The organism is Bradyrhizobium sp. KB893862 SZCCT0404 (assembly GCF_018130885.1).
In the GTDB taxonomy this organism is placed as follows: Bacteria; Pseudomonadota; Alphaproteobacteria; order Rhizobiales; family Xanthobacteraceae; genus Bradyrhizobium; species Bradyrhizobium stylosanthis.
Genome location: NZ_JAFCLT010000003.1, coordinates 169,388 through 284,730 on the forward strand (window position 1 = coordinate 169,388; position 115,343 = coordinate 284,730).

Sequence of the window (115,343 nt, forward strand, 5' to 3'; positions counted from 1 at the left end):
GGTCATCGGCACGCGCGTCGCGAGAAACAGATAGGCAAGCGTGCCGAGGCCGAACGAGAAGGCAATCGGAACGCCGGAGAATACGGCCGCGCCGACCAATAAGACAAAAAAGATGAGGAGCCGATAATTTCCGATTCCCATGATCAGCGGCTTCGCGAGAACCAGCGCGAGCCCGACCAAGACGATGATGGTCAGCGCCTTCGACAGATCGGCTAGCCGGTGAAGCCGGACGAAGCGGATCGCCCCGAACAACAGCATGAAGCCACAGCCCAATGGTAGCGCGGCGGATCGAACGATGTTCGAGACTTGCATGGCCGGAGTGACAATGGCGATCTCGTCAAGAGCGTACTCGATCGACGGATAGAATATCGCGAGCAAAAAGCAGAGGGCGGCGACAAGGGCGAACGCCTCGAAGAATGGCCATCTTCGCGGAGATGCAAGGCTGATAAGAGCCGTCATTCGCATATGTTCGTTGCGACGAAAGGCGATGACCGTTCCAAGCATGGCCAGCCACAAGAACAGAATGGAGGCCAGCTCGTCCGACCAACTCAGGGGCCGATGGAACGCGTACCGGCTCACAACGCCTGCGAACAGGACAAGCGTTTCGACCACGACAAGGCCCATGGCCGCTATTTCTACTGTTCGCCCGAGGACGTTCTCGCAGGTAGAGAGCCACGAGAGGGAAAGCGTCTGGCGCGTCTCGATCGTCGTCTCTGCTGAAACCATCGCGCACGTCCTCAGGAGATCGGACCGACGTACTTTTCCAGTACTGTCCAAGCCTCGTTTCCGAATTTGGCCTTCCATTCCTGATAGAATCCGATGGACTGAAGCTTCGACCTAAACGCGGCGGAATTGATGTCGTTGAACGTCAGGCCCTGAGCCGTGAGGTTCTTCTCGAGCGATGCGTTTTGCGCGAAGATGTCCTTCCGCTGTGCAAGCGCAGCTTCGTTGACTTTCTTGCTGATGATGCCTTGGACATCCTTCGGCAGACCCTTCCAAACCTTACCATTGGCTAGAAACCAAAAGCCGTCCCAGATGTGGTTTGTCTTGGCGAGGTACTTTTGGACCTCGTACAGCTTCCCCGCTTCGATGATCGCCAGCGGATTCTCCTGACCTTCCGCGACTTTCGTCTGCAAGGCAGAATAGGTCTCGGCAAAATTGATCGTGACGGGCGCTGCTTCGAACGCCTTGAATAGGGAAGTATACAATGGGCTCGGCGGCACCCGGATTTTGAAGCCCTTAAGATCGTCAGGACTTTTGATCTGACGCCCGGAGGAGGTCACCTGTCGGAAGCCGTTGTCAAAGATGTGCTCGAACGCTACGAGCCCGGCTTTATCGACCTGACCGCGAATGTATGCTCCGAGTTCTCCATCCATCGCCGGCCAGATGTTGTCGTAATTCGTCCAGATGAACCCCATGCCGTTGATCGACGTGGTCGGAACCAGAGTCGACAAGATCAACCCCGACACGGTGAAGAATTCGAGCGCCCCCGAACGGACTTGGCTCAGCATGTCGGTGTCAGACCCCAACTGGTTGTTGGGAAACATCTGAATGTCGACCGCACCGTTGGTTTCCTTGCGAATGGCTTCCATCGCCGCTGACATGTGGATGGTCAGGGGATGGGTAACCGGCGAGTTGTTGGCGGCCTTCAGGGTGAATTCGGCCGCATGAAGACGAGTGACGCGAAGGACGGCCGGTGTGGCGATCAGACCGATTGCGACCACTCTCATGAAGCGGCGACGCGATGCTGGCTGACCGGCGGATTCTCTGCGTGAATCGCTCACCTGAATTCTCCTCCCCGTTACCGAATCCGCGACGCCCGCCGCGATTCGACGCCTTATTGATCTTTTTTGCCGTGCCGGCGCGCTTGCTGCGCGCCGTTCGTATTGCGAAGAGATGGCGTGCCGAATGTGACGTTCCGGCAGGCGCATCAGCCACTATCTCAGAACGAAGGGATAAGGTTCGTCGCCCGTGCTGATCCACACAGTCTTGGTCTGCAAATACTCGTTAATGGCTTCGATACCGTTCTCACGCCCAAGGCCGCTCCGCTTGTAGCCGCCGAAGGGGGCCATGTAGCTGACCATGCGATAGGTGTTGACCCACACCATGCCGGCCTTCAGCCGATCGGACATCGCATGAGCCCGCTTCATGCTGGTAGTCCAGACGCCAGCCGCCAAGCCGAAAAGAATGTCGTTGCCGATTTCGATGGCTTCCTCGTCGTCGCGGAACGGGATCACCGATAGAATTGGTCCGAAAACCTCTTCCTGGGCGATGCGCATATCGTTTCGGACATTCGTAAACACGGTCGGCTCGACGAACAGGCCCTTGCCGCATTCCGGACGGTAGGATCGGTCACCCCCGATCGCGAGCTGGGCACCATCCTTCTTGGCTATGTCGAGATACGATAGGACCTTGTCGAACTGCGGGATGTTCGCGACGGGACCGACTTGCGTCTCGGCGAGCATCGGGTCTCCCATCTTGATCGTGCGCGTCGCCTTAAGCAGTTTTTCGACGAACGCATCGTGCACCGACTCCTGAACAAGCATGCGCGACCCCGCAATGCAGGCTTGCCCTACGGCCGCGAAGATTCCCGCGATCGCCCCGTTGACGGCGTTGTCGAGATTGGCGTCGTCAAAGACGATATTGGGAGACTTGCCGCCGAGCTCCAGGCTGACCCGCTTTAGGCCCCGCGCCGCGCCCTCGTAGATCTTCTGGCCGGTCGCGTCCGATCCAGTAAACGCGACCTTTGCGACCCGCGGATGCTCGATCAGCGACGGCCCGACCTCGTTGCCGAAGCCCGTAACAACGTTGATTACGCCCGGCGGGAAGCCAGCCTCCTCGACCAGCGACATCATCTCGAGGAGGGACGCCGATGTGAACTCTGACGGCTTCAGTACCACGGTATTGCCCGCCGCGAGCGCCGGCGCGAGTTTCCAGGCCACCAGCATGAGGGGCGAATTCCAGGGGATGATCCCCACGACGACGCCGACCGGCTCATGCTTTGTGTAGGTGAACATGTTCGGCTTGTCGATCGGAAGCACCGCCCCCTCGATCTTGTCGGCTAGGCCGCCGAAATAGTAGTACCATTGCGGGATGTAGTTGAGCTGACCCCGCATTTCGCTGATCAGCTTTCCATTGTCCTTGACCTCGATTTCGGCCAGCCGCTGCGCGTTCGCGGCAATAAGGTCGCCGAGTTTGCGCATGAGCGCACCACGTTGCGTTGCGCTCAGTTTCGGCCACTCGCCGACATGCATTGCACGATGGGCCGCCTGCACGGCGCGTGCCGCGTCATCGGCGTTGCCACGCGGGATCAGGGCCCAAGGTTCGGCGGTATAGGGGTTGAGCGTCTCGAACCACGCGCCGGAGCTCGGGTCCTCCCATTTTCCACCGATATACATCTGATATTTCTTCACAAATTCCTCGCACATCGTTGATCTACGCCGCATCGCGGCCAAGGTACGCGATCCGAAGCGATGCCTTAGCCGCGGCCCGCGCCATTGCGTCCGCCCCCGAACTGCAAACGCGACTTGTGATCAGGGGGCGCGGCGTTCCGTGACCATGGTCCAGTTCTCGAATTGGAGAACGCCGCCGCTCGAATTTAGGAACTGAACGAAATTTTTCGTGTGCGCGGCGCTGACATGCTGATCGAACGCTGCCTGGTCCTTGAAGTTCTCGTAGACAAAGAATCGATTGGAGATCTTCGAGTTCTGATGAACGTCAAAATTGACGCATCCGGGTTCAGCCCGCACCTCCTGCGTGAACTTGGCAAACGTTGCCATGAACTCCTTCTCCTTACCGGGAGGCGCCGTCACGAAAGCGGCGATCGAGATTTGACCGGGATAGGAGCCGGCTACGAGTTCATCTGCACGGGCGGATTGGACGGTCAGCAATACCGACCCGACCAAAGCCAATCCGAATATCGACCGAAGGCACGTCATGTTTGAACCTCCCGTTAATTATTATCGTCGTACCATAATACACGAATTTTGTATTTCAAGAGCCCGCTCCATAAAATGAGCAACTAGGCGTCAGAGCTTACGTCGCTCTCAGAACAGACTCTGCAGCCGGCAAAGGCGCAAGAATGAATAAGCTAGCCGGCATCGCTCTGCTCAGCCCTACTTCGAGAAATGCTCGTCGGCCCTCGATCGCCGACCGACAAGGCTTCTGAAGTGAAATCCTTGTTGCTCGACGTCCTGCCGGATCGGATCACTAACTACTCGCGCCGCGCTTCTCCTCTTCCGCCAACGTCTTTGGAGGGCCGACGGCACAGCATCCCCACGAAGGACGACGAGGAGTTCGTTGTTCCCGCTTACATAAATGTCGTACATGCGAGGCCCGCCTAACACCGCGTGGTGCTGCAAACACCAGGCAAAAAGATGCCCTCAAAAGGGTCGCCGATCGTATGATCGGCGACCGAGTCTTGGGAGGAAACGCCCCTTCGGGCGAGACGGTAGCGAAGCCACCGCTAGATACCGTCAACGGATTGACGGAATTCGGAATCAGAGACCGGCTCAGGACGGAACCTTTGCAGTTTTTCGCTCGAACTACTGCGCTGTCTTTGCCGGCGCGTTGGCGAGCGGGGGTACCTTCGGTGCATCGCAGCGCTTTTGGTGATGAAGATTGATTGTGCGCTTGTCACGATCCAGTTCATACAAACGCCCTTGAGGGGTTCCAGGCTCTAAAATGCCGTCGGCGCTTCAGAAAATCCAATGCTCTCTCCTGATATTCTTATGCACGTTCAGCATAACCTTATTCGCCTGGCTTTCGAAGAATCGAACGTGTCGTTAACTCCGCTAACCTAACGTTGTGCATTTCCTGCGCCGGAGTTTTGAGATGAAAATCGGCTTGACTTTGACCAGTGCGATCACTTCGCTCTCGGTCGTCGGGAGCGGTCTTGCCGTCTATGTCGCCGCAACCAAGTACGAGACGATGGCGCGCATTTCCGAAGCGCAGGAACGGCTCGCCATAATTCGCGCCGTGAGTGACATTCCCCGCTATCTGAGCCCCGAGCGCGGCTTTGCGACAAATCTCCTCTTTGGGCCAGCGACAATCAATCCGTCACAACTGACCGAGCATGCGAGATTTCGCAGCAACACCGACAAGGCGCGGCAGAAAGTGAGCGCATTGCGGGCCGAATTACCAGGTTCGCTTGACGATGGAAGCGCCATTGCGGCCGGCGTTGACAACGTCGATGCAAAATTCATGGCTCTGCGTGATGCCATAGACAAGGCAATTGCAGGTCCCGTCGACGACCGAAGGCCCGCGGCGAAGAAGATCGTTTCCGACAATTCCGTTCTAAACCACGACATTACCGTGCTTCTCAACGAACAGGTCCGTCGTCTGGCAACTTTGAGCGGCGAGGCCTATCGGCAGGCGAGTTACGCGAATATCGCAATGACATTGCGGGAGGTTGGTGGGATCAATTCCTCCTTGCACAAAGGACTTGTCGGATCCGGACGGGTGGCAACCGATGCGGAGAAACTTGATGTGGCCCGCTCGCAAGCCCGGACCGATCAAATCATGGTGTGGCTGCAGGAGTTACGCGGAAATCCAACAACTCCTGCGAATGTCTCGGCAGCGCTCGATCAGATGAACCTGGCTTATCTGGAAAAATTTGGAGAAGAGCTCAGGTTCGCCAAGGAAGGCGCAACAAGCGGCAAATACGCGCACGATGTCGATACCTTCTTCGCAGAATCCCAGCGCGGACTGGGATCGATCATCGACGTCCGCGACGCCTTCTATGACAATGCGGAACAGGTCCTCAAAAGTGCGGCGTCGACAGCTCGCCTCAGTTTCTGGGTAGCTCTCGCCGGATTGGCAGGTATTGCTGCGGGAAGCATCTGGCTTGTAGCTATAGTTCGGCACCGCGTGTGTGGCCCCATCGTCAAGTTGACGGCGCGGATGTCCAGCCTTGCAGAGGGGGAGACCAGGAAGGAAATTCCATGCGTCGAACGCACAGACGAGATCGGCGCGATGGCGGCTGCCGTCGGTGTCTTCAAGGACAACATGATCAAGGCCAGCCAATTGGCGGTCGAAAAGGAGCGTGAAAACGAACTCAAAATGCGACGGGCCAATCTCCTGGATGACTTGACGCGTGGTTTTGAAGCCAAAGCATCGGAATTGCTGGGCGGGCTTGCATCGGCGTCGGCGCAAATGAAAGAGGCAGCCCAATCGATGACGTCAATCGCGTCTACGACCGGTGAACAAACAGCGCTTGTCGCGAGCGCGAGCCAGCATACCTCGGGCAACGTACAGACGGTTGCGGCCGCCACGGAAGAATTGAGCTCCTCGATATCCGAAATAAGCCGTCAAGTTGCCCAGTCGACCGAGATTGCCTCACGCGCGGTCGAGAATGCGCGCCGCACGGGTATCACGGCCATGACATTGGCCGATGGGGCCAAGAGGATTGGCGACGTTGTCACGCTCATTCAGAATATCGCGGCGCAGACCAACCTGCTGGCCCTGAACGCCACAATCGAGGCCGCCCGCGCCGGTGAAGCCGGGCGCGGCTTTGCAGTGGTTGCCGCAGAGGTCAAATCTCTTGCGAGCCAGACGGCCAAGGCCACCGTGGAAATTTCAGAGCAAATCCTGGCCATCCAGACCGCCAGTGACGGTACGGTGGCGGAGATCCGCGGCGTTGCGGACGTCATTGCCGAAATCGATCAGATCGGCGCGGCCATAGCGGCCGCGATCGAGGAGCAGGGCTCGGCGACAAGGGAGATTTCCCGCAGCATCCAGCAGGCAGCCAGCGGAACGCAGGAAGTCAATTTCAATATCGCAGGCGTTCAACAGGGAGCGGATAAGACGAGCGCAGCCGCAACTCAGGTTCTGAGCGCCGTCGATCAATTGTCAACGCAATCCGGCAATTTAAGTGAGCAACTCGGCCGCTTCCTGTCCGAGGTTCGGGCAGCCTAAAGCGGGATGGGTTTAATCTGAATCGATTTGGGATTCCCAAATCAGCTTGTTTCTGATTCACCATGCTGGCTGGACGGAGGCCAGCATGGATGGGCAAGCCGTATTCTCTGGATCTTCGCAAGCGCGTGGTGGCGGCAATCGAGGGCGGGATGTCCCGCAATCGAGCCGCCAAGCAGTTTGGGGTGGCGATCAGCACGGCCATCGGCTGGATGAAGCGGGTCGATAAGACCGGCAGCGTCGAGCCTGGCCAGATCGGTGGCTACAAGCCGAAGGCCATTTCGGGCGAGCACGCGATCTGGCTGTCGCAGCGGATCAAGGACGGCGATTTCACCATACGGGGTCTCGTCGCCGAGCTTGGCGGACGCGGCCTGAAGGTCGACTACCACTCGGTGTGGGACTTCGTGCATGCCGAGAAGCTCAGCTTCAAAAAAAAGCGTGGCGGCTGGCGAACGCGATCGACCGGAGGTCGCACGGCGGCGAGCCCAGTGGGCAAAGTATCAAGGTCGCGTCGAAGCTGAGCGGCTCGTCTTCATCGACGAGACCTGGACCAGGACCGATATGGCCCCCCTGCGGGGCTGGGCGCCGCGCGGGCACAGACTTCACGCCAAGGTTCCCCACGGCCGCTGGAAGACCATGACTTTCCTGGCGGCCCTGCGCCATGACCGGATTGATGCGCCATGGTTCATCGAGGGGCCGATCGACGGCGTGAGCTTTCGCACCTATGTCGAGAAGGTTCTTCTGCCCGTTCTGCGACCCGGCGATATCGTCATCCTGGATAACCTCGGCAGCCACAGGAGCAAAGCAGTTCGCCAGCTCATCCGTTCGGTCGGCGCCAAGCTCTTCTTCCTGCCAAAATACTCGCCCGACCTGAACCCGATCGAACAGGTCTTCGCCAAGCTCAAGCACCTCGTCCGCAAAGCTGCCGCGCGAACCGTCGACACCGTCTGCGCCGCAATCGGCCACGCACTCGATGCCTTCACATCCGAGGAATGCGCCAACTACCTGAAAAACTCAGGCTATCGAACTTAATGCCATCATGCTTTAGCAGGGTGAGAGAGTTGGGCTGCCGGATGTGGCCCCGAAGTACCGACCACGATCTGGAGGACGGCATGAGCCCGCTCCGGATCGTTTAACAACATGGGGCGCGCGCCGCCCTTCCCTATCGGCACTCAAAATTTGCCGCGTCTTCGACATCGCCGCTGCTTTTATAGGTTGCGACCTTTGGGAACGGACACAGCGGACGTGTCCGGCCAACCCAGGGGACATCAGGGGTCTTGCGCGCCTTGGCGAGGATCAGGTCGGGAGCGGTGCCCTTCTCGACCCAGTTGTCCAACGCCGTGACTGCATCGAACTCGTCGGTGGCCGGCCCGCCCACACAATGGTTCATGCCGGGGACGAGGAAGACCCGGCTGAAATTGTCCGTGTCGGTTCCGTAGCGCGCCTGCAACGCCTCCTGGTATCGGATTGTATCGAGGGACGAGAAGATCGGATCCGCCGTGCCGTGCAGGAAAATGATCTTGCCGCCCTTCGCCTTGAAGTCATCGAGATCGGTCGAGGTTGCGGCCTCAAACTCCATGCCTGCCTCGAACCCGTCCTTGCCTTTGAAGACCTTCGGTGGATCGCGATCGAAATCGAATTTCATGCTCCAGTCGAGCAGGTCGGTCGGCTTTTCGGGCGGAGCCATGAAATCATAGGCGACGCTTCCGGGAATGAGCGTGACGTTGCGGGCGTTGGGCGGGCTGGCTTTCGGCGTTCCGATCGACCAGGCGGTCCAGCCATTCGCCGCGACACCTGGATCGTACGGCCACGCGGAATAGATGATCTCGCCCTTCCCGTTCTTGATACCTCCAAAAACGCGCTTGACGACGTCGACCTTATCTTGCGGGAAACAGGCCTCGCTCTGACCGTCCTTGCAAGCGAGCACTGATGGGTCGAACTTGCAGGCAGCCATGTTCTGGACCATGCCATCCTTGACGCCGTCCGCGGCGTCGCAAGCCTGGAGGATACCGTCCGCAAGCAGCTTAAGGTCACTCTTGGTCAGCGCGCTGCCGAGATCGGGTTTGCCGTCCTCGCCCTTCGGCGCGATCGACATAAATGCCTGTGTCCGGCCGATCGCATCGATCGCAGCCAGCGGCACGCGATAGGCGGGTGCCGCTGCGATGACGCCATCAAACATGTCAGGGTAACGCTGCGTCGCCACCATCGACTGTCTTCCGCCGTTGGAGCAGCCGACAAAGTACGAACGGGCGGGCGCCCTTCCCTGAACCCTGGCGATCAGCGCCTTGGCGGCGATGGCGACCGGTGGAATGGAGCTATAGCCCTTGTCGGCGCGCGCTTGTGGATCAAGGCCGAACAGATAGGCACCGATGGGTCCGGGCTCCTCAAGGTGCCCTGCATCGGTCGATGCGGATGCATAACCGGCTGACAAGCCGTTCGGCTGCGGTGTGCCAGAACCGATGACACCTAATGCGAGTCGCAGCACACCGTCGACTCCCCCGCCTCCCTGGAAGATAAACTTCCCGTTCCAGTTGGTTGGGATACGTACCTCATACCCGATTGCATAGGGTTTGCCGTCAATCCCAGTTCGCTCGTTGATCTTGCCGCGGACGAGGCAATGATCTGGCGCCGGCGTCGTTGCGCCTGCAGGTGCCGGGGGAAGAAGCGTGACAGGCCCCGCCTCCACAAACCTCGCTTCGGTGACGTGCCCTGCCGCAGGTTCGCTCGCGGCAAGCCCCTCACAAGCTGCCTTGAAATCCCGCGCATGAATAGACGATGAGGCGGCAACCATTACAGCCAAGCCGAATACGACGCCCGTTTGATGCTTGACCATCGCTCGCTTCCCTCTGCACGATTCATCGCCAAGGTATGATAACGGTCGCTCGCAATTTTGGGGGTATAACGCCGTCACGATACCCGCATCTTTGCGGCTGGACGTGTTGCGACGCAACAGCCTCTGCAAAACAGATCATTCTGCAGAGGCCGGGATTTGAATATCGCACTTCAGCGATCGCGGATCATGTCTACTCAGTCATTAAAGGGTATGTCCGGCGCGGCCGCGGTCGGAGCGGCTGGCTCGGCAATGCTGGCACAATTATTACTCTGAGGTTTGCGGCTCTGGAGCGCATCGCGGAAGAACGCCAGCGCATCCGGGAATGAGGCATTCACGCCGCCATTGTGAGTGATGCCGGGATAAGTCTTCCAAACAACATCATTGCCAGCGGCGCACAGGGCAGACACGGCTGCGTACTGTCGGAGGGGCGCCAGCGTATGATCGGCGAGCCCTGTACCAAGCAGAAGGGGGACCGGAAGGCGCGCGGGCTTCATGTCGGTCGGCGGGACAATGCTTGCCTCAACCTTCTCGATCGGCTCGACATAGGCATTGTCGCCGGTGACGTCTTGCTTCTGCGCGATCGTGCGCATCTCCCCGGTGCAGCTCTCACGCGCTGCTTGAAGCACGAGTTTGCCCTTGTCCGTTACAAGCTTGTCGACTGGGGCAGCTTCATCGGGAAGCGAGCCGCCCAGCAACATCAGGGTGAGATAGATCGGCGATCCGACCTTGAAAGGCGCGGCAGGCTTGTAGGGGCCCATCGGAAAGGTCGAAACCAGCCCGGTGGCCACGGTGGCAAGCAGGGGCACGTCGGGTGCATAGCTCGAAGCGACCGTCGTTGCCCCAAGAGCGGCGCCGGATCCCTGCGACTGACCGGTAATGAAGACCTTGGATGCCAGTTTATCCGCATGCGCCGCCAGCGCCGCGCGAATAGCGTCAAGCACCGAGTGCCCTTCGGCTTCCCAGATCAGATAAGGATGCGGCCCTGGTCCACCCAAGCCTTGATAGTCCGTTGCCACCACGGCGAAGCCGCTCTCAAGCCATCTGTTGATGTACGTGGCATCTCGCGGCTTGTGCCCTGTCCAGGAAGGCGCGCAACTGTCGGCGACCCCCAGAGTGCCATGCGCCCAGGCGACCAGGGGCCAGCCGCCGGTCGGCGGCTCACCCGTCGGCAAATAGAGCGATCCGCTAACCGGGACGATTCCAGCGTGCCAGCGAACGTCCGTCGAGCTGTAAAGAATGCGGTGCGCGAGAGCGGCCTTTGTGACCTCCGCCTGCGCAGGCATCTGCTCCTCGCGAAGCATCACACCAGGTCGCGACGGTAGTGGCTGTTCCCAGCGATAGAAAGGCGACAGATTCTGATCGCCCCATTGCGAGCCGGTTGGCAAGGGAGAACTCGCGGCTTGCACCTGAGAGGCGCCTAGCAAAGCAACAATGACGAGCGAAAGAGTCGCCTTCATATCGGTACCTTTTAATACTGGCGTTCAACTAACGAGCGGCCGTTCGAACGGCCTCCTCGTGGGCGGCCCGAAGGAGCCCAAGAATGTAACCGTTCGCAAACGCGAAGCCCATGACATAGGACGGATCGTCCGGGTTGCGCGGGCTATGGTCGGCAAGCAACGACCCCTCCCAGCCGGTGTCGCGAAGCAAACGAATTATGTTGAGCAGATTGATGTCACCCTCGTCGTGGTAGACCTCCACGAAATCATTTTGGCTTCCGCGGACATTGCGGAAGTGGATTTGGTGAACTTTCTTTCGCTGCAGTAACCCGTACAGCAAGGCCAGTTGATCCTCACCGCCGGGCATCGATTCCCTCGAGACACCCGTGTCATACTGAAATCCGTTGTTGGGGGACTCATAGAGCTTTTCGTACTTGAGCAGCGCAGCTGCATAATCGCCGGCATCGAAGCTGTCGACGCCAAGATAGCCCAGCGGCAGCCCGCCCGGATCGTACGGGTGGCACGCCAAATTCACGCCGTTCTCAATTGCAGCTGGCACCACTCGCGACGCCCACGTGTGGAGACGCTCCCAATAATCATCGGAAGTCACACGCCCGGCAGGCGTCAGAGGGAGATCGCGCCAATTGTCCTCGAGCTTGAACGCGTCATACTCCGAGCCGCCCCGGCCGGGGACCTTTCGATTGCGGCGAATGGGCGTGAGATTCCAGTGATAGCTAATGATCTTGATGCCGGCACGCCCCGCCGTCCGGACGTTCTCACAGATAAGATCGAGATAGCGATCGCGTTCTGCCCCGGGCGCCATGGCGATATACGCCGAATCCATCCGGATGCTTTCCCAGACAAGATCGTTCTGATTCAGCGTATCCCGGATGCGCATCATACCTTCAAGGCTCCAGGGCGTGGTGGGCTGCAACCGAGCCCCTCCCATCCCTGTACCGAGCGCCTTCGCGCGTGCCGTCGCAGCTTCGTTTGGCACTTCGTTACCGAACACGTCGGGCGCCACACGCCGGTTCTCCAGCGAGACGTCGAGATAGCGGATACCCCATCGCTGATGCCACCGCATGTTCTGCGGTGATATCATCGGCCCGCTGTCGAAGTTGCGCTGCCCTCCCAGCCGGATCTTCTCGTTTACACGAACCGGCAATTGCGGGATCGTCCCGGTGTTCTTATCCGCCTCCGCAATCGCCGGCCCGGCGACCGCAGCACCAGCGGCTCCGGCCAAAAGGCCCTTCGTGAAGTCTCGCCTGTCCATCCGTTACTCCTCAATCACCTGATACGGTGAATTGTTCATCAGGTGAGCGACTTCATCAAGAGCGTCGCGATGACGATCATGATGGCTCCGCCGACGCGGGTGGCTATCTGGGCGAACGCCATCAGGCCCATACGATCTGCAGCACCAAGAATGGCGACATCACCGGTGCCGCCAAGACCCGAATGGCAGGCCGTTACGATCGCCGCTTCGACCGGATACATATTCAACCATTTCCCGACAAAGAACCCTGACGCGATCATTGCCAATACTGTCGCTGTGCAGATCGCGATATAGCCAGGATTGAAGGAGGCAACCAGTTGGTCCCATTTCACCAGCAATGCACCCATCGCGACCAGAATCGCAAACGTCAGATTCGTCGACATGAACTTGTTGATCTGATAGGCGCCGAGCTCCATTTCAGCCGGCAGGATCTTGGTGAGCTTCAGCGCCACCGCGGCGATGATCATCATGATCGGGCCTGGGATTCCCGTGAACGGCGCGAGCGTCATACCGAGAACGAAGAGGACGCAAGACAGCACGATTCCCGCACCGAGCAACCCGAGGTCAATGGGCTGGTCTGGTCGTGCCTCGCCGAGAATGTCGTCGTCGCCGGTCTTGACGAGCATACCCCGACCGTTGAGCTCCCGGCGCTTTTCACCAAGACGTGCGAGAAGACCGGCGCAGACGATCGCAACGACATTGCCGAGCAAAGCCGCCGGCACCATGAGCGCGACGAGATCGCCTTGGGGCTTCTGCAAGATCTCGGAATAGGCGATCGAGAGCGGCAGCACGCCCTCGGCAAGGCCACCACCCACGATCGGAATGATAATGAAGAAGAACGTGTCCTTCGGGCTGTGTCCGAACAGCAAACCGACGGCAATCCCTGCGGATACTGCCGCGATCGTTCCAATCAGGAGCGGAACGAACATGCGGATGAACCCCTGAACGAGCACACGGTAGGGCATGCCGAGGATCGAGCCAGCAACAAGGCAAGCAATGAAGAAATACTGGAAGTTGGCCGTACGGAACGTGGTGCTGATCGCCTTCAAGGCGTCGTCCGGCATGAGCTTGTAGCTCACCAATGCCGCAGGAACGAACAGACAGAGGATCGCGGTCCCACCGATCTGCTTGAGAACGGGAATGGTCTGACCTAGCTTTCCGAGAAGGAAGCCGAGCAGCATCAAAACCGAGAGTCCGCCAATGACGTCATTGGGAAGCTTCCCAGTATAAACCGCGGCGGAACACACAAGCGCCGCAACGATGTAAATGCCAATTGGCAGGGGGCCAATCTTGAGATCAAGGACTCTTGCCGTTGCAGCGCTCTCTGGCGCATCAGCCTGACGAAATGTTGCATCCACCACGTTTGCCTCCATAGTTGTATCGTTTCTTCGTGGCACGGCCGTCCGCCGTCCACGTCTTGATTATTCAGTTCAGAACATCCATGGGTTGACGGCCCGATGCCGTCCTTCGAACTCCCGGATATCGTCCGCATAGGCGAGCGTTGAGCCGATGAGATCGCGACCGGTCAGGAAGGCTTCCTTCTTGGACGACTCAATCTCGAACGGGATGGAACGGGTACCTCGATCGAAGGAGATCGTCTGATCTTGGAGATCCACGGCGAGGTCGTTGCGGGTTGGGTCGGCCACGACGGTCGCCAGTTCGCCGAGAGTCTTGTGATCCAGCGAAATCGTCAACAGACCATTGTTGGCGCAATTGTCGTTGAAGATTCCGGCGAAGCTCGTGCCAATGAGTGCTCGAATTCCGAGTTGCTGAAGTCCCCAGACGGCGTGTTCGCGGCTCGACCCGCATCCGAAATTCGGTCCGACGACGAGAAAGTGCGCGTCCCGATATCCATCCTGGTTCAGAACGAAATCCGGATTGGGTTTGCCCGCGTTGAAACGCAAAAGGTTAAAGGCGCCCTCCCGGAGCCCGCTACGATCGACGCCCTTGAGGAACGTTTTCGGCATGATGACGTCAGTGTCGACGTTTGGCGCCATCATGGGCGCCGCCACTCCCGTCACGCGATCGAACGGTTTCATCATTGTGGTCTTTCCAGCAAACTACGAACATCGGTGATGTGTCCGGTGACAGCCGCAGCAGCGACCATCGCCGGACTCATCAGGTGCGTACGGGCACCCGCCCCCTGGCGACCTTCGAAATTGCGATTGGTGGAGGACGCACAACGCTCGCCCGGCTTCAGAACGTCGTCGTTCATCGCAAGACACATGGAACAACCCGACTGACGCCACTCGACCCCGGCATCGGCAAACACCTTTGCGATGCCTTCCGCCTCAGCCTGTACTCTGACCTGAGTGGAGCCCGGCACAACAATCGCTCGAACCCCGGTCGCGACACGCCTTCCTCGAAAGACCTGGGCTGCGTCGCGCAAATCCTCGATTCGCGAATTCGTGCAGGAGCCGATGAAAGCGAAGTCGATAGGCACCGATTGGATCGGAACGCCGGGCTTAAGACCCATGTAGTTCAACGCCCGAATAGCCGCCGCCCTGCGATCAGACGTGGGGCTTTGCGCCGGATCGGGCACGCTGTCAGTCACCGCAATGGCCTGATCGGGGCTAGTGCCCCAGGTCACAAGGGGTGCCACCTCCGACACATCAAGCGTGACGTCGCGGTCAAACCGGGCATCGACATCCGATGCCAGCGTGAGCCAACTGTTGGCTGCCCGCTCCCACATGTCGCCCTTGGGAGACCGCGGTCGTCCCTTGAGATAATCGAGCACCTTCTGATCCGGCGCGATAACGACGCCGCGCGCGCCGGCCTCGACGATCATGATCGACATCACGATACGGCTCTCAACGCTCATATTTGCGACGACCGGTCCGCTAAACTCGACGGCATAGCCGGTTGCCCCGTCGGCCCCGATCCGTCGAATGACCTCCATGACCACGTCCTTGGAGGTAACACCGAGCGGCAGGCTTCCGGTCAGATCTATCCGCATTGTCTTGAGCCGGCGATACCGAACCGTCGAGGTAGCAAGATAGTGCTCGATGTCGGAGGTTCCGATGCCATAGCCCAAGGCTCCGAATGCGCCATAGGCGGTGGTATGGCTGTCGCCAGCCGCGATCACCATTCCCGGCATGACCAGTCCCTGTTCCGGTGCGACGACATGCTCGATGCCCTGGCGGGGATCGAGGATGTCGAAGTACTCGATGCCGAAATCGCGTGCATTTTCCGCGAAGTAGTCGACCTGTCGCGCCGCTCCGGCGTCAGGCATGGTGCGCGTCCGTTGCGCGGCGGTGGGATTGACATGATCAACCACCATCAACGCCGCTTTCGGGTTCCAGACCTTCCGCCCGGCCGCGCGCAGTCCGGCAAACGCCTGCGGACTGGTATATTCGTTCAGCACAGTACGGTCGACGTAAAGCAGCACAAGACCCGAATCATCGAGATTCCGGACGACGTGCGCATCGACCAGCTTGTCGTACAAGGTACGGCCGACCATCTGGCATGTCCCTCCCATCGATTGAGCTTCCTTTACGGAAAGTGCCGCCCGGGGCACTGGAAATCCAATGTCGTGTTCTGATATCGTTATGCACATCATGCATAAACGTTTGCGAGGACCTGCCATGGAAATCAACTGGCTGTACGATTTCATCGCAGTGGCGACGACACGGAGCTTCTCCAGAGCGGCAGAAGACCGGAATTGCTCGCAACCTGCGCTGAGCCGTAGAATCCAGGCTCTTGAAGTTTGGGCGGGCGCGTCGCTGCTGGATCGCACAACCCATTCCGTCAATCTGACGCCCGCAGGTGAGGTTTTTCGTCAGATTGCCGAAGACGTCCTCCGCCGGCTGGCGGCGGGCCGCCTCGAAGCGCAGGAACGGGCACGCGGAGCATCCGACGTGCTGAAGTTTGCCTCCACTAACGCATTGTCGCTAACCTTTTTTCCAGACTGGTTGCGCGGGATCGAAACCGAGCTTTCATTCGTGCCGAACGTTCAGCTCGTCGCCAATCACATGGAAGGCTGCGAGCGGATACTGCTGGCGGGCGATGCGCACTTTCTGCTCTGTCATTATCATCCGGCGGCAACGACAGCGCTGACACCGTCGCATTTTCGTTCATTGCGTGTCGGCGATGATCGATTGATTCCGGCGTCGGTGCCGATATCGCGCCGGAACCGCAAACCGCGCTTCAGGCTTCCGGGCAAGGAAAGCGCGCCGGTCGAATTCCTCAGTTTCCGCTCCGAATCCGGCATGGGACGGATTCTTGAAGGGGTACGCACGGCGTCGCCATTGCATGCGCATTTGCGCACGACATTCACCTCTCACCTCGCAAAGCTGCTGGTAACGATGGTTCAGGCCGGTCGCGGCATGGCGTGGCTGCCCGAAAGCCTGATAGCCGATCAACTCGCGTCGGGCGAGATCGTCGCGGCCGGCGGACAGGAATGGTATGTCTCCATCGAGATTCACGTTTTCCGGCCGAAGCTTCGCTTGCCGCAAGCAGCGGAAGCATTCTGGCACCATATCGAGAAGGGCGATCGTTGAACGAGCGTGGCCTCACGTCATTTTTTGCGCGCTTCCAAGTAACGTCGCGCCCTACTCGCAAGTCGGCGTGCGACGCCGCCTAGTCCGCCCCGTTTAGTTTGCCCGCTTTGCGATGCCGAAGCTCTCGGGTAACCTTCCAGGAGCGGTGACCTGCGCGCCGAAGCGCCAGGACAGATCACGGAGAGTAATCACATGGAATACAGACGCTTGGGCTCGTCCGGCCTCATCGTGCCGGCTCTCAGTCTCGGGACCGGCACCTTTGGTGGCGTTGGTCGCCTCGCTGCCTGGGGCAGCACCAACGCCAACGAAGCGCGCCGGCTTTTGGATATCTGCCTCGATGCTGGCGTATCCATGTTCGACAGCGCAGATGTCTATTCGCTCGGCGAGTCCGAACGCGTACTCGGACAGGCCATCAAGGGTCGCCGGGATAAGCTGCTAATCTCGACCAAGGCAACGTTCCGCTTCGGTGATGGCCCTAATGATATCGGCTCATCTCGGCAACATTTGCTCACCGCCATCGATGGCGCATTGAGGCGGCTCGAGACGGACTATATTGATCTCTTCCAACTTCACGGGTTCGATGCACTGACCCCTCTCGAAGAAGTGCTTGCGACCCTCGATATGCTGGTGCGGGCAGGAAAGATCCGCTACGTCGGCGTCTCGAACTTTTCGGGTTGGCACCTGATGAAATCGCTTGTCGTCGCCGACAAGTTTGGGTTTCCGCGCTATGTGGCCAATCAGACCTACTATTCATTGATCGGCCGCGACTACGAATGGGAACTGATGCCGCTTGGCCTCGACCAGGGAGTCGGTGCTGTCGTTTGGTCACCGCTCGGTTGGGGACGCCTTACGGGCAAGATTCGACGCAACCAACCGCCGCCGGAAGTCAGCCGTCTGCCAAAGACAGCGGACTTTGGACCGCCTGTCTCGGACGAGCACGTCTATCGTGTCGTGGAAGCCATAGACGAAATCGCCAGCGAAACCGGCAAGAGTGTGTCGCAGATCGCCCTGAATTGGCTGTTGCAGCGGCCGACCGTGTCGACCCTGGTCATAGGCGCACGTAACGAAGTGCAATTGCGCGAAAACCTCGGCGCGGTAGGCTGGTCCTTGACCCAGGACCAAATTGACAGGCTCGACGCGGCCAGCAAAGTGACCCTGCCTTATCCCTACTGGCACCAACGGGCGACCTTCACCGATCGGAATCCGCCGCCGGTATAGCGGGCTTGATCCGGTGTCTGGCTGAATTATTCAGCTATTGACGAAGGGGTGGCCAGGGCCCGATGCCTGCGATCGACTGGAATATGATGTAATACGGTATTAGAGTTTAGATTCGTTGACCCGCTCCGTCTTGCGGCTCGTTTTGCGGGACATCATGCCTGCCCGCATCGACGCCGAAGTCGTCAGACAAGGGAAAAGCGACCTAACATAATGTGGACCAACGAATTGAACTTGCACAAGGAATTGCGGCTTGAAGAGCGTTAAGGTTCAGCGGGTGCCCGTAACGGCGGCGCCGCTTCGTCAACAGGTTGCAAACAACCTGCGGACTGCAATTATCGATGGCCGGTTTCAGCCGGGTGAACGGCTGAAGGAAAGCGAGCTATGCTCTTGGACGGGCGTCAGCAGGACAGCAGTCCGCGAAGCGTTGCGACAGCTTGAGGCCGAGGGCATCGTCGACAACATCCCAAATCAAGGTCCCGTGGTGACGCGCGTATCGCCGGACGAGGCACGGCAGCACTATGAAGTCAGGAGCATGTTGGAAGGCCTGACCGCAAGGATCGCCGCGGAAAGGATCTCGGAGCCTCAGATCAAGGAATTGCACGGGCTCAAGCGAAATCTGGATCGGGCTTTCAAGTCGGGCCGCGTCGCTGAGGTACTCGAGTGCAAGAACCATCTGGACGAATTCCTGATGAGCGTTTCGGCGAACAGCGTGGTTAAGGGATTCGTGACCGTCATCCGCGCACGTTTGAGCTACCTTCGTCCGATCGTCTTGTCACAACCGGAGCGTCTCAAGGAAAATGCGGTCGAGGTCCGCGCGATCATCGACGCGATCATTGCTCGGAAGCCACAGGCAGCGTGGCAGGCCGCTGTGAACCACGTCAACATGGGTGCGAAGGCGACACTCAAGGTGCTTGACCAGCTCGAAGCCGCGGCGGCTCGGCAGGCAGCGCTGGAAGCCGAAGCAGCACTTCGGGCGAAACGTCCCCGAGGGCGGCCCAGGCGCGACGCGGTGCCTGGCAATCCGGCAGGACGAATGACTGCATGAGACCCAATGCCGTCAACTGATCGGCTCTCCTTTTCTCTGAGCCTGAGGTGACGGCAACGAGAACCAGTCGTGGACGGATCGACGCGACACCCCACGGGTCGCTCTTTTAGGTTCAATAGAAGATTGCGGTAGGAGCGCTCAGCGCGACTAAGGCACCAAATGGTGCCAGGTGCAAAAGATCTTGCTTGCGTACAACGGTCAAGATCGCGACCGCAACAATTGTCGGCCCGAGCATCAGCCCAACGATGCGCGTCGCAGGCAGTGCAATCAGAACGACGCTCACGATCTCCAGCGCGCCCGTCACGATGCTCCACCAAAGGCGGGTATGGGGGCCGGAGGCAATGTGCGAGCTCGGGGCTAATACCATCTCGGTTGATGGCTGCTTGGCGCAGCATTCGACGCGATTTCGAGGTCCAAGCCACGCGGTGTTCGCCGCGCATCTGATCTATCGGCCAGATGCCAACCTCGCTGGACTTTCAACCCACATCACTTCTTGACTTGAAGGCGTACCACACGTGCCTGAAGACGCGCGCGGGTCTTACGGGTGGACGGTTTGACAAATTCTCTCATCTCATAATACCGTATTAGCTAATTATTAGTATGCGGCCATTGGGCTGGCGTATGGGAGGGGACGGAATGACGAAAAACGTGGCCGTGGATATTGCGATCGCGCTCAAGAATGCGGGCGTCGAGGATTTTTTCCTCCTCACTGGCGGCGATCAACCCCTGTGGATTGCGCTTCGCGACGCCGGAATACGCATGGTGGTCGCACGCAGCGAACCCAGCGCGGTCTACATGGCGGACGGCTACGCGCGCGCGAGCGGCCGCGTCGCCCCGGCCTATGGACAGGCCGGTCCCGGCGCCGCCAATGTCGCCGCTGCGCTCGCCGATGCCTTCTGGGCCCAGTCGCCGGTGTTCGCGCTGACGGGTGCAACTGCGACGCAAGCCGTGCACATGAACGAATACCAGGACCTCGACCAGCACGTCATCTTTCAGCCGGTCACGAAATGGAACGGTGCCGTCGCAGCCCCCGACATGACCGGAAGTCTCGTGTCGCAGGCGCTTCACATCGCGGCGACGCCGACATGCGGCCCCACCCATCTCGACGTGCCGAAGAATTTCTTCGCGCTGCCGGGCGCTTCGCAAACCACGCCCCCAGCGGGACGTCCTCCTGCGAATATGACCAACAAGGCAAGGCCCCTCGACACTGAGCTCGCCTCGGCACTGGACCTACTCAAGACCGCAGAGCGTCCTGTGCTGTTTGTCGGCGAAGGCGTGAGGCTAGCAGGCGCGTGGACCGAGCTTGCGCTGCTGTCTGAGCTCGCAGGCATTCCGATCGTGGCCACGGCTGGCGGCAAGCCGGCTGTCCTCACCTCGCACCCGAACTTCTGCGGCATCGTGGGCCGCTATTCCTCGGTGAGCGCCAACAAGGTCGTGGCAGAAGCGGATTGTGTGCTGGCACTTGGGACCCGATTGGGCGGTCTTGCGACCAACGGCTATACGCTGCCGAGCCGCCGCTCGACCGTGATCCAGATCGACCACGATCCTGCGTCTCTGATCAACACATACGCGCCCCGTCTCGGAATTCGTGCGGACATCAAGGTCTTCCTTGCTGACCTGCTCGATCTTGCCAAGCAGCAGAATCTCAGGGCCGCACCCGACTGGCTCGATCGCTGCCGCGGCGATGCCGCCAGATGGACCGCACATCACCGCGAGCAGCTGGCCGCTGCGTCCGGCAACGCCGCCCTCTCCCCGTTGACCGTGCTCGACGAGCTCTCCCGCTATGCCAGCGAGATCACCCTCGTCGCGGATACCGGATACATGGCGGCATGGACGGGCGTGCTGTTTCCGACACTGCGCTACGATGCATTCTTCCGCGCAGTCGGCTCGCTCGGCTGGGCCCTTCCCGCCTCGCTCGGCGTCCAGATCGCGCGAAAGGAGAAGGTTGTTTGCGTCACCGGCGACGGTGGGGCCGGCTATCACCTGGCTGATATCGAGACCGCGGTCCGGTACAAGCTGCCGGTCGTGATTATCGTCATGAACAACAGCGCTCTCGCCTTCGAGTACCACGAGCAGAAGTACCGCTGGAACGGCAACGTCGTCGCGGAAGCAAACGATTTCGGCCGGGTCGACTTCGCTGCGGCCGGCATCGCCCTCGGCGCAAGAGGTGCACGAGTCTCCAATCGAGAAGAGTTCGCAACCGCCATGGCGCTCGCCATGAAAGCATCCGATCCGTTCGTGATCGACGTCATCATTGACAAGGAAGCCTTTCCGCCCGTCACCAATTTCGACGCCGTGATGGAGCGGAAGCTCTAGATTCGCCCGCGGACGCCTCGCGCGGCCGCCGGCCCCCTCTACGATACAACAATCTTAACAAACCGGGATGGAAACCATGAAGACTCGTCGAGCCATAGTCGGCGGCGCAGCGGTTGGTCTGTTGCCGCTGGCCGCCCCCACTGTTGTCCGCGCGCAGAAAGCCACGATCCGCTGGCGCCTCGCGTCCAGCTATCCCAAAAACCTCGATACCATCCACGGGATCGCCGTTCGCCTTGCCAAGCACGTCTCGGAGATGACGGATGGCGGCTTCCAGATCCAGGTGTTCGGCCCCGGCGAGGTCGTGCCCGGCCTGCAGGTTCTCGATGCCGTGCAAAGCGAGACGGTCGAGATAGGGCATACCGCCTCTATCTATTACAGCGGCAAGAACAAGGCGTTCGCGATCGACACCGGACTTCCCTTCGGGATGACGCCGCGCCAGCATCTGTCCTGGATGTATCGCGGCGGCGGGCTCGAACTGTTCAGGGAGTTCTTCAAGTCCTACGGGATCGTGAACTTTCCCGGTGGCAGCACCGGCGTGCAGATGGGAGGCTGGTTTCGCCGCGAGGTCAACACGCTCAATGACCTGCAGGGCCTCAAGATGCGAATCCCGGGAATCTCCGGCGACGTCGTCGCGCGGCTCGGGGTCGTTCCGCAGAACATCGCCGGCGGCGACACCTATCCTGCATTGGAGAGAGGCACGATCGACGCCGTCGAATGGGTCGGCCCCTACGACGACGAGAAGCTCGGCTTCAACAAGGTCGCTAGATACTATTATTACCCTGGCTGGTGGGACTGCACAGGACAGCTGGCGTTCTATGTCGGCGCGAAGGCATGGTCATCGCTGCCGTCACACTACCAGCGTGCGTTTGAAGTAGCTGCCGCGGAATCCTCGTGGGACATGCTGTCGCACTACGACGCGAGCAACATGGCTCCGTTGCGCCGGCTGATCGCAAACGGAACCGAGCTCAGGCCATTCTCCCGCGAGATCATGGAAGGCGGATATCGCGCCGCATTCTCGCTCTACGCCGAAGAGGCGGAAAAGAACCCGGAATTCCGCAAGATCTACAGCGAATGGCTCAAGTTTCGCGAGGACATCGTGACCTGGTTCAGGGTCGCAGAGGCGAGTTTCGAAGCGAATCTCTACAGTCTGTATAAGACCTGAGAGGGACGCTCCAAGGAACTGCGATCGGTAGCAAGATCTCGCCCTATTTGTTGCCGAGGTGATACCCGCGACCGCGATAGTCGAACGCCACGAGCTCGCAGATCCAGGCCGAGGGATCGGCGGGCGCGGCGTAATAGGCGCTGATCTCCTTGATCAGCCCGCTCGCCGCGTCGAACACGTACCATTCGTCGCCGCGAAGCGCGGTGTTCCGCTTGCGCTTCCAATGGGTCCATTCAATTACCGCTTCCGGGGCCATCGACGAGCACAGTATTTTTTCGAAGGTCCATTGCGAGTCGAGATTTTCGACGCGCCAGATCCATTTGCGCGCGATGGTCTCGGCACCGCGCCGCGGAATGTCCGGCAGGCCGGGCGGGAAGTGGTGCACCGCATCCGCCGAAAAGCAGGACATCAGGGCATCATAATCGGCTGCGTTGCACGCATCGAAAAAGCGGGGGATCGTCGCCTCCATGGCCGAGGGCGATGTTTCGCTCATCTTACCCTCCCGCCCGGATGGTCGTCGCCCTTGCCGGATCGGCACCGGCGCTCTTCCTGGCTTCGAAATCAGCGCGCACAGCGAGCGTCGGCGGATGATGTCAGCCATCTCAGCCGCCAGATGCCGCGGCACCACCGTGACGCCATCGCCATCGCCGACGATGATGTCGCCGGGATAGACGGCGACATCGGCGCAGGCGATCGGAATGTTCAGATCCGCGACGCGATGATAGGACAGCCGGGTCGATGCCGTGACCTGCCGCGCATAGGCGGGGAAATCGAGCCGTGCCAGTTCCTCGCCGTCACGAAATGCGCCGTCGCTGACGATGGCGGCCGCACCGCGCACCTTCATGCGCGTCGGCAGCATGGCGCCCGCGGACGCCGCGCGCGGATCGTTGCGGCTGTCGATCACCAAGACATGGCCGGGCGGAATGTGCTCGACCGCTTCCAATTGCAGAGTGTCGGCATTCGGATGCGGCGTGAGCGTCTCGATGGTATCGAGGTCATCACGCGCCGGGATCATGCGCATGGTGAAGGCCTCACCGGCGAAGCGGACCGCGTCCTTGTTCATCGGCACGAGCCCAACCAGAAAACACTGGCGCAGGCCTTTCGCGAGCAGCTCCGCCGTGAGCGCTTCCGAGGAGACCTCCTTCAGCCGGCGTATGACCGAGGGATCGAGCGGGTGCAGCTTCGTCTTTGACTCGTATATGGCCATTCTCCCTCAAGGGCGCTTTCCGACCTCATGGAGGTCGCGAACCCAGGCGCGCGCATGTTCCGACAGGCTGAAGCCGAGGCCGGTTGGTTCGGCACGATCATGCAACCGTTCACCACTTCGCGCTTCTCGTTGAACATCGCCTCCGACCATTCGAAATGCTCGACCCAGTGTTCCCGCACATAGGCTGCCGTCAGGTGCAGATGGATCTCCATGCAGTAATGCGGCGCGAGCTGGAGCTTCTTGTGGTCGGCAAGCGCGAGAATCTGGAGGAACGGCGTGATACCGCCGGCGTGCAGCGCGTCCGGGCGCGGTGTCGGCGACGACCGTCCCGCCGAGCGAGCCGAAGCCCTTGCCGAAGAAGGCCGCGCTCATCAACACCGTGATTAGGACTGTGGAGTCCGTGTAGTTGCAGCCGATGATGAACACCGTCATGACGAGGCCAATCGCGATCGGGGTTTTCCGGGATCGATTGGCGCAATCCTTAAGAAACCCATCGTCCGACGCGGGTCGGATAACCGCTTTTACGATTTGAATCTGCTGCTTGATCTGATTCAACGGCTGCATGATATCGAAGCCGGACGATCTTCCATCGGACCTTGTGAGTGCCCTGGCGGCGCTGCAGGCCGCGCGTGAGGCGCGGGTTGCGAGCTGAGGCGCTGGTCGCACATCTCGAGCTGCGGATCGAGAAGCTCACACGCGAACTGTACGGGCAGCGCTCCGAGCGCAGTTGGAACCGGAGCTCGAAGACCTCGTCGCCGCCGCGAGCGAGGATGAGCTCGCGGCGCAGGCCGTAGCGGCGAAGACGCAGAACATCCGCCCCTTCACGCGCAAGCGGCCGGTGCGCAAGCCCTGGCCGGACGACATCGAACGCGAGCGCATCGTTATTGACGCTCCGACGAGCTGCGCCGAATCGCGGCTGACGAAGATCGGGGAGGATGTGACCAGGACGCTGGAGGAGATCCCGCGTCGCTTCAAGGTCATCGAGACGGTACGCGAGAAGTTCGCCTGCCGTGATTGCGAGAAGATCAGCCAGCCGCCGGCGCCGTTCCACGCCGCGCCGCGCGGCTTTATCGGCCCGCAATTGCTGACGACGATCCTGTTCCGACAAGTTCCTTCAGATCTTCACGAAGTCATGTGAGCGGCTGGGCTCTCCTTGCCAAGGACCAAAAATAGGGCCGCGCGGACGCGCGGCCCTATTCCAACTCAAAAAGCTACGGTGTCTCGTGATACTGCAACGCGGTGTGATCGTAGGCGGCCAAATCCGCTGGCTCGGCGCTGCGCGTTACGCACGAGTAGCTGCTGGCGCTGGTGGCGGGACCACCGTTGTAGTGGGTCTCATTCGGATAGGCACAGACAAGAGTCGTGTTTCCCGTGCCGTTCGACTTTGTGTTGGCTATCATTGACTCTGGAGCTTTCCCGTCCTCCACCCAGTGGATCAGCGCGTTGAACAGATCCGTCGAGTTGATGAGCCCGGAATTGGCGAAACCGTCGTTTCCGCGGCAGTGGCCGTTGCCGGGATAGTAGAACGAACGATAGAAGTTCTTCGTTTGCGCCAAGCCGTACCTTTCGAACAGGCGGGTGTCGTAGTTCCACGAATTGAACGGCAAGATGAGTGGGTCGGCTAATCCGCGGTAGTGAAGCAGTTTGACACCGCCCGTCATCAGCTCGTGGAGGTTGGTGACGTCAGTCGCTGCGGCGACGACCGTGGCCTTCGGGCCACCCGGCGCCGTCGTATCAGCAAACTTTATCTCCTGGTCCTGGAAGTATTGCGCGAAGTTTTGCATGGTTACCTGCGTGAAGTCCGCGTTCGGATCCTGCAGGAACCACTGCTGAACGTAAGCCCACACTTTGTTGGTACTCAACTTGTCGAGTTCGGTGGAAAATGACGTTCCCCGTGTCGGTCCAGCCCAGAGACGTTGGCCTCTTTGATTTCGAGGACCATCCCAGATCAAGTTGATGGCCATGGCTTGAGCCGTAGTCATCGGAGTAGTCATGGGAGACAGCTTCTGACCGACCAGGGTAGTTGCATCAAAAGTACAACGGCGAGGTTCATTGATGACGCCGTCGGTTACACCATCCGCAGCGTCGCACGCTGCAACCGCTGCATTGTTAGCAGCCGTGGACGCGTTCAAGAACGTTTGGCTGACGCCAGCTGCACAGCTTGCGGCCGTGCCCGCCGCACAATCGGTTGGGTCGACATCCTTGACGACGGTAAGTCCCCAGGCTTCTCCCATCTGGAAGCGATTCCAATTGAACGCCGGGGCCCCCGCAAGAATGCCGTCGAAATATGTTGGATGGAATTGCGCCATTTGGAAGCCTTGACGGCCTCCAGTTGAGCAGCCGTTCCAATACGTTCGGGTTGGCTTCGTCCCATAGTAGGCTTGGGCCAGTTGTTGAACCCAAACCGTCTGTTGAACCAAGCTGCGGTCCATGAAGTCATCGATTTGGGTTACGTTCAGAGTCTTGTTGGGAGCGAGCGCAAAGCCCGCACCTTGCGCTCCGCAGTCAGGCTGACCATTGGCCTGTCCCGTGACCGGGTTCGTGGCATTGCACCAGTTTTTGCTATGTCCATTGTCGGTAGATGAGGCAGCAAACCCCGTGTTGGTTGCCGCCGTGACCCCGGGTACGCTGCCCGAAAAACCACCGTTGCCGATCGCCTGAATCTTTCCGTTCCAATTACCCTGCTTGCAGGAATTATTCGCAACCGTCGTATCATTGCAACCAATTCCCGATCCGCCGTCGGTCTGGTTCAAAGGCAAACCAACTTGAATGGTGATGGCAGGCGCAATCTGGAACACAACTTGGCAATAGGACAAATTGCCCTGCGCCGCAGCGATGACCTTTGCGGTCACCGGAGTGGCAGAGCTGATCGTAATCGAGCTCGACGGGCTTATCGGATTCGGATTCAGCGCCTCACCAGCTTGCTGGGTCACGTAAGCAGCGAGAGACGTGCAGCTCATCGGGGTGACTGCAGCGGCAGGCGTCAGCTGCATTGGCAAGAGCGCGACAGACGAAAGAAGAGCAGTACGAAAAGGACTGATTATCATCGACAGATTCCCTCTTCAGCTTGGGTAGCTTCCAACCTTGTTCAGTTTTGAGAGGGTCTGTTGAGCTTGAGATAAGCTGGGCTCAATACGCCGAGTCCCCCCTTGGAGAGGCTTCATTGATTGTGGCCCCTTCCATACCGGCTGGTATGTAGCCTAGTTTAGCGTCGACGGGACTTCAATACTTGCGAGCATGTTAAAACTGCATAAGAAAATCGACGCCGCGCATCGCCAATATTTGCAAAGCCGTTCCGCAAAGCCTGGCATTCCTCCCGCGAGAATTCCGCCGAGCACATTTCCATCGCGCCTATCTATCGCTAGCCGATCGACCGGCGGATCGGCGGATCGACGCTGAAGTCCCGTTCGAGGAAACGAAGCGTCTGCAATAACTATCCCGCGGAAGAGGCGAATACTTCTGGATCGCCAAAAGCAAGTGCGTGCGACGGTGGCGCCGCACGACTGGACTTGCGATGCACGAGAACAATAGGACACAGTTCGAGGGATCCGCCAGTGGCTTGCACTCAAGCAGCACATCAGAAAACCGATGAGCCGACGGGCGCTCAAGTGTGAGAATCGTCTTCCTGCGAGCGACCGCGGGAAACCTTGTGCGTCAACCTAGCGGCATCGAGTTATTGGCGTAGTCAGGATGCATGGTCAGACCGCAACTCACTGCAAACTTCGCCTTGACCCACGATCTTGGCAACGGCTTCTTGCATTTTCAATCGAAGCGCAGGAGCGCAGTTCGGCGTTAGTTCTGTTCGCGCCTGGCGTCGATGACCATGGACTTCAACGTGGCAAGGTCTGTTGCTCCCGGCAGTAGCTCCGATCCGACGATGAAGGCCGGCGTTCCGTCCAATCCAAGATCTCTGGCCAACCTGATATTATTCGCTATTTCTGCGTTGACCTGGGGGCTAGCCATATCCGCCTTAAGCCTAACGATATCAAGGCCCAGGCTGTCTGCTAATTTAAGGATACCGTCCTCGTCGGAATTGAAATTTCTCGCCATTAGCGCGTCGTGAAGAACGACAAATTTGTTTTGTTTGTTGGCGGCGAGTGCCGCTCGCGCAGCCACCATTGAGGCCGGCCCGAGGATCGGCAACTGCTTTTGGACAATGCGAATCTTCGCATCCTCACTGATGAGTTTCTTGAGCAGCGGGTCTGCCTGACGGCAGTAAGGACAGCGATAATCAAAGAACTCTACTATCGTGACATTCCCCATTACGTTTCCGAAGACCGGTGATTGGGGGTCGTCAAAGATCTGGGATCTATTGGCCGATATGAATGACTTCGCAACAGTTGCAGCTTGATCCGCCTGCCTCTGTTTTGCCGACTTGAGTGAATCGATCAATACTTCTGGATGAGCCAAAATATAGTCATGGACGATGGCTTCGACGTCCGCGCGAGGCAACGCTGGTTCGCTGGCGCTTTCAGCAAAGACACGTACGGGATGATATGTAGCACTCGAAGCAAGGGTGATGAATAGACAGATCCTCAGCAACCGCGTCATTTGATACAGCTCGGAATACTTGAAGCCGGCACTCGCCATCGTTCAGCGAACAAATACACGGAGAATTGCTGGGTCAAGGGTCAATCGGTGCTGCGACGCAAGACAAAATACCGTTTGGCTTGCCTTTGTCGCAGTGATCACAGCTCGAAAATGACGCTACAGCAAATCAACTAACTGCTCGGGATTGGTACCGGAAATGAGGGACGACGATCAGTTCGTCGGCAGGCTTGGAATAGACAGCATCTCGGAAGCTAACCTCGTGATCATACCCATCGCGCCTCCCGAAAAACTCGTTGGGCGCCCTATCGCCCAAAACCCTGTTTGCCGTGCAGGCAGCCCGCGCCCCTCGAGGCAGATTGACAAGGAAACAGCACCCGCTCAAATTGCATGACAGTCGGACACCTTCACAGACTGGTCAGGCCAATGCGCAAGCCGAAACGTTCGAAAGCGGCCGCGAAGGTCGGGAATTCGCGGCGCCAAACTAGCCTTTCTGCCGCGGATTGGGTAAGCACCGCTTCGGAACTCTTAGCAGAGAACAATGTCAGCGGGGTTGAGATCCCCAGTCTCTGTCGGCGCCTCGGGGTAACGAAAGGAAGCTTTTATTGGCATTTCGAAGGTCGCGGAGATCTGCTTTCGGCAATTCTAGTAGATTGGCGACGTCGAATGACGCTCGACGTTACGGGCCGAGCCATGCGAATGCAGTCATCAGCACGCAAGACCCTGCAATATCTGCTGGCTCTCATTAGAAAGCCTCATCCAGGCAGCAATGCTGCTGTCGAGAGGAGCATTCGCGATTGGGGGCGTATCGACGAGCGAGCACGAGACACGGTGATTGAAGTCGATCAAATGCGTTTGGCTTACTTCAAGGAACTCTTCCTGCGACATGGGTTCTCGGATCGGGAAGCTTCAATCCGTGCATATGCCGCGTACGCCATGATGATGGGCGACTCGATGCTGAAGGAGACTGTCGACTTGGCCGGCCCAGTCGACGTTTACGTCGAACGGTTTGTTGACCTGCTCCTCTGCTCCCCAGAGGCCGATACTGCTGCAAGAGAGGTCGAACGTCAGGATCAGTAAGTCGCGAGATGGCCAAACTGATCGTCGAGATCACATTGATCTCGGCTTTCGGCAGTGTCTGACAAGGACGGGAGCCTTGCTGGTTAGCCGTGTCGGTTGATGACGTGAGCCTTGCTTCACCATCGGTATTCGTCGCCTTGACAGACGCATTTCGACTTTCGTAGCCTACGTACTCTCAGGTATGTAGGTGGCAGTGAGGTCTTTCCAGGTCGCGAGATTCCGTCTGCGCCTTCTACGGCGCGCGTTTTCTAGAGATGTAACATGAATTCAACCGCGACCGCGGCTTCGAGTGCATCGCCGCTTCCCATTCTCACAAGCGGCGACATCGCGCCGGAATGCAGGTTGGCCGACACGAATGGTGCGATCGTCCATTTGCGTGCCGATTCTGTTGCTGGGTGTCCACTTGTACTCGTCTTCTGTCCCCGGCTATCAACGAAAAGTCGAGAACTCTTAAACAGTTTCTCTCAATCCCTTGAGACAATTTCGTCATCTTTGGGCGCGCGGGTGTTCGCTGTCGCCGGTGATTGGGATGGCTCGATCAAGGTAAGGTTTCCGATCCTTTTGGATCCCCTGTGGCAAGCGTTCGCCGCCTTCTCGGCACCACGCGATTGTGCGTCGATCGTCATTCTGAGACGAAACTACCATCTTGCCGCAATCTTGACCGGCAGCCACGAAACGCTGTTGACGGACGCTCTTTCAGTTCTTCAGAAGATGACCTGGGAACGTGAAGCCGTGTCGATGCGAATGCATCCGCCCGTATTGCTAGTCCCCGACGTGCTGAGCTCGGCGGACTGCGCTCATCTCATGGAAATTTTCGAGACGCGGGGACAAACCTACGTCGATCCCCAGCCCATTCAGGATTTCTTGAATGGGTCCGACTTCAAAATGCGCATTCCCGAAAATGGAAGAGAGGATCGGATTGATCACTTCTTCTTTGAAGGGGAGACCCTTTCCTTCCTGAACAGCCGGTTGAATAGAGTCTGGCCGGAGATATTCAAGGCGTTTCATTATCCGGTCACCAAATGCGAGACGCTGCGCGTGGCCAAATATCAGGGGCGTCGCGGCGGGACCACTCATGGCCACCGCGACAATCATCCGCCGACCCACTACAGACGTTTTGCGATGTCCATCAATCTCAATACTCCCGAATTCGAGGGCGGCGAGCTGCGCTTTCCGGAATTTGGCGATCAGAGGTATCGCCCCGATAGCGGGACGGCAATCGTATTCTCTTCGTCCCTGTTGCACGAAGCTTTGCATGTCACCAAGGGACGACGATACGTGCTACTTGCATTCCTGTTCGGAGACACCTGAGTGCTCCACAGCGGCCTTAAGCACTTGCGACACTGCTTACACTGACGGTTTAAGAGCAGCGACGGGACCGGTCGCCCTCATACTGCTTCGGTTTCAGGAAGTGTGCATCCGATTGCTCCGGGAGTTCGGCCCCGGGGAGTTTTTTGCTATCCAGGGAAGAGTGAGTATCGTCTCTTCCGGTCGGGCCCGCCCATGATCGCCGTCGCGCTTGTTGCCCTGCTCGCGTCCGCCAGCCTTACGTTGGCCTGGATCGATTTCCGCCGCGGCATCATTCCGGATTGGCTCAATCTTTTGATCGCTCTTGCAGGGCTCGCATGGGCATGGCTACTCGACGGGTGGATCGCCGCGCTTGACGCCCTCCTTAAAGGGTTGGTCGTCGGCTTCATCGTGTACGTGCTGCGCTGGGTCTATTTCCGCGTTCGAGGCTGCCACGGGCTTGGGCTCGGCGACGTCAAGCTGCTTGCGGCCTCCGCTATCTGGATCGGCACGATGGGCGTTCCCATTCAGCTTTTGGTGGGATCGATCACAGCTCTGCTCGCCGTCATCGCACTGCACATCGCGGGCCGCACCATGACACGACAAACCGCGCTGCCATTCGGGCCGTTTCTCGCGCTGGGTCTCTTGGCGACGCTCGCGCTGCAGCAGCAGGATTGGCTGAGTTAGCGTATTGCACCAGGTAGCCGGCGCTGCTCCGAGTTGGGGCCGTTTTCGGCCTGCACGGCTGTCAGTTGAGCCGCATCCGCATCGGGTGGCGGTAGGCTCAGCACCGCGGTCTGATCATCGTGCTCCAGCGTCACTTCACCTGGCGCGACGCCGCGCAGGCGCCAGCCTTGGTAGTCCTCGCCGACCTTCAGCCTCAGCGCCGTCTTTGTGGTTTGATCAACAAAAATGCCGAAACTCTGTTCGGATCCATCGATGGTGCCGACGAGCGCGAACTGCGGCCGCTCAACCTTGACAGGATTCGGCCGCGGCGGCGGTGGAGCCGCTATCGGCGTACGCGCAACTGTGGGCGGCGGCGGGCGGCGCGACGGCGAGAATATCGGCCGATCGCGCGTGGTCGCGAGCCTTGGAAGCGGAATCTCCCATAGAGGATTGTCGCTCCTGGCCCGATCCGGCCCGGTCCGCTCCATTGGCGAGGGGCTGGCCGTAACGTGCGACGGCGCAGCCGGCTGATCCCACAGCGAGGGCGGCACCGGCGTGTCGGCACGGCGTGACGGTGAGGCATCGAGATCGGTGGCGTCAGTCGGCACCGGCGCGGTCAAGCCGAGATTGGCGAGCGCCGGTACGAACAGTGACACAAGTGCGATCAAGCGCCAGTTGGCCGTCCTGCGCAACGTCATTAGCTGCCCTTCCACTGCCCGGAGACGGTCAACAGTACGCGCAACTTGCTCTCCGTGGAAGCGCCGAAGCTCAATGGTGCCTGCACGACGAGCTGGTCGATGAACAGGAACGGCATGCCGGCTTCGACGTCATACAGCAGTTGTTGCAATCCCGGCTGGTCGATCTCGCAGCTCGCCATCACACTCAGGAACCCGGCCTTCGCTCCCGTGCCCTGCAAATCAACCTGCGATGAAAGTACGTTGCCGCCTTGCTTCACCACCGCCGCGGTTACACGCTGCAACAGGGTTGCGGCTGCGACCGTAACGGTGGCCCCCTCCAGAAACCGCGAGCCGCTCGGTTCTCCGACGCCCGCGGTCCCTCGGCGCGCAACTGCGGGACGGCGTCCCTCGAGCTGATCGAGCATTGCGGTCGCGGCTGCGATCTCGGCACGCTGGGAGAGCACCTCCGATAACGATGAGATGATGGTAAGCAGCAAGAGTGCCGTGACGGCAATGAAGGAAGCGGCAGCTGCCAACGGCCCCCCTAGGAACTTGCGTATGGCCGCGGTTTTGTTCATAAGCCCGGTCCAAAATAGGCCGTAACTTGCGCCTCGATGTGAAACCGTTCACCCGCTTCGTCGTGGCTGCGCGTGGTCGGCGCGAAGAAGGTCGCTCGGGTGAATTGCGGCGACTGCTCGATCAGCTTGATCAGTGAGGGAGCGTCTTGGGTTACCCCCACGACTTGTATCTTGTTGCCCTCGACATGCAGCTCGGTGACATAGGTCGTGTCGGGCAGCACCCGCGAGATCGCCTCTAGCGTGATGACACTGGAGGGCGAAGACTGCTTACGCTTGACGAGCAGCGTCTCCGCCGTGCTGTCGGGACGGATCCGCATCGCCGCCCGTCGCTGCGTGATCCTCTCTTGAAGTTCTTGCTGTTCGGCGGCGTATTCGCTGCCGAGATAGGTCGAGATCAAAAGTGAGGCAGCCGCCGCAAACCCCGCACCGAGCAGCGTCATGCGCAACAATCGCGTCACGTTGTGCGCGGAACCTGCAGCGCCGCTCAGCAGCTGGTCGAACAGCTTGATTGGCCCGGCGTCAGGCATCTGCGCCAGGCCCGCAACCGAAGCCACGCCCCAATCGGCGGCGAGCGCGAGTAACGGCTGAATTTTCTGTGCTGAGGTCGCGGCCAGGGTCAGCTCGATGCGCTCGTTGGCGATCGGAACCGGCGCCGTCGTGCCGAACAGAGCCTCGCCCGCGCTCCAGGGTGTTAGCCGATCGATCTGCGAGCGCACCATCCCTTCCAGGAAGTCAGCCGCCTGCTTAGGAAAATCGATGGCGCAGAACAGCACGTGCTCTGGGCTAATGATGACATCTATTCGGCTGCCGCGCAGCACTGCCTTCCAGTCGGCGGTCAGCTCCGGTTGCGGACTATCCTGCGCCAGCTTGAATGTGAATGGCGGGAGCGCTGGCACGTTGGGCGCCAAGATCAGCCGAGCAGTAAAATGGCCGGCTTCGTTTTCGGTCAGCTCGACGCGACGTTGCGGCACGATTCGGGTCCTGATGGCCTGCACGGCTACGGTCACCGCCACGGTCCAGACCTCGAACAGCTCTTTCACCACTGCCAACATGGTCGTCAAAACTCCGCTCGCGTGCGCTGCAAGCGCGGCATCTCGTTCTGCCAGGACAGCACGCAGTAAGGACTGTCTGTGACATTCAGACCGATCACGACCTCGGATACAGTCTCGTGGCCGTCTGCAAATCGTAAAGTCACGCGGACCCGATAAGCCTGCCTATTCCCCACCGCCGCAGCTCCGTTCGAACCACCCTTGAGTTCGCCGAGCGCCGCGGACTTTGCAGCAGTATCGTTGACCAGCGAGTCGCGGTCGCCGAGAAATTGCTTCAGCTTCAGCGGCGTCATGCCGGGCAGCGCCGCAATCACTTCGGGCGGGGCGACCTTGACATCGACGCCGGCAGCGCCGGAGAACACGGTGACATAGGGCAGCGCTCGCTCCACCAACGCTGGCGTCATGCCAAGAACCAGCGATAGCTCGTTGACATGGGCGAACGGCGCTTGGCGCGGCGAATAGGTCAGGCCAGCCGCTTGATAAAGCGCGCCTTCCTTTCCAGAGTCTTCATCTGACGCCTTGGTGCGCCAGCCGAGGATCCGCTCAGCCGTCTGCTTGGCATCATCGTCGCCGGCACCGAGCACGGAAAGCAGACCACTCAACATCTCTTTCGGCGCGGCGTTGAGGTCGACCCGCGCGGCCTCCGTGAGGAACGAAACCGATATGTCGGTGCCGCTGAGGCGAACGCGAAAAGCGCCCTCCGGCGGCCGGTTGTCCTTGTCGGCCGATAGCAGCCGATAGACGGCCAGCTCAACGCCGGCCGAAACCAATGCTTCTGACTTGAGGGCATCATCGTTGAGCGAAATTGCGCGCGCCGATGCCGATAGATGGGCGGTGAAGACAATCACCAGAAGGGCGAGCGCGGCGAGTAGCCATAGGACCGCCACCAGTACGAAGCCTTGCTCCGTGCCGACAGGTGGTCTGGAATCAAGCGACGGGGTCATCACGATCTGCCTCGCTTGTCGCCGCCGCTCACGGGCTTACTGCCGTCATTCCGAGCGTCGCCGTTGGGGTCCGCGCCGTCGTCGTCGGGTTTTCCGGTCGACGCATTGACATGAACCGGCGCCACCGTTGAAACCGCGAGCACTCGCTGGCTTGTGATGTCGCGCACGGTCAACTGGATCGCGATCGGCAACTTTTCGCTATCGTGCCAGTCGTCGTGAAATACCTTATCCGAACCCGCGTAGGCGAATGTCAGCCGCAGCGGCGCTCGCAAGAGCACAACGGGCTCCTTCAGACCGAGCCGCTCTGATAGCGAGGTGCGCGCCGGCAGCGGCGTGTACGGTGTACTCGTGCGGACGGTGAGGAGGTGGTTGCCATCGGCGGTCTCGCCGATCCGCACCACGTCGAGCCCGATGCCGGCGTTGGGCCCGATCGCAGTCCGCACGAATGTGACCGAAAACGGCGCGCCGTCGAACAGCAGCTTCGCCTGCGCACCTCCTGCCGGAATGAATTCGGCGGCGGCAAGATCGGCGGCAATCCGCTGCAACGATATGGCTACCAGCCCGCTTTGCTGGATGCGATCGATGCCGCGGTTCCAGTTTGGGAGAAATTGCGCAGTGAGCGTGGTCAGCGCCGACAGCACGAGGCCGGTCAGCGCAAGCGCAACCAAGGCCTCGATCAGAGTGAAGCCGGCTTCGGGATCGTGCCGGCAGTCTCGCGCGGTCATTGCGGCCGCCTCGGCATCAGGCGCACGGTCGAAAGATCGAGCTGCGCGCCGGTCGGCGAGCGAACGTGGATTCTCACAAGCTCCGGTGTCCAGGTAACCTTCGAATCGTCCTGCGGCTCCCAGTCGCCACCGATAGGCGAGACATCGAGCTGCCAGCGGTAGTTGCGAAGCTCGCCGGCCCTGACCCCGGGCGCAAGTTCATTGTGCTGCGGGATCGCGGTTGTCAGTACCGCTTGTGCGGCCCCAACCAGCGCGACGTGATTCTCCAGTGTAGTGACGCCGCGCGAGTTTGTTGACATCACCGATCCAATCGAGAAGATGGAAATGGCGATAATCGCAAGCGCGATCAGCACTTCAAGGACGGTGAAACCGGCATCCGGCCGGTCACGCGGCGGACGGTCAGCGCGCGACAATGTCGGCCCTCCCGGTCAGCCAGTTGACGCGAATTTCGTAAGTTGTGTCGAGCCGCGTCAGCGCGATAGCGCCGCCGCAGGACATACCGTCGGCGAAGAAGTCGATGCTCGACAGCGCTGGCCTCCGATGACAGCTCTCCGGCAGGAGTGCATCGAAGCGGACGTCGGCAGGAATGCGGATGATCTTCCCTGATGCGCCGGAGCGGATCGCGCGCAAGGATGCGTCGACCAGCGTGGCGACATTGGTGCGGCGCACGATCGCGGCGTTGCGGTCGTCCCGCAAAAGCGTCGCCGCTTCCAACGCATAGGCCATCAGTCGTACGCGCGAGGTCTGCCGCGGCAGATAGGGCAGCAGCAAGGCAGCGATCATCGCGATCAGGGCGATCGCGCACACCATTTCCAGCAAGGTGAAGCCGCGCTGCCCCTCGTTCATCGCACCACGCCCTGATTGGCACTCGCACTGGCGATGGTGTCGAGCGAAATGTCGGCCGCAACACCGCTGCCGCCCTCCGCGCCGTCGGCGCCGAGCGAAACGATGTCAAAGACGCTGCGTTGACCGGGTGCGCGATAGATGTAACTGTGCCCCCAAGGATCGAGCGGTATATTGCCTCCTCTCAAGTAGGGTCCGTTCCAGGCGGCGACGCCTGGGATGCGATGCACCAGCGCATCCAGACCTTCCGCGGTCGATGGGTAACGGCCGGCATCGAGGTTGAACAGGTCGAGCGCGCTGGCGAAGCTCTGCATCTGGATTTTTGCTGCCTTCACCTTGGATTCGGAGAGATAGTTCAGCACGCGGGGACCGATCAATCCCATGATAAGGCCGATGATGGTGATCACGACCAGCATCTCAACCAGGGTGAATCCCCGCTCGCTGGCCCGGGATGCGTCCTTGCGACCGAGCGCGGCAAAGAAGTCGCTGTTCTTCCTGTTCGCCATTGATCTTGTCCTTGGCCTTGGCCTTACCCGATAAGTTGCGTGACCGACAGCAGAGCTGTCATCACCGAAACGATCAGCCCCCCGACCACGGTGGAGATAGTGATGATCGCGACCGGTCCGACCACGGCGACAATGCGGTCGAGACTGCGCTGCAGCTTGGCTTCGTAGAATTCGGCGACGCGCCCTGCGAGTGCGGGCAGCTGTCCCGTCTCCTCGCCCAATCGCAGCATGCGCAGCGCCATCGGAGGCAGGCTGGCGGAGGCCGACAGCGCCTCGGACAATTTGCCACCATGCCGCACCCGGTCCGCCGCCAGCGTCCAGGCGTCGAGCCGTCCGGTCACGGCCATGATATCCACGAGTATACGCAAGGTCGCGGTCAGACTGACACCGCTGCCAAGCAGAACGCCGAGATTGCGGCAGAACAGGCTGGTTCGATAGAAATGGAAGACACTCGAAAGGCCGGGAAGCCTCGCAGCGGCTCCTGCGAGGACCGCCCGCGCCTCGCGGCGGCGCAGCCCCATCCACGCGGACGTGACCAGCGCGATGGCCGTGATTGACAGCAGGGTGCCATTAGCGCGCAAGAAATCGGACAGGCGCAGGAAGTAAATCAGCGCCGTATCCGATTTGGCGCCAAGATCCTGCATCATCGAGGAAAATTGCGGTAGCACGAACAGAATAAAGAATAGCATCACGCCCATCGCGGCCATCAGCACGAAAGCCGGATATTGCATGGCGTCGGTCAGCTTGCGTCGCATCTGCTCGGAGCGCGCCCGCTCCTCGCCGAGCATTTCCAGTACTTGGTCCAGGGTGCCAGAGATTTCACCAACCTTGACCAACGCAATATACATCGGTGGAAACAAATCGGGATAAGCGGAAAGTGCTTCGGCAAGGCTTTCACCTGATAGCAGCGAGTTGCGCAGCTTGCCGACCACGGGACGCAGCCGCCCGACATCAGCGTCACTCGCCAACAGTTCAAGCGCGTCGTCGAGCCGCGCGCTGGCCTTCAGGAGCAGCGCCAGGTCGCGGGTGAAGACAGTCACTTCCGCGGGGCCCGGCTGATTGAACAGGCCGAAGCCGCCCTTGCCGGCGGCGCTGCGCTTCTCCTGGACGGTTTCGATCGGCAACAGGCGCAGATATTCGATGCGCTTCGCCACTTCTGCCAAAGTTGGCGCCGTTATAATGCCATTGACGATCTCGCCGTTCTGGGTGAGCGCGCGGTAGCGGAAATTCGGCACGGTTCACCTCTCAGCGGGTCGTGGTGACGCGGAGAATCTCCGCGGGCGAGGTCAGCCCGGCGCGGCATTTGGCGATGCCGTCGTCGAGCATGGTAGTCATGCCATTCTTGATCGCGGTCTGGTCGATCTTCAGGCCGTCGGCTCGCTCGCCGATCAACTCGCACAGCTCATTGTCGAGCTCCAAGAGTTCGAACACGCCGAGTCGGCCCCGGTAGCCAGTACCGCCGCAGCGCTCGCAGCCGCACGGCGCATGCACGGTCTCTCGGGCCTTGAAGCCGAGCGAGGAAAGCCGCGGGTCCTCGCCGAAATCAGCTGCTGTCAATTGTTTCAGAGTCTTGCAGCGCTCGCAGAGCTGGCGCACCAGGCGTTGCGCGAGCACCGCGCGTAAGGTAGACCGCAGCAGATAAGCCTCGATGCCAAGATCGAGCAGTCGCGGAACCGCGGCAGCTGACGTCTCCGTGTGCAGCGTGGTCAGTACCAAATGGCCGGTCAGTGCCGCATGGATTGCGACATGCGCGGTTTCGGAGTCGCGGATTTCGCCGATCATAATCACGTCAGGGTCCTGACGAACGAAAGAGCGCAACGCACTCGCGAAGGACAGGCCGATCGATGGCTTGACCTGCGATTGATTGATACCCGGAATCTCGTACTCGACCGGATCCTCGATGGTAAGCACCTTCCGGGTCGGCTCGTTGAGGATAGACAGGATAGTCGCGAGCGTCGTGGTCTTGCCGCTGCCGGTGGGGCCCGTAACCACAATCATGCCGTGCGGCAGCTTCAACAACCGCCTCAGCTTGATTTCATCAGGCGCGGAGAACCCGAGCTTTTCGACAATCAACAATCCACGATCCTTCGGCAGGATACGGATCACGGCGGATTCGCCGTGCTGGGTCGGCATGATAGCAACCCGGATGTCGATATCGGTGCGTCCGGCCCGTAGCCGGGCCGCACCGTCCTGTGGCAGACGCCGCTCGGCGATGTTCAGGCTCGCGATAATCTTGATGCGGGAAATGACCGCCTGAGGCAGCACCCCGGCGGGCGCACTGACCACTCGCAACAGGCCGTCAACGCGCATCCGTACCACGAGGCCAGCCGTGAACGGTTCGATATGGATGTCGCTGGCTCGCAGCTCTACCGCCTTTTCCAGGAGGTCATTGACTGCGCGGACCACCGGCGCCCCGCTCGCAAGGTCCCGCAGGCTCTCGATGTCGTCTTCGCGCAGTTGGGAAAAGCCGTCGGGATCAATAGCGCTTTCTGGGTCGTTGTCAGCAAGGCGCTGATCCAGCACCACGGCGATATCGTCGTGAGCAGCAACTTCAATCGCAATTCCGGGGCCGAGTACGATCTCGGCTGCGCGCTTTGCCTTAAGATCGGTCGGATCCGCGACGACGAGGACGGCGCGATCGGCAGCCTGGTAGGGAAACACCATCATTTCGCGCAAGTAGCGATGCGAAAACGACGAGACCAGCGGCGCAGCCTGCAACATTTCCCGCAAGGTGATGCGTGGCAGATTATGAAAGCGCGCCGCTTCGTCCGCCAGCTCACCTGCGGACAGATCGGTGATTTCCCAGAGCTTTTTCCTTACGCCGGACGGCCCATCGCGCAGAGACTCATTCCCTGACCGATCAACTGCGGTAGCAAGATCGATAGGAACTTCCAGCTCTGTTGGACGCAGATGCCCGGCTTTTCGAAGATGGTTTATGAACTGCGATGGCGCAAAATTGCTCCCCATGGTCGAGTCCTCATTGACGGGCGGCTACCCAAAGCATCGCGAGACGTTGGCCCTCCGCGATCTGCAGCGACGACATCTTTGATGCAACTGCGTTTCGAAGGCGCAGGACGTAGTCCCGTTCATGCTTTGATGATCGGCCAGCTGCCAAATTCAACCACTTGTAGGCCAGGATAAAATCTTGGGGAACGCCATGCCCTTTGTCATACATCAGCCCGAGCATGGCTTGGCCAAACGGATTACCGCGGAGTGCAGCCGCTTGATAAAGACTTGCAGCAGTGTAGTAGACTTGCGGGGCGCCGTAGCCATTCTCGAACATAAAGCCGAGCAACGCCTGGGCCCGTGGGTCACCGCGCAACGCCAGGGGGGTCAGGAGCTTGACAACGAGAGTGTAATCGCCCCGCACGTAGGCCGCGTCGGCCGCTCCAAGCGGACCGGCGGCAACGCATTCGAATGGTGCCGCCCAACAGGCCACAAGGAGGAGGCCCGTGACGAGCTTGCGAATTTTTGCCAAAGCCAGAGTTCCTACAATCTTCATGCGCGGCTCTCCTGTACCTTGTCAGCGCCCGCTGTGGAACACGAGGTCATCGGTGCTCGCTCCAACGCTGCCGCGCAGCTTCGATCGCAGCTCTTCGGCGACTCGCTGTGCGTCCGCGCCGTCGCGGATGATTTGGGGTCGGATGAAGATGATCAGCTCGGTTCGTGTCCCCGTCTTGTTCTGATGTGAGAACGCGTCGCCCAAACCCTTTATTTCATCCAGCAGAGGAATGCCGCTGCGGTTACCATCCTGCTCCTCGCTGATCAGTCCCGCGAGCAGTACGGTCTGCCCGTTTTCAACCGATATCGAGCTCTTCACTCGCCGCTGCGATACCGTCGGCGTAAGGCTGGTAGTTGTCGTCGGCGTAACGTTGCTGATCTCCTGCTCGACGTCCAATCGGACCGTGCCATTGTCGCTGATGCGCGGCGAGACGCGCAGGATGATACCGGTGTTGCGGTAGTCGATAGTGTTGACGACGGTGTTGCTGGTAGTCAGCACCGTTGCGCTTCCGGTCGACACGGGCACGACGTCGCCGACTTGCAGCGTCGCCACCTGATTGTTGACCACGACAAGCGACGGATTCGAGAGTACCTTGACCGATGTGACTTGGTGTAATGCATCAAGAATCGCGTGCGGGTTGCTTTCCGATCCCAACAGGAAGTTGAAGCCGGGGAAGACGCGATTGATCAAGGCACTCGCTGCAGCATCCACCATCGAACTGCCGGCGCTGCTTGAAATCGGTGGCGATGTCGCCTGCGTGTTCAGAAGCGAACCAACTCCCTGTTTGGCCAAATAGAACTGCACGCCATAGGAGAGCTGATTAGTCAGCCTGACTTCGGCAATGGTTGCATCGATCCCGACCTGCAGCGGAGGTTGATCGATTTGTTTGAGGGTTGCCTCGATGATCCGAAAATTGGCCTGGTCAGCATAGATCAGAAGCTTATTGTCTGCATCGGCCGTTATGCGCACGCCTTTAAGCAACGGCTGCCCCGCGCCACTGCCTACGCCATTACTATCGAGCGAGCCGGCGTTCGGTTGACTTTCGCCGGTGGTTTGCGGCGATCCGAGCGTCCCACCTCCCGCTGTCCCGGCTGCCGACGTCCCGCCGGCACCACCTGATTGCACACGCGGACCGAAGCCGCTGAACTGCGCGGAAGAATTGGAATTCGGCGACAAGCGGTCGCCGCTAGACACCGCAATCGAGCCCGATCCACGGGCCAGTTGATTATCAGCACTGTCGAGCGAACCTTGCGAGCCGCCGACAAACATGGCGGTCAGAGTCTTCGCCATCTGGCGGGCGTCACCATATCGCACTCGGTAGACGTGGACGCTGCTTCTCGCAGTGTCGGCGTGGTCCAATCGGCTTATCCAGGTCGCAGCCGCTTTCAGCAACGCCGGTTTCCGGCTAACCACTAGGATGGCGTTGAGCCGGCTTATGGACTGGAATTTGAGGACGTCACGACTGAGGCCGGCCTCACCCGAGTCCATAATCTTTTCGAGCTCGGCGATGATCGGCTCCGGTGCACCACTGGAGACGGGGAATATGCCGACCGATTGACCGCGCATCCAGTCGACATCGAAACTCTGGACGGTGTCGACGGCATTGCGCCGTTCCGCGCCGGTGCCTTGAATTAGCAGAAGATTTCTTGTCGAATCCGCTCGGACGCTGCCGGGCTTGGTTGCGAATGAGTCCATCAGCTTCAGGATGGTCTGTGCCGAAACATATCGTAGCGGGACCACTGAAATGCCGTAGCCGGGTTCGGGATTGGCCGCAGTAGAGTCGACGCGTCCGGTGCCAATAGCGTCGCCCAGCGGAGCCAGACGGTAGCCAACGCTATCGCTGACGAGCACGACTCCGCTAAGTCGCAATGCGCTTTCGAGGACGAACACGATATCGGTCTTGGAAACCGGCCGCACCGAAACCAAGCTGACGGTGCCCTGCACTCTTGGATCGATCGTGTAGCCGATGTTGAGGATATCGCCGAGTATTACTTTCGCGACGGTCGCGACCGGCGAATTTTCGAAATTGAGATTATAGCCGTCGCCACCTGGGACGGGTTGCGTACGCGCGTCGGGAAGATCCGATATCTCCGTACCTTGGTATACCGCCGTCCGGGCGCGCTCGCCCACATTAGACGGCGCGTTGCTCACACCCTGCGACTGGCGAGGCAGTATGTCAAGCGAACGAACCTTGTCGAGCACGTCGATATCGGACGGCGCAGCCGGCCCGACCGTTGCGGAATTGCAGGAAGTCAGGACATTGACGAGGAAACATGCCAGTGCGACCGCGCAGAGACCGCGCGCGACCGGACGGGATTGGGCATTGTCCAGCCAAATCGATCTGAGTTGAACTGAATAAGCAAACAATCCTCGCACAAGCCACAAAAGGCTCGTCTCACCAGATCGGTCGGCGTGCCGTTGTTGAGATTTGCGTTCACGCCCGGCCATTCGCCCCTTTCCCCCTCGACTTCGGCTTAAGTCGCGATCGCAACTACTTGCCAGCGATTCAAGCATCACTCGACCGCCGAACAGGTGATCGCTGACACCACAGCTCAGTTTAATCTGCAGCGACCGAAGGCGCCGGTTGGTCCTGCTACATCCGAACCGCTAGAACCAACGATGTGCAGTCTACCGATGATAGACCTCGACCGAGCGTTAGGCAGAACTTTCGCCTACGATCTAACGCGATAAATGCTTTGACCCGAATCGCGCTCCGCACGACGCCTCCATTCGGTTGAACCTCCTGGATCCCCCCACCTGCCGAGCTGACCTTTTTCCACATCGCGCCCGAGCGGGAGTTCAGGATCAACGGGGAGCAAGGCTGAAACGATTACCGCATGAACCAGCCAAGGTGGCTATCTGGTTGCCAGCCGGCGTCGCGCTTGCCTATGTCTGACTCGGCCGCTTCACGAACCGCGCGATAGGCATCGTCTACGTCGATATAGCCCTGCTCGACATTGTGCCGTTCGGCCTTGGCTACCTGCGCCACATAATCGTCGTGGCTTGGATATAGTTGATTGAGCTGTGCCACGCTGAAGGGAATATAGTAACCCCATCGGATGCAAGATCCGGGGCCGCTATTGGTCCCGACATTCAGCGCCGTGGGTACTGAAACGGCCGACAATTGAATTCCGCCGAGGGCAAGACCGAGACTGTTGCGGGCAACGACAGACGGAGAACCAATCGACGTGAGCTGAAGCCGCGGCGCGGACGGCGGCGGCCTCTTACTGGGTTCGAGCCAGCGCGCCATGTCACCGAACACTTCGCCATGCACGTTGCTCGTCGGCGGTCGAGTTCCAATGGCCGGATTGGCGCACTGCGGCGCCAAGATTGCCTCCGAGGAAGTCAACATGTCCCGCAGCTCGAGAGGCTCACGCGCCTCACGTTGTTCGCGATCCGCATGCGACACGCCCGCCACTTCCCATGTGCGAAACAAATTGCTGTCAGGTTGGCGCACCGGCCCCTCCAGGACCACTACGTCCTGTTCGGTCAAGACCTTGAACACGGGAACTGTAAGGTCCGTCCGAATCGGATTACCGAGGGTCGAAATCAGAACGAAGCCGTCGTAGACGCCCGCCAATGGATTTATTGCATTCACATAACCGGCGAGACGGGCTGCTGATTGCGATACACCCGTCGAAATCACATGTTTCGGTCGCAACCCACCTAAGGGATCGATACCCACTGGATGTTTGATCGCCTGCCCCGCCTGCGAATAGATGTCGAGCGAAAGAGCATCGTCCGTGATCGAACCGCCTTGCGTCACGTCAAGGTTGCCATAGCGGGTGGGATTCCAAGTCTTCAGAGGCGCTACCGCAGCATTCTGCGTCGATATGCCAACCCACGCATAGCCGTCGCGCATAATCTGGTGCCATGCGTTGAACCAGGCATTTTCCGCATCGAAGCCATTCGTCGCATTGTTCCATTCGACCAGCACAGTACCGTTGAACCGCTTGGGATCAGCCGGACGACGCACAACCATCCGCGTCATATATGGATGACCAATGTCGACGATGCTTGCTGTGGGCTGAATGGGGGTGTTGACGAAACTCCTCGTACTCAACGTGTATCGATTTGCAGTTCCTTGGAAAAAATATTCTTCCTCAGTATAACCGTAGCTTGGGAGATTTCGATCCGAGCTGAAGAACGGATAGTTGTGCGACGGGCTACCCGGCAGATCGGGAGCGGCGATCGGCCCCGTCACAACCGGATTCGGTACGGAGCCGGCATTTGACGGTTCGGCCAAAACAACCAGCGAAACGATCGCAACCAACGCTGCGGCAAGTCGGCATACCCGGCCACGCGATGCGCGCCGACAAGCAAACGGCAGCATTCTCGAAATCGGATACGACGCACCTTCTTTACTCGACATGGCGTTCTCCCCAACGTCCTGGTTTCTATATTATGGGAAGCGTGCAGCGCAGGCTCCCGCACCCCGGCCATCGACGGTGCCGTGCGGCAAAATGAAAATCCAATGTCATATTTCTATATTATTATGCAGCGCGCGTATAAACACAGTACTTGATGGTGTTGAAATGCCCTTCCCCGCCGGCGGGCTTCAGAAGCTTGCGAAGGGGGCGCAGCCTTAGAAGGCTTGGCCGAAGATATCGTCAAGAGCATTCGATGCGCTCTTGAGGACATCGACTTCATCAACAGCCCCGCGATCACATCATGGCTGCCGACGCGCGCGGCCCTCTGGGCGGACGCCGTTCCGGCCGTGCGGTCTCCGCGGCACCGAGAATGACAACATCGGCGGTACCGCCGAGTCCGTCACAATAGCCGCTTCGACCAGCTACACTTTGAGCGTTTTCCTGCATGAAACCTCGACGCGACCATCGTCGCTATTTCGCGCGCAGCCATTCGGACAATGCCTACGTTGCATCTTTTGATGTCTACTTGGCATTCGCTCTTTCCGATTCTCATCTGTAACGTTGTTGCGCCCATCCGAAACTCGGAGGCCAAAACGCACATCCGGGCCGGACAGGACCTAGGAGGGAAACAACATGACCATGAGGAGGAGAATCTGATGTCCGAGCGGAAAGTTTCGCAACTTAGCAAAAAGGGACAAGCGGGGGGCTGGCATCGCTCACTGACAGCCATGATTATCACCGTGGCAGCGCTGTGCACAATATTCGTTCAGGCGTCCCCTGTGCAGGCCGCTCCTAAGGACGGACTTTATTTGTACGTTTGTCTTCCGGGCAATATTGCCGGCAACCTCAACCAAGGTGGGGCTGGCATCGCAGTCTTCAACGTCGATCAGGGGTATAAGTTCGTCGAACGAATCCCATTGCCCATGGGTCCGTCAAAAAACGGCGGCGACCCGCCTAGCTGCAAGGGCATCGACGCGAGCGTCCTGACCGGATTGATCTATCCGATGATGACGGACCGGCTCCACGCGGTTAACTTGGAGACGAGCCAAATCGCGTGGACGCAGACGTACGATGGCGGCTGCTGCGATCGCGGTGTCGTATCGCCGTTCGGCGAGACCCTGTGGCTCGCTGGTGTGCAGGTTGCGACATGGTATGTCGCCAGTGCGTACGACGGAGCCTTAATCGACCCGATCAAACAGTTCCCGGCACGTGCTCACAATACTCAGATATCGCCACGAGGCGATCAGGTCCTACTTTCGCCTGCTAACAACATTCTGTACCTGTACGACACGCGGACCCACCAAAAAATCCGCGAGGTGGGCCCGTTCTTCAATCGAAATCGGCCATTCGTCACGAACGGCGACTGGAGCCGCGTTTACGCGAACAATAACGGTTATCTCGGCTTCACGGCCGCCGACATAGATACGGGCAAGATCCTCTATCGCATTGACGCTCCCGGCACGCCGCCCTGCCAAACGAGTTCGGGCGCTCACGGCACCTGCGTGCATGGCCTGGCGCTTACCCACGACGAGAGCGCGATGTGGTTCCCGAGCGCGTCGGACAACTCGATCTTTGTTTACGACATGCACGCGCAGGGAAACAAGCACGCTGACGTTCTGCCGACCCTGCGGGCCAAGATTAAGGATTACTCTCCGTCGGGCTGGATTACCTGCGGCATCGACGGAACGCGCATGTATCCCGCATCGGGCACCGTCTTCGACACGAAGAGCTTGACGCCAATGTCCCGGCTTGTCGACGAGAACGGTCAATTCGTGTATAGCGAAAAGCTGTTGGAAGTACGCTTCAAGGACGGGAAAGCCGTGCAGGTTGGCGACCAGTGGTGCAACGGCCTCTTCGGCTCGGAACGATACGCCATCACCGGCCAAGCGTTCGGCCGCACGGCGCCCGGCTATCGAGGCTACGTGCCCCCCGGTCCAAACAATGGACCGAATAACTGATTAAGCAAGCCTATGGGCAGGCGCGGTTACTCAACCGCGCCTGCTGCTCCTCCATCAGGCCAAGACCGCGCTCCGTGAGCGCAATACAGCACTGGCCTAGCGACCGTGTCGTGCAATGGGCACGATTGCCGGAAGCATCATGTCGCGGAAGCTCATCGGCCGCTGACAAAACAAGTGTGACGGTCCATCAGTCTGGTTGCCTCAGCGCTGCCCGATGCGTAGCAAGCGAGGCTTGGCTATCCATCAGATGGAGATTTCCATCCTGACCTGGGCTGGCGGCAGCAGCCGTCATTTTGGCGCAGAGGTTCGCCCCAAGGCAGATTTCCGGCCTAGCGGAAGCTGAGCCATTCCGCCATTGGTTAGCCCATGAAACTGAGCCGCCCCGGATAAGGACGAGCTGCTTAGTGCCAACGCGTTAAAGCGAAACCTCGTGGATAGGCTTCACGGCACTTTTCTCTACGTGCTCCCAGAACGCCTCGGCGGCTTGAGCCAGCCGAAGCTTCGGTCGGAAGACGTGAATCTCGATGGGCACGTACCATTCCACTTCCCCCGCTGCTACAATGTCGCCCGAGGCAAGCTGGTCGCCGATTAAGCTTTCGGGCAACCAGGCCATGCCCCGCCCCTCCTGCACCATTGTCACCAAGAGCTTCGCCAGATGGGAGGCGAATGTCGGACGCAGATGCATCTGAAGCGTCGATGCCGCACGGACTGCATCAAGGATCCTGCCCATCCCGGATTCGGAGCGAAAGTTGAGGAATTGGACCGGGGCGCCTTCCGTGCCTGGCAGCTTGAAGCGAGGCTTGCGGCTAGAGCGAGAAACTGGGACCGACGCTGGAATCAGCCGGTCATTGCCGACATGCAGCGAGCTAAATTTCGGTGGCGTCAGGATCGACGTCGCCGCCGGGTGATAGTGGCAAAGCAAGAAATGCGCTTCGCCTGCCAACAGTATCCGCTCGCAGCCCTCCATGTGATTGGCGACGAGTTGCACGTTCGGCACAAATGGAAGCTCGGTCTCGATCCGGCGCAGCCATCCCGGAAAGAAGGTCAGCGACAGAGCGTTCGTAGAGGCGAACTTCAGCACGTCGGATGCGCCGCGTGCGCGTTCCTGAGCCTCAAGGCGGCCAGCAGCGAGCCGACGGAGAATGTCCCCCGCCGTTTGGCGAAACGCTTCGCCGGCCACCGTGAGATTGACGTGATGCGATGAGCGATCCAACAACAATGCGCCGGCCCACAGTTCCAGCGCTTGTATTCTACGGCTCAGCGCTGGCTGGGAGCAATGCCGCTCGTCGGCCGCGCGCGAGAAGCTTCGCGTGGTGGCGACCGCGATAAAATCGTATAGCCAATCGATCTCCATACCAGAATCCCCCCCAACAGATCTTTGCAAGAACGATATCGGGGAGCACGCCGAGGGCACTATGAATTCGCAGCTGTGGCTGAGATGAATTCCTAGACATGCGGATCCGGTGCATTCTTTGTGGCAGCCCAAGAAATGCCAGGCGGACTCCAGTGCTCGCCGATTCCACCTGAGAAGCTTGCATGCTGAAAATGCCGTCAGCGGGGCGGAAACTCCAATGTCCTATCCTCATAAGTTTATGCAATATATGTATAGTCAGATCTCGATTGCGTGGCCCGTAGGGGTCGGTCCGCTCCCACCTCCTCCGGGTCAATGGGATCGGCGAGTTTCGCGATCTCTTCGAAGGGGCTCGCTTGTGTCTATGCTTGACCATACGCTTAGGTCCGACGTGACGGCGCGCCGGCCGGAAGTGAGCACGGAGACGAGACGCAGTCGTTGCTTCTCCAAGGGCGACAAGGCCGGATCGTCGAGGAAACGCTGGTCCCAGGCGCGGTCATTTCCGAAATTGCCCGGCGACATGGGGCATGGGGCTGCCCCGACAACAAGTGTTCACCTGGCGGCAGCAAGCACGCCGGTTGCCGACGCCGGGGAGCTGACGATCCGCCGATTGTACCGGCGGCGGTAGACGCCATGGTACCGGCCGTGGCCGTTGGCCATGAGCGCAAGACATCACAACACAAGGCCAAGCGTCGCCAGCGGCTGTTCGATCCGCGACATCGACCAGCAACTACCCCTGGCCTATCGCGCTCAAGCCCTCAAAGCCGTGGCCTGAGAACGGCGTTTATTGATCACCCGAACATCAGGCGAGGCGATATTCCAACGAAAGTTCAAAGCTTCGGAGTTCACGTAATCTTAGCCCGTACTTGCACTCGCCACTTCAACGAGCAGATCCCGCATCCACTTGTGGAGCCCCGACCGGGCGGTTCGCGCGTTCCAATACATGTCGATGCTGATCGGCACCCGGACTGGAAATGGCGCAACATGCAATCCCTCTCGGAACGTCAGCGCCAGCTTTCGCGGGATCGACGCAATCAGTGTGCTGCCGGGGAGGAGGCGCTCGAGGCAATCATGCGTAGGCAACGTGATCGAAGGCTGCAGCCCGATCCCCCTGGCCTTTAACACGTCGACGTAGAGCGGCTGCCACTCGCCGCCATAGGTGACGAAGATGTGCTCGGCCTTGGCGTAAGCCGACAGCGAGATCCGCCCCCGTGCCAGCGAATGGTTCGCGTCCATTACGCAAACATATTCGTCGCTGAGCATGCTCCGCCGGTAGTGATTGTCGGCGGCGATACCGACCGGACCGATGACGATGTCGCACATGTTCTGCCGGAGCTGCATATCACCGTGCCCGCCCGCTTCGATCAGCGCGAGCTTCACTTTCGGCGCCGCCTTGCGCAGCCGCGCCACGAACACCGGCATCACGGTTTGCCGTTCGTGATGATTGCAGGAAATCGTCACTGAGCCACCCGCGGCAACCGGATCGAACTCAGCAGGTGCGGCCAACCCCTCGATCTCCTCGATCATGCCCCTCGCCCATTGCGCCAAGCCGTCACAACGCTCGGTGGCGGCAATGCCGTTGCCCTGGCGGACGAAGAGCGAGTCCTGAAAGGCCTTTCGCAAGCGCTCGACCGTATGACTGATCGTCGACTGGTTGACCTCTAGGCGGTGGGCGGCAGCCGAGAACGATCCGAGGTCGTAGACCATGACCAGGGTGCGCAGCGCACCGATGTCGATAGGATCGAGAACAGGGTTCATGCCGCACCGCTTTTACGAAGAGACAGGGACCGGAGCTTAGGACGTTATGCAAGATTTCGATAGGAATTATTCAGCCCATCTAATTGAGCCACCCGCTGGAGGGAAATATCTTGACCGAAACAATGCTCCAAGGAGGAGACCGTGGCGAACGCCGTACCCGTCGTAGACGATATTGCGTACGAAGACCTGCTCGTCGACCCCTATCCGGCCTTCAGGCGCATTCGGGACACCGCGCCAGCTGTCCTCGTAAAAACGGCAAACCTGATCGTCGTCACGCGCTTCGAAGACATTGCGAAGATCGAACGCGACCCCGCGACCTATTCGGCCGACAATCCGGCTTCCCTGGTCAATCGGGTCATGGGCCCGACATTCATGCGAAAGGACGGCGCCGAGCACGCTGTCGGAAGAAAGGCGATCGAACCCTCCTTTCGTGCGAGCACGATCAAGGAACATTGGGCGCCGCTGTTCTCCGACATTTGTAGAAACCTCATCGATTCCTTTTCCGAAACCGGCGAGGTCGATCTGTTTCCCGCTCTGGCGGCGCCCATGGCTTCTCTGTGCCTGATGCAGATGCTGGGATTCAAGGATGTCTCCTGGGAGACATTGGCCTTGTGGTCGCAATCGCTCATCGACGGGGCCGCCAACTATTCGCGCGACGCCGAAATCGATCGAAAGGCGATGGTCGCGGGGAAAGGCGTCGATGACGCAATCGATGCGGTGCTGGACTATCATCTGGCTCATCCAAACCCCACGATAATGTCGTCGATGGCACACGCAGACCAGCCGATGGCGATCGAAGAAATCCGCGCGAACATCAAGGTGATCATCGGCGGCGGGTTGAATGAGCCGCGCGATGCGATCCTCACGCTTGCGCTCGGCCTGCTGGGCAACCCGGCGCAGCGGACTGCGGTGCTCGCGAGACCTGAGCTTTGGCCGACCGCGCTCGAGGAAGCGGTGCGCTGGATCTCGCCAATCGGCATGTATCCGCGTCGCGTGGCGCGCTCTATCGATCTCTCGGGCGTTGCGCTCGCCGAAGGCACCCAGATCGGCCTCTGTGTCGGCGCCGCCAACCGCGACGAACGTCGCTTCGCAGACCCCGATCGGTTCGACATTCTTCGTCCCAAGCAGTCGCATTTGGCTTTTGGCGCGGGGCCGCATTTTTGTGCGGGCGCGTGGGTGTCTCGCCATCTGGTCGGCAAGGTCGCGGTGCCGATGCTGTTCGAGCGCCTGCGAAATCTTCGGCTGCAAGAGGACAATGCTCCCGTTATCCGCGGCTGGGTCTTTCGCGGCCCGGTGTCGATGCCGGTCAGATGGGACGCATGAGCGGCGCCCCTCGGATCAGATGCCGAGACTGGCCTCCTGAACCTTCAAATATCCTCGCAACCGCTGGGCCCCGGAGGCACGGCGACGACATGCCTGGCTTCGAGAACCGGCCGAAATCGAAATGGGCCAGCGCCAGAGACGCATCCTGCGCCCAAGGCTTTGTTCTTGATTGGGCCATGTCATGCCGATCACTCGGCATCGGCTTGCCGGTCTGGCCTCGCTGTGACGAAGGCCTCAACGAATCCAGCTGTAGCATCAATTTCGCGGATTCGCGAATAGGGCTCGAGATCGACGCCAAAACGTCGCGCGTTGTATACCTGAGGAACAATGCAGATATCCGCAAGCGTCGGCGTGCTGCCGAAGGCGAACGGACCGCGGAGTCGGGCTAGTCGGGCCTCGATGGCATCGAACCCGAGCTTTATCCAATGCTGCGACCATTCCGCTCGATCTCCGTCCTCTACTCCGACTTCAACAAGGCGATTCAAAACTCGCACATTGCCGATGGGATGGATATCGCAGCAGATCGCCTGAGATATTTCGCGACAGATGGCTCGGGCCCCAAGGTCCGAAGGCAGCAGCGGGGGATCCGGATAGCGCTCGTCGAGATAAGCGATAATAGCCAGCGATTGCGCGAGTTGAAGCTCACCGTCCACCCAGTATGGAACCAAGCCGGCCGGATTCACTGTGCGGTATTCCTCATCATTTTGCTCACCCTTCCTGAGGTGAATATGTCGATGATCAACCTCGACACCCTTCAGATTGGCGGCGATCCGCACCCGATAGGCTGCCGTCGAGCGGAAATAGCCGTATAAGGTGGGCCTAGGAATATTGGTCATGATCCATCCGAAAAATACCGGCAACTTCAGGATATGGCGACGTGGCTGACGGTCCAAAACCGTCCCGCCACGAGACATGGTGTGCTTTGACGTGCAGCAAGGGACCAGAAGGATGCTCGCCCCAATTTGTCCCGCAGCGCTCGCTGGGTGCATCAACGCATGACAAATGGATTCCCCGGCGGTGCCTGCTCTGTCGAAATCCACACGCTCTTAGTCTCCTGATACTCCCGGATGGCATCGATGCCGCTTTCGCGACCAATACCAGACTGCTTCATGCCGCCGAACGGAATCAAGTAGCTGATCGCCCTGTAAGGGTCGGTTTTGACAAGTTGCGCGCCTCTAAGTGCGGATCGGCTAAACAGAGCACTCTTCAACTCGCGATAACTCAAGGGCCTCGAAATCCCAGAAACATGTTTGCGCATCACGCAAAATGGCAACTCACTGACCCGAACGACCCGAAATCGGCGTGAATCGTATCACCGTGTTGAGCTTCGATCGGCCGGATGAAGGATCCTGAGAGCACTACCTGCCCCGCTTCGATCTGCTGATCGTAACCAGCCAATCGATTCGCGAGCCACATGATGCCGCGAGCGGGATTATTTAGGACGCCCGCCCCCAAACCGGTTTCCTCGACGATGGCATTTCGTGAAACGATCGCTCCTACCCAGCGCATGTCCACATCGACAGGTCGCATCTGCCGCGCACCGAGTATTATGCCAGCGTTGGCTGCATTATCGGCAATGGTGTCGACGATGGTGCGCGTCTTTTTGGTTGCTGCGTCTGAGCGCACAATTCTTGTATCCAGGATCTCCAAAGCCGGCATTACATAAGCGGTGGCATCCAAGACATCAAACAACGTCACATTCGGCCCCTTGAGCGGCTGGCGCATGAAGAACGCGACCTCGGCCTCGATGCGCGGCTGAATAAAACGTTTGTCAGGGATGGTCGCCCCGTCGTCAAACAGCATGTCATCGAACAGAATGCCGGAATCAGGAATGTCGATATTCAGCGCTGCTTGCATCGTTCTAGAGGTCAAACCGATCTTCCAACCTATCACCTTTCGGCCGGCCTCGATTTTTCGACGGTTCCACGCGGCCTGAACGGCGTAGGCATCGTCCATGGTCATGTTCGGATAGTTTAGCGAAAGCAGCCCTATCTGCGTCCTGCTGCGCTCGGCCGTATCCAAACGTGCGGCGGCGTCCTTAACTTGATCACTTGTCAACATTCACTACTTCTCTTCCGCGACTGCATTCCGCAATGTGCCGACACCCTCGACCGCAACCTCGACGACGTCACCCGACTCAAGCCAACGCGGCGGATCGGAGCGCGCTCCAGCACCCGTCGGAGTTCCCGTAACCAGAATGTCCCCGGGGATCAGAGTGGTAAAGGTCGAGACATAGTTGATGATCTTCCGGAACGAAAAGATCATTCGCGACGTACGATCCGACTGGCGGAGCTCGCCATTGACCCGGGTCTCCAATGTGATGTCAGCGATCTGCGCTTCATCGCGGAAAGGGACTAACCATGGTCCGATCGCACCGCTTCCATCGAAGTTCTTCCCCTGCGTCACATTGAATTTCGCGTGTCGAACCCAGTCGCGAAGGGTGCCTTCGTTGCAGACCGAGAGCCCGGCTATGTGCTCCAGCGCCTGCGCTTCTGGAATCCGTCGCCCGGCACGGCCGATCACGATCACCACCTCGCCCTCATAATCCAGCTGATGAGACTCGAAAGGTCGTATCAAGGGCTGATCGTGCCCGACGAAAGACCGGGCAAACCGAACAAAGAGCGACGGATTGGGAGGCGCCGTCTGGCCGTCCTTGTACTCCTCGTTGCGATCCGGATAGTTGACCCCGACGCACACGATCTTCTCCGGAGATCGGATCGGAATCTCATACTTCAGTTCGGCCAAAGCGAGATCGCTCGGCAGGCCCGATGCATCGGCAACGAGGCGCTCCAAGGCTCCCTCCGCGATAACTTCGCGCAGGTTAGGCCAACGCGTGCCATAACGGCCCGAAAGATCGACGACGCCGTCGCCATTCACGAGCCCGTATCCCGACCGACCCGCCTTCGAAAAGCTCATGAGTCTGACAGAAGGATTGGTCAATTGGTTGCCTCTCGATGAAAACACCTCGGTTTGGCCACGTATTCTATGGTGCAACGATAGGCGTTGCCTTCAGATCGCTTTCCATGATGGCCACGCCATCGAATGGTGTGCCCTCCTCGAACCAGGACCGGGGGGCTGGAGCCCCCCAGAGTGTTTGACGCTGCGGGTCCTTGAGGGACCACTTCAGCGGCTCGAGATCGGGATCGACGGTCTGGTAATCGGAGCAATAGAATTCGACGCGATGTCCGTCGGGATCACGCACGTACAAGAAGAACGCGTTGGACAACCCGTGCCGCCCGGGGCCGCGTTCAATGTTCGCGACGTAGCCCGTTGTCGACATCAGATCGAGCAACTCGATGATATTCAGCGGCGTCGGCACCCAGAACGCGACATGATGAAGGCGCGGACCACGACCATTCGTGAAGGCGATGTCGTGAACTCCGCCCTTGCGATGCATCCAGGCGGCCCACAACCGACCGGTCTCATCGTCCTCCGTATACTCGGTAATCCGGAACCCGAGGTCGTTGTAAAAAGCGACTGCCTCGTCGACGTTGCTCATAAAAAAATTGAAATGATCGATTCGGAGAGGCTTCACTCCCTTGTAAAGTCCATATTTTTGGTGAATCGGCGAAAGCCGCTCCATCTTGGTATAGAATTCGAGGGGAGTGCCGTGCGGATCGCTTGTCAACAGCGTACGCGATTGAAACGGACGATCGGCCCAGCGCACCGGAAGCCCACGAGATTCAAAAAAGTGCTCGGCCGCGTCGAGGTCCTTGTCATCGTACAGCTTGAACCCCAGGTGACCGGCAGCTGGCTCGCCGCTCTTTCGCAAGATCAAGCAATGATGCCCACGCTCTTCAAGAGCGCGGAGAGTAATCATCTGACTGTCTTCGAACGTCACTTGCAGACCTAACGTGTCGACGTAGAACGCCCGGCTTGCCTTCAGATCGCGCACAAGAAACTCTACATGACTTAGGCGGACAATATTGACAGGCGGATACAGATTGACGGCAGGGATAGGCATTTTATCCTCCCAAGTTATTGCTTCAGTGGGCGAGCTTGGAGACCGGACGTGGAGCCGTGGCGAAGGCGACGTTCTTCGTCTCCATGTAAAAGTCGAACGACCAATCGCCCCCGTCTCGACCAATGCCCGAGCCCTTGACGCCTCCGAAAGGCGCCGGCAGATGTCGCACGTTCTCGGAATTCACCCAGACCATGCCCGCTTCCAGTTGCTCGCTGAACCGAAGCGCCCGCATGACATCGGACGTCCAGAGATATCCGGCCAAACCGTATTGCACGTCATTCGCCAGCGCGAGCGCCTCAGCCTCGTGTTCGAACGGAATGGCAGTCAGAACGGGGCCAAATATCTCTTCTTGCGCAATGCGCATTCGATTGTTGGCGTTGACGAACAACGTTGGGGACACGTAGCAGCCACCGCCTGGCCCAGCGACTTTTTCGCCCCCGGCGGCGATCTTCGCTCCTTCGGAGCGACCCAGATCAATGTAACTCAGAACCTTTTTCTCGTGCAGCGGATGAATAAGCGGGCCGATCACGGTGTCGGGGTCGAGTGGATGCCCGATCTTGATGCGCTTGGCCTTTTGCGCGACCATCTCGGTAAATCTTTGATAGATCTGCTTCTCGACAAGAAGCCTTGACGAAGACGTGCAGCGCTCGCCGTTGTTCGAGTAGATCATGAAAATGGCAGCATCCGCAGCTCGCTCCAGGTCGGCGTCGGCGAACACGATCATGGGGTTCTTGCCGCCCAGCTCGAAGTGAACCCGCTTCAGGGTCTCCGCGCCTTGCCTCAAGATCATCGCCCCCGTTCGGCTCTCGCCGACAAATCCGATGGCCTTGATGTCAGGGTGCTCCGTTAGGGCCTTTCCGGCATCTTCCCCTAGCCCATTGACGAGGTTCCAGACGCCTTTCGGCAATCCCGCGCTCTCGGCAATCTCGACCAGAAGGCGCGCGGTAACCGGAGAGAATTCCGCCGGCTTATGAACAACCGTGCAGCCGGCCGCGAGAGCGGGCGCAATCTTCCACGTCGATAGCATAAACGGCACGTTCCACGGGGTAATGACTCCCACGGGTCCGATAGGGGCCCTTCCCGTCAGATTGATCTGCCCGACCGTCCGGAGCGCCTTGCCATCACGAGCCTCGGGCGCGCGATCAGCGAAAAATCGAAAGTTTTCGGCCCCCCGAAGAGCCGCCTGCGCCATGAACCGATGGGGCTGCCCTGTGTCCACGCATTCCACCAGCGCGATCTCCTCCGAACGGGCCACGATCGCATCCGCGATCGCATGCAGGATTCTCCGACGCTCCGAACCGGAGACGGAAGACCACTCCCGGAACGCCGCCTTCGATGCTTTCGCTGCGCGGTCAACGTCAGCAGCCTTGCCGTGCGCGATCTTTGCAAGAGGCTTGAGGTCGATGGGCGATATCGATTCAAATACCGCCCCGTCGGCGGCTGGCACCGCCTCTCCGTCAATATGATTGAGCACGCCAGTTTTCCGAAACCGCGCGAGATAACCGTCCGCCTTGGCAATGTTCTCTTCCAGTTTCGACATTTGCTCCTCCATTCGCCCAGGCTTCGATTTTGAATTACGCGACCCGCAAATGCGCCCTGTCCATCGCACCAAGATGGACGCCGCTCGCGAAATCTCAGTTCGTTAACAGGTTAACGATCTGCGCGAAGGCTGTCAACACCGACGCTGCATCGCTCGTCTGGCTTGAAGCCGGCCGCTACATCATGCACAAAATGGGAGATCCGGCGCACTTACGAGGCATGCGGACACCGGCCATGAAGAAGTTTTAGATGGATATGAACATCAAAGAGAAATTGCACCCGCGCCCTATGAGCCGCACGTTACCGATCGCACTGCTGCGCGGCCGAGAGGTGATCATGAGCAAGATCAGACCCATGCTGACCAGGTTTGATCTGAACGAGCAGCAGTACCGCGTGTTGCGCGCATTAAACGAAGCGCCCTACCTTGATGCCCGGGAAGTATCCAAGCGCGCCTCTATTCTTGCGCCCAGCTTAACCCGCATCATGAAAATACTCGAAAAGCGGGGCCTGATTAAAACGGGCCGCTTTGAGGGCGACAGCAGGCGCATTCTGCTTTCCATAACGCGAAAGGGTGCTGATCTGATCCAGCAGATCCTGCCAGAGAGCCGAGCGGTCTACCAAGAATTGGACCGGCGACTGGGGCATCAGAAGGTCGAGCAGCTTCTCAATCTCCTCGAAGATCTCGTGGCCACGGACGCTGAAGAGTAGCGCCAGGTTATCGCCTGATGATGCCGTTGCGGTTCTGGTTTGAACCAGTGCCTCGCCTATTCAGAGCCCGGCTTTTTCGAACTTCGTTAACCGGTTAATTATCCTTACACCCTCCCCGCCCAGAGAAAGGACTTCCTCTATGAGCCAAAGCATTCACGTTCGAGACGCCGCCCATTCGAACCCGATTCCGTCCGCAAGCGTCGTGGGGAATTTGCTGGCCTCCAGCCTGATCACAGGCCGCGATCCGGCCACGGGCTCTCTTCCACCGACCTTCAAGGCCCAATGCAAATTTATGTTCGCAGGCGTTAAAGCCGTCATTGAAGCAGCCGGCGGTAATCTCAGCGATATCGTCAGGATCACGATCTGGGTCGAAGACCGCCACCTGCGCGAAGAGATCAACAAGGTTTGGGTGGCTCAATTTCCCTATAGCAATGCAAGGCCGGCACGTCTCACGCTCAACCGGCCTCTCGAGAAAGGCAAGCTGGTCGAGTGCGAGATCCTTGCGCTCATTGGCGGCGGAAGGACATCGCCCGGCTAACGGAATCAGCTCCGCACAAAACTCCCGATAAAAGGCACCCCATCTAGCTAGCCAAACGTCATCTGCGCGGCGGGCGTCCGATCGATCTCTTGTGCTACCTCTGAAATTATCCCTCGCAACCAGACGAGCGCGGGGTCCAAATGAAAGGACGCCGGCCACTGGAGGTTCTCTCGGAATTGCGGGATGCGAACCGGTGCGCGGAGCATTTTCAACGGAAACTTCCGAGCCAGAATAGCCGCTAGACGCTCGTGCACCGTTGCGATGCGATCAGTCCCGATCACCATGATCGCCATCATGGTGAAGTTTGGGGCAAGAACCTCGATGCGACGTTTGCAGCCCAGCTTGAGTAGTTCTTGCTCCTCGATCGACGCCAGAGCACCGTACTGGACCCCGATATGTCCTAACTGAAGATAGCGGTTAAGGGATATCGAACGCCCGATCCTGCGGCTTGCAGTCCAAGCAACGCAGCAAAATTCGTCAGAGAAGAGCGGCTGGTGGGGATGGCCCTCGATAAGGACCGGGTCCGGCAGGACAACAAAATCCACGTCTCCGCGCTGCAGCTGGTCTACCGTCCGGTCCGTAAAGGGAAGAAGATCGACGGAGATATCCGGCGCGGCACGATAGACGCGCTTCATGACCGGCTGAATCAGCACCATACTCGCATAGTCCGAAACGACGAGGCGAAAGCGCCGGCGAGATTTCGCGGGTTCAAAGCTTGGTCCGGAGATCAGATTTGTCCGAATCCGCAGCAATATGTCGCGTGTTGGTGCTTCAAGTGACTGCGCCAAAGGTGTCGGCGTCAGCTTGCGATGATTGATCGTAAAGATCTCGTCGTTGAAATATTGCCGCAACCGGGAAACAGCAGCGCTCATCGCTGGCTGACTGAGACAGAGACGCTCACTGGCCGCCTTAACGCTGCGTTCTTCGAGGATCGCATTCAAAGCGACGAGCAGGTTCAAGTCCAAACCTTCGAAGCGCATCGCATAGCTCCATTTTATGGATTTCAGGGATCATCATAATCGATTTTACGTATGCGAAAACCCTCTGTATCCGTAGCGGTTAAATGGGCCGTCCTGAACGGACCCCAACCAAAACGCAAGCACGGGAGGATGCACTTTGATTAAGCCTTGGATTTTTGAGTTTCTCCAGATTCCTGATCGAAGCGAAGCTGAGATATCGCCAGCAACCGTGTCCGCGGTTTTCGATGAGGGCTTCAAATTTTGGTTGCAAGCCGAGAAGCTAGGCTTCGAAGGGATCTTCTTCAGCGAACACCATTTCGGCCTCTCCTATAGCCCCTCGCCGAACCTGCTGATCGCCGCGGTCGCCCGGCACACGACGCGCCTGCGCCTCGGAACCATGGGAATGGTTGTACCATTTTACGAGCCTTGGCGTATCGTCGAAGAGCTTACGATGCTCGACCATCTCACGAACGGTCGTCTCGAGATTGGCTTCGCGGCGGGCGTACCCCAGGAGCTCTCGCGCTTAGGCATGGGGATGCAGGAAGGCAGGGAACGCTTCAATGAGGCCTTGGAGATTCTTGACGCTGCGCTCGATCAACACGTCATCGATCATAGTGGCAAGAATTGGAAGTTCGAAAAGCTGAGCCTCCAACCGAATCGGTTTTTTCAGTCCTCACCGCCCAAGTGGACTACAATCGTGAGCGCCGATTCAGCTCAGAAATCCGCTCAAAGACGGACGAAGATTTGCACAGGCTTTCATCCGGTTACTCGCGTAATCGAGCTTTTTGACGTCTACCGCAACGAGGCGGACAAGTCCGGATTCGCGGTGGGACCGGAACAACTCGCAATCCGACGGAGTGTCAGCGTTTCGCGCGATGGCGCCCAGGCCCGTGAAGAATCGCAAGCAGCAAAGGCCGCGGTCCTGAAAGTGGTGGCGGGTGATCCGCGCGTCTCCGCCCGGACATCATCGTTGCCCGATGCGCCCAAGGCCGGATCCGGATTCACGATTCATGATGACGACTACATCGCCGGCACGCCGGCGCAAGTGGCCGAGCAAATCATTGAACAGTGCCGCCAATCCGGCGCAGGCCACTTCGTCTCGTTGTTGGGTAGAAGCCTGGCGCCACGATACAGCGAGAATTTCGCTCTTTTTGGAGAAGAGGTCCTGCCGCAGCTGCGCCGGGCAAAGATCGGCTGACGGTTCGACCTGGCAATCCAGACCGGCTCAAACGGCTGCCCAGGAATTTCCGCCGCCGCATTAGCATGGGTTGATGCTCCTGCGGCGGAGCGGCTCACCATGGCCTGCGTCAAGCACGTCGCAGACCGAATGTACTTCGTACAGTTGCAGAGAAATTCAACCGGAGCAAACCCGCATGCTCAAGAATAAGCCTTTGATTGTTGGAATCGGCGGAACACCAAGGCTCGGATCCTCATCCGAACGCGCGCTTGCTGTCAGCCTCAAGGCTGCCGAAGCCGCAGGAGCGCGAACGCTCCTCTTTGCCGGGACAGAGCTCGCCCTGCCGATATACGCGCCGGGCCAAGAGTTACCGGATCGAGCCGAACGTCTGCTTGCCGCCCTTCGCGAGTGCCGAGGCCTTATCATCTCGTCCCCCGCCTATCATGGGTCGATATCCGGTTTGATCAAAAATGCTCTCGACTACGCTGAGGAGCTAAGAACCGATTCTCGTGTCTATCTGGACGAAATGCCTATCGGCTGTATCGCTTGCGCTGGCGGATGGCAGGCAGCCGGACAGACCTTGTCCGCGCTTCGGACCGTTGCCCACTCTTTGCGAGGCTGGCCTACGCCATTTGGCGCCATGCTGAACACCTCAAATTCGCTGTTCGACGCCGATGGCAATTGCACCGACGTTTCCGTGAAGCGCCAGTTGGAAACGGTCGCGCAGCAAGTGATCGGATTCATTCGTATGCAATCTGGCGCCGACGCTGTGACGCAACTCGCTCCGGTGGATGCGGTAGCGGGCTGACAGCGCAACTCCTCCGGTCATGTCATAAGGGAGACTCTCGATGGAATTCGAAACAACCAGGTTCGAAATCGATGGCGTAAGCACTGTCGTCAAGGCCATCGGACAAGGCCCAGCAATTTTGGCACTTCATGGAGGAGCGACAATCGAGGGACACGAATGGGCACGTGACCTCGCAGATCGATTTCGAGTGTACCTGCCCTTTCACCCTGGGTTCGGTGAGAGCGGCACTGCCCCGCACATCTGTGGGATGCAGGACATGGTCATCCATAATCTTCGACTGGTCGATAAATTGCGTCTGGATCGACCTCACCTCGTGGGGCACTCGATGGGCGGCTGGATGGCCGCCGAAACGGCAGCGCTCGCGGGCGAGCGTTTCGATCGCCTCGTTTTGAATGCGCCCGCAGGCCTGAACCATCCCGAACATCAAGGCCCCGACATCAGCAAGATCAACCCGCAGGAGCTACCTCAATACCTAGCTCACCGCATCGAAATCGCGCTCAGATACTTCCCTGGGGGCTCGCTCGCTCCACCGGCGGAGGAATTCGTCGCGGCCCGGGAAAAAGAGAGCGTTGCGGTGGGAAATATTCTTAGAGGATACGGCTTAGGGCACCCCAACCTCATGCGGTGGCTTAGTCGGATACCGAACGAAACCCTGATCCTCTGGGGTGACAAAGACAGAATGCTTCCACCGACGCAGGCGGAGATCTGGGCAACTCGGATTCCGAGAGCCCGCACTCACATCGTGCGCGATGTCGGACATTTCGCCATGCAGGAGGACCCCTCCTGCATCGCCGCTATCGGCGACTTCCTCGCCGGTTGACGTGCGAATTGGGAGCCATGCCCGGCCCCGCTCCTCGTGCTGCGTTCAGGATCGTCGCTGGCGCGTTCCATCTTCCATCTGGACTCGATGACCGGATGACGCGCTGGCGACAGAAGTAAAGTGATCGAGGCCACGTCGACTGCACCAAGGAGGGGTCGCGCGGAGATGCTGATAATCACACAACAGATAAAGGCTGCCCGATCTCTCATCGGTTGGGAGCAGTATCAATTAGCATGCAACGCTGGTGTAGCGATCTCGACCATACGGCGCCTCGAGGGATTAGGCGGACCGATTTGTGCACACTTCGATACGGTCGAAAAAATCCGCAAGGCATTTGAGGGCGCCGGCATTGAGTTCATGAGCGAGCCGGGACCTGGCGTGTGGCTACGGGGGCAGTCGCAAACCCGCGTACGAATGGCCTCAAGTAATCCTCAGTAATTCGAAGTCGTATCTAGGATACAAATTCTTGTATCCATGTTTCTTTTCTATCACTTCGCAGATTTTTAAAGAATAGCTTCACCCAGTGAGTTGATACTTCAACTGAATTGCCCTCCAATCCTATTGCTTCAACAACAACGACATAGCGCGGGCCGATCTACCGGCCACGCGGTCACAAAGGGGATGGGAATACATGAACGCAGAATACAAGGCGGCAGTCGCAGGCCTGCTGATGGCTTCGGCAATCACGAGCAGTTCGCACGCATATGAATTCGGATATCCTGGTGCGGCGCAGAAGCCAGGAGTTGTTGTGGGAGCTGCCGCAGCAGCACCTCCGCCCGGCCTGTACGGCTTTACGCAGTTGCTCACCTATCAGGCGAAGCTGGGAGGTCCAGGCGCACCCAATGTTGGCGGCGCACAGACCGGCTTAAAAGCCGACCTCGCCGCGCAAGGCTTTCTGTACGTTCCTGGATGGACCTTCTTTGGCGCAACGTACGATGTGGTCGCTGTTTTGCCGTTCGTATCGGAAAGCGTAGGAAGCCCCTTCAATGCCGCGCCCGCCGGCATGCACAACGCTTTTTTCGCGAACGAGTTAAGCTGGAGGCTTGGCGATAGCGGGTTCTTCGTCAAAGCAGGTCTCGGAATATACGCGCCGACAGGTACCCAACAAGGACCAGCCGGGCTCAGCAATGTCGGCAACCCATGGTGGACCTTCCAACCCAATCTGGTTTTTTCCTACCTGAAGGACGGTTGGAATGTGACGGCCAACGTATTTCAAGAGATCAACACGGCAAACAGCATTACAAATTACCGCAGTGGTGACATTTTACATGCGGAGTTCGCTGCAACGAAGAGAATTGGAAAATGGACGATTGGTCCAGTGGCCTATTACGCCGGCCAGGTCACCAACGATCGATCGAGTGCGTTCTACAACTTCGCCATTAACGTGAATAGGTACGATGTCTGGGGCGTCGGCGGCTTGGTCGGCTACGACTTCGGTCCCGTTAGCGTAAACGTCTGGGGCACTCAGGAGCTCTCCTCGACCGCATCAGGCGGCACAGCCGGGCCTCCTGGATTTGACTCCGCCATAGCGCCCAAAGGATTTTCGATTTTCGCTCAGCTGAACTACAGGATATGGGCTCCCGACGAGCCGGCCGCACCGGTCATGCCGCGATTGCATAAATAGCCAAAGAGCCAGAGAGCTCCCGAGCAAGTCGCTCACTTGAAGTCTGAACGTCTCTCTTGCGAAAAAAGAAAACCCGGCACGGTGTGCCGGGTTTAAGTTTCGGCGACCCCGCGGGGTCGCTCGGGAGGAACTGATGAGTGGGTTGGTCGTCGCCCTCAATCGACGATCTTCCAGTCGGCCTTCTCGATTTCGAGAAGTCTGAGTGAATTGTACGACAGACCATTGTGGTCTTTCTCGCTCATATTGAAGATGCCATTTGCTCCGACGAGATCGTGCGTCTGCTCGATCGCATCGCGCACCTTCTCTTTCTCGAAGGTCCCGGCACGCTTAACCGCGTCGACATACAGAAGAATCCCATCGAGTGCGTTGACGCCGAACGCAGATACCGGCTCCTTGTATTGCGCTTCGTACCGCTGCTGATAATCCATTACGACGGATTTCTGACGATCTGTGGCAGGTACCTTGTCGGCGACAATACCAGCGGCTGCGGGAATGCGAATGCCTTCGCCAGCCGCGCCGGTCATAGTTATGAACTCCTTAGAAGCGACGCCGTGCGACTGATACATTGGCAGGCGGAGATCGAGCTGCCTGTAGTTGCGGACTGCGATTACGGCTCCAGAACCAAATCCCCAGACCAATAAGGCTTGTGCTTCCGGATTGCTCCGGATCTTGGTGAGCTGGACGGTCGTATCCGTGTCCTTTGCTCCATAGATCTCGTCGGCAACGATCTTAATCCCGGACTTCGGAGCTGCATCCAATATTTGGTCGCGTCCGGCTTTGCCGAAACCTGAATCTTCCGAGAGAAGCGCGACCTTGGTCAAGCCACGCCGCTTGAGATCGGCAAAGATCTTCTCGGCTGCCATTCGGTCGGTGTGAGATACCTTGAATACCCATTTCCGCACGGGATTCACGATGACGCTGGCACCCGCAAACGAAATGAAAGGCAGCCCCGTTTTTTCCGCGAGCGGCGCGACTGCCATAGTGGTTGCGGTGGTGCTTCCCGCAATCAAAGCATCTACCTTGTCGTTGTCGATAAGGCGCTTGGCGAGACCTACCGCCTTGTCGGCAGCTCCTCCATCATCGTAGAGAATGAGTTCGAGCTGCTTTCCGAGCAGCCCCCCGCCTGAATTGATGCGGGCAATCTCTGCCTCCATCGTCTTTTTTGCAGGCTCGCCGAGGTAGGCGGCTGGCCCCGTGGTCGTAAGGAAGGCCCCGATCTTGACCGTCGTTTCCGCCGCATCCGCGATGCGGGGTACCGAAATCAATCCGAACGCGACGCACACAGACAGTATTGGTCTAACGAATCCGGTGAACTGCAGCATTTAATTTCCTCCTCCTGCGCACTCTACGGTGCTCGTGATTGTGAGTTGAATTATCAACTCAATGCCGGGAGTTGTCAAATTTCGTTGGGGGACTTACGACCCTCGGATGCAATGTTGCGTCGACAGTCGACGAGGCGGCCAGATGGCAAGAAAACCGGCAATGAAGATCGAAAGGCCCGAAAAGACGTTGAACGAACGAGCGAGGAAGCCTCGGGATCCGGAGGGGTCACGTCGCGTGGACGGACGGCTGACGTTGGACCTCGATCGACACATACCGGTTCTGCTGGTGTGGCTTTCGAACAAGTTCACGAATGGTTCGTCGCAGATTTATCGGAAGCATTTCGGAGTCGGAGTGATCGAATGGCGTTGCATGGCTCTCCTCGCAGTTCAGCCCTGGATCTCGCCGAACCGAATTTGCCAGGTCATCGCGATCGACAAGGCGGCGGTCAGCCGCGCGATCCGAACACTCGAGGAGAGCGGCTTGCTGCGCGTTCGTTCCAGCAAACTGCGCAGCCGATTTTTGGAGGTCGCTCTCACGGATAAGGGATCCGCACTTCACGACAGGATGGTTCAAGTCGCATTCGAAAGAGAAAGGCGGCTGACTGCTGACCTCACCTCCGAAGAGCGCGAAGTGTTTATCCGGGCGCTCAAGAAGATGCTTATGCGCATCGACATCGTGAACGGGGATGTCGACATCCCGCCGGAATCCTGAGCCCCGGAAGACTGCGACACCTCGCCCTTCTCCTGTCAATTACGCCTCTCTTCATATCCCCCGCACTCGAAGTGAGTTGACATGCCAACTGACTAGCGGTAGCGTTTGCTCGTCAGCTGGGCAAGAAGCCAGCGACGGGGAAGGAAGTGCCATGGAGCTGGACGGCTCTCGCCGTCTGCTGTCCGCGCCACCTCCCCAACGAAGATGAAAGATAAAGGGAGGACCAGCATGTTGACGGCCCAGTTGCAAGCCGAACTGAGCTCAGAGCAAGGCGTCAAGTGCCCGGTCTCTCGAGTGGACCCGTTCGAGCGTGAGTTTTTGACCGACCCGTATCCCTTCCATGAAGAACTTCGCGATGCCGGACCAGTAGTCTGGCTCGAGCGCTACCAGGTCTGGGGTATGGCACGCTACGCCGAGGTGTATGCTGCTATGCAGGACTGGCAAACATATTCGTCCGCCGCCGGCGTTGGCATAGACGACTTCCGGAAGACGAAAGCTTGGCGTCCCCCCAGCCTGCTTCTAGAGGTCGATCCCCCCCTCCACACGCGTACCCGCGCAGTGATGAGCAAGATACTTAGCCCCGCGGCCATGCGGCGTCTTCGTGAGGACTGGCAGAAGAGAGCGGATACGCTGGTCGACAAGCTGGTGGAACGGGAGACCTTCGACGCGGTCAAGGACCTGGCGAGTGTATTTCCGGTTTGGGCGTTTCCGGACGCCATCGGGATCGGTCAGGAGGGCCGTGAAAACCTCCTGCCCTTCGGCAATATGGTCTTCAACTCGTTCGGACCACGTAACGAGATATTTTTGGAGTCGATCAAAGAGGCGGAGCCGGTCGTCTCCTGGATATACGCTCAATGCGCGCGTGATCTGCTGGCCCCTGGCAGCTTCGGCGCCCAGGTCTATGAAGCGCTCGATCGCGGCGAGATCCAGCCTGACGAGGCGCCGGTGCTCGTGCGCGCGATGCTAACGGCAGGGTTGGACACCACGGTCATTGGCATCGGCTCATCCATTCACGGTTTCGCGCTCTATCCAGAGCAATGGCAAAAGTTGCGAGCGAACCCGACGCTCATTCGTCCCTCGTTCGACGAATTGCTGCGTTGGGCATCTCCTGTTCAAACATTTTTCCGCACGACCACGCGGGACGTGCAAATTGGAGAGACCACAATTCCAGACGGATCCAAAGTGCTACTCTTCCTCGGCTCGGCCAATCGGGATCCGCGCAAATGGGAGAAGCCGGAGCATTTTGACATCACCCGCTCCACGACGGGCCATGTGGGTTTCGGAACGGGCATCCACGGGTGTGTCGGGCAGATGGTGGCCCGAATGGAAGCCGAGGTCGTCCTGACGGCGATGATCAAACGCATCAAGGCGATCGAAATCATTGGCGAACCAGTTCGTCGTCTCAATAACACTCTCCGCTCTCTTTCCAGTCTGCCAGTTCGTATCATTCCTGCTTGAGGGATCATGCCGAAAATCATCTATCATGCCTGCGATGGCACAGTTGTCGATGTGGAGGCCCCTGTGGGTATGAGCGTCATGCATGCCGCGAAAGCAAATGGCGTCGACGGCATCGTTGCCGAATGCGGTGGTTCGGCCATGTGTGCAACTTGCCACGTGTACGTCGGCGGGGATTTCGTTCACCGATTACCTCCGGTGGACGCGGTGGAGGACGAGATGCTCGAATGCACCGCGACAGAAAGAAAGCCCAACAGCCGCCTTTCCTGTCAGATCAAAATGAGCTCCGATCTAGACCAGATCGTGATTAACGTACCTGAGCGGCAGACGTGAGCCAGGCACCTATTGTGATCCTGGGCGGCGGTCACGCCGGCGTCCAGCTCGCCGCATCCTTGCGCGACGAGGGATATGAGGGTCCCATCTCCCTGATCAACGGCGAGGAAGTGCCGCCGTACCAAAGGCCGCCATTGTCAAAGGGATACATTCACGGGGAACTTTCGCCCGAAACAATATCCCTGAGAGGCCAATCCTTCTTCGAGTCAAAACGCATCAATCTTGTGAATCAGACGGCGGTCTCGATCGACCGCACCGTCTCGGGCGTGTGCCTGTCTTCAGGCGAGGTACTCAAATATTCGCATCTGGCTATTGCGACGGGATCGCGGCCGAGAAGACTTGAGCTACCTGGAAGCAACCTCGATGGCGTATACGAACTACGCTCGCTTGAAGATGCCTCCAGGATTCGAGCACATCTCCAATCTTGCCACACTGTTTTGGTCGTCGGAGCGGGTTTCATTGGCCTGGAGTTCGCCGCGGCGGCCCGGACGAAATCCATCGAGGTGGAAATAGTCGAGTTGGCCAATCGACCCATGGCGCGATCGCTCTCGCCGGAGATGTCGGATTTCTTCCGTCGTGCTCATGAAGAGACAGGATGTCGCTTCCACTTCGGGACGCGTATTCGCGAACTGACGGGATCCGGGAAGCACGTGAGCGGAGCGATCCTGGACGACGGGCGCAAGATCACCGCTGACCTCGTGCTTCTGGGTGTCGGGATTATGGCAGAGGACCGGCTGGCCCAAGCGGCTGGGCTCATCTGCGACGACGGCGTCGTTGTCGACAAACACCTGGCGACATCCGATCCCGCAGTTTCGGCAATTGGAGACTGCGCCCGGCACCCAAATCCTTTTGCCAAGACCTCGATCCGACTGGAATCAGTTCAAAACGCCATCGACCAAGCAAAATGCGTTGCCCGCAGGTTGACTGGAAAGCCAGGCTCGTTCCGCAATCTGCCCTTGTTTTGGAGCGACCAAGGCCGCCTGAAGCTTCAGATCGCCGGGCTCGTACAGGGGTGCGACACGTTCGTCGCGCGCGGCGATCCGGCCACGCAAGCTTTTTCGGTATTCGGATTCGGCGGCGGAAAGCTGTTATGCGTTGAATCGGTGAACCGACCTGGCGACTACATGGCCGCACGACGCATCCTCGATGCCAACGGCACAATATCTCCTGACGAGGTCGCGGACCCAGCTTTCGATCTCAAACAGGCCGCGAAGCGCTCCGCGGCCGCCGCTTGAAGGTCTCCCTGAAGGTCAGCCTGCCTTCTGGAAGTCAGCCGGCGCTCTCGAGGATTGACACGTAGTTTGCGACCCCGCTTCCCCCCATGTTGAATACTCCCGCCAGCCGGGGATCTCGTGCCTTGATGCCGGTGTACTCACCGGTGAGCTGCATCGCGGCCATCACGTGCATGGAGACCCCGGTAGCTCCGATGGGGTGTCCCTTTGCTTTCAGTCCTCCGGACAGATTGACCGGCAATCGGCCGCCGGGTTCGGTCAGCCCGTCGAACACAACACGCGCTCCTTCACCTGGACCTGCCAGGCCCATAGCCTCGTATTCCATCAGCTCCGCGATCGTGAAGCAGTCGTGAGTTTCCACGAACGAGAGATCCGTGAGTTGAACACCAGCTCCATCCAAGGCCAGTCGCCAAGCTCGTGAGCATCCCTCGAGCCGAGTCATGTCCCGCCGGGTCATCGGAAGAAAATCGTTCACTTGAACCATCGACCGGATCCGAACCGCTTTGTCCGCTTGCCGGGCAATTTCCGAGCCGGCAATGATCAACGCAGCAGCACCGTCGGATACTGTCGAACAGTCTGTTCTGCGCAGGGGACCCGCGACAAGCGGATTCTTGTCGTTCACCGTGCGGCAAAATTCGTAACCAAGGTCCTTCTGCATGTGGGCAAGGGAATTTGCGGCACCGTTACGATGATTCTTGGCCGCGATGCGCGCAAGCGCGTCGGACTGGTTGCCGAACCTTTGAAAATAGTTGTTCGCGATTTGGCCAAAGAGACCTGCAAATGACCCGGCCTCCGCCTCCTCGGCCACGTAGCTTGCGCTGATTAGACCGCGGTTGATCTCGGCTGGGGGCGCCGATGTCATTTTTTCGGCGCCGACGACCAGAACGAGGCGCGCCGCTCCCGACTGGATGCAGCGAATGCCTTGCAGGATAGCAGCCGATCCCGTCGCACAAGCGTTTTCCACTCTCGTCGCTGGCTTGTACTGCAAGGCAGGATTGGCCTGCAATGCCAGCGAGGCCGGAAATCCTTGCGGAACAAATCCCGAGTTGAAGTTGCCGACAACAATCTCGTCAATGGCTTCATAGTCCACTCGCGCGGCCGATACAGCCTCCTGGACGGCCCGTACGATGAGAGATTCGAGCGTATCGTCGGCAAGCTTGCCGAAGGCTGTGTGCGACCAGCCGATCAGGTAAGCGTCCATCTTGTTGTCCTTTCGATTGGGTCGGTGCGATCAGTTGGTGGTGAGCAGATTGACGAGTTGTCGGGCATCCGCAACGTCCTCGAGATTCTCGATCATCTTGGCGATCGCTTGGCCCCTCACTTGCGCATTCTTGACCTTCGAATAGCGCACGCAGTCCTCGAACCGGCGCATGTGTGCCGTCGCGCTGAGCGGACTGTCCGGAAAACCGTCTGGATGATCGAGCTTCAGACTCAAGAGCTCTCCGGACCCAGTCGTGATGTCGAGATCGACTGCCGTGTGTCCTCGCGCGTCCAAGGTCGGATCGGCTTTCGCTTCGACGACCGACGCAAGCTTCATAATGGCTTCCCGGCCAACCGCCTCGGGCGTGAAGTGATTGAGTTCCGATGAGCCGTGAAGCAAAGCATTCGCGACGCAAAACTGTATGCTGAATTGCGCATTGACGCGCGGATTCTCTCCGATCACGAATGGATGTCCAACAAGCTTGTGGGCATAAGGCGGCACGCGGACCACAATCGACTTCATCTGGTCCGCTCCGACACCGTGCTTCTGCACGGCCTCGACCGTCAATTGGGTGATGCCCTGGGTCAAGCCGCAACTTGGAAACTGCTTGAAGACAGTCCGATCGAGGCGGAAGTCCCGTCCCAACTCTCGTGTGAAACGATCGTCCTTTGCGTCGCCGGCGAAGAGCCGGCGATACCCGTAGACCCCTTCGAGGAAATTTGATGGCCCCGTGATACCAATGGCAGCGAGTTCTGCGCAAAGCACTCCCGATTCGGCTACCCATCCTTGTATGACCCGCACCGCGAGTGAGCCATCGACATTGCTTTGGAAGCTTCCCCCGGCCCGATTGAATGCCAGCGCGAGCGCGTGAAGCGTCTGATGAGGCGGCAGCCTCCTCATTCGGCACGCCACAGCCGTTGCGGCAAAAACGCCAGCCACACCGGTGGGGTCGAAACCATGATACTCGGCTTCGGACAGGTTGAAACGAGCTCCGACCTCGGCGCCGACAGCGATAGCGGCGAGCAGGTCGCGTCCACTACAGCCACCGATGCTTTCGGCCATCGCGAGCGCCACCGGCACAATTGAGGAACCCATGTGCAACCCCGGTGCCATCGCATCGCAATAGTCCAAAGCGCGGCAAACCACACCGTTGGCAAGCGCAGCCGAACGGGCCGGAGCTTTGGCGCCAGTAAAGAAGACTGAGGATTCGCTCTTGCCTCCCGACTCCAGCACATACTTCTGGACCTCGCGACAGCCCTCCTCGGAAGCTCCAGCCATTGCTGAACCGATCACGGCAAGTACAATGTGCTTCACGACGGCACGGGAAGTTTCTGGAAATGCCTCGAGTTCCGTTCTGCACACGAAATCAGTCACTGCCTGTTCGCCGCTCATGCGCTTTCTCCTTCGTTCCCTCTCGAGAAGCAGAGGCAGTAGACCTCGAACGGCGTGTGCACGCCGACGACCGCCTCTTCCGCTTCGTGTTCCCGTCAGTCGACCGGTCCATTGTGCTGGCGCCAACGCTCGAACTCACATACCCAGATACGCGCGACGAACGTCGTCGTTCGCGAGCAACTCACTGCCGCGCCCCTCCAACATCACCTTTCCTGTCTCCAATACGTAGGCGTAATCGGCAATGGAAAGTGCAGCACGCGCATTCTGTTCGACGAGAAGCACGGTCATGCCTCTCTGCTTCAGGCCTCGAATGATCCGAAATATTTCCTCGACGATGAGGGGCGCCAACCCCATTGACGGCTCATCCAGCAAAAGCAATTTCGGCCTGCCCATAAGAGCGCGGCCAAGGGCCAGCATCTGCTGCTGGCCGCCCGACAAAGTACCCGCTGGCAACGCGCGCTTTTCGCGTAGAATCGGGAAAAGATCATAGATCTCGTTCAGCCCAGGAGCGATGTCTTTGGTCGGCCGCGTGTAGGCACCCATGATCAGGTTATCCTCGATCGACATAGGTCCAAACACCTGTCGGCCTTCGGGCGAGTGGCAGATCCCCAGCCGGACGCGTGCGGCTGGCCGCGCGGAAGTGATGGCCTGGTTTTCGAACATGATGGTGCCCGCGCTCGCCGGCTGGACACCCGAAATGCATCGTAAAAGTGTGGTCTTGCCGGCGCCGTTGGCGCCCACCAACGCGACAAGTTCTCCCTCCCCGACGTTGATGGAGAGACCATGCAGCACCTGGATCCGACCGTAGCGACTGCGAACATCCCGTATTTGGAGAAGATCGCGGCCAGCACGGGGGACCTGCGAGATCGTACCCGTTGAGGTGGTATCCCCGGAATCGTCGCCGGGGCGCTCGGTTGTTAGGAGCTGGGCGATACGTTGTCGCAGTTGGATCATCGGGTCGGACGCCTCCAAGCGAGACAAAGAGTCCAGGTGAGTTTCGAACGCGGCATCACGGCGAGCTGCTGCATCGCGCGATCATCATTGCGGATAATGTCAAGTGATCGCATGTCAAGTCTCGCCGACTTCACCGCCAAGATATGCAGCGATTACATCCCGGTTGACGCGGATTTCATCAGGAGTCCCCTCCGCAAGACGCCTTCCGTGATCAAGCACCAAAATGCGCTCGGAGATGCTCATGACAAGCCTCATATCGTGTTCAACGAGTACGACGGTGATGCCGGACTTTGCGAGCTTGGCGATAAGCTCCTCGATCTCGTGGGTTTCAGTAGGGTTCAGTCCGGCGGCCGGCTCGTCGAGCAACAGCAGCTTCGGCTCCATGGCCAGCGCGCGTGCAATTTCGAGGCGTTTTAGAGCGCCGTAGGGCATCGCACTTGCATCCGCTGCGACAAATTTCTCGCAACCGACGAAGGCCAGCAATTCGGCAGCTTTGGTCCGGCAAGACCGATCCATTCTCCGCAGGCCAGGCGATCGGATCATTCCGGCCAGCAAACTCGAGTTGAGCTTGAGGTGGGCGCCCACCATGACATTCTCGATTGCACTCAGATTCATGCAGACCTGGAGATTTTGGAACGTGCGGCTCATGCCGCGACCTGCAAGACGATTTGGTAAAACGCCCGCAATCTCTTCGCCTGCCAAAGCGATCGATCCCGTGGAAGGGACGTAAAGACCCGTGATCAGATTGAACAGCGTCGTTTTGCCCGCTCCGTTTGGTCCAATGACCGCGTAAATGCCTCCCGTTGGAATCTCGAACGAGACGTCCTCAATTGCACGGACGCCGCCGAAGCTCTTCGAGAGGTGCGAGATTTTCAGCAACTCAGGCTCCCTGACGTCGAAAGATATCTGCCAGGCTCGGCACGATTCCGCGGGGCAGAAAGATCATCGTCATGACCAGGATCACGCCGAACGCGATGGTCTCCCATCCTTCAAAGCTTGCGAGAAACTGGGGGAGCAGGCTCAGCAGCACGGCCCCGAAAACGGCGCCCCAAACCGATGCCATCCCCCCAACGACAACCATGGTGACGAGCTCGACCGAATGGGGGAACGCAGCTATTCCGGGTGTGATGAACCCCATGTAGTGAGCCAGGAGGCTCCCCACCATGGCCGCATACGATGCGGAGAGAACGAAGACGCGTGTCTTGAAGCTGGCGGTGTCGATGCCCATGGCTCGCGCAGCAACTTCCGACCCATGCAATGCTTGGAGAGCTCGGCCCGCCGGTGAGTTCACGAGGTTCTGCGCAACCGCGATCGTCGCGACGAGCAAAGCCGCAATTATCCAGTACCATTGCCGCTCGCCGGATGGTCGCCAGCCGAACATCATGAAATCGCCGAGAGAGACGCCATCCGGTCCACCGGTCCAGGCAGTCTCGTTCGTGATCACGATCGAGATGATGATACCCAGTCCGAGCGTCGCCATGGCCAAATAGTGGCCTCTGAAACGCAGGATCAAGCCGGCAACAGTCCAGGCAAGGACGCCCGTTCCAAGCGCGGCAATCACGAGCGCCAGAGCGGGGTGTATATCCCAGCGGGACGTCAGAATGGCCGAACCATAAGCGCCGATGCCAACGAACCCTGCATGTCCAAGACTGATCTGACCCGTGTAACCGATCAATAGGTTCAGCGTGACAGCAAGAATGGCATTGATCGCAATCCGGATCGCGACATCCACATAAAATGCGTTAGGGAGAAACGCCGGGAGGAGCACGAGAATGGCCGTCAGAGCAAGGAGTCCCGGGACCCTGCTCCGCGGCTCCATGACGATCTGCGGGGATTTGTTCGTGCTCATACCCGATCCGTCTGTTTGACGCCGAGCAAGCCCTGGGGCCTGAGCGCAAGGATCAGGAGCGCGAGAGCGAAGGATACCGCATCCTTGTAGGCCGATGAAACGTAGCCTGCGGTCATCGACTCGAGCAGACCGAGCAACAACCCGCCCAGGACAGCGGCCCCACCGCTGCCGAGGCCACCGAGCGTCGCCGCCACGAATCCTTTCAGTCCGAGCATCCCCCCGGAATCATAGGAGGTCGTTGCGATTGGCGCGACGAGAATGCCGCCGACGGCGCCGATCGCCGCTGAAAGGACGAAACTCAGCATCAAGACCGTCCGGGTGTCGACGCCGACGACCTCGGCCGCGAGTCGATTGTAGGCCGCGGCCAGCATGCCTTTTCCGGTACGCGTGCGACCGAAAAAGAAGCCAAGTGCCACCACGAGGAGCGCAGAGACGCCTAGAATCCAGAGGCTCTGCGGCAAGATCGTCGCTCCGAAGATCGCAATGGGTCTGTCTCCGGAAAACGATGGCAGGGTGTGGTTCGCCTTGCCGAGCGTTACCTGGACTCCCCCTCGCAGTATCATCGAAACTCCGATCGTGATGATGATCAGACTGACGACATCTGCCCCGCCCGCGGGCTCGACGACGAGCTTCTCCACGAGAAGCCCGATCAGTGCGACGGCCGGGACACTCAAGAGCACCGCGAGAGGGAGCGGAACCCCCGCCGTGGCCAGGAACGCGCCTACCATTCCACCCAGCATCATGAACTCGCCTTGCGCGAAATTGATTACGCCCGAGGCATTGTAGATGATCGAAAAGCCGAGAGCAGCGAGCGCATAGATGGCGCCCACCGTCAGCCCGGAAGAGACAAACTGCAAGAACTGAGACATTCCCGTCCTTCGTCGTTTGGCGTTCAGCTATTTGCACCAAGTCGAATGTCGAAGCTCGCCTCGGTCTTGCTCGTGACCTCATCGAGCGTCACGCCGTCGGCGAGGCCGATGAGGTTCATCCCGCTGGAGCCGAGCTTGTCGATTTCGAATACCCCAAGGTCGGTGATGACCATGTCGACGACCCGGGAGCCGGTGAGAGGGAGGCCACAACTGCGCAGTAGCTTCGGCCCGTCCTTGCTTACATGCTCCATCACCACGATGACCCTTCTCACTCCCGCAACGAGATCCATCGCTCCACCCATCCCCTTGACGATTTTGCCGGGAATGGCCCAGTTCGCGAGATCACCGTTTTGCGCCACTTGCAGAGCTCCGAGAATCGACACATCGATGTGTCCACCGCGGATCATCGCGAAGGAGTCGGCCGAGGAGAAGTAGCTGGTCGTCTTCAGTTCGGTTATCGTCTGCTTGCCGGCGTTGATCACGTTGGCATCTTCGTCACCCTCGTAGGGGAACGGTCCCATTCCGAGCATGCCGTTCTCGCTCTGCAACTGCATTTTCATCCCTTCAGGAATGAAGTTGGGTACAAGCGTTGGAATGCCAATACCGAGATTGACGTACATGCCTTCGCGCAGCTCTTTGGCAGCACGGGCGGCAACTTGGTCGCGGGTCCAGGGCATCAGACCTCCGTTCGTTCAATGGCTGCTGCGTTCGGTCGTTGACGAACCGTCCGCTTCTCGATGAGCTTTTCGACGTTCGGAACGTGAACGATGCGATCAACGTAGATTCCCGGCGTGTGAATCTCATCCGGATCGAGTTCGCCCGCCTCGACGAGATGCTCGACCTGCACGAGGGTCACCTCGCCGGCCGTCGCCATGATCGGATTGAAGTTGCGCGCGGCCTTGCGGTAGATGAGGTTTCCCTCGGTATCCGCCTTCCAGGCGTGGATGAGCGAGACGTCGGCACGAAGGCCCAGCTCCATCAGATAGGTCTCGCCGCGGAACTCGCGGACTTCCTTGCCTTCGGAGATGACCGTGCCAACTCCGGTCTTGGTATAGAACGCCGGAATTCCGGCTCCTCCCGCGCGAATTCTCTCCGCCAGAGTGCCCTGCGGATTGAACTCGAGCTCCAGCTCTCCTGAGAGGTACTGCTGAGCGAAAAGCTTGTTCTCCCCCACGTAGGAGGAAATCATCTTTCTGATCTGCCTCGTTTCGAGCAGAACGCCGAGGCCGATACCATCTACCCCTGCATTGTTGGAGATGACCGTGAGATCCCTCGCTCCAGTGTCCTTCACCGCCGCAATCAGCGCACCAGGAATACCGCAGAGCCCGAAGCCACCTGCCATCAGCGTGGTGCCGTCTCTTACCAGGCCGTCCACGGCCTCCCGCGCGTTCTTGAATACTTTTGTCATCGATTACCGACCCGAATGTCCTGATAAAACCGTCATGATTGGCGTATGCCGCGGGTACGCCTTGCGGTCAGTCCGCGAGCGCCCACTTACCCGACCTGATGGTGAGCATTCGAAATGCAGTCGAATCCAAGCCGAGATGATCTCTTGCCGACATGTTCACGACGCCCCCGGTGCCCACGTAGCCTTTGGTGCGCTCTATCTCGTCTCGAACCTTGTCATGATCCACCGACTGTGCGCGCTGGACCGCTTTTGCCCAGATCTGAAGAGCGTCGTAAACGTGGCCGCCGAACGTAGAGACATCCTCCTTGTAGCGGACCGTGTATCGCGTCGTGTAATCCAGCACGACCGGCCTCTGCGGATCGCTGTCCGGCAACCTGTCCGCGACCAGAAGAGCCGCGGCTGGCAGACGTACGCCCTCAGAAGCTCGGCCTGAATGCTCAATGTATTCCTTGGACGCAATCCCGTGCGATTCATAGTGCGGAAGCGCCATGCTGAGCTGCGCAATGTTCTTAGTTGCGATCGCCGCCCCCTCGCCAAACCCAAAAACAAATACGGCCTGCGCGTTGGAGGCTCTTATCTTCGTTAGCTGGGCCGTAACGTCCGTGTCCTTAGGACCATAGGTCTCATCCATGACGATCTCTATGCCCACTTGAGGGGCCAGAGCTTGCGACTCCTTTCGCCCGGATTGACCGAAGCCACTCGTGTCGGACAGAAGCGCGATCTTCGAAATGTTGTGCTTGCGCATGTCGTCCAATACTTTGGCGACGGCCATCTTGTCCGTGTGGGGCGTTTTGAATACCCACTTTTTGACCGGCTCAATGATTGAAATTCCGCCAGCGAGCGAAATGAAGGGAATCTGCGCTTTCTCCGCCAAAGGTACGATTGCCATCGAGGCGCCGGTCGTTGTTCCCGCAATCAGAACGTCGACCTTGTCATCCTCGATCAGCCGCTTTGCGAAGCCGTTCGCTTTTCCTGCCTCGCTTCCGTCGTCGTAAGCCACCAATTCGATTTGGCGTCCCAGCAGCCCTCCCGCGGCGTTCAGTCTTTCGACTTCCATCCGAAAGGTCTTCAGCTCGGGCTCTCCGAGAAACGAGGCGGCCCCTGTCGTAGATACGACCGCACCGACCTTGATCGGGTCAGCGATCGCTACAACGGTGGAAACCACTACTCCCACTGCTGCCCATCCGATCCTGCTTCCGACCTTCATCTTCTTGCGCTCCACCAAGATTGCATCCCCAGGATCAATTTTGAATCATTCTGGCTTGCGAATGGTGACCCGGCATTCACCGAAACCAATTCGCGCACGCCCATCAGCCTCGCAGCATGCGCTGAGGATCACCGTATCGCCGTCCTCGAGGAATACACGCGTCTCTCCTGAAGGCAGCGACACGGGCGACTGACCACCCTCGCTGAGCTCCAGGAGGCAGCCCCGCGAATCCCGCGACGGGCCCGAGATCGTTCCAGTTCCGATCAGATCGCCCGGCTGCAAATTGCAGCCATTCGAAGTCTGGTGGGCAACGACCTGCGAAAGTGTCCAATAGGCATCCGCATAGCTCGATAACGACAGACGGGCTGGCGCTAAGCCGCGGGCCGCCATCGCAGCGCTGAGAAGGTGAACCGAAACCTTGATGTCGATGGCGCCACGGCTCTCATCGCTGGCAGACGTCAAATGCGGCAGAGGAGCCGGATCTTCAGCTGGCCTGCGATAAGGTCGACGGTACGGTTCGAGCGCGTCGAAGCTGACGATCCAAGGCGAGATAGAGGTCGCGAAGCTCTTGGCCAAGAACGGACCGAGCGGCTGATACTCCCACGACTGGACATCGCGGGCAGACCAGTCGTTCAAAAGGCAGACACCGAACAGATGATCATCGACCTGATCGATGGGGACCGGTCGGCCAAGGGCATTTCCCGATCCAACGAACACCCCGAGCTCGGCTTCGTAGTCCAGCCGGCGACAAGGAGCATAAATCGGGTTGGTAGATTCCGCTGAAAGAATCTGGCCGCACGGACGAGCAACCGATTGCCCCGAAAGAAGAATGGAAGACGTCCTTCCCTGATAGCCGACGGGAAGCCAACGATAATTCGGCAAGATCGGATTCTCGGGCCTAAATAGCTTGCCGACGTTGGTCGCGTGATGGATTGAACAGTAGAAATCGGAGAAATCCCCTATGCGCGCCGGCATGTTGAATTCAACTTCATCGGCGGCGATCAATGCCTCGGAAATGCGATCTTTCTCGGCGAAATCGTGCCGCAAAATCCGAGATAGGTCTTGGCGCAGTGCGCGTTGCGCCGGGCGGCCCGCCGCCATGAAGTCGTTCAGGCTGGAGGCGAATGTGAGGCGGATCGCCGCTCGTCCCGCTTCGCTCAATTGCGGTAAAAGGCATGGAGCAGACAGATCAAGGACGGAGTCGCCGATAGCAGTTCCCGCTCGAAACTGCTCACCCGATCCCGCTCTACGCAGCACGGCGATAGGCAGATTCTGAATGGGAAAGCTACATTCCGCGTCATTGGCGGATTCCACCCAGCTCCGCAGTGCGGGATTGTGCGTCTGGTCGAGGTCATTCGTCGATTGCATGATCTTCTATCCGTGACGTTCGAAGCCGTTTTATCCGATCGGGCCGCGCGCTCGCTCTATCGCTTCGCTGAGCACACTCCTGTCACCGATATGGTTTGCGAGAATGAGCACCAGCTTGCAGTTCATCAGTTCTGCCTCCGCCTCGGTCATCTCCCGTTGCGACTCGATGAGCTCCTGGTAGAAGCCGTCCGGATCGGCAATGTTCGGTGTTGTACGCAGCTGCATCTTAGGACTCACAATTCCCGACGGCTCGCGCCAGCGCCTTTGTGATCCTGCCGGCATCGAACTGACGCCAACGCGCCGCGACATACTGGTCCGGTCGGATCAGGTAAGTGGTTCCGGCCCGACCGTCGTACCGGGCAGCAAGCACGTGCTTCGAATCCTCGATATCGCGCCCGACCACGACGACGCGCGCCCTTATGCGGCCGTACTCGATCGTCCGCGCGTGTGGCGGCGATCCAAAGGTCAGCACCACAAAGCCTTGACCGAGCGCGTTCAGCAACCAGGTATCCGCGCCGCCCTGACTAACCGGGGCGTCGGTGCAATTGGTGCCAGGCGCAATCCCACCGCTGAACGCGTCTTCGTCCGGCGTGTTCAGGGATGACTTCAGGTACGGTGTTGGCCGGGACAGGCGCCCCGAGTTGACGAGAGGACGAGCGAATTCATTCTGCGCCGCAAGCTCCAGGACCGCATCGCGATAACGTCGACTGGTCACACTCTTGGGCGTGATAAAATCCGTCGAGCGTGTGGAATTGAGCAGGTTGTCGTGGGCGGCAACACCACGCTCGTCATTGTAGGACTCGATCAGGTCGAACGGCGCATCTCCGTCGATGATCAACTTGAGCTTCCAGCCGAGATTGTCGATGTCCTGCACGCCGCTGTTGGCTCCTCTGCCGCCGAACGGCGAAACTTGATGCGCCGCGTCACCTGCGAACAGCACCCGCCCGTAACGGAAGTTGTCGATACGACGGCAAGCGAACTGATAGATCGACACCCACTCCAGCTCAAATTCGTGCCCATCGCCGAGCATCGCTCGAACCCGGGGAATGACCCTTTCCGGCTTTCGTTCCTCGTCGGGATCCGCCTCGGATCCCAATTGAAAGTCGATGCGCCATACGTCGGCGGCCTGTCTGTGCAGAAGCGCGGACTGATTGCGATGGAAAGGTGGATCAAACCAGAACCAACGCTCCGGTGGAAACCCGGCCTTCATCACGACGTCGGCAATGAGGAAGCGGTCCTGGAAGGCCTGACCCGAGAAGGCCGCCCCCACCATCTCGCGAACGTCGCTATTTGCGCCATCGCATGCCACGACCCAGTCGGTGGTCATCGAGAACACCCCGTCCGGCGTCTCCACGGAGAGAACGACATGGTCGCCCTCCTGCTTGAGACCGATGACCTTGTGTTTCCAGCGGAGATCAACCAAAGATCTCCGGCAAATCTCGTCGACCAGCGCCTCCTCGAGGTAATACTGCTGGAGATTGATCATCGCGGGCATCTTGTGATCGGCCTCCGGAAGCAGATCGAACTGATATCTCAGCTCGCTGCGAAAGAAGACCTTACCAACATTCCACCTGACGCCCTTGTCGACTATTCGATCGGCGCAGCCCAGGCGATCCCAAACCTCGAGTGTCCGCTTGGCGTAGGCCAACGCCCGCGAGCCGACCGATACGGTGTCGTTGTCGTCGAGCACAACCGTAGGGATTCCGCGCGAAGCAAATTCTAGCGCGGCAGTGAGACCGATCGGTCCCGCCCCGACGACAACGACGACATTCCGCCGCCCTCCCCCGTTCTTTTGCTCGGGCGACGGCCGGTACTCAAATTTGGGAAATCGATAGGTCTTTAGCATCGCGATCTCTACTGCGCACACCTGCAAGAAGGCTGCGCCACGAAGCCGCGATCAAGCCCAGAACCAAACCCTGGTGGGCTGACCACCCTTAGGCCCCGCCGCACGCAGTCCGGCCGCTCTTCCCGCGATCGCACGCCAAGGGGCGAAATTTTTCGAGACACGACGTCTCCTCTCGTTTATAACGTTTGTTATGACTTTCATAACGCCTGTTACGATCTGTGTCAACAACTCGGAGCCGACCATCGGCCCTTGCGGGCCTGCACCCAGGTCCCTAAGCTTCTCAGATCTCCTTCAAGCAAAGAGTACTTCCGAAATGAGCGGACCCGATTCGGCTCGTAAACAGGCCGACTTTGACGACTCCGAGTTGGTCAGATTGAAAGACTTCCTGCCGTACAAGCTTGTGGTGTTGGCAGACCAGATATCGAGATCCCTCTCCGAGCTCTATGAGGAGCGCTTTGGTCTCACGAGGCAGGAGTGGCGCGTCCTTGCAGCGCTTGCCGACAACGGATCCATATCGTCGTTGGACGTCTCCAGATATTCGACTCTCGATCCCATGGCGGTCAGCCGCGCATCCTCCTTGCTCGAAGAGAAGGGATACATAGTACGGGAGCAGTCGTCCGATGACGGCAGGCTCAAGGTTCTTCGGTCGACCCGATCGGGGCGCGCCCTCTATCGAAAGATCATGCCGCTGGCGATCGACCGCGAGAAGTATCTTACAGAACCACTCTCCCCGGCCGAGAGAGCGAGCTTCGAGGCGACTATCGACAAGCTCCTCATGCGATCCCGCACGCTGGCAACCAGCGCCGCAGTCGAAGACCCGCCTGAAAAGGCGGGGAAACGAAGCATCTCGCGGCGCACCGGTAAGTAGCGGCTCAAGTTTGACCTGATACCGACGGGCCATTTGGCCAATTACTGAAGCGGTGGCGGTTTGGATCGTCGGGACGCCACTTAACAGAAATGGAAGATTGAAGGAGGAGACGAGATGGATTTGGGTATTCGCGGCCGCAAGGCGATCGTCGCCGGAGGAAGTGCCGGCCTGGGCAAAAGCAGCGCCCTTGCGCTCGCTCGTGAGGGGGTCGAGCTTGTTATCTCAGCACGTGGCGAGGAACGCTTGATTGAGGCTGCCGCCGAAATTCAAGAGAAGACAAAGACACCTGTCAAATGGGTGGTCGCCGACCACGGTACGGCGGACGGCCGCGCACGCCTGCTTGCCGCTTGCCCGGAGCCCGACATCCTCGTCATCACCTGCTCGCCGCCAAAATTCACCCCGGACTTCCGTGAGATCAGCGTGGATGACTGGCAGCAGGCGTTGGCCACCGGCATGATCGGGCCGATCGAGCTGATGAAGGGCGTTATCGACGGCATGCGTTCGCGGAAATGGGGGCGGATCGTCAATGTCATGACGCTCGCAGCTCGAGCGCCCGTCGATTTCAGGCTCTTGTCGGGCCCTCCCCGATCCGGGCTGGCGAACTACACAGTCGCGATGGCGAAGCCGCTGGCCAAGGACAACGTCATCATCAACAACATCTTGCCCGGGATGCACCACACGGGCGGCATCCGGGAGCGCTTTCAGTCCGATAAACCCGGAGCCACGGACTCGTACGAGACGGAGGTACAGCAGATCATCGATAGGCTGCGCATTCCGGCCGGCAGGTTCGGCGAAGCTGACGACGTTGGCGCGTTTTGCGCGATGTTTTGCAGCGAGTTTGCCAATTACACGATCGGCCAGAGTCTCATCATCGATGGCGGAGTGCATCACTCCCTTTTCTGACGGACTATCGCACCTTTGCGGCTCTCTTTCGCGCCTAGCGCGCGCTCGAGGCAATTCAACGCGTCCAAGACGGTGCGGGTTTGTCCTGCACCGATCTTGTCGAGCATCCTCTCTTCGAAGCCAGCCATCTCGGGAACGATGGCGTCGTACGCCTTCCGACCCGCAGCCGTAAGCATCAGCGTCTCAAACCGGCGATCCTCCTCGATTTCAATCCGGGTCAACCAGCGGCGCACCTCAAGATCTCGGACAGCGCGGCTGACTTTGGTCTTGTGCATCCCGGAATGTCTACCGATTTCGGTCGCCGTCAAACGCTCGAACTGTCCCAAGGTCGCCAGGACCCGCCACTGCGGAATCGTCAATCCAAATTTCTTCGAGTACACCTTTTTGAGGCGCTGCGACACGACAGCTCCAAGCCGATTCAGCCGATAAGGTATGAAGTCCTCTAGGACGAGCTTCTTCATTCGCTTTGCTTCCACAGGTCGGCACAGCTTTCAGATCAGCAAAGAACGCAATCCCTCGCGGCATCGCATGAATTGATCGGACGCTGACCCGCGCATGCGGCGATGTTCGAACCGAAAGCCCCTAACGCTACGCAGAGCTGCCGAGTTGATAGTTGCAAAATTGACGGTTACGTTTGCAACTATATAGGAGGAACTTCATGAACATTCAAACTTCGTCCAACGAATTCAGCACCACTTCTGAGGCGGCGCCGGCGGTGCGGTACATGTCAGGTTTTCGGAATACGTTCGAAAGCGAGGCGCTTCCGGACGTGCTTCCTGTCGGACAAAACTCTCCTCAGAAGGTCAACTATGGGCTTTACGCCGAGCAGCTTTCGGGCTCGCCGTTCACCGCCCCGCAGGCCACAAATCAGCGTTCGTGGCTGTACCGCATCAGGCCGTCGGTGAGGCATACTGGTCGCTTCACTAAAATCGACAAGCAGTTCATTCGGACGGCCCCCCACGCGCGGGACGAAAGTGAACTTCCGATCGGTCAATTGCGCTGGAAGCCCATGCCCATTCCGACGGAAAAGCTGACATTCGTAAGCGGCCTTCGCACGATGACCACCGCAGGCGATTCCGATACGCAAGTCGGCATGGCCGCCCACGTCGCCTTCATCACTTCTTCGATGAAGGACGAATACTTCTTCAATGCTGACGGCGAACTGCTGATCGTCGCTCAGGAGGGAAAGCTCCGTTTTCGTACCGAATTCGGAATCATCGATATCGAGCCTGGCGAGATCTGCGTCATCCTTCGCGGAATGATCTTTGCGGTCGAACTGCTCGATGGACCGGCGCGCGCCTTTGTCTGCGAAAACTATGGTTCCACCTTCACGCTGCCTGATCGTGGCCCGATCGGAGCGAACTGCCTTGCCAATCCGCGCGATTTCCGGACGCCGGTCGCCGCCTACGAAGACAAGGAGCAGCCCTGCACGCTCATCGTCAAATGGGGAGGAGAACTCTATACCACCGAAATCGAGCAATCTCCCCTCGATGTCGTGGCCTGGCACGGCAACTACGCACCCTACAAGTACGATCTGCGCCACTTCTCTCCGGTCGGAGCGATCCTGTTTGATCATCCGGACCCATCAATTTTCACGGTTCTGACGGCGCCGTCGGAGACGCCCGGCACAGCGAACGTCGACTTTGTGATTTTTCCTGAACGTTGGATGGTCGCAGAAAATACCTTTCGTCCGCCTTGGTACCATCGCAATCTGATGTCGGAGTTCATGGGATTGATCTACGGGGTCTACGATGCAAAGCCCGATGGTTTTCCGCCAGGCGCCATTTCCCTCCACAATCAGATGCTGCCACATGGACCAGACAGCAAGGCATTCGAGCACGGCAGCAACGCCGAACTGACTCCGACCAAGCTGTCCGGTAGTCTGGCGTTCATGTTCGAAACGCGTTTCCCTCAGCGCCTGACGCGCTTCGCGGCCAGTTCCAAGGAGGTAGACGAAAACTACATCGACTGTTGGCGGGACCTCCCCAGGCGGTTCGACGCCACGCGAAAACAGACCGACTAGACTGACGCGAGCTCGCGCATCCAATACGCGAGTTGCGGCAGGAGTTGCGCTACGTCGCGAAGACGATGATTTAGCGTTATCCCTCCCGGCCTGGAGCGACGCCGCCTGCCGTAATCTCAAGCGGCTGCGGCGTCTGAGTCGCTCATGGGTTGGCGCGCAGTGGCGTACGTGGCACGACGCATGCGAGGCCGCCCGTCGGTCGGAGACGGGCGGCGCGGGTTCAAGACATTCGCTCGTCCCGACCCAACACGTTATCAAAATCAAACGTTACTGAATCAAAATCAAACGTTACTGACGCCGCCATCGACGACCATGTCGGATCCCGTCATGAACGAGCTTTCGTCCGAGGCGAGGAAGAGGGCGGCGTTGGCGAGCTCGCGCGGATGGCCGAGCCGCCCGATCGGCGTGTAGTCTATATAGCCCTGACGGATCGCAGCGGCCTGTTCGGGCGTGGTCGGATTGTCAGGATCAGACCCTTGATCGGCGAGCATCGGCGTGTCGACGACGCCTGGACTCAACGTGTTCGCGCGGATGCCGCTATCCTTGAACTCGGCTGCCCAGGTCCGAGTGAACGAACGCAGCGCCGCCTTGGTGGCCGCGTAGGCCGTGTGGTTGGCCAAGCCCATATAATGCATAGCCGAAGAGACCAGGATGATCGATCCGCCCTTACCCATCATCGGCAGCAGCTTTTGTACGAGAAATACGGGGCCTCTGGCGTTCAGTGCGAAAATATAGTCGTAGTGCGCTGGCGTTAATTCGCGCAAAGGTAGCTGCTCGGTTCGACCAGCGCTGGTCAGGATCACATCCACCTTGCCTTTCTCCTTCCTGACAACGTCGGCAACGCGATCGAGGTCATCAAGCTTGGACGCGTCCGCCTGGATGGCGGTAACGTTGGAGCCGATCAGCTTCACCGCGTCGTTGAGCGCTTCCTGACGCCGACCGAAGATGAAGACGTGGGCGCCTTCCGCCACAAACCGCTGTGCGATGGCAAGTCCGATGCCACTGCTGCCACCGCTGATGACGGCGATCTTGCCCTTCAACCTCGACATTATGCTTCCTTCAGTTTTGAATTCCCGGCTCATCCGGGAAAACCACTAAGTAGGCTTGCCGACGTCAGCAGTTCAGTGCGGAGGTCCGCATAACGGTGGTGCGCAAACGATCCAGTTTCGCAGACGTCCGTCATGTTCGCCGGCGCCTATTGTCTGCGGTCATGTCGAGCCGTCGCCACTTGGGCGCCGGCGCATCTTTCGTTTCGCCAACGGCAATGGTTGCGAAGAACTGTGCTTGTCCTCAAACGACCTGCCTTCACTTGCGTCCCGAGATTCAGCGGGGATGGCTCGGCGGAGCGCCATCCGGAATGAGCAGGTCTTCTAACCTGGTAAGTCCTTCCCCTTCAAAACGGGACGACCAGCGTAAGCGAGGCAACAAGCGACTTCAGAAGAAACGGGCCCGACGCGCTTGGAGCCGGGCCTCGCCGAATTTGCTCACGCCGTTCCTAGCGGCCACACCAACATCGAAAGGGATTACAGGACGGCTTGGACGTCAGCTCTGTCCGAAGAGGGAGAGGAAATTCGGTTGTCCGTTGGAGGAATGGAGACCTCCATCGACAGGCAGGTTGACTCCATTGACGAAGATTGCGTCATCGCTTGCGAGAAATGCAACTACGCTGGCGATTTCGTCCGGTGTCGCGCTTCTTCCGATCGGAGAGCGATCACGAAAAGCCGCCATTGCCGCCCCCATTTTCACGATATCAGCGGTCGCCTCGGTGGTGGTAAGACTCGGTGCCACGGCGTTGACCCGCACGCCGCGAGAGCCGTATTCGAGCGCCAACGAGCGCGTGAAGTTGGTGACAGCACCCTTTGCCGCGTTGTACGAGCTCATGCCCCAGTCTCCGCCGAGGCCGGATGCCGACGAAAGGTTGACGATAGACCCCTTGGTTTTCAGGAGATGAGGAAGGGCTTCCCTGCAGCCGAAATAGACGGCGTCAAGGTTGGTCGCGAGTATCCTTCGCCAGTCCTGCGTGGTGGTCTGCGCGAAAGGTCCAAAGATCGCAAACCCAGCGTTGTTGACCAACACGTCCAGCTTGCCGAACCTTGCAATCGTGTCTTCCACGAGGCGCTTTACGTATCCCTCATCCGCGACATCTCCGGGATGAACAAGTGACTTTCCCGGATCAAAGCCCGCGATTGTTTCCCGCAACTTATGTTCGCGCCGTCCGTTAACGACGACGGTCGCTCCCTCCCTGAGAAAGCGGCGTGCAGTGCCGGCCCCAATGCCAGAACCAGCGCCTGTAACGATGACGATTTTGCCTTCGAATCTATTCATGAATTTCTCCGACGGGCCTGATTGCCCGATGCAACGAGTATCGACAGCTGAGGGGTCCGATTGGTCCTGCTTTGCTCCGTTTCGGGCTCAGGCGCCCCTTGAAGCTTCAGTGCGATTGCAAATCAGCCCTCAGCCACTCATCGTGCGGGTGGGCATTGCAGCGAGATACGTGATCAGTCGCACCCGAAAGTTTAAGTGCGAATCTTTGCGCAGCCGTTGTGCGTTTTCCAACCGGCGCAAGACGAGCTAATGGGCCGCCGAGCCAAGAATGCCAGGTCGCGCGATGTGCATTTGCCTAGTCTGGTGCTTAGCGAGTAGGTCTCGGAAGAGATTGGGAGCTTTTGATATGGTCTGCGCAAGGTGCAACTGCGTGCGATCTCGCTCTCGCTGCCGGACGAACCGGCCAAGATAGTCGTTGCTTGTCACTGCATTGACTGCCACCGTCGAACCGGTGCGCCGTTCGGCGTAGGCGCCTACTATCCTGCAGATGTAGTCACCATTTCATGGATATCAAAAGAGTTCACGCATGCCGCCGCAAGCGGCGGGGAAATGCATGATTATTTTTGTCCTCAGTGCGGATCAACAGTCTATTGGAAAGTCACTAACTTGCCTTCGATGACCGGTGTTGCAGTCGGCGCAATGGCAAATCCAAAATACCAGCCCCCCGTCATATCGATTTTTGAGCAATCGAAACATGACTGGGTTCAAATCGAGGGGGCTGTAAAGCACTTCCGGGAAAACTACCACCCGTAACACGATAGCAGGGCAGCGGAGCGCGACCAGAATCGCCCCTCCACGAACGCATGGTTCGAATAATCCCCCAGCTTGCAGTGTCGTGAGTCCGCATTTGGCACATCGCGACATTTGCAGCGGTGGCAAAAAGGCTGTCGTCATCGAGGTAAACCGAACACCGATGAAGATAATGAGTACGCGTCCTAGCTAGGCTCCGTTCCGCCATCGGCTATATCGCCCCGGTGGAGATGGAGCTAAAAGCCCCCCTAAACCCGTCCACTTTTCGGGGAAGATCAGAACAGACTCTCTGCGATGGAGAGCATAGTTGGAAGCGCGGAAGATTCGATCCTTGGTGGAGAGAAATTGATGCGATGGCCAGGGACTCAAACGTGTCACCCCGCTGCGAAGAAGAGAACGGCCATTGAAGAACCATGACGTTCGTCGCACTTGTGATAAAGCGTCTGATAGCGCAAGGACAATCTTGTGCCCTTACACTAGGTCGGCCGGCGACGCCTCGCCACTGACAACCATTCATCCCAATACGGGACTTGATCTTGGATGGTGCTGCTGAAATCTTCCTTCAAGAAGTCGATGAACAGCTTCGCCCGCGCGGTCGCCCTATCGCGCATTCGGATAGCGTAGATGCCGGACACCGGCGGCGGACACAATGCCAGTTCGTCCGCAAAAAGCGGAACAAGACGTCCGGACGCAATCTCATTGCCTACCAACCAAGTTGCCAAATGAGCAATACCAAGCCCCTCGATCGCAGCTTGCATCAATGCATCGCTGTTATCGGCTCGCAATCTGCCCTTTACGAGTCTGGGCGGCTTGGCCGTCAACGTAGTCGATTGTTAGGCGGGTTCGTAAGCAACTTCTTCGGGAGGAATTATCTGTAGACGATCTGACTATCGCCGCCGCGAAGGCGTGAATTGAGCCGGCAGCAGAATCGGATCGAGCTCATCGCGTCGGAGAATATCGCCTCGCCCGCGGTCATGGCTGCGCAATGTATTGTGTTCACCAACAAATATGCGGAAGGTTACCCAAGCCGATCATCGCGGGCGCCTCGCTCCTAAGAGGCGCCCGCAGAGATGTACTCCGCGCAGGAAATTACGGTTTCCAGGCGTGGGGAGCGAATTGGGCTTCAAGCGCCGGGTTCGTGACACTGCCGGCGTAGTTCGTGATGGTCGAAGCCGAAACGACGGCGATCACCTCGAGAAGATTGTCCTGCGTGAAGCCGGCCCCGATGAACGTCTTCACGTCCTGATCGTCGAGCCGACCGCGCTTCTCGATCAACGTGCGTGCGAGCGTCGAAAGAGCTCCGAACTTGGGGTCCCGCGGAGCGCGGCGTTCACGGATTGCCTGAACGTCGTCGGCAGGGATACCCTCCTTCAGCGCGAGGAACGTATGGAATGCGACCGCGTAGCTGCAGGAGTTCGTAACGGCGTTCGTCAGCAGCACCGTCTGGATCTGCGGCTCGGAGAAGGTGCCACCGTGCACGTTTCCGAACAGGCCGGTGAGGCTCTTGATCAGGACCGGAGAGGTCGCGATCGCGCCGGCGATGTTCGGAATGAAACCAAATGCCGATTGTAGTGCCCGAAGCGATTCCTTTGACTGATCGGGAGCGGATTCGATGGTATGAACGGGAAACGACATGTATTGACCTCGATTGTGTGTGAGTGATGAGGCGGCTGGTCGAGCAATGCAGTGTCTTTGCTCATGCGGTTCACATGAACGCTCCATGCATCTTTCTCAACTACCTGATGGGTAGTTGGGCTCACGCCGATCGGCGAGGAAATGCACGATCCAGCGAGACGACGATTGGAATCATGGTGATCCACGAGACCAGCCATGATGTTGGCTGCCTTTCGTCCCACATTGCTCGATCCCGTGAAAGAGATGAGCGCGATCCGCGGGTCTCGCGGCTCGACTCAGACTTGATTGCCAAAAGTGTCGACGATGGCCTGCCGGGCATCAGTTGGGCGATCTGGACAGTCCGGCGAGAAGCGGTGCGTATGCGGCGAGCCTGCGGGATACGAAATCCGTGAAGAGCCGCACACGCTTCGTCTTGCGCGTTTCCCCCTGAGTGAGAAGCCAGAGCGTTCCGTACATGTGCAAGTCGGTCCCCGGCATCCTCACCAGCAGGGGATCGGCATCTCCGACGAAGCACGGTAGCGTCGTCATCCCGATCCCCTGTCGCACCGCAACGATCTGCGCCTCGCCATCCGTGACCCTGAACGGAACCTCGGCCACGCGAACCTCACCCGCGTGGGCCCAGTCCGGGATTCCATGAATGCTGATGACAATCCAGCGGATGGGGTCAGGCACGCCCGCATGGCACGCGGCTAACCGATCGCGAGAGATGTAGACGCCGCCGAACAGCTCCGGACCCTTTAGTCCGTGAAGATTGGGCGGCAAGGTTTTGCGGTCGTAGACGACGCGGATCGCGACATCAGCCTCCCGGTTGGTCAAATTTGCCAATTCGCCAGACGACAATATCTCCATCTCGATGTCCGGATGCAGACGCGCGAATTCTCCGAAATCTGGCATCAGCAGGTGTGCCGCGAGGGGCGGCGCTAGGGTCACTCGCAGACGCCCGCGCACGCTCTGGTCGCGGCCGAAGAGGCGCGTCTCCAACTGGTGCGACGACACTTCCATCTGCTCTGCAAATTCGAGGACCTCCTCCCCCGCAGCCGTCAGCCGGTAGCCCGAAGGTAGCCTCTCGAACATCTGCGCCCCGAGCCGCTCCTCCAACTGGGCGACGCGTCGCAGGACGGTCGCATGGTTCACCCCAACGCGCTCCGCGGCGGCCCGTACCGAGCCTCCCCGCGCGACGGCAAGAAAATAACGAACGTCATCCCAGTCGATCATGGTGCAATCTAGCACCGCTCGGTGCGCCTTCAACTCCCTATGTAACACATCGGAACAAGGGAAACGGCGACAATTATAGCCCTTTCCGACCAGAAGGGTCCAATTCGAGGGGCCGGGCACCGATCGGACAGGATAGCGTCCAGCGCCCGTCCGGTTCGATCTCGCACCACCGATGTGCGTGTTTCCGCACTCAAAGCCCGACGCCGGCAACCCATTTTGGCGAGGTCTCGGGGCATTCCCGAACCCATCAAAGGCGGAACTTGGAAGGAACAATTCATGGGAAAGCTGGACGGTAAGGTTGCAGTCATCACGGGTGGCGCTACGGGCATCGGCCGCGCGGCAGCAAAGCGCTTCATCGAGGAGGGCGCCTTCGTTTTCATCTTCGGCCGTCGTCAGGAAGCACTCGACTCCGCCGTAGTATTCCTCGGGCCCAATGCCCGCGCGGTGAAAGGCTCGGTCTCCAATCTGGCCGACCTCGACCGACTCTACGCCGCGGTGAAGGCCGAGCGGGGAACCCTCGACATCGTCTTCGCCAATGCAGGGGCGGGAAGCCAGCTGCCGCTCGGCAAAATCACCGGCGAACACATTGACGAGACCTTCGACACCAACGTGAAGGGCACCATCTTCACGGTCCAGAAGGCGCTGCCGCTGATGAACCCGGGCGGTTCGATTATTCTGACCGGATCGAGCGCCGGCACCACGGGCGCCCCGGCCATGAGCGCTTACAGCGCGAGCAAGGCGGCCGTGCGCAACCTCGCCCGAACCTGGGCAGAGGATCTGAAGGGCACCGGCATCCGGGTCAACGTGCTGTCGCCTGGAGCGACGGCGACCGAACTCGCGAAGGAAGCGCTGGGTGACGAAGGCCAGAAGATGTTCGCCTCGATGACTCCGCTCCAGCGCATGGCCGATCCCGCGGAAATTGGGGCGGCAGCCGCCTTTCTCGCCTCGTCGGATAGCAGCTTCATGACCGCCAGCGAGGTCGCCGTCGACGGCGGCCTTGCGCAGCTCTGACGCGTCCGGCCCGATTTAAGGAGGATCAGATGAGTTATGCAATTATCGGCTTCGGCAACGTCGGCCGGGCTCTCGCCAAGGCGTTTGCCCGCAGCGGCATCGAGGTATCCGTTGCAACCGATCGCGCCCCGGAAAGCTTTGCTTCGGCTGCGGCCGAGGTCGGCCCCACCGTCATTCCCAAGAAGCTCGCGGAAGCGGTCAAGGCGGACGTCATTTTTTTGGCTGTCCGTTTCGAGGCGGTCCGAGATGTCGCGAGGACGCTGGCCAGTTGGCAGGGAAAGACCATCGTCGATGTAACCAACGCCTACGGCGTGTCCCCTGAAGAACTGGGAGGACGACCTTCTTCCGAGGCCGTCGCGCAGGCTTTCACTGGCGGAAGACTGGTCAAGGGCTTCAACCATCTGGCCGCCGCCATCCTCGGCCAGGACCCGGCCGTGCATGGCGGCAAGCGGGTCGTATTTCTTTCCAGCAACGACGACGTCGCCGCAACGGAAATTGGCGTGCTTGCGGAGACTCTCGGTTACGCCCCTATAAAACTTGGCGGACTTTCGGAAGGTGGCCTGCTCGTGCAGGCGCGTGGAAGCAGTTGGGGCCGTCTGATATTCAAGGACCTGATCAAGTTCGACGTTAAGTCGTGATCGCATAGCGCGATGATCACAACCGATGTTCAACGATCTAAAAGGGTTATCCATGACTGCGGCTCCATCCCACGATGACGCCGCAACGCCGAGACCGAGCGTCCCACGAACTGCGTGAGAACGGTATCGTGCTTAGGCAGCTCGTACGGATGACAAGAAGCTGCTGACCTCGCAGCGCAAGCCCTCCGACCCGCTGGTCAGGGCTTGCGCCGCCTCAAGGATATCGGTAGCTGCCTTCTTCGCCAAGCACGTTTGGGGTCATCTCATCTTTCAAGACTTGTTCAAGAAGGAGCAATAGTAATCGATCTACAATCGTGTCACTCGACTCGAGAAGTAGTCCCAAAACGTCGGCCATCCACGCGTTCAATGAAGTCGACGTGAGGGCGTCACGCAGCGTTCCGCCTGCTTGTAGACACAGGGATGACTAGGAACGCTTGTAAGCATCGGGTCGGAGGATTTCCATGAAGCGCCACGCGTTGCCGATTTCGCTGAAGCCAAACTTGCCATACAGCGAATGCGCATCTGACGTGAGCAGCAACAGCCTGCGAAGGTCTTGAAGGTCCGGGTGCTGCATGACTTCCTGCATGAACCACGACGGCCTCTGTCAAGCGCCCCTCCACCCAAAAGCAAGTTTCGGTTTCGGTGCTCAGGATGGGTCATCAAACGTTTCTCTGCCCGGGTCAATCGCAACTTGGGGGGCGGAACGCGACGGGCGCCGCCACTAGTCGCGATCGAATCTCGTCCTGCTACGACCCAGGTCACATCCGCCAAATGGTCTCGTTTCAAGTTTTCAGTGACGGAAAGCGCCAAACTCTCACTCCGTGTCGAAGTCAATGACAAGACTTCAATGCTTCAGGACAATCTTGCCCTGCGCTCCAGAGGCCACCGCACGATGCGCCGCCCCAATCTGCTCGAGCGACAAGGTCTGGGCGACCGGGATGACCAGTTCGCCTCGCGACGCCGCCTCAAGCACTGCGTCGAGCGTGGGCGCGTCGGTCCGGTGATAGAGTTCCAGGATGGTCACACGGCCCGCCGCGTTGGCGCCCACCGGCACGGGGACGATGCTTACGACCTGGCCGCCATCGCGGACGCGCCCGATCAGGTTGGCGGCAACGGGAGCGGCCGTGCTGATCCCATAGTCGAAGTCCGGCTGCGTCACAGGGGCATTGATGTCGAGCGCTTCACCGGCCAGTGCGCGCGCCTCGTCCAGACGCTTGGCACGCACACCGGCGACCGGACGGGCGCCGATCTCTTTCAAATATTGAATGGCAGCACGGCCGACCGATCCCAGCCCACCGGAAACCAGCACGTGATCACCGCGCTTGATACCCAGCGCATCCACCGTCTGGCGGCCCGTAAGGCCAGCCTTAACCAGCGCCGCCCCCTGCTCGAAGCTCAAATTTGCCGGCAGCTTGGCGGCAGAAGTCGCCGGCACCACCCCGTATTCGGCGTTGGCGCCCCTGCCATTCGCGGCGAAGTCGGCGACCACTCGGTCGCCGACGGCAAATCGGGTCACGCCCGCGCCAAGCCCAGCGACCGTGCCCGCCGCATCTCCGCCTAGCGCTGCTGGAAGCGATAGCGGGATGAGCTGCGCCATAAAACCCTGGCGCAGGATAAGGTCGAACGGATTGATCGCTGAAGCTTCGATCTTGATCAGGACCTCGCCCGGGCCAGGCTGCGGCGTCGGAATGTCGCCGATCTCGAATTGGTCGACATCGCCATAGGCTTTCAAGAGGGCTGCTTTCATCGTGGTGCTCTAAATGCGTTGTGCCGCGGGAAGCCGCTTTGAGTCTTTGCGCGGAGATCAAACTGCTACGGCTTCTGGGCGCGGTTGATTGGCGATGGGCCGCCGTACGTTGTCGAGCGCCCACGCACCGCCGCCGACAAAGGCCAAATAGAAGAAGATGAAGCAGAACAGAATCGCGAGTTCGCCCATGTTGAGTGCAGGCCAGAAGCCGTGTGGCGCATGGGCCATGAAATAGGCGGCCGCCATTTCGCCGGAGGCGATGAACGCGGCAATGCGGGTGAACAGTCCGACCGCTATCAACACGCCGGTGATCACCTCGATCGCACCCGCGATGATCATGATCGCTGGGAGCGGATAGGCCACGCCAGGGATAGGCGCGGGGAATTGGAGTAACTTCATCGTCGCGTGTTCGAGGAACAGAAGCGCAGTAACGACTCTCAAAACGGTGAGGACACGAGGCGCCCATTTGGCAGTGTCGATCATCAATTTCTCCAAGAATGTTGGTTTGGTCGTCAGCTAGCGGAAGCCGCTTGCCTCAGTTCCTGATTTTCTTTCCAGAGCTTCATCGCCATCGCGAACGGGCCATCAACATAGTTGCGGTACACCGTCATGCTCGCGGGATTCCGGCCTGACTTCTGCGCCAGGAACGCGATGATATCTTCGGATTCCGCCATGAAGCGACCCGGCTCAAGCTGGGCGGCCGGGAAGCTCAGCTTCTTGAGATGGGGAAGGAGTTCATTGCGGATCGCTTCTTCCTCGGGCGAGCCTTGCGTGAAATCCCGCGTTTCGACCTGGTCGTTCAGCCGTCCCTCCAATAGGAACAAGCGGACCTTCATGCAAAACGGGCAATTCTGTTTGAGATAGACGATCGGCTGGAATTGGGAGGCGGTCATTGCATATCCCGCTTGGTCGATGTGTTCGGGGGCGGATTTCCGAAGCGGAAGCTCGACGCCGTGAGTCCGCCAAAAAAATCTGTCTGGTGATAGGTCGTTGCGCCCGGCTCGTCCCAGGCGGCGCCGACGACCGCCATCAGCGGTAGGAGATGGTCTTCGCGTGGGTGAGCGATGCGGGCCGCCGGGGCCCTCTCCCAGCCGATGAGGCGCTGGGCCCGCTCATTGGGCGCGGCACGGACGAGCGTCTCCTGCAACCAGGCATCGAATTGCCGAGAGGGCTCATAGGCGCTGGTGCCGCGCATGAGCCGCAGATTGTGGAAGCTGAGGCCGCTGCCGATGATCAGGACCCCCTCATCGCGTAAGGGAGCGAGCGCGCCGCCAACGGCTAAATGATGCGCCGGGTCCATGCGCGCATCGAGCGATAGCTGGACCACCGGCATGTCCTCCTCGGGATACAGCGGCTTCATGATGCTGAACGTGCCGTGGTCAAAGCCACGCGCCGAATCGAGCCGCGCCTCTATGCTCTGCGCACGCAACAGATCCTGCACCCGACGGGCGAGCGCCGGCGATCCCGGCGCGGCGTAGCGGATGTGGTAGAGATCGTCGGGAAAGCCCGAGTAGTCATAGACCATTCCAGGCTTCTTGGCGGACGAGATCGCGAAGCCTTCCTCTTCCCAATGGCCCGAGACAGCCAGCACCGCGCGCGGCGCGTCACCAAGCTCGCGGCGCATATCGATCAGCGACCGTTCGAGCTTAACCATGTTGGCGCGAAACTCGCCCGTCATATAGGGCCAGGGGCCGCCGCCATGGCTGATGAAATAGGTCGGTAGGCGATGGCTTTGCAAAGGCCGGTCCTCTGGTTGTCAGGCTGGCGACATGCACGGGTCCAGCTCTCTCGCTCGGTAACTGGTCTTTTCGTATTGGTTGATCAACCTAGCTTTCGTTGACGAGTGATTTCCTGTAAGTTGATGATCCATGGATACGCTGACCAGCTTGCGGGTGTTCTGTACGGTGGTGGAGTTCAAAAGCTTCACGGCGGCCGCGTCTCGCCTTGGCCTCTCTCCCGCCATGGCGAGCAAGCATTTGACGCATCTGGAGGATAGGCTTGGCACGCGCCTGCTCAACAGGACCAGCCGGCGCGTCAGCCTGACGGAGGTCGGGGCTCTTTACGTCAATCAGGCGCGCCAGATGCTCGACGGGCTCGACGAGGTGGAAGCAGCGATCAGCAATGTCGCCGTCACCCCGCGCGGAACGCTGAAGCTGAGTGCGCCGATGTGGATGGCCAATGCGCTCATCGCTCGTGCGATCGCCGATTATCGTCAGCGCTATCCCGATGTCAGCGTGGACATGGATTTCAGCGGCCGGATCGTCAGCATCGTGGACGAGGGCTTCGATCTGGCTCTGCGCGCTACGTCGCGGGATCGGCTCGATCCCGGCCTCGTCGCCCGCCCTTTGATGGAGGTGCCGTTTCAACTCGTAGGCACACCTGACTATCTGGAGCGCGCCGGTCGTCCATCCACGTTGAGTGATCTCAACGGGCATTCATTGCTCCTGTATGGCGGCATGAACGCCAACGGAAACCTGACCTTCAAAGGTCGGTCCGGCACGGAAGCGGTGAAGTTTCGTGTCGTCATGCGAAGCGAAAACGAGATCATGCTCCACCTCGCGGCATTGGAAGGAATGGGACTTGTGTTCCTGCCGGCATGGATGACGCAATCTGATGTCAACAAAGGCGCGTTAGAGGTCGTTCTGCCTGAAGACGTCATGTTCAGCATACCCCTGCATGCGGTCTATCCGAGCAAAAAGTATCTTTCCGCCAAGGTCCGTACCTTCATCGACTTCTTCGCTGCTCGCGTCGATTCCGGTCGCGTATGCGTTAACTCATAGTTCTGCGACCGCGCTGCGAGGCGAGCAGCAACCAAATGCCCCTCCGTTCTCAATGCCGTCGGAAAGCGCTCCGAAGACTCGCGATGGCCGCCGCGGAATACGCATCCATCGCAGCCTGCGCCGCCTGCGGCCGATTTCCCTCGATGGCATCCACGATCGCTCTGAATTGTCGTATCGATTGTTCGGCGCGTCCTGGAACGGTGATGGAGCGATATCGGAAACGAACGAGTTGGTAGTTGACGGCGGACAGCAATCGCGTGGCAGTCTCGTGGCGCGACGCAATCCAAATGACCGCCCGCAGTTTGGCCGTCTCATCAGAAAAGGCTTGCAGATCTTGCGACACCAGCGCCTTTTCCATCGTATCGAGAAGAGCTCGCATCTTGCGGCATTGGGCCGGTGTGGCGTTGCGCGCCGCGTGCTCAGCCACCAGGCGTTCCAGGGCACCTCGCGTTTCAAAGATCTGCAGGGCTTCATCTTTTTCGACGACGCGAACCCTCGCGCTATGATTCGGCTCGCAGCTGACCAGCCCCTCTTGATCCAGACGACTGAGCGCGATCCGTATATTTGCGCGGTTGGTGCCGAATCGTTGAGCAAGATCGTTCTCGATGAGCCGCTCATTGGGCACCAGCGCGCCAGAAACGATCAATTCACGAATGAGGCGGTAATAGTTGGGCTTTTCGCTCCGCTCTTTTGAAGACCGGTCTCCGGCCGACGCTTTGGCTGTCGTGGCCGCGACTCTGGTCTGCTTGCTCGCTATCAACGTTGAATCCTGCCAATTTTCTCGGACGAAGCGGCTGATATTGCCTCGTTCCGCCCAGGCGCCGCAAGTCCGTCCCGCGGCGCCGATCAGATACGAATCAGGGCATGTCCTGGCAGCTCGAGGGCAACGCGTGCGCCGACGGCGTGCTCCGCCTCGGGGCTGCTGACACGCAATGACACGCCTGCGGACTCAACGTCATAGACAGTCATGCCACCGAGAAAGGTAGCATTCCTCACCTCGCCCTTGATGATGTTTGCACCTGCTGCGTTCTCCGGCACCAGTCGCAGCATCTCCGGTCGAATCGCCAGGAGACCGACGCCATTTGACGTGATCCCGGTCTCCAAACGTTGACCGCCCTCGAGGACAACATATCCATCTCCTTCGTGCACGACGGGCAAGACGTTCGACGAGCCGAAGAAATTCAAGGCAAACCGAGAGACAGGCTTCTGAAACAACTCTCGGGGAGTTCCGATCTGCTCTACTTTCCCTTCGCGTAACAGACAGATCCGATCCGCGACGACCATCGCCTCGCTCTGATCGTGCGTGACGAAAACGCCGGTTACGCCCGACTGCTTGATCAGCCGCCGCAGTTCGAACCTCATCTCCTCCCGCAAATTGACGTCGAGATTGCTGAAAGGCTCATCGAACAGGATCACGCGGGCCTCGACGACAAGGCTTCTCGCTATGGCAACGCGCTGCTGCTGTCCTCCGCTGAGCGTCGACGGATAGCGATCCGCCATCTTCGCCAGACCCACGCTGCCGAGGATGGTCTCGACGCGCTGCCTCATTTCCGCGCGGGCGACCTTGCGGAGCTTGAGCCCATACGCCACGTTTTCGGCGACAGTCATGTGCGGCCAGAGGGCATAGGACTGAAAGACGAACCCGATCCGGCGCCGCTCCGGGCTCTCATTGATGCGTTTGGCGGCGGAGAACGCGGTTGCCCCACCGATCCGTATCTCGCCGTCGGTGGGCGTTTCCAGACCGGCAATGCAACGCAACAACGTCGTCTTGCCGCAGCCGCTCGGTCCGAGCAGCGCGACGATTTCACCCGCGTCGATGGCGAGGTCGACCGGCCCCACCGTCAGGTTGGGAGCGAATTGCTTTTGAAGGGCATCGAGTTCGACATGCGTGGCGCTCATTCGCGTTCTCTCCCGGAAAGAAAATAGACACAGGTGACGAGAACGGCCGTTATCAGCCCCTGCAGGACGGCAAATGCGAAGGCCTGCATCGCGCCAACCGAATTGAGCGAGTTCCAGGTCAAAATGGAAAGCGTAAGGGACCGCGACGAATAAAGCAGAACGGTCGACGTGACCTCGTTGAATGCGAAGATCGCGACGACCAGCCAAGAGGACAGCAGCGGAACACGCACAATCGGTGCCGAGATGTCCAGCATGCGCCGCGGAAGAGAAGCTCCCAACACGCGACCGGCCTCATCGAGGTCTCTCGACATTTGCAGGAGGCCGGTCGATGCGGCTCGCGTGGGATGGACGACAAACCTCGCAACATAAGCCAGCAGCAATATCCAGATGGAGCCCCATAGCCCGAAGGGGGCGCCGACATAGGTCCACAGCATTCCGATACCAAGCACCATTCCTGGAATGGCAACCGACACCGAGCTTAGATAATCGAGTGCACTGCGTAGCGGTGCGCGGGTCCGCCAGACGCAAAAACTCACGAGAAAGCCCAGCACCACGCAAATCGTCGCCGCTATGCTAGCCAATAGCAGGCTGTTCGTCAGGGCCTGGACATTCGCCGGCTGCAATGCACTCGCATAGTTCCGCAACGTCAGAAGGTCGAGATTCACCCGACGGCCCAGAAATGGAAGGAACGAACCATAGATGAGGGCTGCCAGAGGCAGCACCGTGGTGACGGAAAGATAGGCGCCGAGGAGTACCGGCAAGACGAGCCGCCACGTTCCAGGGTCGGTGCGAACGCGTCGCTTGGGCTTGCCGGTTACCGCGACATAGCGATCCGACGCCCTCGCCATCCAGCGATATCCCAATACTCCCGCACACGCGATCAATAGGAGAAGCGATCCCAGCGCGGCCGCCAAGTTCGGCGAAGTCGGTTCCGCGGACACCAGGTAGTAGATTTCGCCCGGGATCGTTTTGATGTGTGCCGATCGGCCGAGAAGCGTCGGAACCGCAAAATTCTCGGCCGCCATGGCCGCGATGATCATAAAGGTCGAGATCAAGGCCGGTCTGAGCAGCGGCAGCACGATGAAACGGGCCACCTGAGGGCGGCTACTGCCCAAAACCAGCGCCGCCTCTTCAAGTTCGGAGCCGATCGCCTCGACCGGCCCGGCCAAGACAAGCAGCGCATAAGGCACGTAATGAACGGAAAGTACGAAGACGATGCCGACGAAACTGTACACGTTGACGATCGAACCGACTTCGCCGATCGCCTGCCACGCATGATTGATGAGCCCGACCCGCGGAGAGCCGAGCGCCACGAAAGCGAACGCCAGCATCAAGGGAGAGAAGTACAGCGGAACCGTCAGGAGCACTCTCCACACACGCGCACCCGGTACGACAAAACGCACAAGAATCCAAACCAACAGCAATCCGATGACGGTCGAGACAAAGCCGGTTGCGATTCCGATTCCCAACGTCGTGAGGAGTGGTTCTATGAATTTGCCGGATGCGTAGACGGCGGCCAGATTGTTCCAGGTCAGAATTGCATCCGGCGCGTGGGGCGGAGCGCTCGATAATGCTCCAAATGCGAGATAGCCGAGCGGCAGCAACACCAAGGCCGCGAGAGTCAACAAAAGCGCGAAGCTGAGAAGCGTCTCTCCGCCAAGGAGGCGGACGGCGCGAGCGCGTTTCACTTGAACGGCAACGTCGGACATCGCTCTAGTGTCCGAACAGTTCGGTGAAGAGCTCGGCATTGCCCCCCCGTCGTTTCATCATTGCCGTCCAATCGGGATTGTAAAAATTGAGAGGACGCGGCGACGGCGCAGGTTCATCCGGGAAACGCGGAATCTCGATCGCCGGATTGGCAGGCGCCAAGCCGATTTTCGTCACCCAAGCCGTTTGTCCCTCTTCGGTCAAAGACCAAGCCAGGAACAACTTTGCCGCATTCGGGTGCGGAGCGTTCGCAGGAATGGCCTGAAAATTTGGAATAGCAAGGCCCGGACTGGGCACCGTCCAGGCAAGCGGAGCGCCACGCGCCTTCTGCGTAGCGAACGTGCTGGTCAAACCGACCAAGGCAAGATCGAACTCTCCTGCGACGAGACGCTCGACGAGCGGATTGATGCCATCGAATACCGTAGGCTTGAGACGAGCTAGTCTTTTAACGAAGTCGTCGCCATAGGTTGTTCGAAAGAAATCGAGCGGCAACTGCGCCGAACCGCCGGCACGCGGATTGACCACGGCCGCGTCCTCGCTGAACGGAGCGGACGGCAGTTGATCCCAGTTCTTCAGATTGTCGACCCAGAGCTTCTGTTCAGCGTTCAAGCCTTCAGTGTTCCAGCCGACTCCGATTTCTTCCAAGGCGATCGCGTACCAATATCCCGGGCGCTGCCACTGGGCGGGAACACGGCCCGCATTCGGCGGCGCCCACTTCGTCAACATGCCCTTCTCGGCAAGAGCATCACCGAAGCTCGGACTGGCATTCATGAAGATGTCCGCGGGGCTGCTGCCGGCGCGAAACTCGCTCGAAAAACGTTCGTAGAGAGTGCCACCCGTCCCCACGAAGGTGTTGATTGCGATGCATGGGAAGCGTTCGCGAAAGCGGTCGAGCACAAATCGAGCGTTGTTGCGGAAGATCGTGATGTAGATCGTCAGCTTTCCCTCACTGCACGCATCCCTGACGATCTCCTGGGGGAGATCCGGCAGCAATGCCGTCGCGCTCTTGCTCGCGACGTCCATCTCCGCGCAGGCCGGCTTCAGCCCGAAGCCAAACAGACTCAGCGCGAGGAGGCCGGCGAGGTTCATCACGCGGCACATTCCGGGTTGGAAACGCGTCTGGCGGAGCGAGATCATGTCTGGGCCACCGGAGCGGCTCCCGCTTGGCCGCCCCGCGTCGAGACGACCACGCCAGCTTGCGACAGGCGAACGAACTCCTCCGGACTGACACCGATGCCGCGCAAGACCTCCTCGGTGTGCTGGCCGACCAACGGCGGCTGACGCACAAGGCCGGGACGGGCCCGGTCCTGACCGAACGCCATCGGCAGTGCCGGAAGCGGAACGACCTGCCCCGCTGGGCCGCCACCTTTGCCGACGAATACGTCCACCAGACCGCCGGCGGCCTGCAAATGCGCATCCTCAAACAGGTCAGACGGCTTGCCGACCGGAGCCCAAGAAACATTCGCCCGTTCGAGCCGAGACTTCACATCGTCGAGGTCAAGTTCAAGCAGACGCGCCTGAATGATCGGGCGAATGTACTCGCGCTGCTGCGTCCGCAGACGGTTGGTCGCCAGCTTGGGATCATCAGCCAGTTGCTGAAGGTCGAACTCCTTGATGAACCGCGTCCACTGACTGTCGCTCGTGACGCCTACAAAAACCTGTCCCTCGCCCCTCGTGGCGAAGGGCTCGTAGATCGCCCAGGCACCGCGCCGCGCAGGCATCGGTCGCAATTCCTGTTCACCGGCGATCATGCCCGCCATATAGTTCGACATCAGGAAACAGGCGTTCTCGAAGAGGCCTGCGCTCACGATCGTCCCCTTGCCTGTTTTCTGACGCTCGATCAAGGCAGACTGTAGGGCGATTACGCCGAACATCGCTCCCATGATGTCGTTGACGGAGGCTCCCGCGCGCATGGGTTTACCGGGCGGGCCCGTCATCCAGGCGAGTCCCGCATGAAACTGCACCACCTCATCGAGTGCCGGCCGGTTTTCGTATGGCCCCTTGAGATAGCCTTTCAGCGCCAAATAGATCAGGCGCGGATTGATCGCGGATAGCTCGGCATATCCGCACCCGAGCCTGTCCATCGTTCCGGGACCGTAGTTCTCCAGCACAACGTCCGCATCGGCGACCAGCCTGTGCACAAGGGCTTTCCCCTCCGGATGCTTCAGATCGATGGCCAAACTTCGCTTGCTCCGGCAATAGGCCGAAAAATAGCCAGCCGCGAAGCCGGCCAGCTGTCGGGTGGGATCGCCATTTGGTGCCGGCTCGATCTTGACCACGTCGGCGCCGAGCTCGGCCAATAACAATCCTGCGGTCGGCCCCATGACCGCGTGGCTGAATTCGAGGACCTTCAAGCCCTGGAGCGGATGGACCGTCGTCATTGCATCACCTTCCTACGGGCCGCATGGAGGCTGCCAGCGTGCAGGAGTTCGCTTGGTAAGGGATGGCCGACGATCGACTCCGCCAGTCGTCCGGCTTCGATCAGCGCGTCCAGATCAATTCCGGTTTCCACGCCCATCTCCTCGCAGAGCATGACGAGCTCCTCCGTTGCTATGTTGCCGGCCGCGCCTGTATGTGCCGCGAACGGACACCCCCCGAGCCCGCCGACGGTCGAATCGTACTTGTCGACGCCGAGACGCAATCCAGCCGCGGCGTTCGCGACCGCCATGCCGCGGGTATCGTGAAGATGAAGCTTGATGCGTTGATCAGGCCATCGCTCCCGCACGGCTCCGACCACAGCTTCGATGCGCGAGGGCACCGCCCATCCCATCGTGTCCGACAGCGAGATCTCCTCGATCGAAATGCCCACTTCATCGGCAATGCCGAAGCCATCGCGCACCGTCCTTATGACGTCGGCAACGCTGACTTCACCCTGGAAATTGCAGCCGAACGCCGCCATGACGCCGACCCGGGTGACGGGTACGTTCTTCGACAGATGCAGTGCAGTCTGCGAACGCATCCGCTCCAGATTTTCCGCATGGCTGCGATTGAGGTTGCGGCGACTGAAGGCGTCCGATGCCGAGAGCGAAATCGCGCCGAGCAGCGAGAGCTTGTCTGCGTGTTCCATGGCCCGATCCAGGCCCTTCGCGTTGAACCAGAGGCCGGTGTATTCCACTCCGGATCGAGGCGCGAAACTGCGCACCACCGCGTCTGCGTCCTGCCAGCCAGGGACCAGCTTCGGGCTAACAAAGGAACAGACCTGAATATGAGCGACGCCGGTTGCGGCGAGCGCCTCGATCACTCGCACCTTGTCGCCCGTCTCGATGGGTCCTGGCTCGATCTGAAAGCCCTCTCTTGGACCTTCTTCGTTGATCTCAACCCGTACAGGTAGGTCCGCCATGCGTCCTCTCCGCTTCTTGCCTTCGTCGCCAAAGAACGATTGGACGCAAGATTGTCAACCAAAATCTTATCGCTAAATGCACTGCACCGCAGCGAAAATAAGGTAAAAATCCGTGAAAATAAGCGCAGCTGCGCGAGTATGATGATTGACTTCTGCTCATTTTGGAAGAGATATTGTCAACAATTTGGAGCGAAGAATGGGAACGATCCTTAGTCGCCGGACCTTATCCAAGGGTATCTTGGCGTCGGGCTGCTTACCTTTCGTCCTTGGCGGACGGACGCTGGCAGCGTCCAACGACCTCGCGGCGCGTCTCGCCGACTACGCTAGCAGTCTGCGTTACGGCGATCTGCCGCCAAGCACCGTGGTGGCGGCCAAGGCCCATCTGATCGATGCGATCGGATGCGGCATTGCTGCGCTGGGTCAAGAGCCGGTCGTTGCGGTACGCGCCCTCGCTGATACCGTAAATGGGCCCTGCACCATCCTCGGCTCTGCGAAGCGCACTAGCGTAGAGTGGGCAGCCTTTGCCAACGGCTGCGCTATCCGCGAATTCGACCTGAACGATTTCTATTCGGGGCGCGACACCGGCCATCCGAGCGACCATATTTCCGCTTGTCTCGCCGTGGCCGAGATGAGCGGTAGCGATGGGAAAGAGGTCGTGACCGCGATCGTCCTGGCTTACGAGATCATGTGTCGTCTTCTAGACGGCCCAAGTCTCAGGTCACGTGGTTTCGATCATCCGGCCTACAGCCTGGTCGCGGTCGCACTCGCCGCGGGGCGTCTGATGAAGCTGTCGCCCTCGCAGCTTGCTCAGGCGGTCAATATTGCGCTGGGGGCGCATATCCCGCTGTTCCAGACACGCTCGGATACAATATCGAATTGGAAGGGAATGGCCGACGCAGAAGCTGCTCGCACGGCGATCTTCTCGGTACTGCTCGCGAGCAAGGGCATCAGCGGTCCCTCGCCGATCTTCGAAGGAAAAGCCGGTTTCATGAGAGCCGTATCTGGCGAATTCGAGCTCGACTTGGCAAGCTTCGGCGGAAAATCCCGCCCGTTCAAGATCGAGGATGTGCGCTATAAATTCTATCCTGCTCAGGCCTTCATTCAGACTGCTGTTCCGGCGGCAGCTGCAATCTCCCACCGCATCAACGGCGCCAAGATCAGGAAGGTCGAGGTCGCGACGACGAAGAGCGGCAAGGATGTCGCTGCAAATGGTCCGGAGAAATGGGCGCCGAAGACATCCGAAACTGCGGACCATAGTTTGCCCTTTGTCGTCGTCAGGACCCTGCTCGACGGGCAGCTGAGCGTCCATAGTTATTCGGAGAAGGCGATAAGCGACCCAGAAGCGGTCGCACTGCTGAACGAAACGACCGTCGTAGAAGATGCGGCTCTGACGGCAATGACGCCGGCAAAAGCGCCCAACCGAATCACGGTCACGCTCGACGACGGCCGCATTCTGTCGGAGCAGCGCGACGATCTTCCGGGCTTTCCAGGCCATCCGGTGCAGCGCTCCGACATCGAAGAGAAGTTCGAGAACAATGTGGGAGATGTGTGGCCGGCCGACCAGCGGCGCCGGGTTCTCGAAATGGCGTGGTCGCTCGAGGAGCATTCCGACGTCGGATCGTTCATGCAAGGCCTCGCGATCACGGGGAGATGAGGAGATGAGGAGATGGTGACGGATGCCATCGCTGGCGAGCGACTCACTGTGCCGAATTCGACGGGTACGGCGCCGCCCAACCACGCCGCACCTGTCGGGGCCGTGGACTGCCACTATCATGTCTTCGATCCGGCATTCCCGCCTCCGTCGGGCTCACTGACCACAATTGGCACGAAACACGACTACGCGCTGTTCCGCCGGCGCATCGGCCTGAGCCGATCTGTGCTGATCGGAGCATCTACTTACGGCCTCAACAACGATTGTTTTTTCGACGCCTTGCGATTTTTCGGTAACACAGCGCGTGGCGTCGCGATTGTGCCGCAGGGCGCCAGCCGAGAAGAGGTTCGCCAACTGCATCGACAAGGCGTCCGGGGCATCCGCATCTATCTCGGTCGTGGCGATCCCGCGTCTCCGCAGGCTATTCGGGACATGGCCGCGCTTATCGCGGATTTCGGGTGGAATATCGAAATCGTCGTTTCCCATCATAGTGAGCTGCTGTGTGAGGTCGAACCCGTCCTGGCCGAGCTGCCTTGCCGCGTTGTGCTCGGGCACTTTGCTTTCGTGCGTCAGCCGAACGGTTTGATGACCCGCGCTGGACAATCATTGCGCAGATTACTCGACCGCCCGCAAACATGGTTGAAGTTGTCTGGCGTCTACCACGTGTCTGCCGAAGCCGACGGCTTCAAGGACGTCGATCCAATGGCACGCGATCTGATATGCCAGGCTCCCGACCGTATGGTTTGGGGATCCGATTGGCCCCATACGCGTGGTCGGTCTGAAAAGCCCGACGGCGCGGCTCTCTTTGATCAACTCTGGTCGTGGGCAGACGAGGAGATCGTCCGCCGGATCCTCGTGGACAACCCGAAGCGGCTGTATTGGGATCTAGCCTAGAGAATCTAGTTGCAAACAAAACAAACAGACAGATGTGGAGGTCGCGATGCTCTCAAGAAGGAAATTGGTGGCTCAAGCGTTGGCCTGCTCGGCGGCTCCTTTTGTGTTTGGCAGCTCCCCGATCCCGGCCGCGCAGGCACAAGATGCGAGCCTCACACAACCTGGCTTGAACTTCTATCCGTCGCCACGGCTCATTAGGGCCGAGATTCTCACCGAGATGCCGGCGAAGTTTCGCCGAACGGGCGTCAAGTCGGAGTGGTCGACGGTCAATAAGGTCGGCCAACCGCCGGTCGACTGTTTCATTGAGGGATTGACGCTTGACCAGCAGGGCAACCTCTACGTTGTGGACGTCCCGTTCGGTCGATTGTTCAAGATATCGCCCGACCTCGAATGGACCCAGCTGGCGGAATGGGACGGCGAACCCGGTGGCATGGCGCTACATCCGAGCGGAAAGTTCTTCATAACGGACTACAAACAGGGCCTGCTCACGTTCGATCCGAACACAAACAAGATCGCTCCGTTCCTCGGGCGGCGAGACAGCGAGCGCTTCAAGGGATTGAACGACCTGACGTTCGCTCTAAATGGCGACATTTACTTCACTGATCAGGGCCAGACCGGCCTGCAAGACCCAACCGGACGTGTCTATCGATTGCGCACGAATGGACAATTGGATCTTCTGCTGTCGACCGGCGTCAGCCCGAACGGCCTCGTCCTGCATCCCAATGAGTCCGTTCTGTTTGTGGCAATGACTCGCGACAACTCGGTGTGGCGCGTCCCACTCTTCCCCGACGGAACAACTGGCAAAGTCGGTCGCTTCGTCTCATTCTATGGGGTCAGCGGCCCGGATAGCATCTCGATCGACGAGCAGGCGAATCTATTCGTACCCCACGCATCGCTCAGCTCAGTCTTCGTGATCAACCCAGACGGGGAACCGATCGCACGGATCGTGTCTCCCAAGGGCAAGACGACCACCAACATCAAGTTCGGGGGACCTGATCGGAAGACGGTCTACATCACTCAGTCGGACACAGGAGCGATCCTGAAGACGTCGTGGGACATTCCTGGACGCCGTCTCTATGCTGAAACCGGACGAACGTGAATCGCAATCAAGGCTGGCAACAATGCTGAGGATCCACGAAGCGCCGAATAGAGCGGACCGTGTCCTGAACCGAAGGAACACTTCTCCATTCGGCTGCCCCAGCTTCGCTATTCGATGCGAGGCCCTCTCCTATCCAGGGTCGCGATCCCCACGGACATTGCGTTTTCGCGTTTCTCGGTCTTCTGCGCATTCGTCGAACTGCAGCTCAAAGCGAAGCTACTCCCAGCACCGGTGATAGTACGCACGCTACTGACGACGTAATTCGAAATATTCAATGGCATCTTTGGGTTGAATTGAGCGAGGTGCTGAAGCAGAACAGATAAATGGGGTGATCTGTTCAAGACAGACTTAGTCACCGGCAACTCGCCACAAGGCTTCGACCGTGCCAGTTGAATTTCGCGATCTACGTTGGGCGATTGCCGCATCTCAGCATCGAAGCCTCCGCCAAGCGGCAGAGGCGCTCAGAGTCAAGCAATCGACGCTGAGTCGTTGCCTGCGCAATCTCGAACACAAGGTTGGCAGCGCGCTCTTCGAGCGCACCACCGGCGGCACGCGACCGACCATCCAAGGTCAGGAATTCCTCGATGCTGCTCGACGTATAGTGGGCGATACGGAAGCATTGACGACTCGCCTCAAGATCCATTCGCGCGGCGAGAGCGGCCGATTGATCATCGGCATCCACGCTTCCCTCTCGGCCGGCAATCTGCGGGCCAGCCTCCTCGAGCACCGACTGCGTTTCCCCGATGTCGATCCGCATCTGGTCGACGGAGCGAGAGACAAACTGATCTCCGACCTCATCAACTCCGCCGTTGATATCGCTTTCCTGGCCGGGCCCAATCCAAGCTGGAGCGACAGGTCCTTGTTGGTCTGGAGCGAACGCGTCGTCCTCGCTCTGCCCGAGAACCATCCGCTGACAGCCCGTAATGTGGTCCATTGGGGTGAACTGAGGCGCGAAACACTGTTGTTGTCACAGCACGGCCCCGGACCGGAATTCCACAAGCTGCTTGTCAGCAGGATGGGAGGTTCCGATCCATGCCCGGTGCTTCGCCATGATGTGGCGCTCGACCGACTCCTTACCTTGGTCGGCGCCGGCTGGGGTGTCCTGCTGGCCTTGGAAGGCGCGACCGGTGCTACCTATCCAGGTGTCACCTTCCGAGAGGTCCACGATGCCGACGGGCCGACACGAATGAGCTTCCGCGCTTACTGGCGGCAGACCAACAGCAATCCATCGTTGCGTCCGTTCCTTGACCTGCTTCGCGAGCGCTATCCAGATCTCTCGGCCGAACCAGGATCTCGCCAGCTGAGCCATTGAGGTCGCTCTTGTGACCTAGCCACAGATGTAGGCAGCAAACGCAACCGCAGCTCGGCAAGCGTTGCCCTCCGAAGGCACGTGTCAAGCCGGCTGGTGCGAAAAGTGAGGAAGAAAGAGTATTGTACGGCAATGGCTTGCGAGGGCTGCGCGTTGGGGTTCACTCATACGCGAAATCCGCGTAAGCACTGCGTAAGCAGTTAGCACCCGTAGCTCAGCTGGATAGAGCGTCGCCCTCCGAAGGCGAAGGCCACACGTTCGAATCGTGTCGGGTGCGCCAACTCTCGCCTGAGAGATTGGACGTTTGCTGACGTCGCACCTTGCGGCGCGGCACCCCCCAGCTCATCGACCCCACGATCCGCGCCCCGTCGCGCGGGCTGCGATGGGGTTCGTGAACCTGGCAGGCAAGGTGGTCGGGGTCAACGATCACCCCGACTTCGATCAGTTGATCCCCCATCAGCGTCGCGATGACCTTCGGCTCCAACTTTCGCGCTCGACCACCCGGTGAACTCAAAGGGTGACCAACCGAACGTGATGCTGGGCTTCCCAGGCTAGCGCTGGGCCCTGGCGGTGAAGGCGGGCGTGATTTTTGCGCAGTTGCTCTGAGCTGTTACCCGACGCAGAATAGACGGTTTTGGACATCGACAGACTTTCAAAAGCGGGCGTCCGGTATTCAGGGACGTGTCGCATCTTCTCGATGCCCCTTTCGAAAGAACTGACGCGCGTTGCCGCGCATGATCCGGTCAATCAGGTCACGGGTGTCCTCAAGCGCGATCCAGCCTTCCGCGACCAGTTGCGAGAGCGCTTGCGCGATTCCGCGGCGCGCTACGAACGCATGACCATAGATCGGCTCCACAGCGACATAATCTCCGCCGAAGGTGAAAATCTTGTTGGACGGAACCGCCATCAGAAACTCCTTCAGAAAGCGAACGCCCGCCGCCGGATTGATGATCCATGCCCAGCACATGTCGATCGCGGCGTTAGGATAATGTTTGGCCAGCGCGATAAACTCATGCTCGTATGGGTAGCCGATATGCATCAGCACGAATCGGGTTTCGGGAAAATCCTGCAACAGGCGGCAGACATCTGCGGCGTTGCTGTGAGTACGAGCGAGTTGCATCACACCGTAGCCAGCCAAAACGCCGGTGTGTAGTTTAACCGGCAGGCCGCACTCGCCAGCCTTGCCGACGCAATAGCGAAACAGATAATCTTGTAGCGCCTTGAGGTCCTCAGGACCGAGGGGATGTAGTGCGCCGACTCTGTCGGCATGGTGAGGAAATAGCCTTGACGCAGTCGCTTTAGTGACTGGCTCGAAATCGAGAGCGCGCGAATACGCAATTTGCGATTTTACAGCCACGGCTCTGGCGCCATATGTTGCGAAATAGAAGTCGATGACCTCGAGCCACTCATCGAGTGTCGTCGGGCGCTTACCTGTCTCGGCTTCCACCCACGCGAAGTCAGCAGCACTACACCGGCAAAGTTGAAGGATGCTTATATCGTGATCGAGTAACCCCGGCTGCTCGGTCTCCATAAAGATGCGCTGTAGCGAATTGACCTGGCAGCCTTCGATGTTCGCCAGGCCTAGAATGTGTTTGTAAAATCCGGGCTTGACGGTCTCACGGTATTTCTCCGCGATGCGTGGCAGACTGTCGGCGGTCAGGTCGTCTTCGCCGTACACACCGCGAAACGTATGGCGTAGCGCCTGGGCGTAGCCGGTGTGGCGGATGCGGTCCCAATAGGGGGCGATCAACCGATATTTTTCCGGGCTCGCAAGTTCCGGCCCGAGAAACCTGCGTAAATCGGCTGCTGGCAGGCCAGCAACCACTAGATCCTCGGCAGCGTAGGACCTGAATAAATAAGCCCAGTCGTTGCATGGCAATGTTCGTGGATGGATCGCTCCGGAAAGGCGCTGACTTTCCTCAATCAAATGCTCGTGGGTATCCACGAACGGCGTCTCCTCGACCCATTGTGCGATTCGTCGATCGGAGTCCGTCATTGCCTCCCAGCCAATCGCAGCTCTACTCATTTTGGGCTCCTTCTAGGTAAAGACAGTCGCTTGCGTCCGCATTCGCGATCGCAGCAAGCGTTAGACCATGCTGTACATCTGGTGTTGGCCAGCGGCGGCCTTCAGGGCCGCGGCTGGCGAGATCAATTATTGACGACATCACTAGGATGGGCGACGCGCTCTTTAAGAGCGTCGGTCATTGGGAAACTGAGATTGATGTTCTTCGGCGGTATCGCAGCCATGAACCATTTGTCGTAGATCTTCGTGAACTCGCCGGAAGCCATGAGCTTAGAGAGAACGTCGTCGACCAACTTTTTGAAGTCGGGATCGTCCTTCGAGAACATCAGACCGTAATAATAAATGGTGCCATAGTTGGATTTCAGGAACGTGAGATCAGAAGGGTTAGAAGAATCCGCCTTCATACCAGCCAGGAGGATGTCGGCTTCGACCCACGCCGCTGCACGCCCGGTGGTCAGCAACAACAATGATTCCGCGTGGTCTTTGGCCTGCGCGATAGTAAGGTTGAGACCTTCATCCTGCGAAATGCCTTTGGCGATGCCGAGAGCATCAGACCCCTGTGTGACGACAATAGTCTTTCCATTCAAGTCTTTCGGCGTCTTGAGCCCGCTCGACACCTTTGTGAGCCAAGCGGTTTGGCTGGCGAAGGTTGAAACGCTGAATGAGACCTGTTCCAGACGTTGCTTGCTGCTGGCAGTACCTCCGCACTCGATATCGATCGTGCCGTTCTGGATAAGCGGAATACGGTTGGACGAGTTGACCGGCGTAAGCTTTATCTGAAGGTCCGGAGTGCCGAGATCAGCTTTCAGACGATCGACGACGTGCGCGCACAAGTCCAGGGAAAAGCCAACAGGCTTCTGGTCGGCGCCGAGATAGGAAAAGGGAATCGAAGCTTCCCGATAGCCAATGGTGATTGTCTTTTTCGATTTGATATTGTCGAGCGTTGGACCCGCCTGGGCCGAGGCGACCGCAAACACGGTGATCGCAGTCGCGGAAAGCAGTGCAAGCATTTTAGACATGGACATCCCTCTGATTCAGGTGAGACACGCTTTCTGCGCCTTATCGTCTTTTGGGGCGACGCGTGCGTTGCCGCGCGGCCCGGGTACGATCACGCCCGCCAGGAATTAACGACTTCCAACATTCGGCAGACGCCTTTAGTCCGCGAACCTCGGAAGCATAAGATCCGCTCATTTTCTGCACCGCACATGAACTGGGCAGCGCTCAACCATGGCTAAATGATAGGCCACGGGGGGACCCTAGTCCTCCGGTAATGTCACTTCGTGAGTGTATTTATTCCAAAAAATGATAATTACTAAACTTCCAGTGAAGCCAAATCCGAGGGACCTGCATCTTCTGAAACAACGGTTCGCAAAATCGATTTTTTATAATTCGAAATCCGCATCTTGTTTCGCGGGCTATGTTCGGATCACGTAGAGCGCGCCCAACTGGCGAGTTCGAGCGTCCTTCATCAACACGGACGAGGCGTTTGCACTGTGGCGCCGGTCAAGCCGTCGAGGTCGACATGAGTGGGGGCGCGCGTCCAGATCGAACCGGAAGTAAGCGGGCGATGCTTTCGATGATGCTGTCGGCGCTTCGCGGCATCAATTGATTGCACTACGCTCCCACCTCGAGGTGGGGACGATACAGCCGCTCGACTTTCGCAAGTCAATCTGCGCCCACACACACGTCGAAAAAGAACGGCCACCGCCTGCGCGGTGGCCTAGTCAGGGAGGAACTGCAAACGAATTGCGCTACGCAAGATGCCCATCAATTGTTATTTCGGCTGCATTCGGCGCCAAACGCTACCCACTCACACGCAAGTCACGCCCGCGGCTCGGTTGGGCTCTCCTAAAACTGCGGATCAGAATGATCTGGCGGGCGAACTTTCTCTAGATTTACCATCTCAACGTCAGCGGAGAACGCCGCTCTTCTTTGCTGTCCATGTCGAGAGATAGTCCATCAAGGGCGGCGACAAACAGTCATAAGGCTCCAGATTGACGGACCGGAGATCAGATCGAATGCCATCCATTTCTGAAGGATCTACCCCGCCTTCAATGATCGAAGAGACAAATGCGGCGAAGGTCGGCCGCGGCCAATCGCCGTCCTCGAACAATTCCGGATGGATGAATGAGAGGCCCTTGAAAGCGTGATCGCGCTCGACTGGACCATGCATATGAACTCCGCATTCTTTGCATGCGTGGCGTCGGATCAGTGCGCTCGGGTCGACGACGACAAGCTTGTCGCCATTCTCGATCACCGAAACCTGCTCGCTCGGCGCGACGGCAACGACGGAGAAGGCGGCGTTGTCCGGCTTCCAGCACTTGGTACAGCCGCAAGCGTGATTGTGCGCAATCGCGACTGACACCTTGACCTTCACCGGGCGCGTTTTGCAATGGCATGCGAGTATGCTTCCCGCAAATGAGGGACTTCCTGTGCGAGAGCCGCCGTCTTGAATCGCCGGATGCAATAGTCTTTTCGTCATACTTTCTCTCCTCGTAAAGCGTTATGGTCGCGATCAATAGACAATTACTGATCGGATAGATTTGCCCTCATGCATGAGATCGAAGGCAGTGTTTATCTTGTCGAGAGGCATCGTATGGGTGATCAGATCGTCGATCTTGATCTTGCCCTCCATGTACCAATCCACGATTCTCGGCACATCCGTGCGACCGCGCGCGCCCCCGAATGCAGTACCCTTCCACACGCGACCGGTGACGAGTTGGAATGGTCTGGTGGATATTTCCCTGCCAGCCTCCGCTACCCCGATGATGATTGATTCACCCCAACCACGATGACAACATTCGAGCGCCTGTCGCATGACATTCACATTGCCCGTGGCATCGAAGGAATAGTCGGCGCCCCCGTCCGTCAGATCCAGGATCGCCTGCACGACTTTGTCGCTACCGACCTCGGTCGGATTGATAAAATCCGTCATACCGAACTTCTTGGCCATCTCGACCTTGGCTGGATTGGTGTCGACGCCGACGATCCTGTCGGCGCCCACCATCCGCGCTCCTTGAATAACGTTCAGACCGATGCCGCCGAGGCCAAAGACCACTACGTTCGATCCCGGACGCACCTTCGCGGTGTAGATCACCGCACCGATTCCGGTCGTGACACCGCATCCGATGTAGCAAATCTTGTCGAAGGGAGCGTCTTCGCGAACCTTCGCCAGAGCGATTTCCGGCAACACCGTGAAATTTGAGAAGGTTGAGCACCCCATATAGTGGAAGACTTCGCCGGCGTCGCAAGAGAAGCGCGTTGTCTTGTCGGGCATCAGGCCTTGGCCTTGGGTGGCACGTATCGACGTGCACAGGTTGGAGCGCTGCGACAGGCAGGTCTTGCACTGGCGACATTCCGGCGTGTAGAGCGGAATGACGTGATCGCCGGGCCTCAACGAGGTCACGCCTTCGCCCACCTCGCGCACGATCCCCGCGCCCTCGTGGCCGAGGATCGCAGGAAATTTACCCTCGGAGTCGAGGCCTGACAGCGTGTAGGCATCGGTGTGACAAACTCCCGTCGCCTTGATCTCGACAAGCACCTCTCCTTGTCGCGGACCGCCGATTTCGATCGTTTCTATCGACAGCGGCTTCTTGGCTTCCCAGGCGACGGCTGCTCTGGATTTCATACATTTTCCTTCCAATGACAAATTCCGGCAGGACGACAATCAGCATTCGTCGCCCCTCGATTATTTTTCGATCAGTGATCGCGATCTATGATGCCACTCGCGTTCGCGTCGGCCTAGTAAGACGATGCGGGTCGGTCGTGTGGGCGATCAAATCCGGGGAAAGATCCGGCTCGTCGTCGAGTACCTCGCGAATTGTCTTGCCCGAGATGAGCACCTTTTTCGCCAGCTCAGCCGCACGCTCGTAGCCGATCGCTGGGGTGAGAGCCGTCGCGACCGCGGTGCTGGCCTCGAGGTGTCTCTGACACACTTGCACATTTGGCGTGATCCCGCTGACACACTTCGTGCGAAGCACCTCGATCGCATTCGTCAGGAGTTCGAGCGAGTGAAGAATATTGTACGCAATCACGGGCTCCATGACGTTTAATTGGAGCTGCCCGGCTTCGGCAGCAAGCGTGATCGTCAGATCATAGCCGATGATCTGGAATGCGACCTGATTGACGACTTCCGGCACCACCGGATTGACCTTGCCAGGCATGATTGACGAGCCGGGCTGAAGCGGCGGCAGATTGATTTCGTTTAGCCCTCCTCGCGGTCCACTAGAAAGCAATCTTAGGTCGTTGCAGATCTTCGACAACTTAGTCGCGGTTCGCTTGAGCATCCCGGAGAACAAAACGAAGGCTCCGGTATCCCAACATGCTTCGATCAGGTTGCCGGCGGCTACGAGGGGGAGACCCGAGATCTTGCAAAGCTCCGAGACGGCAAGCGCCTGATAGTCGGGGTTGGTATTGATGCCGGTACCGATCGCTGTGCCGCCAAGATTGATCTCCTGGAAGAATGCGGCGATCTCTCCGAGCCGAGAGACATCCTCGCGAAGTGTCGTCGCGAAGGCTTGGAATTCCTGCCCCAAGGTCATGGGGACGGCATCCTGCAATTGCGTTCGGCCGAGCTTTATGACTTCGCTGAAAGAGGCCGCCTTTTCCTCGAAGGCAATCGCGAGGCGTTCGAGCGCCGCCTTAAGCTCTCCATGGGACAGCAGGATCGCGAGCCGGATTGCCGTAGGATACAGCAGAGCGTTCGAGCACCGCGACCGGTGCCGCCGAGCAAACCACGGCACACGTAGAGTCCGTGGCTGCAGCAACCACAGAGTTATTCGCCTCGGGCTCTGAGATCGGACGGCAAGTGGCCCTCTCATCCGAGATCTCTCAACAGGCGGCACAAGAGGCGGAGCACGCAAGGGCTATCATGAACGGACTTGCCGACGCCGTCGGACGCATCGGCGAGGTGGTTCAATTGATCGAGGCAATTACGTCCCAAACTAATTTACTAGCCTTGAATGCGACGATCGAGGCTGCCAAGGCGGGAGAAACAGGCAAGGGCTTTGCCGTCGTCGCTGGAGAGGTCAAAGCACTCGCAAGTCAGACCAAGAACGCCACACAAGAGATCGCCACACAAATCGTGGCGGTTCAGACCGAGACGGACGCCGCCGTAGGCGCCATCCGGCGGATATTCGACGTTATCAATCGCGTTGGCGAAACGACTACATCTAT

Annotated in this window: 103 protein-coding genes, 1 tRNA gene and 6 pseudogenes (2 of these 110 running past the window's edge); 38 read left to right on the forward strand and 72 right to left on the reverse strand. The window is 59.2% G+C overall.

From position 1 onward, the window contains the following. The 4 genes from JQ617_RS14775 to JQ617_RS14790 all read right to left on the reverse strand — a co-directional run. Positions 1-726, reverse strand: partial view of a TRAP transporter large permease gene (locus tag JQ617_RS14775; RefSeq protein WP_212026950.1) — the beginning only. Its footprint begins 1,155 nt before the window's first position; the window shows 726 of its 1,881 coding nt (coding positions 1-726); its start codon is at positions 724-726; the stop codon falls past the left edge of the window. Between the two features lie 11 nt (positions 727-737). Then, positions 738-1,730: a TRAP transporter substrate-binding protein gene (locus JQ617_RS14780; protein WP_212027427.1), complete on the reverse strand. Its 993-nt coding sequence runs from the start codon at positions 1,728-1,730 to the stop codon at positions 738-740. A 207-nt stretch (positions 1,731-1,937) separates the two neighbouring features. Then, complete coding sequence (locus tag JQ617_RS14785) at positions 1,938-3,413, reverse strand: aldehyde dehydrogenase (RefSeq protein WP_349630616.1); 1,476 nt, start codon at positions 3,411-3,413, stop codon at positions 1,938-1,940. Positions 3,414-3,533: 120 nt separating this feature from the next. Then, positions 3,534-3,938: a putative quinol monooxygenase gene (locus JQ617_RS14790; RefSeq protein ID WP_212026952.1), complete on the reverse strand. Its 405-nt coding sequence runs from the start codon at positions 3,936-3,938 to the stop codon at positions 3,534-3,536. 895 nt (positions 3,939-4,833) lie between these two features. Here JQ617_RS14790 and JQ617_RS14795 point away from each other — a divergent pair. After that, positions 4,834-6,915 (forward strand): methyl-accepting chemotaxis protein, encoded by a 2,082-nt coding sequence (locus JQ617_RS14795; RefSeq protein WP_212026953.1) that lies wholly within the window; start codon positions 4,834-4,836, stop codon positions 6,913-6,915. A gap of 89 nt (positions 6,916-7,004) precedes the next feature. Continuing rightward, positions 7,005-7,944 (forward strand): IS630 family transposase gene (locus tag JQ617_RS14800; RefSeq protein WP_194476425.1). Its coding sequence is split into 2 segments (ribosomal slippage): positions 7,005-7,340 and positions 7,342-7,944, totalling 939 coding nucleotides; the frame shifts between segments, so codons are not numbered across the junction. A gap of 130 nt (positions 7,945-8,074) precedes the next feature. On the opposite strand, the gene JQ617_RS14805 is transcribed toward JQ617_RS14800, so the two are convergent. From JQ617_RS14805 to leuC, 6 genes are all read right to left on the reverse strand, one after another. Next, positions 8,075-9,745 (reverse strand): tannase/feruloyl esterase family alpha/beta hydrolase, encoded by a 1,671-nt coding sequence (locus tag JQ617_RS14805; RefSeq protein ID WP_212026954.1) that lies wholly within the window; start codon positions 9,743-9,745, stop codon positions 8,075-8,077. 194 nt (positions 9,746-9,939) lie between these two features. Further along, positions 9,940-11,202: a lipase family protein gene (locus JQ617_RS14810; RefSeq protein WP_212026955.1), complete on the reverse strand. Its 1,263-nt coding sequence runs from the start codon at positions 11,200-11,202 to the stop codon at positions 9,940-9,942. A 28-nt stretch (positions 11,203-11,230) separates the two neighbouring features. After that, complete coding sequence (locus JQ617_RS14815; protein WP_212026956.1) at positions 11,231-12,454, reverse strand: mannonate dehydratase; 1,224 nt, start codon at positions 12,452-12,454, stop codon at positions 11,231-11,233. A gap of 38 nt (positions 12,455-12,492) precedes the next feature. Further along, positions 12,493-13,827 (reverse strand): 2-hydroxycarboxylate transporter family protein, encoded by a 1,335-nt coding sequence (locus tag JQ617_RS14820; protein ID WP_212026957.1) that lies wholly within the window; start codon positions 13,825-13,827, stop codon positions 12,493-12,495. Between the two features lie 57 nt (positions 13,828-13,884). Beyond that, on the reverse strand, positions 13,885-14,496 hold the full coding sequence (gene leuD / locus JQ617_RS14825; RefSeq protein WP_283842064.1) for a 3-isopropylmalate dehydratase small subunit: 612 nt from the start codon (positions 14,494-14,496) through the stop codon (positions 13,885-13,887). Further along, positions 14,493-15,914 (reverse strand): 3-isopropylmalate dehydratase large subunit, encoded by a 1,422-nt coding sequence (gene leuC, locus JQ617_RS14830; protein WP_212026958.1) that lies wholly within the window; start codon positions 15,912-15,914, stop codon positions 14,493-14,495. The genes leuD and leuC overlap by 4 nt, the downstream gene beginning before the upstream one ends. A gap of 124 nt (positions 15,915-16,038) precedes the next feature. Here leuC and JQ617_RS14835 point away from each other — a divergent pair, with 124 nt between their 5' ends. The 3 genes from JQ617_RS14835 (at position 16,039) to JQ617_RS14845 (ending at position 19,216) form a co-directional block, all read left to right on the forward strand. Beyond that, positions 16,039-16,953, forward strand: coding sequence for a LysR family transcriptional regulator (locus tag JQ617_RS14835; RefSeq protein ID WP_212026959.1), 915 nt, complete (start codon positions 16,039-16,041; stop codon positions 16,951-16,953). Between the two features lie 192 nt (positions 16,954-17,145). Beyond that, the gene (locus tag JQ617_RS14840) at positions 17,146-18,171 is read left to right on the forward strand and encodes an aldo/keto reductase (RefSeq protein ID WP_212026960.1); all 1,026 of its coding nucleotides are present in this window, start codon (positions 17,146-17,148) and stop codon (positions 18,169-18,171) included. A 250-nt stretch (positions 18,172-18,421) separates the two neighbouring features. Further along, positions 18,422-19,216, forward strand: a complete 795-nt coding sequence (locus JQ617_RS14845) for a GntR family transcriptional regulator (RefSeq protein WP_212026961.1) — start codon at positions 18,422-18,424, stop codon at positions 19,214-19,216. Positions 19,217-19,328: 112 nt separating this feature from the next. Here the strand turns inward: JQ617_RS14845 and JQ617_RS14850 are convergent, their stop codons facing one another. Then, positions 19,329-19,520: a hypothetical protein gene (locus JQ617_RS14850; RefSeq protein ID WP_212026962.1), complete on the reverse strand. Its 192-nt coding sequence runs from the start codon at positions 19,518-19,520 to the stop codon at positions 19,329-19,331. A gap of 332 nt (positions 19,521-19,852) precedes the next feature. On the opposite strand from JQ617_RS14850, the gene JQ617_RS14855 reads away from it, so the two are divergent. Further along, complete coding sequence (locus JQ617_RS14855) at positions 19,853-21,532, forward strand: thiamine pyrophosphate-binding protein (RefSeq protein ID WP_212026963.1); 1,680 nt, start codon at positions 19,853-19,855, stop codon at positions 21,530-21,532. Between the two features lie 67 nt (positions 21,533-21,599). Continuing rightward, a complete protein-coding gene (locus tag JQ617_RS14860; protein WP_212026964.1) occupies positions 21,600-22,694 on the forward strand; it encodes a TRAP transporter substrate-binding protein in 1,095 nt (364 codons plus the stop codon). A 43-nt stretch (positions 22,695-22,737) separates the two neighbouring features. Here JQ617_RS14860 and JQ617_RS39975 read toward each other — a convergent pair whose 3' ends face one another. Next, complete coding sequence (locus JQ617_RS39975; protein WP_249157115.1) at positions 22,738-23,901, reverse strand: RraA family protein; 1,164 nt, start codon at positions 23,899-23,901, stop codon at positions 22,738-22,740. Then, complete coding sequence (locus JQ617_RS14875) at positions 23,838-24,197, reverse strand: enolase C-terminal domain-like protein (RefSeq protein ID WP_249157172.1); 360 nt, start codon at positions 24,195-24,197, stop codon at positions 23,838-23,840. Before JQ617_RS14875 ends, JQ617_RS39975 begins: the two co-directional genes overlap by 64 nt. Positions 24,198-24,463: 266 nt before the next feature. Between JQ617_RS14875 and JQ617_RS14880 the strand changes: the two are divergent. Then, positions 24,464-25,003: pseudogene (locus JQ617_RS14880) on the forward strand (transposase domain-containing protein); the annotation flags it as partial. Between the two features lie 109 nt (positions 25,004-25,112). On the opposite strand, the gene JQ617_RS14885 reads toward JQ617_RS14880, so the two are convergent. Beyond that, positions 25,113-26,948, reverse strand: a complete 1,836-nt coding sequence (locus JQ617_RS14885; RefSeq protein ID WP_212026966.1) for a tannase/feruloyl esterase family alpha/beta hydrolase — start codon at positions 26,946-26,948, stop codon at positions 25,113-25,115. Positions 26,949-27,693: 745 nt separating this feature from the next. Continuing rightward, a complete protein-coding gene (locus JQ617_RS14890; protein WP_212026967.1) occupies positions 27,694-28,452 on the reverse strand; it encodes a DsbA family protein in 759 nt (252 codons plus the stop codon). A 423-nt stretch (positions 28,453-28,875) separates the two neighbouring features. Between JQ617_RS14890 and JQ617_RS40465 the strand changes: the two are divergent. The 4 genes and pseudogenes from JQ617_RS40465 to JQ617_RS14905 all read left to right on the forward strand — a co-directional run. Continuing rightward, positions 28,876-29,082: pseudogene (locus tag JQ617_RS40465) on the forward strand (TetR/AcrR family transcriptional regulator); the annotation flags it as partial. A gap of 33 nt (positions 29,083-29,115) precedes the next feature. Next, a complete protein-coding gene (locus JQ617_RS39980) occupies positions 29,116-29,529 on the forward strand; it encodes a hypothetical protein (protein WP_249157117.1) in 414 nt (137 codons plus the stop codon). A gap of 261 nt (positions 29,530-29,790) precedes the next feature. Beyond that, positions 29,791-30,840 (forward strand): 2OG-Fe(II) oxygenase, encoded by a 1,050-nt coding sequence (locus JQ617_RS14900; RefSeq protein WP_212026969.1) that lies wholly within the window; start codon positions 29,791-29,793, stop codon positions 30,838-30,840. Between the two features lie 192 nt (positions 30,841-31,032). Beyond that, complete coding sequence (locus JQ617_RS14905) at positions 31,033-31,503, forward strand: prepilin peptidase (RefSeq protein ID WP_212026970.1); 471 nt, start codon at positions 31,033-31,035, stop codon at positions 31,501-31,503. Here the strand turns inward: JQ617_RS14905 and JQ617_RS14910 are convergent. The 13 genes from JQ617_RS14910 to JQ617_RS14970 all read right to left on the reverse strand — a co-directional run bounded on the left by JQ617_RS14910 (position 31,500) and on the right by JQ617_RS14970 (position 44,678). Beyond that, positions 31,500-32,180, reverse strand: a complete 681-nt coding sequence (locus JQ617_RS14910; RefSeq protein WP_212026971.1) for a hypothetical protein — start codon at positions 32,178-32,180, stop codon at positions 31,500-31,502. The genes JQ617_RS14905 and JQ617_RS14910 overlap by 4 nt on opposite strands. Then, positions 32,180-32,737, reverse strand: coding sequence for a type II secretion system protein GspM (gene gspM, locus JQ617_RS14915; RefSeq protein WP_212026972.1), 558 nt, complete (start codon positions 32,735-32,737; stop codon positions 32,180-32,182). Before gspM ends, JQ617_RS14910 begins: the two co-directional genes overlap by 1 nt. After that, positions 32,734-33,789, reverse strand: coding sequence for a PilN domain-containing protein (locus JQ617_RS14920; protein ID WP_212026973.1), 1,056 nt, complete (start codon positions 33,787-33,789; stop codon positions 32,734-32,736). The genes gspM and JQ617_RS14920 overlap by 4 nt, the downstream gene beginning before the upstream one ends. A 5-nt stretch (positions 33,790-33,794) precedes the next feature. Beyond that, complete coding sequence (locus JQ617_RS14925) at positions 33,795-34,730, reverse strand: type II secretion system minor pseudopilin (protein WP_212026974.1); 936 nt, start codon at positions 34,728-34,730, stop codon at positions 33,795-33,797. Then, positions 34,730-35,455: a PulJ/GspJ family protein gene (locus JQ617_RS14930; RefSeq protein WP_212026975.1), complete on the reverse strand. Its 726-nt coding sequence runs from the start codon at positions 35,453-35,455 to the stop codon at positions 34,730-34,732. The genes JQ617_RS14925 and JQ617_RS14930 overlap by 1 nt, the downstream gene beginning before the upstream one ends. Further along, positions 35,452-35,868, reverse strand: coding sequence for a prepilin-type N-terminal cleavage/methylation domain-containing protein (locus tag JQ617_RS14935; protein ID WP_212026976.1), 417 nt, complete (start codon positions 35,866-35,868; stop codon positions 35,452-35,454). Before JQ617_RS14935 ends, JQ617_RS14930 begins: the two co-directional genes overlap by 4 nt. Then, a complete protein-coding gene (locus JQ617_RS14940; protein WP_212026977.1) occupies positions 35,855-36,301 on the reverse strand; it encodes a prepilin-type N-terminal cleavage/methylation domain-containing protein in 447 nt (148 codons plus the stop codon). The genes JQ617_RS14935 and JQ617_RS14940 overlap by 14 nt, the downstream gene beginning before the upstream one ends. Next, a complete protein-coding gene (gspG, locus tag JQ617_RS14945; protein WP_212026978.1) occupies positions 36,298-36,804 on the reverse strand; it encodes a type II secretion system major pseudopilin GspG in 507 nt (168 codons plus the stop codon). The genes JQ617_RS14940 and gspG overlap by 4 nt, the downstream gene beginning before the upstream one ends. Positions 36,805-36,827: 23 nt before the next feature. Continuing rightward, complete coding sequence (locus tag JQ617_RS14950) at positions 36,828-38,039, reverse strand: type II secretion system F family protein (RefSeq protein WP_212026979.1); 1,212 nt, start codon at positions 38,037-38,039, stop codon at positions 36,828-36,830. Positions 38,040-38,049: 10 nt separating this feature from the next. Then, positions 38,050-39,771 carry a GspE/PulE family protein gene (locus tag JQ617_RS14955; protein ID WP_212026980.1) on the reverse strand — a complete coding sequence of 574 codons (1,722 nt, stop codon included), beginning with the start codon at positions 39,769-39,771 and terminating at the stop codon, positions 38,050-38,052. 10 nt (positions 39,772-39,781) lie between these two features. Beyond that, a complete protein-coding gene (locus JQ617_RS14960) occupies positions 39,782-40,306 on the reverse strand; it encodes a tetratricopeptide repeat protein (RefSeq protein ID WP_212026981.1) in 525 nt (174 codons plus the stop codon). Between the two features lie 21 nt (positions 40,307-40,327). Beyond that, complete coding sequence (gene gspD / locus JQ617_RS14965) at positions 40,328-42,754, reverse strand: type II secretion system secretin GspD (RefSeq protein ID WP_212026982.1); 2,427 nt, start codon at positions 42,752-42,754, stop codon at positions 40,328-40,330. Positions 42,755-43,136: 382 nt separating this feature from the next. After that, on the reverse strand, positions 43,137-44,678 hold the full coding sequence (locus JQ617_RS14970; RefSeq protein ID WP_212026983.1) for an alpha/beta hydrolase domain-containing protein: 1,542 nt from the start codon (positions 44,676-44,678) through the stop codon (positions 43,137-43,139). Between the two features lie 654 nt (positions 44,679-45,332). Here JQ617_RS14970 and JQ617_RS14975 point away from each other — a divergent pair. Continuing rightward, a complete protein-coding gene (locus JQ617_RS14975) occupies positions 45,333-46,634 on the forward strand; it encodes a YncE family protein (RefSeq protein ID WP_212026984.1) in 1,302 nt (433 codons plus the stop codon). 415 nt (positions 46,635-47,049) lie between these two features. Here the strand turns inward: JQ617_RS14975 and JQ617_RS14980 are convergent, their stop codons facing one another. Continuing rightward, positions 47,050-47,988 carry a LysR family transcriptional regulator gene (locus JQ617_RS14980; protein WP_212026985.1) on the reverse strand — a complete coding sequence of 313 codons (939 nt, stop codon included), beginning with the start codon at positions 47,986-47,988 and terminating at the stop codon, positions 47,050-47,052. Positions 47,989-48,840: 852 nt separating this feature from the next. Then, complete coding sequence (locus JQ617_RS14985; RefSeq protein ID WP_212026986.1) at positions 48,841-49,743, reverse strand: LysR family transcriptional regulator; 903 nt, start codon at positions 49,741-49,743, stop codon at positions 48,841-48,843. Between the two features lie 141 nt (positions 49,744-49,884). Between JQ617_RS14985 and JQ617_RS14990 the strand changes: the two genes are divergently transcribed. Continuing rightward, entirely contained in the window at positions 49,885-51,066 is a 1,182-nt protein-coding gene (locus JQ617_RS14990) for a cytochrome P450 (protein ID WP_212026987.1), read from the forward strand. A gap of 188 nt (positions 51,067-51,254) precedes the next feature. On the opposite strand, the gene maiA is transcribed toward JQ617_RS14990, so the two are convergent. From maiA to hpaE, 6 genes and pseudogenes are all read right to left on the reverse strand, one after another. Further along, complete coding sequence (gene maiA, locus JQ617_RS14995; protein WP_212026988.1) at positions 51,255-51,902, reverse strand: maleylacetoacetate isomerase; 648 nt, start codon at positions 51,900-51,902, stop codon at positions 51,255-51,257. 152 nt (positions 51,903-52,054) lie between these two features. Continuing rightward, positions 52,055-52,219, reverse strand: a pseudogene (locus tag JQ617_RS39985) (aldehyde dehydrogenase family protein); the annotation flags it as partial. Between the two features lie 104 nt (positions 52,220-52,323). Further along, entirely contained in the window at positions 52,324-53,127 is an 804-nt protein-coding gene (gene hpaH, locus JQ617_RS15005; RefSeq protein ID WP_212026990.1) for a 2-oxo-hept-4-ene-1,7-dioate hydratase, read from the reverse strand. Between the two features lie 3 nt (positions 53,128-53,130). Beyond that, positions 53,131-53,982 carry a fumarylacetoacetate hydrolase family protein gene (locus JQ617_RS15010; protein ID WP_212026991.1) on the reverse strand — a complete coding sequence of 284 codons (852 nt, stop codon included), beginning with the start codon at positions 53,980-53,982 and terminating at the stop codon, positions 53,131-53,133. A 67-nt stretch (positions 53,983-54,049) separates the two neighbouring features. Then, a complete protein-coding gene (gene hpaD, locus JQ617_RS15015) occupies positions 54,050-55,030 on the reverse strand; it encodes a 3,4-dihydroxyphenylacetate 2,3-dioxygenase (protein WP_212026992.1) in 981 nt (326 codons plus the stop codon). A 22-nt stretch (positions 55,031-55,052) separates the two neighbouring features. Next, a complete protein-coding gene (gene hpaE, locus JQ617_RS15020; protein ID WP_212026993.1) occupies positions 55,053-56,570 on the reverse strand; it encodes a 5-carboxymethyl-2-hydroxymuconate semialdehyde dehydrogenase in 1,518 nt (505 codons plus the stop codon). Positions 56,571-56,818: 248 nt separating this feature from the next. Here hpaE and hpaR point away from each other — a divergent pair, with 248 nt between their 5' ends. Then, on the forward strand, positions 56,819-57,277 hold the full coding sequence (hpaR, locus tag JQ617_RS15025; protein ID WP_212026994.1) for a homoprotocatechuate degradation operon regulator HpaR: 459 nt from the start codon (positions 56,819-56,821) through the stop codon (positions 57,275-57,277). A 139-nt stretch (positions 57,278-57,416) separates the two neighbouring features. Beyond that, positions 57,417-57,815, forward strand: a complete 399-nt coding sequence (locus JQ617_RS15030) for a RidA family protein (RefSeq protein WP_212026995.1) — start codon at positions 57,417-57,419, stop codon at positions 57,813-57,815. A 47-nt stretch (positions 57,816-57,862) separates the two neighbouring features. Here the strand turns inward: JQ617_RS15030 and JQ617_RS15035 are convergent, their stop codons facing one another. Further along, positions 57,863-58,795 (reverse strand): LysR family transcriptional regulator, encoded by a 933-nt coding sequence (locus JQ617_RS15035; RefSeq protein ID WP_212026996.1) that lies wholly within the window; start codon positions 58,793-58,795, stop codon positions 57,863-57,865. 136 nt (positions 58,796-58,931) lie between these two features. On the opposite strand from JQ617_RS15035, the gene JQ617_RS15040 reads away from it, so the two are divergent. From JQ617_RS15040 to JQ617_RS15055, 4 genes are all read left to right on the forward strand, one after another. After that, complete coding sequence (locus JQ617_RS15040; protein ID WP_212026997.1) at positions 58,932-59,972, forward strand: LLM class flavin-dependent oxidoreductase; 1,041 nt, start codon at positions 58,932-58,934, stop codon at positions 59,970-59,972. A gap of 175 nt (positions 59,973-60,147) precedes the next feature. Further along, a complete protein-coding gene (locus tag JQ617_RS15045; protein WP_212026998.1) occupies positions 60,148-60,759 on the forward strand; it encodes an NADPH-dependent FMN reductase in 612 nt (203 codons plus the stop codon). A 40-nt stretch (positions 60,760-60,799) separates the two neighbouring features. After that, positions 60,800-61,579: an alpha/beta fold hydrolase gene (locus tag JQ617_RS15050; protein WP_212026999.1), complete on the forward strand. Its 780-nt coding sequence runs from the start codon at positions 60,800-60,802 to the stop codon at positions 61,577-61,579. A 631-nt stretch (positions 61,580-62,210) separates the two neighbouring features. Further along, the gene (locus tag JQ617_RS15055) at positions 62,211-63,203 is read left to right on the forward strand and encodes a SphA family protein (RefSeq protein WP_212027000.1); all 993 of its coding nucleotides are present in this window, start codon (positions 62,211-62,213) and stop codon (positions 63,201-63,203) included. 155 nt (positions 63,204-63,358) lie between these two features. On the opposite strand, the gene JQ617_RS15060 is transcribed toward JQ617_RS15055, so the two are convergent. Beyond that, the gene (locus JQ617_RS15060) at positions 63,359-64,525 is read right to left on the reverse strand and encodes an ABC transporter substrate-binding protein (RefSeq protein WP_212027001.1); all 1,167 of its coding nucleotides are present in this window, start codon (positions 64,523-64,525) and stop codon (positions 63,359-63,361) included. 160 nt (positions 64,526-64,685) lie between these two features. On the opposite strand from JQ617_RS15060, the gene JQ617_RS15065 reads away from it, so the two are divergent. The 4 genes from JQ617_RS15065 (at position 64,686) to JQ617_RS15080 (ending at position 68,260) form a co-directional block, all read left to right on the forward strand. Next, positions 64,686-65,237 carry a MarR family winged helix-turn-helix transcriptional regulator gene (locus JQ617_RS15065; RefSeq protein WP_212027002.1) on the forward strand — a complete coding sequence of 184 codons (552 nt, stop codon included), beginning with the start codon at positions 64,686-64,688 and terminating at the stop codon, positions 65,235-65,237. 228 nt (positions 65,238-65,465) lie between these two features. Next, the gene (locus tag JQ617_RS15070) at positions 65,466-66,695 is read left to right on the forward strand and encodes a cytochrome P450 (protein ID WP_212027003.1); all 1,230 of its coding nucleotides are present in this window, start codon (positions 65,466-65,468) and stop codon (positions 66,693-66,695) included. Between the two features lie 6 nt (positions 66,696-66,701). Next, complete coding sequence (locus JQ617_RS15075) at positions 66,702-67,025, forward strand: 2Fe-2S iron-sulfur cluster-binding protein (RefSeq protein WP_212027004.1); 324 nt, start codon at positions 66,702-66,704, stop codon at positions 67,023-67,025. Next, positions 67,022-68,260 (forward strand): NAD(P)/FAD-dependent oxidoreductase, encoded by a 1,239-nt coding sequence (locus JQ617_RS15080; protein ID WP_212027005.1) that lies wholly within the window; start codon positions 67,022-67,024, stop codon positions 68,258-68,260. The genes JQ617_RS15075 and JQ617_RS15080 overlap by 4 nt, the downstream gene beginning before the upstream one ends. A 34-nt stretch (positions 68,261-68,294) precedes the next feature. Here the strand turns inward: JQ617_RS15080 and JQ617_RS15085 are convergent, their stop codons facing one another. The 12 genes from JQ617_RS15085 to JQ617_RS15140 form a co-directional block, all read right to left on the reverse strand. Then, on the reverse strand, positions 68,295-69,458 hold the full coding sequence (locus JQ617_RS15085; protein ID WP_212027006.1) for an acetyl-CoA acetyltransferase: 1,164 nt from the start codon (positions 69,456-69,458) through the stop codon (positions 68,295-68,297). Positions 69,459-69,488: 30 nt separating this feature from the next. Continuing rightward, complete coding sequence (locus JQ617_RS15090) at positions 69,489-70,850, reverse strand: MmgE/PrpD family protein (RefSeq protein ID WP_212027007.1); 1,362 nt, start codon at positions 70,848-70,850, stop codon at positions 69,489-69,491. Between the two features lie 135 nt (positions 70,851-70,985). Beyond that, positions 70,986-71,804 (reverse strand): ABC transporter ATP-binding protein, encoded by an 819-nt coding sequence (locus JQ617_RS15095; RefSeq protein ID WP_212027008.1) that lies wholly within the window; start codon positions 71,802-71,804, stop codon positions 70,986-70,988. Positions 71,805-71,918: 114 nt separating this feature from the next. After that, the gene (locus tag JQ617_RS15100; protein ID WP_212027009.1) at positions 71,919-72,683 is read right to left on the reverse strand and encodes an ABC transporter ATP-binding protein; all 765 of its coding nucleotides are present in this window, start codon (positions 72,681-72,683) and stop codon (positions 71,919-71,921) included. 1 nt (position 72,684) lies between these two features. Beyond that, entirely contained in the window at positions 72,685-73,653 is a 969-nt protein-coding gene (locus JQ617_RS15105; protein WP_249157119.1) for a branched-chain amino acid ABC transporter permease, read from the reverse strand. After that, positions 73,650-74,522: a branched-chain amino acid ABC transporter permease gene (locus tag JQ617_RS15110; protein WP_212027010.1), complete on the reverse strand. Its 873-nt coding sequence runs from the start codon at positions 74,520-74,522 to the stop codon at positions 73,650-73,652. Before JQ617_RS15110 ends, JQ617_RS15105 begins: the two co-directional genes overlap by 4 nt. A gap of 23 nt (positions 74,523-74,545) precedes the next feature. Then, positions 74,546-75,199 (reverse strand): 3-oxoacid CoA-transferase subunit B, encoded by a 654-nt coding sequence (locus JQ617_RS15115; RefSeq protein WP_212027011.1) that lies wholly within the window; start codon positions 75,197-75,199, stop codon positions 74,546-74,548. Then, a complete protein-coding gene (locus JQ617_RS15120; protein WP_212027012.1) occupies positions 75,199-75,930 on the reverse strand; it encodes a CoA transferase subunit A in 732 nt (243 codons plus the stop codon). Before JQ617_RS15120 ends, JQ617_RS15115 begins: the two co-directional genes overlap by 1 nt. Before the next feature lie 67 nt (positions 75,931-75,997). Next, a complete protein-coding gene (locus JQ617_RS15125; protein WP_349630626.1) occupies positions 75,998-77,152 on the reverse strand; it encodes an ABC transporter substrate-binding protein in 1,155 nt (384 codons plus the stop codon). A 30-nt stretch (positions 77,153-77,182) separates the two neighbouring features. After that, positions 77,183-78,505 (reverse strand): fumarylacetoacetase, encoded by a 1,323-nt coding sequence (fahA, locus tag JQ617_RS15130; protein ID WP_212027013.1) that lies wholly within the window; start codon positions 78,503-78,505, stop codon positions 77,183-77,185. Between the two features lie 30 nt (positions 78,506-78,535). Further along, complete coding sequence (locus JQ617_RS15135) at positions 78,536-78,730, reverse strand: DUF2783 domain-containing protein (RefSeq protein ID WP_212027014.1); 195 nt, start codon at positions 78,728-78,730, stop codon at positions 78,536-78,538. A 1-nt stretch (position 78,731) separates the two neighbouring features. Beyond that, positions 78,732-80,351 (reverse strand): FAD-dependent oxidoreductase, encoded by a 1,620-nt coding sequence (locus JQ617_RS15140; RefSeq protein WP_212027015.1) that lies wholly within the window; start codon positions 80,349-80,351, stop codon positions 78,732-78,734. A 313-nt stretch (positions 80,352-80,664) separates the two neighbouring features. On the opposite strand from JQ617_RS15140, the gene JQ617_RS15145 reads away from it, so the two are divergent. After that, entirely contained in the window at positions 80,665-81,219 is a 555-nt protein-coding gene (locus JQ617_RS15145) for a MarR family winged helix-turn-helix transcriptional regulator (protein ID WP_212027016.1), read from the forward strand. A 114-nt stretch (positions 81,220-81,333) separates the two neighbouring features. Next, positions 81,334-82,122, forward strand: a complete 789-nt coding sequence (locus tag JQ617_RS15150) for an SDR family oxidoreductase (RefSeq protein WP_212027017.1) — start codon at positions 81,334-81,336, stop codon at positions 82,120-82,122. Here JQ617_RS15150 and JQ617_RS15155 read toward each other — a convergent pair. Then, positions 82,107-82,583, reverse strand: coding sequence for a MarR family winged helix-turn-helix transcriptional regulator (locus JQ617_RS15155; protein ID WP_212027018.1), 477 nt, complete (start codon positions 82,581-82,583; stop codon positions 82,107-82,109). The genes JQ617_RS15150 and JQ617_RS15155 overlap by 16 nt on opposite strands. A gap of 197 nt (positions 82,584-82,780) precedes the next feature. Here JQ617_RS15155 and hmgA point away from each other — a divergent pair, with 197 nt between their 5' ends. Then, a complete protein-coding gene (gene hmgA / locus JQ617_RS15160) occupies positions 82,781-84,145 on the forward strand; it encodes a homogentisate 1,2-dioxygenase (RefSeq protein WP_212027019.1) in 1,365 nt (454 codons plus the stop codon). A gap of 281 nt (positions 84,146-84,426) precedes the next feature. On the opposite strand, the gene JQ617_RS15165 is transcribed toward hmgA, so the two are convergent. Next, on the reverse strand, positions 84,427-85,194 hold the full coding sequence (locus tag JQ617_RS15165; protein ID WP_212027020.1) for an SDR family NAD(P)-dependent oxidoreductase: 768 nt from the start codon (positions 85,192-85,194) through the stop codon (positions 84,427-84,429). 493 nt (positions 85,195-85,687) lie between these two features. Continuing rightward, positions 85,688-86,470 carry a meso-2,3-butanediol dehydrogenase gene (gene budC, locus JQ617_RS15170; protein WP_212027021.1) on the reverse strand — a complete coding sequence of 261 codons (783 nt, stop codon included), beginning with the start codon at positions 86,468-86,470 and terminating at the stop codon, positions 85,688-85,690. Positions 86,471-86,816: 346 nt separating this feature from the next. Here budC and JQ617_RS15175 point away from each other — a divergent pair. Further along, a pseudogene (locus JQ617_RS15175) lies at positions 86,817-87,223 on the forward strand (GFA family protein). Positions 87,224-87,696: 473 nt separating this feature from the next. Here the strand turns inward: JQ617_RS15175 and JQ617_RS15180 are convergent. Continuing rightward, positions 87,697-88,041, reverse strand: a complete 345-nt coding sequence (locus JQ617_RS15180) for a LysR substrate-binding domain-containing protein (protein WP_349630617.1) — start codon at positions 88,039-88,041, stop codon at positions 87,697-87,699. Between the two features lie 87 nt (positions 88,042-88,128). Between JQ617_RS15180 and JQ617_RS15185 the strand changes: the two are divergent. Beyond that, positions 88,129-88,251, forward strand: a pseudogene (locus JQ617_RS15185) (hypothetical protein); the annotation flags it as partial. 58 nt (positions 88,252-88,309) lie between these two features. On the opposite strand, the gene JQ617_RS15190 reads toward JQ617_RS15185, so the two are convergent. Together JQ617_RS15190 and JQ617_RS15195 are read right to left on the reverse strand one after the other, a co-directional pair. Further along, entirely contained in the window at positions 88,310-88,942 is a 633-nt protein-coding gene (locus tag JQ617_RS15190) for a carboxymuconolactone decarboxylase family protein (protein WP_249157123.1), read from the reverse strand. A 231-nt stretch (positions 88,943-89,173) separates the two neighbouring features. Beyond that, entirely contained in the window at positions 89,174-90,070 is an 897-nt protein-coding gene (locus JQ617_RS15195; protein ID WP_212027023.1) for a LysR family transcriptional regulator, read from the reverse strand. A 276-nt stretch (positions 90,071-90,346) separates the two neighbouring features. Here JQ617_RS15195 and JQ617_RS15200 point away from each other — a divergent pair, with 276 nt between their 5' ends. After that, the gene (locus JQ617_RS15200; RefSeq protein WP_212027024.1) at positions 90,347-91,081 is read left to right on the forward strand and encodes an SDR family NAD(P)-dependent oxidoreductase; all 735 of its coding nucleotides are present in this window, start codon (positions 90,347-90,349) and stop codon (positions 91,079-91,081) included. Continuing rightward, complete coding sequence (locus tag JQ617_RS15205) at positions 91,078-91,719, forward strand: NADPH-dependent F420 reductase (RefSeq protein ID WP_283842067.1); 642 nt, start codon at positions 91,078-91,080, stop codon at positions 91,717-91,719. Before JQ617_RS15200 ends, JQ617_RS15205 begins: the two co-directional genes overlap by 4 nt. A 424-nt stretch (positions 91,720-92,143) precedes the next feature. Here the strand turns inward: JQ617_RS15205 and JQ617_RS15210 are convergent, their stop codons facing one another. The 5 genes from JQ617_RS15210 to JQ617_RS15230 all read right to left on the reverse strand — a co-directional run bounded on the left by JQ617_RS15210 (position 92,144) and on the right by JQ617_RS15230 (position 95,204). After that, positions 92,144-92,305 (reverse strand): hypothetical protein, encoded by a 162-nt coding sequence (locus JQ617_RS15210; RefSeq protein ID WP_212027026.1) that lies wholly within the window; start codon positions 92,303-92,305, stop codon positions 92,144-92,146. A gap of 258 nt (positions 92,306-92,563) precedes the next feature. Beyond that, complete coding sequence (locus JQ617_RS15215) at positions 92,564-93,466, reverse strand: NADP-dependent oxidoreductase (RefSeq protein ID WP_212027027.1); 903 nt, start codon at positions 93,464-93,466, stop codon at positions 92,564-92,566. Between the two features lie 57 nt (positions 93,467-93,523). Continuing rightward, positions 93,524-93,949, reverse strand: coding sequence for a DoxX family protein (locus JQ617_RS15220; RefSeq protein WP_212027028.1), 426 nt, complete (start codon positions 93,947-93,949; stop codon positions 93,524-93,526). Positions 93,950-93,978: 29 nt separating this feature from the next. After that, positions 93,979-94,359 carry a glutathione S-transferase N-terminal domain-containing protein gene (locus JQ617_RS15225; RefSeq protein ID WP_212027029.1) on the reverse strand — a complete coding sequence of 127 codons (381 nt, stop codon included), beginning with the start codon at positions 94,357-94,359 and terminating at the stop codon, positions 93,979-93,981. Next, positions 94,356-95,204 (reverse strand): DODA-type extradiol aromatic ring-opening family dioxygenase, encoded by an 849-nt coding sequence (locus tag JQ617_RS15230; RefSeq protein ID WP_212027030.1) that lies wholly within the window; start codon positions 95,202-95,204, stop codon positions 94,356-94,358. The genes JQ617_RS15225 and JQ617_RS15230 overlap by 4 nt, the downstream gene beginning before the upstream one ends. Before the next feature lie 130 nt (positions 95,205-95,334). Between JQ617_RS15230 and JQ617_RS15235 the strand changes: the two genes are divergently transcribed. Continuing rightward, on the forward strand, positions 95,335-96,246 hold the full coding sequence (locus JQ617_RS15235; protein ID WP_212027031.1) for a LysR family transcriptional regulator: 912 nt from the start codon (positions 95,335-95,337) through the stop codon (positions 96,244-96,246). A 49-nt stretch (positions 96,247-96,295) separates the two neighbouring features. Here the strand turns inward: JQ617_RS15235 and JQ617_RS15240 are convergent, their stop codons facing one another. The 6 genes from JQ617_RS15240 to JQ617_RS15265 form a co-directional block, all read right to left on the reverse strand. Then, entirely contained in the window at positions 96,296-97,006 is a 711-nt protein-coding gene (locus JQ617_RS15240) for a GntR family transcriptional regulator (RefSeq protein ID WP_212027032.1), read from the reverse strand. A gap of 86 nt (positions 97,007-97,092) precedes the next feature. Next, the gene (locus JQ617_RS15245) at positions 97,093-98,145 is read right to left on the reverse strand and encodes an ABC transporter ATP-binding protein (RefSeq protein ID WP_212027033.1); all 1,053 of its coding nucleotides are present in this window, start codon (positions 98,143-98,145) and stop codon (positions 97,093-97,095) included. Next, entirely contained in the window at positions 98,142-99,854 is a 1,713-nt protein-coding gene (locus JQ617_RS15250) for an ABC transporter permease (protein WP_212027034.1), read from the reverse strand. Before JQ617_RS15250 ends, JQ617_RS15245 begins: the two co-directional genes overlap by 4 nt. A 4-nt stretch (positions 99,855-99,858) precedes the next feature. Continuing rightward, a complete protein-coding gene (locus JQ617_RS15255; protein WP_249157179.1) occupies positions 99,859-100,941 on the reverse strand; it encodes an ABC transporter substrate-binding protein in 1,083 nt (360 codons plus the stop codon). 44 nt (positions 100,942-100,985) lie between these two features. Continuing rightward, complete coding sequence (locus tag JQ617_RS15260) at positions 100,986-102,233, reverse strand: CaiB/BaiF CoA transferase family protein (protein WP_212027036.1); 1,248 nt, start codon at positions 102,231-102,233, stop codon at positions 100,986-100,988. After that, positions 102,230-103,192, reverse strand: a complete 963-nt coding sequence (locus JQ617_RS15265; protein ID WP_212027037.1) for a hydroxymethylglutaryl-CoA lyase — start codon at positions 103,190-103,192, stop codon at positions 102,230-102,232. The genes JQ617_RS15260 and JQ617_RS15265 overlap by 4 nt, the downstream gene beginning before the upstream one ends. Positions 103,193-103,388: 196 nt before the next feature. Here JQ617_RS15265 and JQ617_RS15270 point away from each other — a divergent pair, with 196 nt between their 5' ends. The 5 genes from JQ617_RS15270 to JQ617_RS15290 all read left to right on the forward strand — a co-directional run bounded on the left by JQ617_RS15270 (position 103,389) and on the right by JQ617_RS15290 (position 108,425). Beyond that, on the forward strand, positions 103,389-104,846 hold the full coding sequence (locus tag JQ617_RS15270) for an MmgE/PrpD family protein (RefSeq protein WP_212027038.1): 1,458 nt from the start codon (positions 103,389-103,391) through the stop codon (positions 104,844-104,846). A gap of 12 nt (positions 104,847-104,858) precedes the next feature. Further along, positions 104,859-105,737, forward strand: coding sequence for an amidohydrolase family protein (locus tag JQ617_RS15275; RefSeq protein WP_212027039.1), 879 nt, complete (start codon positions 104,859-104,861; stop codon positions 105,735-105,737). Positions 105,738-105,804: 67 nt separating this feature from the next. Continuing rightward, on the forward strand, positions 105,805-106,836 hold the full coding sequence (locus JQ617_RS15280) for an SMP-30/gluconolactonase/LRE family protein (RefSeq protein WP_349630618.1): 1,032 nt from the start codon (positions 105,805-105,807) through the stop codon (positions 106,834-106,836). Positions 106,837-107,218: 382 nt separating this feature from the next. After that, a complete protein-coding gene (locus tag JQ617_RS15285) occupies positions 107,219-108,148 on the forward strand; it encodes a LysR family transcriptional regulator (RefSeq protein WP_212027041.1) in 930 nt (309 codons plus the stop codon). 200 nt (positions 108,149-108,348) lie between these two features. Further along, positions 108,349-108,425 (forward strand) — tRNA-Arg (locus JQ617_RS15290). Positions 108,426-108,818: 393 nt separating this feature from the next. On the opposite strand, the gene JQ617_RS15295 is transcribed toward JQ617_RS15290, so the two are convergent. The 5 genes and pseudogenes from JQ617_RS15295 to JQ617_RS15315 all read right to left on the reverse strand — a co-directional run. Beyond that, positions 108,819-110,171: an amidohydrolase family protein gene (locus tag JQ617_RS15295; protein ID WP_212027042.1), complete on the reverse strand. Its 1,353-nt coding sequence runs from the start codon at positions 110,169-110,171 to the stop codon at positions 108,819-108,821. A 122-nt stretch (positions 110,172-110,293) separates the two neighbouring features. Continuing rightward, entirely contained in the window at positions 110,294-111,187 is an 894-nt protein-coding gene (locus tag JQ617_RS15300; RefSeq protein ID WP_212027043.1) for an amino acid ABC transporter substrate-binding protein, read from the reverse strand. Positions 111,188-112,077: 890 nt separating this feature from the next. Beyond that, entirely contained in the window at positions 112,078-112,650 is a 573-nt protein-coding gene (gfa, locus tag JQ617_RS15305) for an S-(hydroxymethyl)glutathione synthase (protein WP_212027044.1), read from the reverse strand. Positions 112,651-112,683: 33 nt separating this feature from the next. Continuing rightward, positions 112,684-113,796, reverse strand: a complete 1,113-nt coding sequence (locus JQ617_RS15310; protein ID WP_212027045.1) for an S-(hydroxymethyl)glutathione dehydrogenase/class III alcohol dehydrogenase — start codon at positions 113,794-113,796, stop codon at positions 112,684-112,686. An 85-nt stretch (positions 113,797-113,881) separates the two neighbouring features. After that, positions 113,882-114,862, reverse strand: a pseudogene (locus JQ617_RS15315) (lyase family protein); the annotation flags it as partial. Positions 114,863-114,975: 113 nt separating this feature from the next. Here JQ617_RS15315 and JQ617_RS15320 point away from each other — a divergent pair. Continuing rightward, positions 114,976-115,343, forward strand: partial view of a methyl-accepting chemotaxis protein gene (locus tag JQ617_RS15320; RefSeq protein ID WP_349630627.1) — the 5' portion only. The gene runs 241 nt beyond the window's last position; only the first 368 of its 609 coding nucleotides appear in the window; its start codon is at positions 114,976-114,978; its stop codon lies off the right edge, out of view.

Coding starts and splice junctions, on each gene's coding strand:
- JQ617_RS15010 (WP_212026991.1), bottom strand. CDS start 53,982: ATGAGCTTTTCGAAGGCGGGTCGGTCGGGATACGGGCTCGTGAATGGC.
- JQ617_RS15065 (WP_212027002.1), top strand. CDS start 64,686: ATGAAGATCGAAAGGCCCGAAAAGACGTTGAACGAACGAGCGAGGAAG.
- JQ617_RS15275 (WP_212027039.1), top strand. CDS start 104,859: ATGGTGACGGATGCCATCGCTGGCGAGCGACTCACTGTGCCGAATTCG.
- JQ617_RS15245 (WP_212027033.1), bottom strand. CDS start 98,145: ATGAGCGCCACGCATGTCGAACTCGATGCCCTTCAAAAGCAATTCGCT.
- JQ617_RS14975 (WP_212026984.1), top strand. CDS start 45,333: ATGTCCGAGCGGAAAGTTTCGCAACTTAGCAAAAAGGGACAAGCGGGG.
- hpaR (WP_212026994.1), top strand. CDS start 56,819: ATGGATATGAACATCAAAGAGAAATTGCACCCGCGCCCTATGAGCCGC.
- JQ617_RS15165 (WP_212027020.1), bottom strand. CDS start 85,194: ATGTCGAGGTTGAAGGGCAAGATCGCCGTCATCAGCGGTGGCAGCAGT.
- JQ617_RS14920 (WP_212026973.1), bottom strand. CDS start 33,789: ATGTTGGCAGTGGTGAAAGAGCTGTTCGAGGTCTGGACCGTGGCGGTG.
- JQ617_RS15220 (WP_212027028.1), bottom strand. CDS start 93,949: ATGATCGACACTGCCAAATGGGCGCCTCGTGTCCTCACCGTTTTGAGA.
- leuD (WP_283842064.1), bottom strand. CDS start 14,496: ATGATGAAACCGTTCGATCGCGTGACGGGAGTGGCGGCGCCCATGATG.
- budC (WP_212027021.1), bottom strand. CDS start 86,470: ATGAATAGATTCGAAGGCAAAATCGTCATCGTTACAGGCGCTGGTTCT.
- JQ617_RS14885 (WP_212026966.1), bottom strand. CDS start 26,948: ATGATAATCAGTCCTTTTCGTACTGCTCTTCTTTCGTCTGTCGCGCTC.
- hpaE (WP_212026993.1), bottom strand. CDS start 56,570: ATGTCGAAACTGGAAGAGAACATTGCCAAGGCGGACGGTTATCTCGCG.
- JQ617_RS15085 (WP_212027006.1), bottom strand. CDS start 69,458: ATGGACGCTTACCTGATCGGCTGGTCGCACACAGCCTTCGGCAAGCTT.
- JQ617_RS14960 (WP_212026981.1), bottom strand. CDS start 40,306: ATGAAGATTGTAGGAACTCTGGCTTTGGCAAAAATTCGCAAGCTCGTC.
- JQ617_RS15060 (WP_212027001.1), bottom strand. CDS start 64,525: ATGCTGCAGTTCACCGGATTCGTTAGACCAATACTGTCTGTGTGCGTC.
- JQ617_RS14820 (WP_212026957.1), bottom strand. CDS start 13,827: ATGGAGGCAAACGTGGTGGATGCAACATTTCGTCAGGCTGATGCGCCA.
- JQ617_RS14835 (WP_212026959.1), top strand. CDS start 16,039: ATGGAAATCAACTGGCTGTACGATTTCATCGCAGTGGCGACGACACGG.
- gfa (WP_212027044.1), bottom strand. CDS start 112,650: ATGACGAAAAGACTATTGCATCCGGCGATTCAAGACGGCGGCTCTCGC.
- JQ617_RS14855 (WP_212026963.1), top strand. CDS start 19,853: ATGACGAAAAACGTGGCCGTGGATATTGCGATCGCGCTCAAGAATGCG.
- JQ617_RS15045 (WP_212026998.1), top strand. CDS start 60,148: ATGCTCAAGAATAAGCCTTTGATTGTTGGAATCGGCGGAACACCAAGG.
- JQ617_RS14890 (WP_212026967.1), bottom strand. CDS start 28,452: ATGACGCGGTTGCTGAGGATCTGTCTATTCATCACCCTTGCTTCGAGT.
- JQ617_RS15190 (WP_249157123.1), bottom strand. CDS start 88,942: ATGGAGCGTTCATGTGAACCGCATGAGCAAAGACACTGCATTGCTCGA.
- JQ617_RS15090 (WP_212027007.1), bottom strand. CDS start 70,850: ATGAGCGGCGAACAGGCAGTGACTGATTTCGTGTGCAGAACGGAACTC.
- JQ617_RS15225 (WP_212027029.1), bottom strand. CDS start 94,359: ATGACCGCCTCCCAATTCCAGCCGATCGTCTATCTCAAACAGAATTGC.
- JQ617_RS39980 (WP_249157117.1), top strand. CDS start 29,116: ATGACGCTCGACGTTACGGGCCGAGCCATGCGAATGCAGTCATCAGCA.
- JQ617_RS15110 (WP_212027010.1), bottom strand. CDS start 74,522: ATGTCTCAGTTCTTGCAGTTTGTCTCTTCCGGGCTGACGGTGGGCGCC.
- JQ617_RS15295 (WP_212027042.1), bottom strand. CDS start 110,171: ATGAGTAGAGCTGCGATTGGCTGGGAGGCAATGACGGACTCCGATCGA.
- JQ617_RS15300 (WP_212027043.1), bottom strand. CDS start 111,187: ATGTCTAAAATGCTTGCACTGCTTTCCGCGACTGCGATCACCGTGTTT.
- JQ617_RS14980 (WP_212026985.1), bottom strand. CDS start 47,988: ATGGAGATCGATTGGCTATACGATTTTATCGCGGTCGCCACCACGCGA.
- JQ617_RS15055 (WP_212027000.1), top strand. CDS start 62,211: ATGAACGCAGAATACAAGGCGGCAGTCGCAGGCCTGCTGATGGCTTCG.
- JQ617_RS15120 (WP_212027012.1), bottom strand. CDS start 75,930: ATGACAAAAGTATTCAAGAACGCGCGGGAGGCCGTGGACGGCCTGGTA.
- JQ617_RS15105 (WP_249157119.1), bottom strand. CDS start 73,653: ATGAGCACGAACAAATCCCCGCAGATCGTCATGGAGCCGCGGAGCAGG.
- hmgA (WP_212027019.1), top strand. CDS start 82,781: ATGAACATTCAAACTTCGTCCAACGAATTCAGCACCACTTCTGAGGCG.
- JQ617_RS15050 (WP_212026999.1), top strand. CDS start 60,800: ATGGAATTCGAAACAACCAGGTTCGAAATCGATGGCGTAAGCACTGTC.
- JQ617_RS14815 (WP_212026956.1), bottom strand. CDS start 12,454: ATGGACAGGCGAGACTTCACGAAGGGCCTTTTGGCCGGAGCCGCTGGT.
- JQ617_RS14955 (WP_212026980.1), bottom strand. CDS start 39,771: ATGGGGAGCAATTTTGCGCCATCGCAGTTCATAAACCATCTTCGAAAA.
- JQ617_RS15265 (WP_212027037.1), bottom strand. CDS start 103,192: ATGGCGGACCTACCTGTACGGGTTGAGATCAACGAAGAAGGTCCAAGA.
- JQ617_RS14790 (WP_212026952.1), bottom strand. CDS start 3,938: ATGACGTGCCTTCGGTCGATATTCGGATTGGCTTTGGTCGGGTCGGTA.
- JQ617_RS15310 (WP_212027045.1), bottom strand. CDS start 113,796: ATGAAATCCAGAGCAGCCGTCGCCTGGGAAGCCAAGAAGCCGCTGTCG.
- gspD (WP_212026982.1), bottom strand. CDS start 42,754: ATGGCCGGGCGTGAACGCAAATCTCAACAACGGCACGCCGACCGATCT.
- fahA (WP_212027013.1), bottom strand. CDS start 78,505: ATGCAATCGACGAATGACCTCGACCAGACGCACAATCCCGCACTGCGG.
- JQ617_RS15070 (WP_212027003.1), top strand. CDS start 65,466: ATGTTGACGGCCCAGTTGCAAGCCGAACTGAGCTCAGAGCAAGGCGTC.
- JQ617_RS14970 (WP_212026983.1), bottom strand. CDS start 44,678: ATGTCGAGTAAAGAAGGTGCGTCGTATCCGATTTCGAGAATGCTGCCG.
- JQ617_RS15210 (WP_212027026.1), bottom strand. CDS start 92,305: ATGCAGGAAGTCATGCAGCACCCGGACCTTCAAGACCTTCGCAGGCTG.
- JQ617_RS14860 (WP_212026964.1), top strand. CDS start 21,600: ATGGAAACCATGAAGACTCGTCGAGCCATAGTCGGCGGCGCAGCGGTT.
- JQ617_RS14905 (WP_212026970.1), top strand. CDS start 31,033: ATGATCGCCGTCGCGCTTGTTGCCCTGCTCGCGTCCGCCAGCCTTACG.
- JQ617_RS15150 (WP_212027017.1), top strand. CDS start 81,334: ATGGATTTGGGTATTCGCGGCCGCAAGGCGATCGTCGCCGGAGGAAGT.
- JQ617_RS15095 (WP_212027008.1), bottom strand. CDS start 71,804: ATGATCCAACTGCGACAACGTATCGCCCAGCTCCTAACAACCGAGCGC.
- JQ617_RS15195 (WP_212027023.1), bottom strand. CDS start 90,070: ATGATCGACTGGGATGACGTTCGTTATTTTCTTGCCGTCGCGCGGGGA.
- JQ617_RS14940 (WP_212026977.1), bottom strand. CDS start 36,301: ATGAACGAGGGGCAGCGCGGCTTCACCTTGCTGGAAATGGTGTGCGCG.
- hpaD (WP_212026992.1), bottom strand. CDS start 55,030: ATGCCTATCCCTGCCGTCAATCTGTATCCGCCTGTCAATATTGTCCGC.
- JQ617_RS15030 (WP_212026995.1), top strand. CDS start 57,417: ATGAGCCAAAGCATTCACGTTCGAGACGCCGCCCATTCGAACCCGATT.
- JQ617_RS15260 (WP_212027036.1), bottom strand. CDS start 102,233: ATGACGACGGTCCATCCGCTCCAGGGCTTGAAGGTCCTCGAATTCAGC.
- JQ617_RS15140 (WP_212027015.1), bottom strand. CDS start 80,351: ATGCTAAAGACCTATCGATTTCCCAAATTTGAGTACCGGCCGTCGCCC.
- JQ617_RS15145 (WP_212027016.1), top strand. CDS start 80,665: ATGAGCGGACCCGATTCGGCTCGTAAACAGGCCGACTTTGACGACTCC.
- JQ617_RS14985 (WP_212026986.1), bottom strand. CDS start 49,743: ATGAACCCTGTTCTCGATCCTATCGACATCGGTGCGCTGCGCACCCTG.
- JQ617_RS39975 (WP_249157115.1), bottom strand. CDS start 23,901: ATGGCCATATACGAGTCAAAGACGAAGCTGCACCCGCTCGATCCCTCG.
- JQ617_RS14795 (WP_212026953.1), top strand. CDS start 4,834: ATGAAAATCGGCTTGACTTTGACCAGTGCGATCACTTCGCTCTCGGTC.
- JQ617_RS14840 (WP_212026960.1), top strand. CDS start 17,146: ATGGAATACAGACGCTTGGGCTCGTCCGGCCTCATCGTGCCGGCTCTC.
- JQ617_RS15235 (WP_212027031.1), top strand. CDS start 95,335: ATGGATACGCTGACCAGCTTGCGGGTGTTCTGTACGGTGGTGGAGTTC.
- leuC (WP_212026958.1), bottom strand. CDS start 15,914: ATGGTCGGCCGTACCTTGTACGACAAGCTGGTCGATGCGCACGTCGTC.
- JQ617_RS14925 (WP_212026974.1), bottom strand. CDS start 34,730: ATGACCCCGTCGCTTGATTCCAGACCACCTGTCGGCACGGAGCAAGGC.
- JQ617_RS14780 (WP_212027427.1), bottom strand. CDS start 1,730: ATGAGAGTGGTCGCAATCGGTCTGATCGCCACACCGGCCGTCCTTCGC.
- JQ617_RS15035 (WP_212026996.1), bottom strand. CDS start 58,795: ATGCGCTTCGAAGGTTTGGACTTGAACCTGCTCGTCGCTTTGAATGCG.
- JQ617_RS15215 (WP_212027027.1), bottom strand. CDS start 93,466: ATGAAAGCAGCCCTCTTGAAAGCCTATGGCGATGTCGACCAATTCGAG.
- JQ617_RS15200 (WP_212027024.1), top strand. CDS start 90,347: ATGGGAAAGCTGGACGGTAAGGTTGCAGTCATCACGGGTGGCGCTACG.
- JQ617_RS14930 (WP_212026975.1), bottom strand. CDS start 35,455: ATGACCGCGCGAGACTGCCGGCACGATCCCGAAGCCGGCTTCACTCTG.
- gspG (WP_212026978.1), bottom strand. CDS start 36,804: ATGGCGAACAGGAAGAACAGCGACTTCTTTGCCGCGCTCGGTCGCAAG.
- JQ617_RS14910 (WP_212026971.1), bottom strand. CDS start 32,180: ATGACGTTGCGCAGGACGGCCAACTGGCGCTTGATCGCACTTGTGTCA.
- JQ617_RS15135 (WP_212027014.1), bottom strand. CDS start 78,730: ATGCAGCTGCGTACAACACCGAACATTGCCGATCCGGACGGCTTCTAC.
- JQ617_RS15075 (WP_212027004.1), top strand. CDS start 66,702: ATGCCGAAAATCATCTATCATGCCTGCGATGGCACAGTTGTCGATGTG.
- JQ617_RS14805 (WP_212026954.1), bottom strand. CDS start 9,745: ATGGTCAAGCATCAAACGGGCGTCGTATTCGGCTTGGCTGTAATGGTT.
- JQ617_RS15250 (WP_212027034.1), bottom strand. CDS start 99,854: ATGTCCGACGTTGCCGTTCAAGTGAAACGCGCTCGCGCCGTCCGCCTC.
- JQ617_RS15155 (WP_212027018.1), bottom strand. CDS start 82,583: ATGAAGAAGCTCGTCCTAGAGGACTTCATACCTTATCGGCTGAATCGG.
- JQ617_RS15255 (WP_249157179.1), bottom strand. CDS start 100,941: ATGAACCTCGCCGGCCTCCTCGCGCTGAGTCTGTTTGGCTTCGGGCTG.
- JQ617_RS15270 (WP_212027038.1), top strand. CDS start 103,389: ATGGGAACGATCCTTAGTCGCCGGACCTTATCCAAGGGTATCTTGGCG.
- JQ617_RS15115 (WP_212027011.1), bottom strand. CDS start 75,199: ATGCCCTGGACCCGCGACCAAGTTGCCGCCCGTGCTGCCAAAGAGCTG.
- maiA (WP_212026988.1), bottom strand. CDS start 51,902: ATGACCAATATTCCTAGGCCCACCTTATACGGCTATTTCCGCTCGACG.
- JQ617_RS14810 (WP_212026955.1), bottom strand. CDS start 11,202: ATGAAGGCGACTCTTTCGCTCGTCATTGTTGCTTTGCTAGGCGCCTCT.
- hpaH (WP_212026990.1), bottom strand. CDS start 53,127: ATGTTGACAAGTGATCAAGTTAAGGACGCCGCCGCACGTTTGGATACG.
- JQ617_RS14900 (WP_212026969.1), top strand. CDS start 29,791: ATGAATTCAACCGCGACCGCGGCTTCGAGTGCATCGCCGCTTCCCATT.
- gspM (WP_212026972.1), bottom strand. CDS start 32,737: ATGAACAAAACCGCGGCCATACGCAAGTTCCTAGGGGGGCCGTTGGCA.